Raw genomic sequence first — 112,694 nt, forward strand, 5'->3', positions numbered from 1 at the left:
CCTGACAGATCGCATCGACCGACCCCTCGGCCAGCGTGCCGGAGGCGAACCGGTCCCGCACGACGGGCAGCCGGGCCAGCTGGGTCGCCAGCCGGATCAGACGGGACGCGCCCCCGCCGCTCATCCCCGCCGAGGCGCGCAGCCAGGTCCCGGTCGAGGCATGCCCGCCACCCGCAGCACTCCTGGCCTCACCGGCCGCATGCACCCGCCCCACCCGCGCGGCAATCGCCGAGTCCAGCCGATCCCGCGTGAACAGCAACTCCTCCGTCTCACCCAGACACAACCCGGCACCCTCGGGCAGGTCGGACACCGCAAGCAGGGACGCGCGCTGCCTCAGCTCCGACACCAGCACCCCGGAACCCACCGGCTCACCACAGGCCTGCGGCCCCGAGCGGGCGCCGCCGGCAGAACGGGGGCCGTCGGTGGAGCGGCCGGTATCGGTGGAGCGAGGGCCGTTGGTGGAAGGGCCGGCGTCGGTGGAGCGGGCACCGTCGGTGGAAGGGCCATGAAGGAACTGCTGCCGTGCGTCCTGCTGCCGTGCGTCACCGTATGTGTCGCCGGAGGCGTCGGCGGCGGGACGCTGGGGCGGGACGTGGTCAGGGTCCAGCACCGTGTCCTTCAAGAACGCGGGCAACCCACGACCGCAGGCACCTCCCGCACGGGAGGAATCCCGCACCTCGAACGGAAACCCGAGCATGGAAAACTCCCCCCTTCCGCTTCGGCAGATCCCGAACAACCACCCCCACGCTATCTGGCACCTACGACGAAACCCGGCCTTGATCCGCGACAAGGCCGCAGGTCACGAGCCCCGTGAAAAGATCTACCTACCGCCCGCCCACCTGCCACGACCCGAAGAACCATCCGGCACGCGCGATCAGGGCAGCACACCAACCCGCGGACCCTCCACCGCGAAGAACAAGCCCTCAGCTCGGCCAAACACCACGACAAGATCATGAGACAGCGGACGCCAAGGCGGGGGTAGGCATCCAGCAGATAGGTTCGGGTCCTGCGATTAGAGGCGCCAGCGTGGCACCGACGAACTCAAGCGATACTTCTAGACCAGCCAGGTCAGCGAAGGCCGACGATCTCGGCGTATCTGGTCATGTCGCGTTCGTAGGCGTCGTCGGCTCTCGCCCCGTCCAGAGGGCGCGTGGCCCCGTTCACACCCAGTATGCGGACGAGGCGTACGGAACGTCTTCGATCTCACGCTCTATCCGCCGACCTCCCCATGATGATCAACAACGCGCTCGGCGAGCAATGGCGAGCCGCGCCCCGCCCTACGGCGCGGACATCCCGACATGCGGCGTCATCTAGCGCCGTTCCGTCGCCGGGGCATACCCGCCGTGGCCGCGTTTGATCGGCGAGCCGCCACGTACCTGGCGGGCTTAGATTGACCCGGAGCCCCGCGCGAGGAGGACGGCAATGACGAAGTCGCTGGAGATCACTCCGATCGGCGTCGTGGTGGGAGGACGCGTGTCGCCGACCGACGATCGCTGGACCGAGACATCGATCATCCGCCTCGACCCTGACTTCCCTTTGGACGTCGTAAGGGGATTGGAGGAGTTCAGCCACCTCATCGTCGTCTGGCACTTCCACCAAGCCTCCCCCGGCGACGTCGCACTGCACGCCCGGAGCCCTCGCAATGATCCCCGCTGGCCCGCCACCGGGACATTCGCGCACCGCAACCACCGCCGCCCCAACCAACTCGCGCAGTCCTTCCCCCGTCTGCTGAAGGTCGACGGACTGGATCTCCACGTGGCGGACCTCGACGCGATCGACGGCACCCCGGTCTACGACATCGGGCCCTACTTCCGGGAGATGGGTCCCCGCGGAGAGATCAGGGAGCCCGAGTGGCCCGGCCAGATGCTGTCCGACTACTGGGGAACATAGTCTCGGTGCCGGTCGGCCATCTGGAAGCGCGCGCCCGTCTTGCTGGACGGATCGCCATCCGGTCGGCGTGATCGTGTTGCTTCCCGCGCCCGCAGTGCCATTGGTGGCCTTGGAGGTCAGCCGGTCCTCGTGGTCGTACCCGTACATAGGCGGCGGCCAGGATCAGCAGCGCGATGCCGAGGCCGGCCACGACCGCGACGCGTGTTGCGGTCGGCCTCGGGCGCTGGTGAGTTCGCTCATGACGTCCTCCGCTCCGATTCGGGTGATGGCCGAGGGGTAAGGCGGGACGACTCGGGCAGTGCTCGTTCCATCATCAGCGCTGAGGCGCCGGCCCCCAGTGCCACGAGCGCAGCCGTCAGGAATGCCGCCGTCGGAGACGCGCTGAGCAGCTGAATGCCGAGTACGGGCGCGATCGTCAGGCCCAACCACCACGACAGGCCCATCGACGCCATATACCGCCCGCGCAGACCGGCTGGCGCGAGATCCGCGGTGAGCGGCATCAGTACGGCCGTGTGGAAGCATTCGCCGATCGCGACCGCGATCGCCGCCGCGAACAGTGCCGGGTACACCGCTCCGGGGCTGGCGCCCGCAGCGAGGACGAGCAGGTAGGCGCCGACGAACAGCCACGCTGCCAGCGCCATCATCACGACCCGCCGGCGACCCTCGGCGAGCCTGGCGATCGGCAGTTGGGCCACGGCAACGGTGGCGGCGTTGGCCAGAAGCAGCAAGCCGATCAGCTGCGCGCTGAGGCCCAGGTCGCCGCCGGCGAACGGAGGTACCAGCCAGGTGAAGACACCCCACCCGACCGCGATCATCGCCGTGTTCGTGACGGCGAGCTGGACAAAGGCCCGGTCCCGGACGACGAGCCGGTAACCGCCCGCGACCGGTTCCGGCCGCGTGTCGTCCCGTACGACGGCGACCAGGACACACACGTAGATGAGGTAGGTGAGGCCGTTGGCCAGGAACAGCAGCACGAACCCGGTCACGCCGTATGCCGCGACGAGACCGCCGACGCCACCGCCGATCCCGATGCCGACGTTGCCGGCGACCCGGGAAATCGCGGTGGCCCGATGGCGCAGGTGCGACGGTGCGAGCGTCGCGATGAGCGTCGACTGGCTGGGATTCAGTGCGCCGTTTCCGGCGCCGGCGATCGCGGCGGCCACGAACGCGTGCGCGGGAACGTACGCGAACGCCAGGCCGACATAACCGGCGGCCAGGGCAACGCCGGCGCCCACGCCGACCGTACGAGCCCCGAAGCGGTCGATGAGCGGGCCCGCGATTGGCACGGTCACAACCGCGACGCCGGTGATCAAGCCGACTACGAGTCCCGCCACGCCCAGGCTGAACCCGCGACCGTCGTGCAGGTAGATGATCTCAAACGGCAGGACGGCGCCGTAGCCGACGTAGTTCAGGAAGATCCCGAGCACGACGAACCACAGTTCGCGTGACAGGCCGAAGCGGGCCTGGGCATTGCTCGCGGTCTGGCTGTCCCGCCGCTGTTGGGCTCGGCGCAGCAGGTCGGCCTGGCGCTCACGGGCGAGCGCGCTGTTGATCTCGTCCACGCGCCAACCGTCAAGCCTCCCGTTACAGGACAGTCAAGCGCCGGGCCGTACGCGCTGGTCAGGATGCGGGCTTGGTCTGGAACACCGGCCAGCAGACCTCGGTCACGTGCCGGGACTCGTCAGTCGTGTCGAACGCCGAGATCAGGTATTGCTCGCGGATCGGCCCGGCGACGCCGATTTCCCGCTCCGCCACGTAGGTGCCCAGCGCGCCGTAGGTCCGGTCGAGGTCGGCATGGCTACCCGCATGCACCGCCACCGCCAGCTCGGCCGGGGGGATCTCCACCATCCTGGTCCGGCCGACCGCGTCCATCTCGCCCGTGATCGGGACATACGCGACGACCTCGCCCGCCTCGAGCTCGAAGTACTCGGCCGAGAACAGCGCGGTACGGGGGCCGGCCGCCGGGACGGTTGCCGCCGCCAGCGTCGCGTCCAGCGCGCGAAACGCCGCATTCCACCATTCATCCAGGTCCGACGCCGACACGTGCTCGGAGATCGCGAGAGCTCGGATCGGACCCACCGACCGGTGCTCGACCGCGGTAGATGCGAGCGGCCGCTCCAACAGCGCGCGCAACGAGGCGACCATGGTTTGCGTCTCGGCGAGCTGCGCTTCCATCCGCCGCATGTGCGCGACGATCAGCTTGTTGCGGGCGTCGACGTCGGGCGCCCCCAGCACTTCCCTGATCTCGTCGAGCGGCATGCCGAGGTCGCGAAACCTGCGTATCACCTGCGCGATCGGCACCTGATCCGGAACGTAGAAGCGGTAGCCGGACGCCGGGTCGATCTCGGCCGGCACCAACACCCCGACGGCGTGGTAGTGCCGTAGCGCCTTCACGCTCAGGTGAGTCATTCGCGAAAAGTCACCGATGGCCAGTCGAGCTCGCATGGCACGAATTCTCCACCCGACCCCGTGGTTTGTACGTGAGAGTTGACCGCACTTACTCGAATCTCGTGCCAGCGCTCGACCGAGGACAGCGCCCGGACCATCAGTTCAGGCAGCGAGGGGCCTTGAGGCGAGAACGCCGACAAAGGGTACTTCCCGGATGCCGGGCGGGCTGTCAGTCCAGGCAGAACTCGTTGCCCTCGGGGTCGGTCATCACGATGAAGCCGGCGCTCATCGGAGGATCGGGGTCGTAGCGGCGCACCCGCGTCGCTCCCAGGGCGACGAGCCGATCGCACTCGGCCTCCAGCGCCGCCATCCGCTCCTCCCCCTGCAGTCCGGGAGCGGCGCGGACGTCGAGGTGGACGCGGTTCTTGACGACCTTGTCCTCCGGAACCTGCTGGAAGAACACCCGTGGGCCGTGCCCGTCCGGGTCCTCGATGGCCGATCTCGTGTTGCGCTGCTCCTCCGGCACGCCGATCCGCGCGAGGAAGTCGTCCCATGCGGCCAGCGGGTCGGCGCCCTCGGGCAGGTCGACTCCGGGCGGGCCGGGGTGGACGTAGCCCAGGGCGTCGCGCCAGAAGGACGACAGCGCCCGCGGGTCGTGGGCGTCGAAGGTGACCTGGATGTGGCGGCTCATCGGGTTGTTCCGTTCGTGTGCAGGTAGAGGTCGCGCAGCAGGCAGACCTCGGACAGGTGGTGGATCAGCTCGCGGTGGATGTGCAGCACCAGGTCGGCCATGGGCGCATCGGGGTAGGGCTCCTTCGCGCCGACCGGGACCCGGAGCCCGGCCTCGCCGAGGCCGCGCACGCCGGCCAGCCAGAGGTCGAGCTGGGCCTCGAGCTGGTCGAGCGCGGTGGCCGCGCCGCCGGCGTACTCCCAGGTCTCCCATGATGCCGCCGGCGCGCCGAAGTGCGCCGCGTTGCGCATGGCGAGCACGCCGACGATGACGTGACCCAGTCGCCAGGCGATCGTGGTGAAGGGCGCGGGGACCGGCTCGGGGAAGGCGTAGTCGATCGTGAAGTCCCCGGCGCCGACCTGTACAGGCACCGTCGAGGTGCCGCGCGGCCGCACGCTCCAGGCGTCCGGCACCGGCGACCAGAAGTACTCCTCGTCGGTGAGGCCGTCGAGCCGGGCTCGGAGCTGATGGTTCCAGTGGAACTCCCACTGCTCGCGCAGCGTCCGGTTCCAGTCGAGTTCGTCTGCGTCCATGGAGCCACTCTGGCACCCCTGGCGGACAGAATCGGTCCGCTATCTCTGGCAGAGTGGGCGACATGGGCGCAGGCGAGCGGGGTACGACCGAGCGGGTGCTCACCCTGCTCGGGCTGCTGCAGCAGCGCCAGGTCTGGACCGGGCCCGAGCTCGCCGACCGGCTCGGGGTCACGCCGCGTACGGTGCGGCGTGATGTCGAGCGGCTGCGCACGCTCGGTTATCCGGTGCATGCCAGCCAGGGTGTCGGCGGCGGCTACCAGCTCGGCCCGGGGCAGGCCCTGCCGCCGCTGCTGCTCGACGACGAGGAGGCGATCGCCACCGCGGTCTCGCTGCTCGCCGGCGCGGGTGGCGCGGTCGCGAGCGCCGGCGACGCCGCGCTCCGGGCGCTGACCAAGCTCGACCGGGTGCTGCCCACCCGGCTGCGGCACGAGGTGCGCGCGCTGTCCGGCTCGGTGGAGTCCTTCGGCGGAGGCCGCACGCCGGTCGACCCCAAGGTGCTCATGACGCTGGCCAGAGCCTGCCGCGACGAGGTCGAGGCCGGTTTCGACTACCCGTCCGGGGGCGAGGTGCGCGGGCGGCGGGTCGAGCCCTACCGGCTGGTCGCCTCCGACCGGCGCTGGTACCTGCTCGCCTACGACCTCGACCGCGACGACTGGCGCAACTTCCGCGTCGACCGGATGACCGAGGTGTCCGCACGGACGAGGCGCTTCCGCCCGCGCGCGGCGCCGGACGCGGCGGCGTACGTGCAGGAGAGCGTGGCGAGCCGGGTCTACCCGCACCAGGCGCGCTTCCTCGTGCACGCCTCGGCCGATACGGTGCGCGCGCAGATTCCGGCGTCGGCGGCTGTCGTACGGCCGCGAGGGAGCGAGCGCTGCGAGGTGCTCAGTGGCGCGGGCAGCCTCGATTTCGTGCTCATGCACGTGCTCCTGCTGGGGCACGACTTCGAGGTGCTCGACCCTCCGGAGCTCGGGAGGCGCTGTCGCGTGCTGGCGGAGAGACTGCTGTCAGCCGCCGTACCGCTCACGGAGGCGACAGGAGAGACTGCACCGTCGCGATGACGACGCGGGCGAGATTCCTCGGGGTGGCCCAGCTGATGCTGATCCTCGACATCACCGTCGTGGCCATCGCGCTGCCGCACATCGAGCTCGACCTGGGCCTGAGCCGGCGGCGCCTTGATATACGCGATCACCCGGGCCGGGGACCACGGGTGGCTCACCGCCACGACCGGGTGGCTCGTGCTGGCGGCCGCGCTGGGCTATCTGGCGTTCGTGGCCAGGCAGAAGACCGCCAGGTCGCCCCTGATGGGCCTCGCCCTGCTGGTACGGCGCCCGGTGGCCACCGGCACGTTCCTCATCCTGATGGCGACGGCGCTGATGATCGCGGTGTTCTTCCTCGGCACCTTCTACTTCCAGCACGCGCGGGGAATCGGCGCCCTGCAGACCGGCCTGCTGTTCCTCCCGGTCGCGGTGGGGACGATGCTCGGGGCCAGCCTCACCGGGGCCACGCTCTCCGGGTTCACCAGCGGCTTCGTCCTCGCCACTGTCGCCGCGGGCGCCGGGGCCCTCGTGGCCGCCATCCTGACACCCGGATGAGGAGGAAACTGTCACCTATCCGAGCCCGATCCCAGGAACCTCACGCCCGAGATGATCGTTTGGCCCTCCGGCATGCCTCATCGTCCAACGTGACAGGAGAAGCAACGGTGGTCTTCAAACGGATGCTCGGAGCCTTCGGCGTCGGCGCACCCTCGGTGGACACGGTCCTGGCCGTGCCCCGGATCCAGCCCGGCGGAACGCTGACCGGGCAGGTGCGGCTCAAGGGCGGCGACTTCGACGCCGAGATCGAGCACATCATCCTGGGCCTGGTGGCGCGGGTGGAGATCGAGCACGGCGACGGCGAAGGCAGCGGTCTCGGGGAGTTCTTCCGCTTCCAGGCCTCCGGTCCCTTCATCCTGCGCAAGGGCGAGGAGCGGGCCATCGACTTCCAGACCCCGATCCCCTTCGAGACGCCGATCAGCGAGATCGGCGGCCAGCAGCTGCACGGCATGCAGCTCGGGGTGCGCACCGAGCTGGCCATCGCCAAGGCCGTCGACAAGGGCGACCTGGACAGCATCGCGGTCCAGCCGCTGCCCTCCCAGAACGCGGTCCTGCACGCCCTGATCCAGCTCGGCTGCCAGTTCAAGTCAGCCGACCTCGAAGCCGGCCAGGTGTACGGCACCCGCCAGGAACTCCCGTTCTACCAGGAGATCGAGTTCTACGCGCCTCCCCAGCACTCGGGCCACGTGAACGAGATCGAGCTGACGTTCGTGACCAGCGCGACCGGGCTGGAGGTCATCCTGGAGGCCGACACGCGCTCGGGTCACTCCGGCGACGCCGTCGGCCGCTTCCACCTCAGCCACGACGAAGCCCTGCGCACCGACTGGGCGAGCGAGATCGACCGCTGGCTGATCGGCCTCGCCCAGTACGGAGGCGGCGGCCACCACATGGGCGGCTACGGCGACCACCACGCTGAGCACCACCATGAGCACCGCAGCGGGCCAGGCTGGGGTGCGGTCGCGGCCGCCGGTGCCGCGGGCGTTGTCGGCGGCCTCGTGGCCGGCGAAATCATCGAAGAGATCTTCGAAGAGGAAGAGGAAGAAAGCGGAGAGGACTGGTAAACAGCGTCTGGGCCGCCCCTCCAACAGGGCGGCCCGTCAGCGCAGGACCACGGTCTTGTGGCCGTGGTCAGGTCGATCGGCAACGTATCTGGCCGGTCAGAGGCCGGTGGCCGCACGTCCGGGATCGGTCCCGAATCCCCGTAGCAGCGTGTCGACGATCAGGGTGGTCAGGGTGTCTATGTCCGCGTCGGCGGTTCCGCCCTGGGTCACCTCGTGGATTAGCGCGTAGTAGCAGCGCCGTGCCCACTCGATGTCGACGTCGGACCGTAGGAGCCCGGTGGCCTGCGCGCGGCGGAAGAGCCGATCGCACTCCTCCAGCACGTTCGCGTGCACACGGGAGATCTCCGGATCCGTGGAGCTTCCGGCCCGGTTCATGGCGAAGCCCCAGCCGATCTTGACGCGGAGCACGTCCGCGGTCACCCGGTAGAGGACGACCAGAGGTGGCGCGGCGTCGGTCACCGCGCCGTCGACGGCGGCGGCGAACTGCGCGGTCGCCCACCGGGTCAGGGCGTCGATGAGCGCCTCGCGCGTCGCGAAGCGCCGGTGAACCGTAGTGCGGGCGACGCCGGCGGCCTCGGCGATCTGCTCCATGGTGGCCGCAGGATCGACCAAGAGTACGCGTTCGGCGGCCTCCAGGATCGTGTGCACCGTCCGTTCCGCGTCGGCGCGGAGCGGCTTGCTGCCGATGCGGAGGAGCTCGTGCTGCAGTGTCACCAGGAAACACTACATCAAGGTAGCCGCATCCGAAGGACTTGCGACATTGATGTTGCGAGTTATAGCTTTGGCGCGTCGTAAACGATGCAATTAGGAGGCGTGGAATGGACCTGCAGCTGAGCGGTCGGACCGCCGTGGTCACCGGGGCCAGCAAGGGGATCGGGCTCGCCACCGTCGCGGCGCTGAGCGGCGAGGGTATGCGCGTGGTCGCGGCCGCGCGGACGGTGACGCCGGAGCTTAAGGACCTGGGGGCGATCGCGATCCCGGTGGACCTGGGGGCGGCCGGCGGGCCGGAGCGGCTGGTCGCGGCGGCACTGGCGGAGCTGGGTGAGCTGGACCTGCTCGTCAACAACGTGGGCGGGGGTGATGGCGACGCGGTGGGCGGGTTTCTGTCCTTCGACGACGGGCAATGGGCGGAGATCTACGGCCTGAACCTCTTCGCGGCGGTTCGCACGACCCGGGCCGCGTTGCCCAGTCTGCTGCGGCGTGGCGGAGTCGTCGTCAACGTCTCCTCGAACTCCGCGCGGATCCCGCACGCCGGCCCAGTTCCGTACACGACGGCGAAGGCGGCCCTGACGGCGTTCGGGAAGGCCCTCGCGGAGGAGTTCGGGCCTGCGGGCGTTCGCGTCAACACCGTGTCACCCGGGCCGGTGCGCACCGCCATGTGGGAGTCGCCCGACGGCTACGGCGCCCAGCTCGCCGCCTCACTCGGGCTGGCGCGGGAGCAGCTGGTGGCCGGGCTGCCCGCGACGATGGGCATGACCACGGGACGGCTCGTGGAACCCGCGGAGGTCGCCGCCCTGGTCGCCTACCTCGCTTCGCCGCTCGCGGCGAGCACCACCGGAGCCGACCACATCATCGACGGCGGAGCGATCAAGACGGCATGACGGGACGCGCGCGGGTTGCGTCTACGGTGTGCTCGTCAACCTACACCTGCTGGCCTATCGAGCCGCGCGCGAGCGACGGTTCCGCGAGCATCAGGCCTGGATGATCCGGAACTTCGCCCTGACCTACGCAGCTGTCACGCTGCGCGCGGCCCTGCCGGTGCTCATCCTCCTGCAGCTGCCGTTCAGCATCGTGGTCGCGGAGATCCTGATCTCTCGCCGGGGGCTTCCGGGAGTGCGCATGTCCACTCTTTAGGGCCCCCGCTAGCGGCAGGAGCCGCGTGCCCGCAGACGGCATCACAACGTCATGATCCACCGCAGCCGACTGCCGAACCTCCCCGAGTACGCGCTGGTCTTCCACGGGGAGGGGAATGCCGTACATCGCGGTGATGTACGGCATTCCGCTCGATGGTGGTTGATGGTTCCGACGGGCGTAGCCCTAGTGACCGTGCCCGTGGCCGTGACCGTGGCCGTGACCGTGCCCATGACCGTGCCCATGACCGTGGCCGTGCCCGTGACCATGGCCGTGCCCGTGACCGTGCCCGTGACCGTGCCCGTGACCGTGCCCGTGCCCGTGCCCGTGCCCGTGACCATGGCCGTGCCCGTGGCCGTGCCCATGGCCATGACCGTGACCGTGGCCGTCGTGGCCGTTATGAGGTGGTGGTTTCAGCAGGGATTCCGTGTTCAGGGCTGTGACCGTTGAGGCGCCGATGGATGTCGTGGTCGCTGGAATCTGGCTGGCTGACGCTTCAGATACCTGGCCCATCACCAGGGTCGCGGCACCGAAGAGTGTTGCGGCCAGCAGTGACAGTCGCTTCCGCTCCATGAGCGTCTCCTCCTGGATTCGCCTGACGATTGCGATACAGAACCAGTGTTCACATGGGCGTCGAATGGCGTCCAGACGAGCCGGGCGGATTTGGCGGCGAGGCGGCCCAAGCCATATTCGCTCGTATACGCGCGCTTGCGAAACGCTAATCCCGAATACCCTGCGTCTGCGATTTCATGAATCGCGAAGGGGAAAACGAGCGTGCGGCCCTCATGGTGGCGACCTGCGGATGCCCGGCCATCGGCTGGATTCCCGCGCCCCCAGCGGTTCGCACCAGGTATGCGCCGCCGCGTCAACAAACCCCACATATTGGTAAGGACGGATGCGGAGTCTCATTTTGACGCGGCGGAAGGCTGCTGCGTGCGAATCGCGGCTATAAGACCGGGGATGGCCGCTTCGATCTGCATGCGTACGCGTTCGAAATCGGCGCGGTCGCCGTAGTAGGGGTCCGGCACGTCCAGCGAGTCCGCGCTGGGGTCGAACTCGCGGAGGAGGCGTATCTTCTCGCGTTCCAGGTCTGTGCGGGCCATCGAGCGCAGGTCCCGGTGGTGTCCCCGGTCGAGGGCGATGATCAGGTCGTATCGGTTGAACCACACCGGGCGGAACTGCCGCGCCGCATGCGCCGAGGTGTATCCGGCCCGGCGAAGCGCCGCCACCGTGCGGCGGTCGGCCGGATTACCCGCATGCCACCCGTGCGTACCCGAACTGTCCACCTCCACGTCCAGGCCCTCGTCCGCGAGCCACCGCCGGACGATGTGCTCCGCCATGGGGGAACGGCAGATGTTGCCCGTACACACGAATGTCACGCGAAAGACCATGTGATCCAGTGTGGAGGTGTCAGAGCGGTGGCGCGAACGGGCGGCCGGTGGCGACGAGGGTGTCCACCGCCTGGACCGCGGCGGCCAGGCGCTCCTCGTGCGGGCCTCTGACAACGACATGCGGCAGTCCGCGATCGGCGAGTTCCGCGCGGAACCGCCGGTCCATGCCGTGGCGGATGTGCTCGCCGTCGCGCCAGCCGTCCTGCTCGAACGGCATGCCGTCCACGCTCGTATGGATCCACAGGTCGTGGCGGGCCCGCTCGTGGACACCCAGGACGTCCTGGCTGACCGTGCCGAGATAGCGTTCGTGCCACAGGGCGGTGCTGAGCGCGTCGGTGTCGCAGAACAGCAGCGGGGATCCCGCCCGCGCGGCCGCCTCCTCCCACGCGAGCTGCCTCTCCGCGATCAGGGTGAACTCCTCCGGCGCCCACCGCAGGTCGTCCAGCCACGGCTCGGGCTCCCCCGCCGCCTTGGCGGCCCGGCGGGCCAGGGCCAGCTTCTCCTCGCAGTACGTCCTGCCGTACTCGGGCACCCACCGGGTGGCGGCCCAGACGCCGCCGCGATCCGCGTAGTGGGCGGCCAGCGCGCGGGCGAGCGTGGTCGTGCCGGTCGACTCGGCGCCCACGACCACGACGCGCCAGGCGAGATGCGCCCGCACGGGCGGGGTCAGCCAGGGCCAGGCGGCCACGGGGTCCGCCCGCACCAGGGTCCCGCTCACCGGGTGGCGCTCCCGCCCGGGGTCGACCGCCACGTGCGTGGCCGCGAACCTGCGGGCCAGCTCGGGGCCGTACTCCTCGGACGAGAACACGGCGTCGACCTCGGGGCCGGCCGCGCCGTGGGACAGCGCCAGCGCGTGCCGGAACACCGCGACGTGCGCGGCCCAGATCTCCGGGTCGTCGTAGTCGACCTCGATGTCGTCGACCACCGGCGCGATCACCACGTGCGGCTGCGGATGCGCCTCCCGCAGCCATGCCGTACGGCAGGCCAGCGGGATGGTCTCCACACTCGACGCGGCCACGACCACGGTCACGAGCGCGCAGCGAGCCGCGGCGGTGTCGATGAGGTGGTGGTGACCGGCGTGCGGCGGATAGAACTTGCCGATGACGAGACCGTGCGCGAATCCGGTCATGCGGCGGGCACCGGGACCCGCCGGAAATCGCGCTGCCAGGCGAGCAGCCCGGCGACGCACAACGCCAGGAAGATCACGTAAAGGGCACTGGTGAGATACAGCTCCTTGTACGCATATAGCGGGATGTAGAGGAGATCGGCGGTGATCCACAGCCACCATGACTCCAGCAGCTTGCGGCACTGGCCGTACGTCGCCATCAGGGACAGCGCGGTCGTCAAGGCGTCCCACAACGGCACGACCGAGTCGGTCCACGCGGACAGCACGGCCGTGAGCAGCGCGGTGCCGGCGACGCCGGCGAGGATGAGCCAGGTCCACTCGGCGCGGCCGGTCCTGGACACGGTGAGCGAGGTCCGCCCGGCCCCGCCGTACAGCCACTGCCACCACCCGTAGAGGCCGAGGGCGACGTAGACGATCTGCAGCGCGGCGTCCGCGTACAGGCCGGAGGTCAGGAACACGAGCCCGAGCAGGACGACGTTGGCCACGCCGATCGGCCAGTTCCAGACGTGCTGGCGGACCACCAGCCAGACGGTGAGCACCCCCGTCGCGAACCCGAGCACCTCCGCCCAGCTCATCGGCACCCCACCGAGGGTGATCGCGGGCTCCAGCAGCGGCCCCAGCAGATCGGTCACCACGACCTCCATAATCGTCGGATTGACGATAACAGTCGCCGGCGATCAGTGGAATACTCACAGTCCGAGCACGCTGCGCCGCACCTCGGCGCTGTCGCGCAGCGCGTCCGCAGGACCGGAGAGCACCACCCGGCCCTCCCCCAGCAGGTACGCCCGGCTCGCGATGGCGAGGGCCCGCCGCACGTCCTGTTCCACCACGACGACGCTCACCCCGAGCCCGTTGATCCGCCCGATCGCGTCGTAGACCTCGTCCACCAGGACCGGCGCGAGCCCCAGCGACGGCTCGTCGAGCAGCAGCAGGCGCGGCTGGGCCATCAGGGCGCGGCCGATCGCGACCATCTGCTGCTCGCCGCCGCTGAGACTGCCCGCGAGCTGGCCGACGCGCTCGGCCAGCCGGGGAAAGATCTCGTAGACGCCGGCCAAACTCGCCCGATGCGCCCGCCTGGCGCCCTTGCGGTAAGCGCCGAGGACCAGGTTGTCCAGCACAGTCATCCGGGGGAAGATTCGCCGCCCCTCGGGCACGATCACCACGCCGTGCCCGCAGACCCGGTGACCGCGCAGCCGGGTGATGTCGACCCCGCGCACACTGATCCGGCCCCCATGCGCCGGATGGATCCCGGCGACGGTGTTGACCAGGGTGGACTTGCCGGCGCCGTTGGGGCCGACGACGCAGACCGTCTCGCCCTCGTGGACCTCGATCGCCACATCCCACAGCGCCTGGGCGTCGCCGTACCGCACGTCGAGATCGCGGACCCGCAGCAGCGGCTCAGACATGGGCCTGCCTCCCCAGGTAGGCGCGGATGACGGCGGGGTCGTTGAGCACGGCCTGCGGCGCCCCGTCGGCCAGGAGGGTGCCGCGGTCGAGCACGACGAGCCGGGTGGCCAGCTGGTTGAGCACCCGCAGCAGGTGCTCGACGATGACGATGGTGATGCCGCTCTCGTGGATCCGGCGCACCACCCGGACCGCGTTGTCGATCTCGGCCGGGTTGAGCCCGGCGAGCGCCTCGTCGAGCAGCAGCACCTTCGGGTTGGAGGCGACCGCGCGGGCCATCTCCAGCAGCTGCCGCTGGTGCAGGTTCAGGCCGGCGGGGTAGGCGTCGGCCAGGTGGTCCAGCGCGACCGTGGCGAGATGCCGCTCGGCGACGGGGCGGGCCCGGTTCAGTGACAGCGGCTCCCGGCCGAACATGATGGCCATGGCCACGTTGTCGCGGACCGTCATCGAGTCGTACGGCCGGGGGATCTGGTAGGTGCGGGCCATCCCGACGTGCGCGATCCGGTGCGGGGCCATCCGGGTGATGTCCCGCCCGTCGAGGCGGATCACGCCGCGGGTCGGCCGGGACGCGCCGGAGAGCAGGTTGACCAGCGTCGTCTTGCCCGACCCGTTCGGCCCGACCAGGCCAACCAGCTCGCCCGCCGGGATGTCCAGCGTGACGTCCTCCAGCGCGTGCACGCCGCCGAAGTAGCGAGCCACCTGGCGGCACTCGATGAGCATCGCGCCGGGCTGACGGGGTTCCATCTTGGGCTCGTCCTCGGCGGGGATGCTGCCCGTGGCGGCCTTGGATGAAGCGGGCCGCGAGCCCAGCACGATCGCCAGCACCCCGGCCACCAGCATCCCGGCGACCAGCCAGTCGAGAAGCTCTCCCCAGACGTTGAGCGCCGCCAGTCCCCCGCTGACCACGACCAGGGCGCCGAGCGCGACGTATGGGCGCGCCCTCAGCCGGGCGTACAGGCCGTCGGGGGCGAGCGCGACCAACAGCGCGAGGATCGCGCCCAAGATGATCGAGTTCCAGGCGTCCAGGCCGTAGGAGGAGAGCCGGTCCTGCAGGGTGACGATCAGCACCGCGCCGATCACCGGCCCGAGCCAGTGGGTGCGCCCGCCGAGCACTGCCATCACGATGACGAAGAGGGGAATGGTCAGATTGAAGACGCTCTCCACGGTGACGAAGCCGATCTGGATCGCGTACACGCTGCCCGCGACCCCGCCGAGCACGCCGCTGATCAGCATCGCCAGCATCTTGTAGCGGAAGGTGGCCACGCCCATCACCTCGGCGACATCCTCGGCGTCGCGGATCGCCGCGAGCGCCGAGCCGGTCCTGCTGTGCTGGATGGCGTACGCGGCCGCGACCGCGATGGCCGCGATCGACAGGGCGAGCAGGTACTGCGACTGCTGCGGCGAGCCGAACACGTCGGGCAGCTCGGGGATCGGGACGGTGTTGCCCTGCCCGCCGTCAATCGACCGGTTGATCCGGGCGAACGCGGCGAGGATGAACGGCACGGCCAGGGTCAGCAGGGCGAAGATCTCGCCGCGCAGCGAGCCGAGCCGGAACGCGACCGCGCCAACGCCGAGCGCCAGCAGCCCGCACAGCACGGCGGCGAGCGGGACGGTGAGGAAGAAGTCGACGCCGTGCCGCCCGCTCAGCACGGCCGTGGTGTACGCCCCGACCCCGACGTACGCGGCCTGCCCGAAGCTGAAGTAGCCGCTGTAGCCGGAGAGGATGTTCCAGCTGGTCGCCTGCGCGATCCAGAAGCAGATCGAGCCGAGCAGGATGAGATAGAACGACGGCAGCCCGAGCTGATCGCTGAGCACGCCGACGGCGGCCAGCAGCAGGAACGCCACCAGCAGCCCGGCGCCACCGCGGCGGATCATCGCGCACCTCCGAACAGGCCCTGCGGGCGCACCAGCAGGGCCAGGATGATCGCCGAGAAGAGCACGAACGGCGCGGTCGCCGGCGACCACACCGCGGAGACCACGCCGGACAGCACGCCGACCAGGATGCCGGCCGCGAACGTGCCCACCACCTCGCCGATCCCGCCGAGGATGACCACCGCGAACACGGTGCCGAACCACTCGTACGCAGTCTCCGGAGTCAGCGCGTTGGAGAGCGCGAAGACCATGCCCGCCAGGGCGGCGGTGGCCCCCACCACCCCGCCGAGCAGCACGCTGAGCCTGCGATGATCGACCCCGAACGCGCCGGCCACCGCCCGGTCCTGCGCGATCGCCCGCATCGCCCGCCCCACGAAGGTACGGCGCAGCACCAGGTGGGCGGCGAGCACCACCAGCGCGGCCAGCCCGAAGGCCACCAGCGTGGTGACCGGGAAGACCAGCCGGCCGATCGCCACCGACCCGGTGGCATACGGGTTGACGTCCGCGGACATCCGCTGGAAGTCAGCGCTCCAGATATTGCCGGTCAGCTGGATGGTGATGATCAGCAACCCGAAGCTGACCAGCAGCGAGTTGAACTCGGTCAGCCCCAGCCGGTCGAACAGCCACTGGATGGCGGCCCCGGCGAGGAACATGGCCGGCACGCTCACCACCAGCGTCAGCATCGGATCGATGCGCCAGGAGGTGGCCACCTCGAAGGTCAGGTACGCCCCGATCAAGATCAGCCCGAAATGGGCCAGATTGATGACGCGCAACACACCCCACGTCACCGAGAGACCGGCGGCCATCAGGGCATAAAGGCCACCGATCAGCGCTCCGGTGAGCATGGCCTGGACAACGTTCATCAGGAGCTGGGGCCCTGCAACTGCGCGGCGGCCCGGTCGGCCGGCCACACGGTGACCCACTCGCCGTTCTGGATCTGCTTGAGGCTCTGCGTGGTCGGCCAGAAGTTGTGCGCCTTCGGGTCGAAGGTCAGGTGCCCGCTGAACGTCGTGTCGGCGCCCGTCGCGTGCAGCGTGTCGCACATCTTCCGCTGGTCCAAGCCGCCGCTGCTCGTGACCGCGCCGGTGAGGATCTCCCACGCGTTCCAGGACGCCGCGGCCTGGGTCTCGAAGACCGTGTACGGCAACTTCGCCGCCGCCGCGCGCTTGCTGAACTCGGTGGTGATCTCGGTGGCCGCCGGGCCGAGCTTGTCCAGGGTCGCCTTGTTCGGCTCGAACATCGAGACCGACAACATCCCCTCGGCCCCGTCGCCGAGCGCCAGCAGCGGCCCGGGCGCCGGGAACAGCCCGAACATCTGCTTCGGCCGGTAGCCGAGCTGGGCCATCGCCTGCAGGATGTTCGCCGCGTCCACGCCGAGACCGTTGTTGACGACCAGGTCGGGGTCGGCGTCGCGGACCTGGGTGGCGATCGGCGCCCAGTCCGTGGTGGTCGGCGGGTAGTGGATGTCGGCCACCACGTCGAGGCCGCGCTCCCTGGCGATGCTCAGCACGCCGGACTTGTCGTCGCCGAAGCCGTCGGAGACGAAAGCGGCCGACCCGCTCTGGCTGGTCAGCACCGCGATCCGCTTCGGCGGGGCGGGCAGCGTGGCCACCGCGTCGAACAGCTGGTTGGGGATGAAGCTGTTCGGCGTGGGGGTGATCGACCAGGCCGGGAACTGGCACTCGTAGGTCAGCTGCGGGGCCAGCACGGCGGTGTGCTGGGGCATGACGTACCCGTGCCGCTGAGCTACCGCCATCGCCGACAGGATGTTCGGCGTCGCGTACGGCCCGATGATCAGGTCGACCTTGTCCTGGCTGATCAGCCGCTCGTACAGCTGGCTGACCTTGGCCTGGTCGGACTGGTCGTCCACGACCTTCCACTCGACCTTGCGGCCGAGCAGCCCGCCGGCGGCGTTGAGCCGGTCGACGAACGTCTCACCGGCGATCTTGTGGATCTGGCCGGTCGCGGCGAACGCGCCGGTCAGCGACAGGGTGGAGCCGACGACGATGGGCTCGTCGCCGCCCCCGCCGGAACCCGAGCCGTTGCCGCATCCCGCGGCCGCGACACCCAGCGCCAGCACGGCGCCGAGGACGGTGATGGAGCGCCTGCGCATCTCGATATGCCCTTTCGTGCAGAGTGCGGACCTCGGGACGGGTCAGTGCACGGCGCCGCCAGATGGGAAGCCTGAGCCGTCCACCTTCCCTTCGCGGACAATCGTCCGTCAGACGGACGTTACGCAGATCACAATCTGCGCTCACACCTGAACTATGTCAAGACTCAAGCCGGGAACAATTCGGACCGATGTCCGCCAGGCGGTCGAAGGGCATCCACCTGGCCCAGGACGGCGTCCGTGTAGGGCGGGGTTTCCGCAGGTCGGAACCAGGGTGGCGGCGTCGTGGATGGGACGATGGAGCGGTGCCCTTCCTTATCAAGCGGATCTACGACGAGGTGGATCCCCGTGACGGTTTCCGAGTCCTGGTCGACCGGCTGTGGCCACGGGGAGTGTCCAAGGAGCACGCCCATGTCGACCTGTGGCTGAAGGAGGTGGCGCCGAGCACGGAACTGCGAGCCTGGTTCGACCACCGAGCCGACCGTTTCGCCGAGTTCTCCACTCGCTACGCCGCCGAACTCGACAAGAACCCGGCAGTCGCCACGCTCCGCCGGCTCGCCCAAGCGCACCCGACGGTGACCCTGCTGTACGGCGCCAAGAACCCGCAGCTGAATCAGGCCGTCGTGCTGGCCGAATACCTGGCCGCGGACGGCCACCCTCGCGCGCGCTGAACAAATCGCGGTTTCCGGGACGTGGCGCGTGGCTCGCTCGATGTTCCCGCGCTGTTCGTCGCGGCGACGAACAGCGCGGCGATAGTGATCGGCATGCCCGCTCTTGAGCTCAGCCGCCGCCACCTGCTCGGCGGCGCGGCCGCCGTCGCCGGCGCGACCCTCCTGCCCTCCCTCAGCAGCAGTCCCGCCGCGGCCCAGGCCGGGCAGACGGCTGACCCCTTCCTGCTCGGCGTCGCCAGCGGTGATCCGCTGCCGAATCAGGTCGTGCTGTGGACGCGCCTGGTCCGCGACCTCTCCGGTGCCGCGTTCTCGTCACGACCGGTGCCCGTGAGCTGGCAGGTGGCCCGCGACGAGCGGTTCCGCCACCTGGTCCGCGCCGGCGTCGCCCTGGCCGGCCCCGAACTCGCCCATTCAGTGCATGTCGACGTGACAGGGCTGGAGCCGGGTCGCGAGTACTTCTACCGGTTCAAGGCCATGGGAGACATCAGCCCCGTCGGCCGTACCAAGACGGCGGCGGACCGGTGGACCGATCTGTCCCGGCTGCGCCTGGGCATCGTCAACTGCCAGGACTTCCAGAACGGGTACTGGCCCGCATACTGGGGCCTGGCCGAGGAGGACCTCGACGTGGTCTTCCACCTCGGCGACTACATCTACGAGTACGACCCGCGCAGCCGTTTCCCCGACCGGGCCCACACGACGCCGGAGACGCCGGGACTCGACCAGCTGACCACGCTCAACGACTACCGGCAGCGGCACGCGCAGTACAAGTCGGATCCGGCGTTGCGCGCCGCCCACGCGTCCTTCCCGTGGGTGGTCACCTGGGACGACCACGAGACCGAGAACAACTACGCGACCCTGACCGATGAGATCGACGACACCGGCCCTGCCAAGCAGACACCCGAGCAGTTCGCCGCGCAGCGGGCCAGCGCCTACCAGGCGTACTACGAGCACATGCCCATCCGGGCCGATTTACGCCCGGGCAGCGCCGACCTGCGTATCTTCCGGCGCTTCGACTTCGGCCGGCTGGTCCGCTTCAACGTGCTCGACACGCGGCAGTACCGCACAGACCAGCCAGGCGGCTTCCCCGCCGACTTCGGCCCGCCGACGGCCGGCACGGCGAACACCGCCGGCACGCTGACCGGCGAGGCGCAGGAACGCTGGCTCGCCGACGGGCTGCTCCGCTCGCACGCGCGGTGGAACGTGATCGCCCAGCAGGTCATGATGGCCCGCACGCTGTTCCCCAACCCCACCGGCCAGCAGCCGCCGGTGCTGGCGAACCTCGACCAGTGGGACGGCTACGCCCCCCAGCGCACCCGCCTGCTGCGGTTGCTGGCCGACGCCAGGGTCTCCAACCCGGTGGTCCTGGCCGGCGACATCCACTCGACCTGGCTGAGCGAGCTGAAGGTGGACTTCGACCGGCCTGAATCGCCCTCGGTGGCCGTGGAGCTGGTCGCCACATCGATCAGCTCGGACTTTCCGGCGGCCTTCGACGCCCCCATCAAGGCCGCCAATCCGGTCTTCAACCCGCATGTCCGGTATTTCGACGGGCTCAAGCGGGGCTATCTGCGGTGCGATGTGCGGCGCCACGCCTGGCGCACCGACGTCCGCGTCGTGGACACCATCGAGGTTCGCCAGGCGCCGGTCAGCACCAGCGTCTCGTACACGGTGGAGAACGGCAGGCCCACCCTGACGGCCGGCTGAAAATCATTCGCTCCATCCGTACGCCCTGAGGCACCATGGCCACGGTCGGTATTCAGGGGGGCGGATGGCTGTGGTCGGATCACTGAACTCCCCGGGAGACAAACCGTCGGCCCGGAAGTCGGCCGTCCTGCTGGCGCTGCGGTACTACAACCGGGAACTGCGCCGGCAGTGGCGGGTCTCGGTGCCCGCGCTGATCTTTCCGGCGCTGGGGAACATCTGCCTGTTCTACCTGGCGCCGCTGGCGGTGGGCGCGCTCGTGGGGCATCTGGCCGGTGGCGGGGACGGCACCGTCGGGGTGCTGATGCCGTACGTGCTGGTCTTCGGCGCGTTGCTGCTCGTCGGCGAGGCGCTGTGGCGGGTGGGTCTGCACTTCCTGAACCGCACCGACGCCCGGGGCATCGAGCGGCTCGGCGTGGTGGGCATGGACGAGCTGCTGGCCAAGGACGCCGCGTTCTTCCACGACAACTTCGCCGGTTCGCTGACCAAGCGGGTGCTGAGCTTCTCCAGCGGGTTCGAGGAGTTCGCCGACACGCTCACGTTCTCGATCATGGCCAAGGTGGTGCCGCTGGCGTTCGCCTCGGTGGTGCTCTGGCAGTACCACCCGCTGCTGGTCTTCGTGCTGGTGGGCCTCATCGTCGTCACCGGGTTACTCGTCTCCCCGCTCATCCGCCGCCGCCAGGCGCTGGTCGACCAGCGCGAGGCCGCCAAGGTACGCGTGTCCGGGCATGTCGCCGACGTGCTGGCCAATATGGAGACGGTCCGCGCGTTCGCCGCCGAGGACCGCGAGGCCGTGGAGCACCGGGCCCGGCTCGCCGAGCAGCGCAGGCTGTCGCTGCGCTCCTGGGACTACGGCAACCTCCGGGTGGACACCGTCGTCGCGCCGATGTCGATCCTCACCAGCACCATCGGCCTGCTGCTGGCCGTGGCCCTGCGGGGCGGCCTGGGCGTGGAGGCGATCGTGGTGACGTTCACCTACTACACGAACACGACCGGCTTCATGTTCGAGTTCAACCAGATCTACCGTCGCATGGAGAGCGTGCTGACCGAGGCCGCCCAGTTCACCGAGCTTCTCCTCACCCCGCCGGACGTGACCGACCCGGACAACCCGCAGCCGCTGCGCCCCGCCGACGCCGGCGTGCGCTTCGAGCGGGTGACGTTCGCGCACGCCGGCAACCCGCACCTGTTCGACCACCTGGACCTGGACATCCCCGCCGGCACCAAGATCGGCCTGGTCGGCCGGTCCGGCGGCGGCAAGACCACCCTGACCCGGCTGCTGCTCCGCCTCATGGACATCGACGGCGGCCGGATCCTGATCGGCGGCCAGGACATCGCCCGGCTCCGCCAGGCCGACCTGCGCAGCCTGATCGCCTACGTCCCCCAGGAACCCGCCATGTTCCACCGGTCGCTGCGCGACAACATCGCCTTCGCCCGGCCGGGCGCCTCCGACGCCGACATCCGCCAGGCCGCCCGCGCGGCCCACGTCACCGAGTTCGCCGAAGCCCTGCCCCTCGGCTTCGACACCCTGGTCGGCGAACGCGGCGTCAAACTCTCCGGCGGCCAGCGCCAGCGCGTCGCCCTCGCCCGCGCCATCCTCCGCGACGCCCCCATCCTGCTCCTGGACGAGGCCACCAGCGCCCTGGACTCCGAAAGCGAGATCCTCGTCCAGGAAGCCCTCTGGCACCTGATGCGCGACCGCACCGCCCTCGTGGTCGCCCACCGCCTGAGCACCGTCGTCCGCATGGACCGCCTGGTCGTCCTCGACCACGGCCACATCGTCGAACAGGGCACCCACAACGAACTCCTCCAGTCCCAGGGCCCGTACGCCCGCCTCTGGCACCACCAATCCGGCGGCTTCCTGATCGAAGAGGACACCCCAGACGCCGTCCACCGCTGACACACGCACCTCGCGGCCGACGGGGCAGACGACGAGAAGCCGCCTGCGGTCAGCCGCGTCTCATGATGACTGACATTCCGCGGGCACGGTGGTGAGTGCGATGTGGGACGGGGTTGAGGCGCCCACATGGACGGTGTTGTGGGCGAGCTCCCATCGGCCGTTGGACCAGAGTGGGTCGCCGGTGTTCGGGTTGACGTCGAAGCGGGGGAAGTTGGAGCTGGAGATGTCCAGGCGTAGGCGGTGATGGCGGGCGAAGAGGTTGGCCGTCGGATACAGGGTGATGGTGACGGGGATGACGATGCCTGGTTCGTAGCCGGCGGCTTCGGGGCCGTTGCGGTAGCGGAGCCGGGTGATGGAGTCGGTGAGGTTGAGCGCGTAGCCGTTCGGATAGTCCGAGGAGGGTGGGTAGACGTCGATGAGCTTGGCGGTGAAGTCGGTGTCCGGCGCGTCGGTGGACACCCAGATCGTGACGGTGATGTCCCCGATCACCTGGAGCGGCTCGCTGAGTGGAGGCGTCTGGAAGACGAGGACATCGGATCGGGCGGCGAGGGGGGCGTGCGGGCGGCAGGCGCCGAAGACGGTGTCGTCGGGGGTCTGGTCGAAGCCGCCGGGGTGGACGATGGGGGTTGTCCGGGAGGCGTCAGGGTTGTCGACCGCGGCGACGCGGTCCTGGTGGCTGAGGGGGATGAGGTCGTAGAGCGAGGAGACGTTCCCGCCGATGGTGGGGACGGGGTCGCGTGGATCGAAGGTGTAGCGATGCGCGGACTCCGTGGTGGGCGGCTCGCTGTCGAGGCGATTGTTCGCCGTCAGATAGAGCTGTGTGGTCGTCGCTTCAGGATGGGGCCACCGGTCGGTGGTGAGCCAGCGCCCACCGTGGTCCAGTCGCCCGCTCGGGAGCCGGTGTCCGGTGCCTCCGCCCATCACGAAGATCTTCACTCGGCGGCTGTCGCCCAGCCCGCGCTCGTGCCCGAAGAGATGCTGGTCGTACCAGTCGAGGTGAAGTCGCTGGAAGTCGGTGAGGGCCGCTTGGGGCCCGAGGTCGATGTCGCCGGCATGGCTGAGTGCGACCTTCTTCGTGCCGTGGACCCAGGGTCCGATCACGGCGTGCACGGCTGCCGACTTGGCCTCGGCGAGAGCGGTGAAGAGCTGGAGGGTCGCCCTGGTGTAGGAGTCGTACCAGCCGCCGACGAGCATTACCGGGACGTCCGGGAACTTGGCAATGTGGGCCAGCGGGTTCACGCTGGGGTGCGTCCACCGCTCATCGAGGTCGGCGCGCGTGGCGATGTCGAGCATCCATCGCTCGTACGGTTCGACGAGGGACAGCTGCGTGACGTCTCGCTTGAGCGGGAGATGGTGCAGCCATTCCGACATCAGCACCGGTGAGTCGTTGAGTGCCTCATCGGTGGATCGTGGGCGTGCCTGCGGCCGGTAGTTCTTGGCGGAGTGCCAGAACGCCCAGGCGATGAACCGGAGTTCGACCGCGCCGCCGTGCCGCACCGACGACTCGTGGGCGTTGGCGCCGCTCATCGTGGGGATCATCGCGGCGATGCCGTTCGCACCGGCCGCCGCGACGGCGGTCTGCGCCCAGCCGGACCACGATGTGCCGCGAAGCACGACGCGGCCATCGCAGAAGTCCTGCTCGACCAACCACTCGAGGGTGGCCCGGCCGTCGTCGGCTTCCGGCCACAGGAAGTCGACGTCGCCTTCTGAGCCGTAGCAGCCGCGGCAGTCCTGGACGGCGACGACGTAGCCGCGGGCGGCGAAGTAGGGCGCCCAGTCAGCTTCCTTGACGCGCTTGTTGTACGGGGTTCTGAACAGCACGACTGGACGGGGGCCAGTGAGCGCCGCCGGCCGGTACAGGTCCGTGGCGAGGCGGATTCCGTCCGGCATGGAGAGCATGACGTCGCGTTGAACGACGACGTCGTAGGCGGCCTCGGTCATCGGTGTGCCTTTCCGGGAATCGCGTCGAGAAGCTCGCGGGTGTACGTGCTCGCGGGATTGTCGAAGACCGTGTCCGTCGCTCCTTGGTCGACGATCCGGCCGTTGTGCATGACCGCGACACGATCGGCGACCTGGCGTACGACCGCGAGGTCGTGGGAGATGAACAGGTACGCCGTGCCGAGGTCGCGCTGGAGATCGAGGAGGAGCTCGAGGATCTGTGCCTGCACCGTCACGTCCAGGGCACTGGTGGGCTCGTCGCAGACCACGATGGTGGGATCGAGGGCTAGCGCCCGGGCTATGGCGACACGTTGCCGCTGCCCGCCCGAGAGCTGGTCGGGCCGGCGGTCGAGGACGTGTGCGGGCAGCGCGACGCGTTCCACCAGCTCGGCGACCCGCCGGCGGCGCTGGGTCCGGTCGCCGATGCCGAACGCCCGCAGCGGCTCCTGGATGATGTCGCTCACCGTGAAGCGGGGATCGAGCGACGCGTACGGGTTCTGGTAGATCATCTGGATACCGCGTCGAGCGGCCCGTGCTTGCTTCGGTGGAAGCGTGCCGATCTCCACACCGTTGACGGTCACGGTGCCTCCGGTCGGACGGGTCAAACCCATGACCATGCGGGCCGTGGTCGTCTTGCCCGAGCCCGACTCACCGACGATCGCGAAGGTCTCCCCCGGCGAGATGTCGAAAGTCACATCCGCCACGACCGGTGTCATCCGGCGGCGGCCGTCCTCGATGGAGGGGTACGCCTTGACCAGCTGGGACGCGGCGACGACCGGAGTCCGCGGCGCAGGCGAATCGTCGGTCCGCCGTCTCGGCTGAACCATGGTCAGGCTGGGAGCCGAGCTGATCAATCGCCTCGTGTACGGATGCTGAGGAGCCCGCAGAACCTGATCGGTCGATCCGGTCTCGACGATACGGCCCTGCGACATCACGACGAGCCGTGCCGCACGATCGGCGGCGACGGCGAGATCATGCGTGATGAGCAGGACGGCGGTGCCGAACTCGCGGGTCAGGTCGCCCAGGTGGTCCAGGACGCGCCGTTGTACGGTGACGTCGAGGGCGCTGGTGGGCTCGTCGGCGATCAGCAGTCGCGGCCGGGCTGCGAGGGCGATGGCGATGAGGACACGCTGGCACATTCCGCCGGAGAGCTCGTGCGGGAACTGCCGGGCTCGTGCGGCCGGCATGCTGAGCCCGGCCTCGGCGAGCAGCTCGACGGCTCGACGTCTGGCTGCCCTGCCACTGGCGAGGCCATGGATCTGAAGGACTTCGGCGACCTGCGATCCGACTCGCTCGACCGGGTTGAGCGAGACGCCGGGGTCCTGCGGGACGACCCCGAGCACGCGGCCGCGGATGGACCTCCATTGACGCTCGGACGCCGCGACGAGGTCGTGGCCGTCGAGAGTGATCCGCCCGGACGTGATGGCGCCGGCCGCGGGCAGGAGCCCGGCGACCGCGTTCGCCAGCGTGGTCTTGCCCGAACCGGACTCCCCCACGATCGCCACGACCTCGCCCGGCTGAACCTCGATGCCGGCGTCGACGACCACCGGGTGACGGCCGTACCCGACGTGAAGTCCCTCGATCCGCAACATCGGCGGTGTCATTGTTCACCGCCCCGGGGATCGGCGACGAGCGCGCGGGCGAGGCGGTTCGCGGCGACGACGGTGGCGACGACGGCCAGTCCGGGGAAGGTCGCCAGCCACCACGACGTCGCGAGAGCGTTTCGACCCTCCGCTACGAGCGATCCCCATTCCGGTGTCGGCGGGACCGCGCCGAACCCGAGGAAGCTCAGCGAGGACACCGCGAGGCAGGCCGTGCCGAACTCGAGCGTGGCGAGGGCGAGCGCCGGGCCCACGACGTTCGGCGCCACATGGCGCAGCAGCACGGTACGGCGCGTGCAACCGCTCGCGTAGGCCGCTTCGACGTATGTCGCGCTGCGGATCCGCAGGACCTCCGAGCGGATGACCCGGGCGAAGGAGGCAACGCTTCCGACCCCTACCGCGATGGCGACATTGGTGGTGCCGAACCCGATCGCGGTGACGACGGCGAGGGAGAGCAGCAGTCCCGGAATGGCGAGGAGCACGTCCACGAACCGCATCGCGATGTCGTCGACCCAGCGGCCGATGAACCCGGCGAGCAACCCGATGGACGACCCGGCCACCAGGCCGACGAGCACGGCGAGCGCCGCGCTCCGCAGGGACAGCGAGGTGCCGTGGACGACTCGCGCGAAGAGGTCCCGTCCGAGCCGGTCGGTGCCGAACAGGTGGTCCCAGCTCGGGGCCTGGTTCGCCTGCGAAGCCAGGCCACGCAACGGGTCGTGGCTGGTGAACAGCGACGGCAGCAGCACCCAGCCGAGGAGCACGACGACGAACGCGACGGCCGCCAGCAGGCCAGGATTGCGCAGCAGCCGACGCGACCGCGTGCGCTCTCGCTTCGCCGGTCCGGGCGCGGGGGGCGTGCCAGCATGTTGGGTTTCGTCGGGGGGTGTGGCGATGTGAGCGGTCATGCGGAACTCCGCACTGTCGACGCGCCGGCCGAAAGGTCGACACGCGGATCAAGCTTGGGGTAGAGGACGTCGACGGCCAGGTTGGCGGCGACGTACACCAGGGCGCCGAGGATCACGAGGGCCTGCACGACCGGCAGGTCGTGTGCCTCGACCGACTGGATGGTCAGCCTGCCGACGCCGGGGCGGGAGAACACCGTCTCGACCACGACGGATCCCGACAGCAGCTGACCGACCAGCATCCCGAGGACGGTGACGGCGGGCAGGGACGCGTTGCGGAAGGCGTGCCGCAGGTGGATCCGGGCTCGGGACGCTCCTTTGGAGCGGGCGGTCGTGACGAATGGTTCGTTGAGGGTGTCGGCCATCCGCTGGCTGATCAGCTGCGCCAGCGTCGCGGCCGTGGGGATGGCCAGCGTGACCGCGGGCATGAGGAGGCCGGACGCGCCGTCGGCGCCGATCGCCGGCAGCAGCTTCCACCGGAACGAGACGATCTGGATCAGCATGAGCCCGGACCAGAACGTCGGCACCGACACGCCGATCGCCGGGATCGACTGCAGGATCGACCGCAGCGCCCTGCTCTTGACGTACGTCGAGAGCAGCCCGATGGACACGCCCGCGATCACGGCCAGCACCAGCGCGCAGGCGGTCAGCTGGAATGTCGGCCCCAGCGAGCGGGCGACGGCGCCGAGCACGCTCTCGCCGGTCCGGTACAAGGTCCCGAGGTCCCCGCGCACTGCGTCCCAGACCATGTCCAGATACTGCACGTAGAGGGGCCGGTCGAGTCCCAGCCGGGCCCGAAGCTCGTCGGCCTGGGCCGCCGTGGCCACCGACGGCCCGTCGCCGCTGGACAGCATCGCCTGGACGGGATCGCCCGGCAGCAGGTACAGCACGGCGAACGCCAAGGTGTACGCGGCCCACAGGACGACCAGGGCGTGGAGGACGCGGCGGCGCAGGTATCGCGTCATGACCGCTGCCGGCCCCGGGGCGAGTGCGTCGTGCTCACGCTGCCTTCCACACGTCGTAGACGACGAAGCGTGACGTGGCGTCGAACGCGAGCCCGCGCACGTCCGGCGCCGCGGCGTTGGTCTGGCTCAGCTCGATGACGGGGAACGCGTACCCGTGCTCGAGGATGTACGTCTGGAGTTCCTTCGCCGCCGTCGCCCGGCGCTCCGGATCGCTGGTCGACGCGACCTTGTCGAGCAGGGCGTCGAGCTCCGCATCCTTGACGTTGGTGGTGTTGGCGTTGGCGGAACCGAAGAAGGTGCGCAGCGCGTCAGGGTCGGCCCGGGTGAAGTTGAACCAGCGCAGCTGGTACTGCTTCGTGTCGCGTGCCGCGTCGTAGGCCTCGGCGGTCATCGGGGAGAGCCGGAGGTCGACTCCGATGTCGAGCAGTTGCTGCTGGGCCAGTTCGAGCGCCGGAGTGCTGGTGCTGACCTTGTCCTCGTACTGAACCGTCACGGTGAGACGGTTGCCGTCCTTCGCGCGGATTCCGCCCTCGCCGACCTTCCAGCCGGCGTCGTCGAGGAGCTTCGCGGCCTCGTCGGGGCGATAGGCGAGCGTGGTGGTCATGTCGGCGAACATCGGTGTGGTGGCCGACAGGACGCTGCGCGCGCCCTCGACGTCGGGGCCCTGCACCGTGTGGGCGATCTGGCTGCGGTTGATGCCCATCTGGATGGCTTGCCGGACGGCCAGGTCGCTCAGGATCGGATCGGCGGCGTTCGGGTGCATGTGGAAGGGGATGCCGGGGCTCGGGCGGCTGTAGATGGTGAGGCCGTCGGCGTCGAGCCGCTGGATGTCCTGCGGTTCGACGCTCAGCATGGCGTCCACTTCACCGGAGATGAGAGCGCCGGCGCGGACCCCGGATTCCGGCACGATCTGGAAGTTGATGGCGTCGAGGTAGGCGTCACCGCTGTGTTCCGCCGCCGCCGAGCTCCAGCCGTAGCCCTCCCGCCGCTTCACCATCACGTTCTGATCTGGGGTGTAGCTCTCGAACACGAACGGTCCCGTGCCGACGACGGCGCCCTGGCAGCGGCGCTCCGGAGTGGCGGACAGCGTGCCGAGGGACAGGATGCTCAAGGAGGTGGTCGTCGTCGCTTGCAGGAACTGGGCGTTCGGGGTGCTGAACTTCACGGTGAACTCGGTGGGCGAGGCCACGGTGGTTCCTTCGTAGCCGGCGAGGTAGCTGGAGCCCGTCTGGTTGACGGCGCCGAGCTCGACGATCTTGTCGAAGTTGGCTTTGACCACGTCCGCGTTGAGCGGGCTGCCGTCGCTGAAGGTGACGCCCTCGCGGAGATCGAAGGTGAAGCTCGTGGAGTCGTCGTTCGCTTTCCAGGATTCGGCCAGCCAGGGAACGATCTTGCCCGTGGCGGGATCCTGGTCGGTGAGGGAGTCGGCGAGGCTCCGGGTCATCGTGATGAACGCAGTCGCGGTGACCTGGTGAGGGTCGACGCAGCCAGCGTCGGAATGGACCGCGAGCCTGAGCGTGCCTCCGGCGGTGGGGGTGCCACTGCCGGCTGCCGATCGCTCGTTGGAGGGTGAGCTGCCGCAAGCGGCAAGGACCATCAGTCCGGCGAGCGAGATCAGCGCTCGGCTGGTATGTGGACGGCGCATGGTGCGTTCCTCTTCGTGGTTATGTGATCGGGACGGCGCCGAGCAGGTACGTGCTGTCGCCGACGTGGGCGACGCCCATGTCGGTGTGCGCGACGGTGTCGGCGGTGACGGTCGGAGCAGGGGGATCGGCGCGGCCGGGTGCCGGCCGGAGGGTCTCGTGGAGGACGCGCCCGTCCCAGTGCGGCGCGGTCTCTGCGGTGACGAGGTAGGCCATCGTCGCCGCGACGTCCACGAGTCCGGCCGGAATCTCGCTGCGTGTCGCGGACCTGAAGGATGGGCCGTGGAGGATGAGGGGGATCTCGAGATCGTCGCGATGGGAGGTGCCGTGCGTGGCCTTCAGCGCGTACGTGGTGGGATCCTGCTCCGCTGACACCGTCGCGGTGTTCCAGGTGGCGGGCCCGTGGTCGGTTGCGATGGATCCCATGGTCACGAGCAGGTCAGGTGACCGGGAGGGGTGCTTGCAGCCGGCCGTGGCGAGGGGGATCACGGGTGAGGTTCGATCGACGTCGGCGTACACCGTGCCCGCCCACGCCTGGTCGAGCGCCCAGCGCGCCAGATCGTCGACAGGAACCTGATCGGCGGTGCGATACACCAGCAACGCTCCGTCGTTCGGGACGAACGCCAGGCTGGCGGCCGCCGGGCCCAGATCCCGGTACGCGTCGAGATCAGGGCGGGCTGTCGCGCCGGTCGTGCGGACCCCGTGATCCGACGTCACGATCACGTCGATCGGCCGGCCATGCCGCGACGCGGCGTCGAGCAGTCGCTGGAGCGCCTGGTCAGCCGCTCGGATCGCCTGCCGGGTGTGGGGCTGGTCGATGCCGTGGTGGTGTTGCGCCGTGTCGGGCTCACCGCTCCAGAAGACGAGCAGATCGGTCGCCGGGTCAGGCACCAGCAAGGTCGCGGCGACGTCGCTCGCCCAGGTGAGGAGGTCGAACGATGCCGTTGCCGCGGGGCGCGGTCCGATCGCGTCGACGATTCGCGCCTGGAGTGCCGGGGGCGTCGTGAGGGGTTCGTCGGCGGCGGCCGACGCGCGCACGACCGTACCGCCCGAGGTCGACGCGTCGGGGTAGAGCAGATGGGTGCAGCCCGCCGAGCCCGTGCCGATGACGGCCATACGATGACCGCGTTCCGCGAGGAACGCGCCAATGGTGGGCACGTCGACGACGGCGCCGTAGATCGTGGCGAGCACGTTCAGGTCGGTGACCGAGCCGGTGGAGGCGACACCGTGGCCGGGAACGTAGACATGGTTGCCGATGATGCCGGTGGCACCTGGCAGGCAGGCGGTGGCGAGAGCGGCGGCGGCCGGGCGGGTGAGGGCCGGCACCACCGTCACCGCGGTCGTGCACTCGGTGCCCGCGGTCCGCAGCCGGTGCAGGCACGGTGTGTCGGTGGAGTTGATCGACCGCTTGTGGAGCCCGTCGACGACGAAGATGAGGCGCACCGGTTTCATGCTGTTCGTCCGAGATGGTCGGCGATGAAAGCGACGCCCTGGTCGAGCAGGGCGTCGTCGATCGCGTAGCTGATCCGGAGGTAGCCGGGCTGGCCGAAGGATCGACCGGGGACGGTCACGACGCCACCCAGGTCGAGCAGCTCGGAGGCGATCGTGACGTCGTCGCGTCCGTCATGGAGCTGGATGTACAGGTAGAAGGCGCCGGTAGCGGTGGGAGGCGCGGCGAGGGCACCGGAGAGTGCGGCGATGGCCCGATCCCGGCGCAGCTCGAGGCGTTGCCGGAAGCGCTCGGTGACATCCGGCCCGGTGATTGCCGCCAGCGCCGCGTGCTGCGCGATCTGGTTGACGTTGGAGGTGGTGTGCGACTGGATGGCGACGGCGCGGTCGACGATCGGCTGGGGTCCGACCAGCCAGCCCACTCTCCAGCCGGTCATCGCGTATGCCTTGCTCACACTTCCGACCGAGATCAGCCGGTCGACGATGGGCGGGTACGCGATCGCGGGTGAGATGGCGTCGACGCCGTAGGTGAGTCGCGCGTACGTCTCATCCATGATCAGCCAGATGTTCCGGCGTGCCGCCCATCGCGCGATCTCCTCGATATCGGACCGCTCGTAGACGTGGCCGGTCGGATTGTGGGGCGACACCAGGATCAGGGCGACGGTGGCATCGGATGCCGCGTGTTCGAGATCGTCGGCGGTCACCCGCAGATCGGCCGTGCTCGGCGGGACCATGCGCGGGGCCCCGCCCGCGAGCGTGACCATCGACGGAAAGCTCACCCAGTACGGCTTCGGGATCAGAACCTCGCCACCGGACCGGTCGAGCACCGCGAGCAACGCGTTGAACAGTGCCTGCTTGGCGCCGTTGGTGATCGCCACCTGGGCGGGCCCGATGGGCGTGCCGAGCCGATCGGTGGCCTGGGCGGCGATCGCCTCACGGAGTCGCGGAAGGCCTGAGGCCAGGCCGTACCGGTGGTTGTCCGGATCGGCCGCGGCTTTCACGGCGGCAGCGACGACGTGGTCGGGGGTCGGGAAATCGAGCTCGCCGGCGGACAGGTCGATCACGGGGCGGCCTGCGGAACGGAGCTCGTTCGCCTTCTCCCGCAGCGCCGCTGTGGGCGACAGCGCGATAGGCGCGGAAATTGTCACGCTTTGGACGCTATGAGCCAAATGTATAGCCAAGTCGACCACCTCGTTACAGCCGGATGAATCCTCCTCGTATTTGATAGCAGCAAGGAGGATTCCTTGCTAGACCCCCATTGAAGGATCTATGCTCCTCAGCGTGAAACCACGTCCCAGCAAGGTCCAGAACGGGCCCACCCCGCTTCGAGGGGGTGAGGTGTCGGCGCGGATCCAGGCCGCTCGATCGACACTGGTGCCCAGCGAACTCAAGGTGATAGACCTGATCGTCGCCGACCCCCAGCGAGTGCTCACGTCCTCGGCGGCGGAGGTGGCCGTCGCCGCCGGAACGGCCGAGTCCACCGTCATCCGCGCGTGCCAACGGATCGGATTCAAGGGCTTCCACGACGTCAAGCTGGCCCTCGCCCGCGATACCGCGGTGCAGACACGGGCGGACGACGAGCTCGAGCGCTCGCGCGACCTGGGTCCCGGCACTCCGCGCACCGACATTCCGGCCCTCGTGCTCCGAGAGAGCGCGAACGCCATCAGCGACGCGCTGCAGACGCTGGACGTCAACGCCTTCGCTGAGGCGGTCGGTTCGGTCGCTGACGCGAAGCGGATCCTTGTCATCGGCAACGGCACGTCCGCCGCCCCCGCGCACGACGTCACCTACCGGCTGGCCACGCTCGGCCTCGTGAGCAGCAACCCCGCCGATGCCTTCGGGCAGCACCTCGCGGCCCACGGTCTCGACGAACGTGACGTGCTCATCGCCATCAGCCACACCGGCGCGACCCGCGAAACCCTGACCCCCGCCGAGACCGCGCGGCAGAACGGCGCCCGCGTCGTCGCGGTGACCAGTTACGCCCGGTCGGCGCTCACCGCCCTCGCGGATCACGTGCTCGTCGCCGGCGGGCCCGAACTCGGATTCCGTCAGGAAGCGATGACGAGCCGGCTCGCGCATCTGGCCGTGCTCGACGCGCTGTTCGTGGGTGTCGCGCTCACCCGGCCGAAACGATCGCGCGAGTTTCTCGACGTCATGGCGCGAGTCACCGCAGAACACAGCCTCTGAATCTTGATACGCAAAGGACTCGGTATGGCTTCCCCCAGAGACCTCTTCAGCCTCGCGGCGCTCGACATGAACGGCACGACCGTCGAAGACAGCGGTATTTTTGAGTCGTCGCTGCGCCACGGGCTCGCCGAAGTGGGCCTTCCCTACCCCGAACCCGACGTGCTGGCACCGCTGCGCGGCATGGCGAAGACCGAGATGTTCCGGCGGCTCGTCCCCGACCCGGCACTATCCGATCTGGCCTACAACGCGTTCACCGCCGCATTCCACACCTCGATCCGCGACGGAGCGGTCAAGCCGGTCGCCGGCGCGAGCGAGGTCTTCAGCGAGCTTCACCGGCTCGGGCTGCGCGTTTGCCTGATCACCGGATTCCCGACCGCCCTGCAGAACGCGATCATTCACGCCCTGGACTGGGACGAGCTGATCGACCTGTCGGTCAGCTCCGACGAAGTCCCCCAGGGCCGACCGCACCCCGACGTCATCCTCCACGCCGCCGAACGTCTCGGCATCACCGATCACCGGCGCGTCGTCGTCGCCGGTGACACTGTCAACGACCTGATGGCCGGCGAACGAGCGGGAGCGGGCCTGCTGGCCGGCGTGCTCACAGGTTCACACGACGAGGCCAAGCTGCGCACCGTACCAGGCGCCCATGTGATCGACAGCATCGCGCAACTGCCGGAACTCCTGACCACCGTCGCCGCGCCTGCGCGTGAGCACCTCTGATGTCGTTCAGGCCGTCAGCGGGACTTCACGAGTTCGACCAGTTGGTCCAGTGCCATGCCCCAGCCTTCGGCGAATCCCATGTCCTCGTGTGTCTTTCTTGTTGAGGAGTCGGCGTGCATCGCTATGGCGGTGTATTTCGTGCCGTTGCCGTCGGGCTTGATGCTGATCACCGCGGTGAACGGGAAGCCGGCCTCACCCTCGGCGGTCTGCGGGCGGAAGCCGGGGCCCAGGCCTGAGGTGAAGATCAGCGTGGAGCCCTCCTCGACCAGGAGGATGCAGCCGCTGTTCGGGTATTCCTCGCCTTCGGGCGAACGCATGGTGGTGTTGAACCTGCCGCCGGGCTGCAGGTCGATCTCGCAGAAGGGGGTCGACCAGGGCCTCGGGGCGAACCATCGCATGAGCAGTTCGGGAGTGGTCCAGGCCTTCCAGACCAGCTCCGGCGCGACGTCGACGGTGCGCTCCAGAACGAGATCGAGTTCCGGGTTCAGCGTATAGATGGTCATGTCTGCTGCTCCTTCAGGTCGTAGAGAAGCGCGTCGAGTTGATCGAGGCGCCGGGTCCACAGCGCGCGCCGCGCGGCGAGCCAGGTGTCGACCGCCTCCAACGGCTGGGGCGCGAGCCGGTAGGTCCGCACCCGCCCCTTCTTCTGGGACGTCACCAGACCGGAGCGCTCGAGAACGCCCAGGTGCTGAGTGAACGACGGCAATGCCATGTCGAACGGACGAGCCAGGTCGCTGGTCGTCGCAGGCCCCTGACTGAGGCGCTCGACGACCCGGCGACGGGTGGGGTCCGACAACGCATGGAACACACCGTCCAGATCCGCGTCGATCACGCCGTCCCCACCCCTCTCACTTAGGCACTCACCTAAGTATGCGCACGAGTGATACTTAGGTCAATCCCTAAGTATTGGCAGGTGCCCCGGTCGACGTGGGCGTGACATCCGGTGGTGGGCAACTACGCTCGGCTCATGCGATGGCGTCAGGCCCTCTCCCGCGTTGGCGCGGTTGACTACCTCATCGCGGGGGCCGTCGGGCTGTTCGCGGTGACCGAGGAGCTCATCGGAGGGACCGATCTGCCCGAGCGGCCCAGTCTCGCGTTGTGGGTGGCCGCCGGGATCGTGACGGCGCTGCTGGTGCTGGTCCGGCGGCTGGCTCCGTTCGGGGTGATGGCGGTCTACACCGGCATGTCCCTCGCGGTCTTCCTGCTCGCGGGGCAGGAAGCGGGCGCATGGCAGTGGTACACCCAGCTGTTCCTGCTGTTCACCCTGCTCAGCGAGGTGCCGCTGGCCAGCCCGAAGGGGCTGTTCGGACCGGTGGCCACGGCCCTATTCCTGGCGGGCATGGCGATCTCGTACCACAACGAGTTCGCAGAGTACGCGATCGCGGTCTCGATGGTCGCCATCGCCGGAGGCGCCGGATTCGGCGTACGGCGGCACCGGATGCGGGCCCTGTCGGCGGACAGGCGCAGCGAGACGCTGGCCGCGCAGAGCGAGTTGCTGGTCAAGGAGGCCGTCGCGGAGGAGCAGGCCCGGCTCGCCCGGGAGTTACACGACATCGTCGCCCACAGCGTGAGCCTGATGGTCATGCAGGCGGGCGGGGTACGGCGGATGCTCCGCGACGACCAGACCAGGGAGCGTGCGGGTCTGGCCCTGATCGAGGAGACCGGGCGCGGCGCGGTGGAGGAACTACGCCGCATGCTCCACCTGCTGCGCGGTCCCGGCACCGACGGGCTGACGCCGCTGCCGGGACTGGCCCGGCTGGAAGATCTGGTGGAGCAGGCGCGCTCGGCGGGTCTGGACGTCGAGGTCGACGTGGCGGGCGAGCCGGTGCCGCTCCCGGCCGGGCTGGACCTGTCGGCGTACCGCATCGTGCAGGAGTCGCTGACCAACGCCCTGAAGCACGCCGGGCCTACAGCGGTCACCGTCACCATCGGCTACCGGCCGAACGAGCTGTCCCTGGACATCACCGACGCCGGTCCCCGCGACGGGGCACGCGGCGCGCCCGCCGCGACGGGCGGCCACGGGCTGATCGGCATGCGTGAGCGGGCGGCCCTGTTCAGGGGCGATCTGACCGCCGGCCCACATGGCAGCGGCTTCGCGGTGCGGGCCGCGCTCCCGCTCAGCGCCCGCTGACCAAGGGGCGACCTTGCTCACATGATCAATGACCAACCGATTGACTACGACGCGAGAGTGGCCAATCCGGTTGACGGGCGAGAATGGATGGCGTGTACTGGACGTGGTCGGTGACAAGAGGTCCAGGGGACTTCTTCCCGGGAGACTGGGATAGCCGGCCTCAATTATGCGGTCCCCCATGGGGTCAGCAGCGAGGCCAGGTTCGGCTGAATATGAGTTTCGAACCATTTGCACTGGCGGCCTTCGAGAATCCGCTGCACTCCCCACAAGCCGTAGTCCGCCACCTGGATTCCCCACGCGCTCTGCGCGTCCCAGATACAAAGTACGACATCTCGATCCGCTGCCAGTTCGCGGCATACGTCCGCCAATGCTTCGCGCGCGTCCATCAGCCTGCGATTGGTTGTCAAGGTAGCGATCAGATCGAAGACCTCTTCTCTGGTCGCATGCGAGTCGTCCTTCGCGTGGAGGCCACGTGGAAGATTCACACCGCGCCGCTCCAGATCACAGCGGAGCCGCAAACCCTCCCATATCTCTTTTCCGTGCTCTCCAACAAAGACGGCGGTGCCAAATCCGAAATAGAGGCTCGCGCCCGGCGTCCTGGTTAGATCCATATTTCCGGTTTCGTCGGCATACATGTAGATTTCTGCCACGGAAAATCCCGCCCATCGTTTAGCGATCGACGGAGATCTTTACTACCACATGACACATACCAAAACTGGGATATGGCATGGCGGGTGAAGATGCGGTGGGGGCTCATCAGAAGAGAGTTCATTTCGTCGGCGGGCTTCGCCTTCTTCGGCTGGGCCGGATGGAGCCCCAGCAGCGCGGACAGTTGCTGGGGCTGGCGTGGTCACGGAGTGAGTTTGGCGGGCGCATTCCAGCTCAGGGTGCGAGTATGCCGGGAAGCTGGGTCCGGTCCTCTATGTTCAGCTTGCGGTAGACCCGGTGTAGGTGGCTGTGGACGGTTCGTACGGAAAGGTGCAGGCGTTCGGCGATCTCGCGGTCGGAGAGTCCGCGAGAGGCGAATCCGGCTACCTCGTGTTCCCTGCGGGTGAGGATCGCGGGGGGCGAGGTGAGGCCTGGGGTGCGGGCGCCCTCACATGCTGGGGACAGGTCTTCGAGCCGGGCCGATGACGCCAGTGCCGATCCGAGGCGGCCTTCGGTGCGATGGATCTGGCTCGCGGTGGCCGCCGCCTCGGCGGCCCACAGCACGCAGCCGGTCGCGGCGGCCTCGCGGGATATCTCGTCGAGAGCGGCCGCGTCGCGGCGGGACAGGGCGGCGGCGTTTCTGGCCATGAGCGCCTGGAGAGCGCTCTGGCCGGATGCGGCGAGGCGCCGCAGGTCGTCGGCGACCGTCGCGGCGGCGCCCAGTCGCGCGGCGTCGTGCAGCACCCAGGAGGCCATCAGCAGTGACCCGGCCTGTTCCAGCTCCGCGCCCTGTTTGAGGGCGAGGTTCACGGCGGCCGTGAGATCTCCCTCGGCGTACCGGGTCCAGACCGAGCCGCTCCGGCGCGGGGCCGCGAACCCGCCGGGAAGGCCCGCCCGCAGCCGCTCCATGGCCTGGACTGCCCGGTACGCGTCGCCGAGCAGGGACTCCGCCTCGCTCAGCGCGTCCAGACCCCACATCTGCGGGCTCGCCGCGATGCCCTGGATCGGCATCACGGCCAGGGCCTCCCGCAGCCAGCGCCGGGCGGTGGCCGGTCGGCCGGAGAGCAGGAATACCTGGCCGAGATCGTGCGCCCAGTAGGCGCGCCAGGTCGCGGCGGTTCCCGTCGCCTCCGCTGCCAGGGCGGACTGACCGAGTTCGATCGCCTTCGCGATCTGGCCGTCGAGAGCCAGCGCTTGGAGTAGAGCCATGCGGATGAGCTCGGCACGCGGCCCGTCGATGCCGTCCAGCGCGATATGGGCGAGTTCGATGGCATCCTGGGTCCGGCCGGCGCACGCGAGCGCGCGTACCTGCGTGACCGCGAGCGCGGCGAGCACCTCACGATCCGCCGGGTGCCGCTGGAGGATACGATCCGCGAGCTCCACCGACTCCTCGATGTACCCGACCGCGAACGCCAGGGAAGCCCGGCTGATCTCCAGCCGGAGCCTGACCTGTGGATCGGCCGTGGTCTCCGCGGCGAACGCCAGTGTGTTCCGCGCCTCGGTGATCTCGCCGCGGATCAGGTGGACGCGCGCCAGCGCCGAGAGCGCCTGGGCCCGCGACGCGTCGTCCTGCGCATCCGCCTCGAGTGTCCGGGCCAGTTCGAGGGCGCGCGTGGCCTCTCCGAGGTAGGGCAGTTCGGCGACGAGGGCCAGCCGCGACTCGAATGATCCGTCGGCGTCGACCGCGGCCTGGAGCAGGCGTCCGGCAAGCTGGTGGTCCAGTGCCTCGGACGCCTCCCTGGCCGCTTCGCGAAGCAGCGCGGGGTCGGCGGCCACGCCCGCCTCGACTCGCCACACCGCGATCCTGACCCTGTCCCGCCGTCGGCGCGCTCCCGCGGCCTCCACCGCGTCGGCGAGCCTTCTGCGGTGGTCGCGGGCCCGCAGCGGAGGAAGGGTCGCGCGCAACGCCTCGCCGTACAGGGGATGGATGAGCGCGACGAGGTGTCGCCGCCGGTCGGGAGGGGCGGTCAGCAGCCGCTCCGACTCGAGTTCGGCGATCACCTCGGGGGCGATGAGGCGTTCCAGGATGGCCGCGCCGACCGGTTCGGCAAGCGCCACGAGCTCCGCCGCGGCCCGTACGGCGGGAGCGAGCCGGTCAAGCCGGGCGGCGATGGTCGCGGGCAGGTTCGTGTCCTCGAAGATCGGCTGGAGCAGCCGCCAGACGCCGTTCATCTCGGTGAAGGTCGCGGCGTCCACGAGCTCGCGAAGCAGAAGCGGATTTCCCCCGCTCAGCCGCAGCAGATGGGCGGGCAGCGTCGACTCCACCTGACCGCCGAGCGCGGTCGAGAGCAACTGGGCCGTATCGCTCTCGGTCAGCCCTTCCAGGGCTATCCGCTCAAGGTCCCGCCACCACCCCGCGGTCCCTTCCCCTCGTACGGCCAGCACGACGGGAACCGCGGCGCCTTCGACCAGGTGCCGCGCCAGGGCGGCCGACGCCGGATCGAGCAGGTGCGCGTCGTCGATCACCAGCGCGCCCGACCCGGCGATGTGGGCGGCCGCCGCCGTCAGCGTGCGCGTGAGTTCGCCATCGGCGACCCGCGCGGGCAGCAGGTGCGCGAAAGGCAGCAGCGGGATCCCGCCCGGCGTGGCGAAAACCCAGTTCACCCCCGCTCCCCCGGCTTCGGCTCTGGACCGTGCTTCGGAGAGCAGCCGGCTCTTGCCGATCCCGGCCGGGCCGCTGACCACGACGTTTCCGGCGTGTCCGGTCATCGCGGCCACGATGCGATCGAGTTCGCCCGCGCGCCCCACCAGTGGCCAGGAGCTCATGGCCGCAGGGTACTGCGCATGCCGTACGCCGAGAATGCAGTAATCCACTACCGATGTGATGGATTCCGCTGTGCCGCACGGTGGTCCCATGACATACGACGTGGTAATCGTGGGCGCGGGTGTGGCGGGGTGCACCGCCGCGATCCTGTACGGCAGAGCCGGCCTGCGCGTCGCGATCATCGAGAAGCACCACAACATCTCCACGCACAAGGCGCTGTGCGGGCACTTCGTGCTCGGCGGGACGCAGCCGATGTTGCGGCGTACCGGCCTCTGGGAGGCGATGGTCGACGAGGGCGCGGCCGTGGGCGACGTCGCGCGCTGGACCCCGGCCGGGTGGGCCGTGCCGGAACCCGGTCTGCCCGAGTGCATCAGCCTGCGAAGGGAGAAACTGGACCCCCTCCTGCGGACGCTCGCGGCCGGCACACCCGGTGTCGATCTTTTGCTGGGGCGTACGGTGACCGGGCTGCTGGAATCCGGCGGGCACGTCACCGGTGTGCGCGTGGGTGACGAGGAGATCCCGGCGCGGCTCGTCGTCGGCGCGGACGGGCACAGGTCGCCGGTGGCACAGGTCGCGGGAGTCGCCGAGGACGTGGCGCCCAACGAGCGTTTCGGCCTGTGGGCATACTATCGCGGGGTTGTCCCGCGTGGCCCGGCTGCAAGCCAGATCTGGTCGCTGGACCCGGACGTCGGCATCCTCGTCCGGACCGACGATGACCTTCACATGCTGGTGGCGTTCCCGGCCAAGGCCAGGCTCGCCGACTTCCAGTCCGACCGGGCCGGCGCGCTGGAGCGATTCATGGCGTCCCTTCCAGACGGGCCGGACCTGTCCTCGGCGGAGCGGGTCTCCAAGGTGATCGGTACGAACGACTACCCGTGCGTGAAACGCGATCCGGCCCCGAAGCCCGGGCTCGTGCTGGTGGGGGACGCGGCCATCACCGGCGATCCCACCCCGGCCGTCGGCTGCGGCTGGGCGTTCCGCGCCGCCGAGTGGCTGGTGGAGTCGACGGCTCCGGCTCTGCTCGACGGCAGGGACCTCAATGAAGGCATCACCGCCTATCGCAAGATGCTCGGCTTCATCGTGGAACATGACCGGTTCAGCCGGCAGGACGCCCTGGCCCGGCCCACGAACCCGGTGCAGAAACTGATCAACAAGGCGGCTCATCGCGATCCCAAGCTCGCCCGCCGCGTCTACCTGTTCGCGATGCGCGCCATTCCCGCGTCCGATCTGATCAACCTTCGGACGCTCCTGCGCGCCGCCTGGGCCGCGACCCGTCCGTGAACCCCTCGGGGCCGGCGCGCGTCAACAGGGCATGGCTCGACGGCGCGGGGTGCTCTGGATCGCGGTGGTGGCCATGCTCGGCGGCTGCGGCACGGCTGGGAGCGGCACGAGCAGGGACGATCTGGACCAGCTGCGCCAACTGGCACGCGACGCCCTGGCCCGGTATGACAAGGCGGTCCTCGACGCCGGGCAGAAGGACTTCGTCCCGGTCGGGGACCTGACCGGCCAGCTCGGCAACTGGGAGTCCACGAATGAGAACGGCAAGCTGGCGTTGCTGTACGGCCGTGTCCTCGCCGCCGCGGCGCTGCCCACCGCACCGCGGTCAACGGGAGAGGTGGTCTGGGAGAACGGGGCGTCCCAGGCGATCCCCTTACTCTCCGCCGGAGAAACGCTCAAGCAGCTGACGGCGGGCGGCAGGGACTGCCCCGAGTGCGTGCCGCTTGAGGTCACCGGCGCGCGCCTGACCACCACGCGGATCCAGACCACTCGCGGCCCGGCAACCGCGCCCGCCTGGGAGTACACCCTGAAGGGAACGGCGGTACGCCTGACCCGCGTGCCGGTCCCCCCTTCGTCCGCCGTCAAGGTCACGCCCCTTTCCTGGGATCTCGGCAACGAGCCCGGCGGCGTGTCAATCGAGTCGGCGACCATGCACGGCGGGCAGCTGACCGCCAACTTCGTCGGCTCCCCGCACCCGGGAAGCCAGCCGTGCGGCGCCGACTACAGCGCCGAGGCCGTCGAGTCGGCCAACGCGGTCGCCGTCATCGTCATCGCACACCCGCACGCGGGCGACGAAATATGCACGGCCGTCGGCGCACTGCGCACCGCCACCGTCGACCTGGCCCAACCGCTGGGCACACGCGCGGTCCTGGAGGCGCGGCAGGGCCTGCCGGTCCCGTTGAAGACCACCGGGTAGCCGCACGGTGTTCGCCGTGTCGTCACCAGTCCCGGGTGCCGATCAGCTCTTCGGCGTCCGCGTCCGCGAACCCGTAGGCGTCGGCCACGAACCAGAACTCCTCGGCGATCAACTCCCGCGCGACGGTCTCGATCTCGCTGCCGGCTTCCCAGAAGTCGTCCTGAAGGTCGTTGAACTCGCAGGTCGCCGCGTGGGTGAGGACGTAGAGAGCGGTCAGATCGGCGGGGCGCTGGGCCTCGATGCGCTCACATAACCTCAGCAGGATCTCCCTGGCCTTGTCGACGACCTCGTCGGGATAGTAGCCATCGGCATACATCCCCTTGAGGAAGGCACGATCCGCGACCTGCTGGTTGGTGAGCGGCACCACGGGCTCCCGTCATGACGGCGATCAGACGGTCACCCATCCTGCCTCACGGCACCGACATTCCCGGGGCAGGATCTTCCTCGGGGATGATGATTATCGTGCCGTCGTCCTTGTAGTTCATCATGAATTTCAGGCCGCGGGAGCGCAGGTCGCGCATCAGGGCCTCGGCTTCCGGCTTGGGGAGACGGATGGGGGGATCCAGGGAGTATCTGGGTCTTGTGCCGCATACGGCCGCGGCCTCGCCGAGTTCTTCGGACAGGCTGCGACACAGGGCGTCCAAGTCCACGCCCCGGCGACGCAGCCACCTGTCGAAGGAGCCGGTTCCGGCGAGACCGCCCACGAGGAAGCACAGGCTCCAGTCCGCGTCGCCCCCGAGGCCGGCTCGCATGCCTCGCGCCCAGCCGATGGCGTGGTTGAGGTCCGGGTCGAGCCGGAAGCCGCCGTCACCGAGCGGTTCCGGCCTGGGGCGTTCGGGGATCGTGAATCCGGTCTCCGTCAGCATCCTCCGGGCGCGGGTGTCTTCGACCATGCAGGCCTCGAGGTAATGGTGAAGCCGGATCGTTGTCGTCGCCTCAGCGTCCTCCTTGTCGGCTTCCGCGTATGACCTCGCGATGTCGATGAGTTGCATCTCTGCTCCACGAGAATGCCGGACACGCCGCCATATCGAGGCTAACCCGCGAGCCGCGCGGACGCGCGTCAGAAGTAGCTGTTGAGGTAGGTCCACGAGTCGGTGATGTCCTGCGTGGCCTGGTGGGGCCCGCGGAGTTCGCGCGCGTAGATGGCGATGTCGGCCAGCCGCCAGCGGAGGCGGTAGTAGGACAGTCCCGCCGGGTCGGCGGCATGGCCGGTGATTCGCGTGTACGCGTCGAGGGTGCCGGAGTCCACGAGCATCCACAGGTCGCGTTCGGGCGGGGCGAGGCGCGCGGTCTCCCAGTCGATGAGTTTCAGGCCGGTACGGGTGCGGATGAAGTTGCCCGGGTGGGGTTCGCCGTGGGTGATGACCTGGGAGCGGTGCCGTACCTCAGCGGCCAGCTGGTCGAACTCGTTGAGTTGACGTTCGATGAGGGACGCGTGGGTGGTCAGCAGCCGGCGCGCCGGTTCGGAGTAGGGGCCGCCTGTCCAGGCGTGGCCGAGGTTGTTCAACGCGTCATGGAGGTGGTCCCTGCCTGGCAGGGCGAGGTCGGCGTGCGGGGCGGTCGCCGCGACGACCGGAGTGGCCTGGTGGAGTGCGGCGAGCAGCGCCATCACCTCGGGGTGGTCTTGCGGGGGGTGGGCCCCGAAGTCGCCGGATTCGCCGTCGATGGTGGGAAACACCGAGACGGCGTACCGGGGGTTGAGCCGCCAGAGGGGCGTGCCGATTCGGGTGGGGATGGGGGCGACGACGAAGTCGAGGTCCCGCCCGAGGGTTCGCGCGGTGGCGAGAGCCTGTTCGAGCTCGCCGAAGGCGATCTCCCGGGACGGGTCATCGCCGAGGTCGTCAACGGTGACGAAGCGGGTTCGGCCGGAGGTTTCGATGGCGGACCAGTGATGGCTTCCGGCCCCGAGCGGGAGATGTCTCAGGCCGCGGATGTCGAACCCCCAGACGTCGGCCAGCACGGCGGCCAGGTGAGTTTCGTCTACGCCTTCCGGTTTGTCCTTCACGGGTGGCGAGTATGGCAGAGCTCGCCCGGCGCATCGTCGGGATGATAATTTATCCGCATTGAGCGTATGATACGCATGAATAAGGAGGGCTCGATCCATGACGGTTCACAAGGCGGAGCTCGGGCGGTTCTTCGAGGACTTCGTTGCCGGTGATGTCTTCCAGCATCCGTTCGGGCGCACGATCAGTGAAGCCGACTGCGCGTGGTTCACGCTGCTCACGTGCAACACCAACCAGTACCACTTCAACGCGGACCTCGCGCGGCAGAACCCCGTGTCCGGCGGGCGCATCCTGGTCAATTCGGGATTCACCATCGCCCTCGTGCTCGGCCTGTCGGTCATCGACATGAGCCAGAACGCCGTCGCCAACCTCGGGATGACCGACCTGAGGCTCAAACACCCGGTCTATGTGGGCGACACCCTGTACGCGGAGAGCATCTGCACCGGCACCCGCGCCAGCGCGTCCCGCCCCGGCTTCGGCATCGTCTCCATGAGCACACGCGGCCTGAACCAGGACGGGGACGAGGTGCTGTCCTGGGACAGGTCGGTCATGCTGCCCAGCCGGGAGAGCGGCTACGGCCAGGATTATTTCCCCACGGCCAAGACAGGGGCGATGACCCTTCCAGCCTGAAAAGGCAAGGGGTCAGCCGTGCGGCTGACCCCGAAAGGGATCAACCCCAGGAGATCCGCAACGCCGTGAAGGCCGGATTGGTGTCCTTCAGCCGGCCCAAGTAGAAGGCCATGTGCTCGCGCATCAGCCGTTCCGCCTCGTCGGCCTCGCCGTCGAGGATGGCCTTGCCGATCTCCCGGTGCTCCGCGCAGATGGTCTTCTGAACCGTCGTGGCCGTGATCCCGGCCTCCACGACCTTCGTCGTGTACAGCTCCTTCAGCGCGGTCGCCACCAGGTCGAACACGCTGTTGCCCGTCATGCTGGCCACCACGTAGTGGAAGTCGTTGGCCGCCTGGACGTACCGGTTGTCCCCTTCCGAGACGGCCGCCTCCACCTCGAGGGCCTTCTCCAGCCGTTTGAGCGCCCGCGGGTCGCGATTCTGGGCTCCCAGGCGTGCCACCATCGGCTCGATGAACATGCGCGTCTCGATGAGCTCGGTGATGGTGGCGCCGCGGAGGCTCAGGTAGAGCGAGAAGGTCCGCCCGACCTCGCGCGGATCCACGGCCTGCACGATGGGCCCACCACCGGGCCCCGACTTCAGGCTGATGAGGCCGTAGACCTCCAGGATTCGCAGGGCTTCGCGGAGCGAGCCCTTGCCGACCCGGAAGCGCTCGACCATCGCCGCTTCGTTCGGGAGGCGGTCACCCGGCTGGAGACCCTCGCGGATCACGTCTTCCACGAGCGCGGCGGCGATGCGCTCGGACGTTTTCACGGGACGGGACAGCTGGCCCTGCGTCGTGGTCAGGAACCCCATAGGCATGACTCGTGAGACTGCGGCCTCATCGGCACTCATGGGTACGTCCCGGCTTTCGACTTCGTGATCCATGCGTCACACCTTGTGCTGTTCGATGAGGCGGCGCGCGATAAGCAACTGCTGTATCTCGTTCGTCCCCTCGCCAAGGATAAGGAGCGGCGAGTCGCGGTAAAGGCGTTCGACCACGAACTCCTTCGAGTAGCCGTACCCGCCGTGGATACGCATCGCCTCCAGGGTCGCCTCCTGGGCGACCTCGGTGGCGAACAACTTCGCCATGCCGGCCTCAAGATCCGCGCGGACTCCGCTCGCCTTCAGCCGGGCGGCGTCCACCACCATCAGCTCCGCGGCCCGGATCTTTGTGCCCATCTGGGCAAGCTTAATCTGGATGGCCTGGTGGTCGCTGATCGGCTGTCCGAAGGTCTCCCGCTGCTGCGCGTACCTGATCGCGGCCTCGAACGCCGCGGTCGCGAGTCCCAGTGCCCGGGCGGCCACATTGACCCGCCCCAGCTCTACTGCCGACATGAAGTACTTGAAGCCGCGTCCGACTCCGTCCGCGCCACCGAGAACCGACGTCGCCGGGGTCCGGAAGTCCTGGAAGACGAGCTCGGTCGACTCGACGCCCTTGTAGCCGAGCTTCTGGAGCTGGGGCGGGACCGTGAGACCGGGCTGCTCGTGCGCCCCCGGCTCTTTCTCGATGATGAACGCGGTCATCCCGCGGTGGCGCGGTTCCGCCGCCGGGTTCGTGACGGCCAGCAGCATGACCATGCCCGCGCGCAGGCCGTTGGTGACCCACATCTTCTGCCCGTTGACGACGTAGGAGTCGCCGTCGAGCACCGCCTGGGTGCGGATCGCCTGCACGTCGGACCCCGCGTGCGGCTCGGTCATGGAGTACGCCGACCGGAGCTCGCCCGTGGCCATCCTCGGCAGGTATGTGCCGCGCTGCTCCTCGGTGCCGAAATGCTCGATCATCCAAGCCGCCATGAAGTGGGTGTTCACCACGCCGGAGAGGCTGATCCAGCCGCGCGACAGCTCCTTCACGACCAGGGCGTACGTCAGCAGATCCTGCCCAAGCCCGCCGTACTCCTCAGGGATCGTGATGCCGAACAGGCCCATCTCCTTGAGCTTTTCCACCATCTCCTCAGGGAACTCGTCCCGGTGGTCGAACTCCGACGCGTACGGGGCGACCTCGGCGTCCACGAAGTCACGAACCAGAGCGAGGATGTCCCGTTGCTCGACTGTCAGTTGCATTGCGCCTCTTTCGATGTTGTCACGGAGCTGGCCGAATGCGCCTCGGCGGCCCGGAGCGTGGCGCGAGCCCGGCGCGCGACGGGCGCGTCGACGAGTTTGCCGTCGACCACGGCGACCGCCGATCCGAGTTCCAGGGCCTCATCGAGGGCGCGAACCACCCGAGCCGCCCACTCCCGCTCCCGCTGGGACGGCGCGAAAACGGTGTTGACCACCGGGACCTGGCGCGGGTGAACGCAGAGCTTTCCCCCCAGGCCGAGCCGCCGGGCCCGCTCCGCCTCGACGCGGGCGCCCTCCGGGTCGCCGACCGCGAGATGCACGACGTCGAACGGCGCGCGTATCCCGGCTGCCGCCGAGTCCACCACCAGCACCGATCTAGCGTGCAGGAGCTCCTCCGCCGCCGCGTCCTCGGCCCAGCTCAGTTCGGCGCCCAGATCGGCGCCACCCAGAGCCAGCGCGACGACCCGAGCGTGGGAGGCGATCTCGTACGCCCGGCGCAGCCCGGCCGCGGTCTCGACCAGCGCGATGACGGGAGGACCTTCGTCCCCCACAGCGGACAACGACTCCGGTGACGCCTTTGGCAGCATGACCGCGTCCACGGACATGCCGTCCAGCATGCGCAGATCTTCGGCGGCCCATGGCGTGTCCGTACCGTTGACCCGGACGATCCGGAGCGGGCCGGTGGCCGGGAGAACCTCGCTCACCAGCTGCCGGCCCGCCTGCTTGCGGGCCGGCGCGACCGCGTCTTCAAGGTCCAGCACGACCGCGTCGGCGCCGCTCGTCCAGGCCCGCGCCACCTTACGCCGATCATCCGCGGGCACGAACAGGAGAGATCGCGCTGCCCGCAGGCGCTCGGTGACGTCCACCGCCCCTTCCCTTGCCCCGAAATTCATACTTATGATTCTGTTCATAAGTTAAGATTTTCGCAACCCCTGAGGCACAACGATGACAATGACGATCTCCCCCGGCGACGCGGCCCGGGAGCTCATGTCCGGGCTCGCCGAGCCCGTGGTGCTGGCGGCCATGTCGCCCCAGCTGCCGGAGAGCCTGGTCACCGCGCTCATCCGGGAGGCCCGGACGTCGCGGCGGCGGCTCACTCTGCTGATCGCCGACCTCTCCGGAGCGTGGGCCTTCATCGACGATGACGCGATGCCCGACGTCACCGCCGGAACGCTGCGGCTGGTCACCGTCGGCGGCGGAGTCCCCCGCCGGCTTGCCCGGCATGCCGACTTCATCCCCAATTCCCTCTGGGACTTCGACCGGCTGATTCGCAGCGGTGACCTCGGTTTCGACATCTTCGTCGAGCGGGTGGGACTCACCACGGATCCGGATCACGTCACGCACGGCGACATGATCGGTTTCAGCGACGCCGCCCTCGCCACGCGAGCACGGGTCGGCTTCGAAGTGGCACGGCATGCCTTCCCGTATCCAGGAGCCGGGGGCGTACCCCTCCGGAGAGCCGCTCAGGTGATCGCGGCGGCTCCGCTCGTCGCCCCCCGGCCGAGCGCCCAACCCGACGCCGTGCAGCGACTGATCGCCGATCATGTCGCGGCGCTGGTCCCCGATGGGGCGACGCTGCAGCTCGGGCTGGGCATGATCCCCAACGCCGTCATCCACGCGCTGTCGGGCAAATCCCACCTCGGCATTCACTCGGGGATCCTGCCCGGTGAGCTGCAGGCGCTTCTCGCCAGCGGAGCCGTCACCGGCAGCCGCAAGGGGCGCGACCGAGGCAGGCATGTGGCGACGGGCATCCTCGGCGGCGATCCCCGGGGATGGGGTGCGGACGTGCTGCTGAGACCGGTGACCGAGACGCACGATCCGCTGCGCCTGCGCGAGCTGGACTCCCTCTGGGCGATCAACTCCGCCTTCGAGATCGACCTGGCCGGGCAGGTCAACGCCGAGCACGTGAACGGCAGCCGGGTGGCGAACGGCGGCGGGCAGACGGACTTCATGCGGGCCGCGCACGCGAACTCCGGCGGCGCGGCCGTGCTGGCGCTCCCCGCCCGCTCGCGGTCTGGAGTATCACGGATCGTCGGGTACCTTCCCGCCGGACACACGGTCACGACCTCGGGGAGCGATGTGGACTTCGTGGTGACCGAACACGGGACGGCCGACTTCCGGGGACGCAGCGCCGACGAACGAGCCCGCGCTCTCATCGGCATCGCCCACCCGGACGACCGGCCCGGCCTACGCGCCCAGTGGCGCTGACCCATTCTCAGATGGTTCCGGACGAGCGCAGCTCCTCGATGCGATCGCTGCTCATCCCGAGATACTCCCGGTAGACGTGGTCATTGTCCGCCCCCAGAGCGGGAGCCGTGTGCCGCACGCTGCCCGGATGATTGGTGAGCCGCGGGACAACCCCCTGCATCCGCACCCGCCCCAGATCCGGATCATCCAATGTCACGACATTTCCGTTCTCGGCGTACGTCTCGTCGGCAAGGATGTCCTCCACGGTGTAGATCGGGGAGGCCACCACCTCACACTCCCGCATCGCCTGCATGCACGCCTCAAGCGGCCGTTCGGCGATCCACGCCCGCACCAGGGAGTCAAGCCGCGCGTTGCGCTTGAGCTGATCGGCCCGGGTCAGATAGTCCTCAGCCGGTTCGCCGACCAACGCCGCGACATTACTGACCGACCGGGGCGTCCCAGACGTCACGGTGATCCAGCGATCATCGCTGGTCCGGAACGTGTTGATCACCGCCGCCGGAGCGGCCGCCAACCGGTTCCCCGCCCGGCTCGGCACCTCACCAAGCTGATCGTAGAAGACGATCTGCCACTCGATCAGGCGGAACAGGCTCTCGTACAACGCCAGGTCAATCCATTCACCCGCGAAATCAGGATCGGTGGCCTTCCGGTACAGGGCCGCCTGGATCGCGAACGCGCCCATCAGCCCGGTCACGGAGTCACCATGCGAGAACCCGGTATGCACGGGAGCGTTGTCCGGAAATCCGGTGATATTGACGACGCCGCTCATCGCCTCCCCGACCTTGCCGAACCCCGGCTGGTTACGCTTGCCCGACGTGGCCCCGTATCCGGTCACCTGGAGCAGAACGACCTTGGGGTTCACCTCCCGCAGAGCCTCGTAGTCGAGCCCCCACTTCTCGAGCGTGGAAACCCGGAAGTTCGTGATCACGACATCGGCCCAGGCAGCCAGCTCGCGGGCGACCTCACGACCCTCGCCGGTTCTCAGATCAAGAGTGACGGACCGCTTGTTCCGCCCCGCCACCTTCCACCACAGATGCGTACCGTCCTTGGCGGGACCGGCACTACGCTGCGGGTCGCCGACGCCCGGATCCTCCACATGCACCACCTCGGCGCCGAGATCGGCCAGCAACGCGCCGGCCAGCGGGCCCGCGATCACGTGCGCGAACTCGACGACCTTCAGCCCGGACAGGGCTCCCCGCGTGCTCTCCATGGCACCCCTTCTCATCACGATCAACCGGCTGTCTGGTGAAGCACGATGGCCACGGCAGGGCAGATCTCGGCGGCGCGCTCCGCCTGTTCCTCGTCGCCGGCCTCCACCTCGTCGCGCCGGGCGACCACAAGGCCGTCCTCGTCGAGGTCGAAGTACTTCGCGGCCACCTCGACGCAGTTACCCGCGCCGATACAGCGCTCCTGGAAGATTTCGATCGTGGTCATGAGTCTCTCTCCAAGGACCAGGCGACCGGGAGGGCGCTCACCCCGTAGATCATCGAGTTACGGAAGTCCAGCTCGTTCTCGGGCACGGCGAGCCGCAGCGTGGGGAAACGGGACAGCAGCTTGGTGAAGACGACCTGAAGCTCCAGCCGAGCCAGGTTCTGCCCGAGACACTGATGAATCCCGAACCCGAACGCGACGTGACTGCGAGCATCACGGCGGATGTCGAACCGACTGGGCTCCGCGAAGACGCCAGGATCGTGATTGGCCGCGGGAATCGGCGCCATCACGCCCTCACCGGCATGGATGCAGACGCCGCGGATCTCGACGTCCTCCTTGGGCACGCGCGAAGCCACATGGTGCGCCACGCTCAGATAGCGCAGCATCTCCTCGATCGCGCCCGGCATCAGCTCCGGGTTCTCCCGCAGGTCCGCCATCTGGTCCGGGTGCCGCAGCAGCAGCACGGTGCCCAGACCGATCATGTTGGCGGTGGTGTCGAACCCGCCCACGATGAGCAGGTTCAGCATGCCCACCAGGTCGAGCCGGGAGATGTGCCCAGGCTCGAACTGCTCGGTGAGAAGCTGGCTCACCAGATCCTCGCCCCGGTACTCGAGGCGCTCGGTGATCAGGTCGTCGAGATAGCGGGACAGCTCCGCCGCGGCGGCGGCCGACCGCTCGGGATCGCTGTTCAGATCCATCCACTGGTTGACCCGCCCCAGCAGGAACGGCGCGTCCTGCGGGGGAAGGCCCATGATCTCGCAGATGGCCATCGACGGCAGCGGCGCCGCCAGCGCCTCGAGCAGGTCGACCGGTCCCCCACGCGCCTCCATCCGGTCGAGCAGCTCGTCGACCAGCCGCTCGACGAACTCCCGCAGCTTCGCCACCTTGGGGATGGAGAACTTCGTGGTGAGCATCCGGCGCTGCACGTCGTGCTCGGGCGCGTCCATCCGGATGAAGCCCTTCTGCCCGCCACGGGAGGCCGCGTGGTTCGCGCTGGAGTTGGGATAGCCCGCCAGGCTCGAATCCGCTGACATCACCGGGTTGCGCAGGATGGCGCGCATATCGTCGGCACGGGTCGCGAGCCAGGAGCGCGAGCCATCCCACATCTCGACCTGGGTGATCGGGCACCTCGCCCGCAGTTCGTCGAACTCCGGCGGCGGCAGGAGCGCATCTTCGCGGGTGAAGGGCCACGTGGGCACGGGGTTGTCGGGTGTCACGCCTGCTCCAATCGCTCGATCTCGAAGTCGGCGCCCATCGCCGTTTCCTTGATCTCCGCCACGTAGGCGGACACCGCCAGGTGGCGTGGATGCGTCAGGTAGGTGTTCAGGTCGGCCAGGTTCGCGAAATCCGCGGCCAGGGCCACCGCGCCGGTGGGCGAACCGTCGAGGCCGATGCTCCGTCCGACGCTCATCGACACGATCTCGTCCACGTGGTGGACCAGGTCCTCGACCATGTCGATGAAGGTCTGCTCCTGCTCCGGGGTACATCCGGGCTTGAGCTTGATCACCGCGATGTGGCGGATCACAGTTCCACCTCCGCTCCGATACCCGCCCGCTGCATGAGCGTGTACTCGAAGGCGTTGTCCACGGCCTCGTAGAAGTTCAGCAGACGGTGCTCCTCATCCGACTCGCCCATGACCTGGTCCCAGTTCTCCAGCACGCTTTCCGGTGTCAGGTCCGGGTTCGCGTAGCCCAGCGGGGACGCGTAGACGAGTAGCGCCACGCGGCCCCCGCTGAGGCTGAATGCCTGTCCGGACACGGGGCACAGCTCGGAGGCGAGAACGGCCGCCGCGAGCGCGACATGCGCTGGACCGGTGTGGCGCTCCATGTAGTCGAGCACGGTCGTCCCGGGGATCGACGGAGCCACCATGCGGCTGATGGCCAGCGGCAGGATGGCGTTGGCCTTGATGTTGTGACCCGCGCCCGCCCCGGCTTGCTGCCTGGTCGCCGCGAGGACGCCGCCCTTGGCAATGGCGTACGACCCGAACCAGGTGCCGTTCGGCTGAACGAACCCGAGAGCCGCGGCGGAACTCGTGTTCACGATCCGGCCGTACCGCTGACGCTCCATGTGCGGCCAGGCGGCTCGGACCGTGAGCAGCTGGCCTTCGAGGTGCACCGCCATGTGCCGCTCGTAGGCCGGGCCGGGCTCGTCCTGAATGGCGTCCGAGGCGTTGATCCCGGCGTTGTTGACGATGATGTCGATCCGCCCGAACGTGTCGAGTGCCTGCGTCACCATCGCGGCCGCGCCCTCGGGGTCGGCCACGCTGTCGCGGTTGGCCACGGCTTCGCCGCCGAGCGCCTTGATCTCGTTGACGACCGACTGGGCACGGTCGTCCTGCTCCTGGTCGCCCTTGAGGGAGACCCCGTAATCGTTGACCACCACCCTCGCTCCCCGTTCGGCCAGAGCGAGGGCGTGCGCCCGGCCGATCCCGCCGCCCGCACCGGTGACCAGTGCCACCCGGTTGTCGAAACGTACGCTTGTCATGGCTTCCTCTCCTTCATACGAGTTCATATGAGGGCTACTTGACCACTCCGGTCTCGGCCCGGCGGACGGTGACGATCACGGCCAGCAGCACGATGACCCCGAAGATCACCGTCTGGTAGTTCGGATCCACCTGGGTGAGGGTCATGCCGTTGGTCACGATGCCCAGCGTCAGAACGCCGACGATGGTGCGCAGCGGCCCGCCGCTGCCGCCGTTGAGCGCGGTGCCGCCCATGACGACCGCGGCGATCGCGTTCAGCAGGAACGAGTCCCCCATGCCCGGGGAGGAGCCGCTGCCTTGGCCGATGAGCATCAGGCCGCCGACCCCGGACAGCAACCAGGAGAGCCCGAACAGCAGCAGCTTGGTGCGTTCGACCTTCAGGCCCGACAGGCGCGCGACCCGCTCGTTGCCCCCGATCGCGTAGACGTACCGGCCGAAAGGCGTACGGTACGCCAGGACGGACACCAGCACGCCCACCAGCACGGCCCACCAGATGATGTTGGGGATGTTCAGCAAGGTCGCCCCGTTGACCAGCTCGTCGAGCGGCTCGTTGTCCATCAGCTGCGAGGCGCCGCCGGTGACCCGCAAGGCGATCCCGTTCAGGATGAACAGCACGCCCAGCGTCGTCAGGAAGGACGGGAGCTTCGCGTAGGCGACGAGCGCCCCGTTGAGGAGGCCGCAGACCAGCCCGATGGGAAGCGCCACCCAGATCGCACCAGGATGTCCTTCCACGGTGAGATACGCGGCGATCGTCCCGGTGAGCGCGGCGATACCGCCCACGGACAGGTCGATGCTGCCGGCGATGATCACCAAGGTGGCGGCGAAGGCGATCACGGCCAGCACCGACGACGACCTCAGGATGATCAGGACGTTGTCCGGGGTGAGGAACAGGGCGCTGCGCGCGGTGAAGTACACCACCAGACCCACGAGCAGCGCGTACGGCAGCAGCCGCGGCACCCAGACGCCGAACCCGCTCTTCCCCGGCCTGCTCCCGGACCGCCTCGCGACCGGGGCGGCCGGCTTCTCCATCACTTGCTCCGGCATCGCTAGACCATCCCCACAATGATTTGTTCTTCGGTGAGCCCCGTGGATTCCGCCCATTCGCGGACGACCCGGCCGTCCCGCATCACCGCCACCCGGTCGCCCATGCCGATCAGCTCGCGCAGATCGTCGCTGACCAGCAGGATCGAGAACCCGGCGTCCGCCAGGTCGCGCAGATGGCCGTAGATCTCCTGGCGGGCGCCGACGTCGACCCCCCTGGTGGGGTTGTCGAGAACCAGCACCCGGGCGCCGGAACCGGCGAGCCTGGCCAACATGACCTTCTGCTGGTTGCCGCCGCTCAGCGCGCCGACCCGGGTGTCCATCGACGGCGCCGCGACCCGATATCTGGCCATTCCCGCCGCGACCGCCCGTTTCTCCCGGCGCGGGCTCAGGAAGGGGCCGCGGCTGTGGTCCCGCAGGCTCGACCACGTCATGTTCCACCGGATGCTCTGGAGCAGGCTCACTCCCTCGGCATGCCGGTCGAGCGGCCCGAAGGCGAGCCGTCCCCGGCGCGCGGCCGGCCGATGGTTCGGCAGCCGCTGCCCGTCGACCTCGACGATCCCCGACGCGCGCACGTCACCGGCGATCGCCCGCGCGAGATGCGACTTCCCGCAGCCGGTGATGCCGCCCACGGCCAGAATCTCTCCCTCGCGTACCTCGAGGGAGACGTCGTGGAACTCGGCACCGGAGCTGAGGTTCCCGACCTTGAGCCGGACCGGGCCGAACTCCGTGCGCCTGCGGTCCTCCAGGTAGTGGTTCTCCTCACGTTCCCGCCCCACCATGAGCCGGTGCAGCTCCGCCTCGCTGGTCTGGCTGACCTCGCGCTCGGCGACGACGACGCCGTCCTTGAGCACGTAGACGCGGTCGCAGAGATCCAGGATCTCGTCGAGCCGGTGGCTGACGAAGACGAAGGAGGCGCGGTCGCGGCGGGCGCGAACGTGCGCGAAGAGCTCGGTCACCTCGTCCTGGTTGAGCGAGGCGGTGGTCTCGTCGAGCAGGACGACGGGCCGGCTCACCTCGAGGAGCTCGGCGACGGCGAACGCCCGGGCGATCTCCACCAGCTGCCGGACGTCGAGCGGCAGCTCGCCGACCTGGTCGGTCTCGCTGACCCGGCCGGCCAGCATCGTGTCGGCCCGGATCTGCCGGCGCGCGGCGGCGAGCAACTTCCGGTGCTGGAGCAGCCCGCCGCGGGAGAAGCGGCGTTCGTGCCCCAGGTAGAGGTTCGCCGCGACCGTCAGGTTGTCGATGAGGCCCTGGTCCTGATGCGCCCGGAAGATGCCCGCCTCGTTGGCCTGCGCGTAATCGTGCAGGTGGAGGGTATGGCCGCGGGCCACGATCTCCCCCGCATCGGGCCGCAACGACCCGGAGAGGATGCTGAGGAGGGTCGACTTCCCGGCGCCGTTCTCGCCGACCAGCCCGATCACGTCACCCGCGCCGACCGTCAGTGACACCTCGGTGAGTGCCTTGACCCCGGGGAAGGCCATCGTCACGCCGCGAGCCTCAAGGACGGGCGGGGGCAGTGCGTCCGCTGTCATGACCGGTCACATGTCCAGCGCGGCCAGGGCCTCGTGGGCCAGGCCGTAACCGATCTGGTCGTGCATCAGGCCTTTCAGCTCCCGCGTCAGCACCTCGCGCGTGTAGCGGAGGGTGAGGGTGTGCTTCTGGGCCATCCCGTGCGCGAGTTCCAGGGCGCGGGGCAGCACCTGATCGGGAGCGAGCACTTCGTCGACCGCGCCGGCGTCCTTGGCCTCACGGGCCGTGAGCTTCTGCCCGGTGAGCAGGAAGTACTTCCCCCGCTTCGGTCCCAGCGCGTACAGCCAGGCGGTGTGGATCCCGTCGCCGGGCACGATCCCGCCGGGAAAGTGCGGGGCGTCCTGGAAGTACGTCGTGTCCGAGGCCAGGACGATGTCGGAGAGGATCGGGATCTCCGAATGCACGGACGCGGGACCGTTGACGGCGGCGATCACCGGGACCCGGATGCCGAGCAGGTTGTTGAGGAGGCGCTGGCCCTCGAACACGGAGTTGTCCCAGTCTCCGGGGGTGTTGAGGGTGAAGCTGGTGAAGTCGATGGCGTCGCAGAACGCCTCGCCCGCGCCGGTCAGCACGACGACGCGGTTCTCCGGGTCACACGCGATGTCGGCGAAGCAGTACGCCAGCTCGTCGTGGGCGGTGGTGTCCCAGATCAGGGAGTCGCCGTCGGTGTGCAGGGTGACCAGCAGGACACCCGCGTCGTCGCGTTCGAGCCTGATGCGCTGATATTTGCCGGCGTACGCCGCCAGCCTTGGAGCGATCTTCGACATTGGAGCACTTCCATTCGGTTCTGTACGGTCAACGGGCCATGACGCCCGCGTCGACCGGCACGGCGAGACCGGTGACGTACCTGGAGTCATCGGAGGCCAGCCAGGCCACGGTGGCGCTGATCTCCTCGGCCGCCAGGAAACCGCCCGGCAGCGGGAGCAGCGGCGAGAAGGAACCCTTGAACAGCAGGGTGTCCGGATGATCTCCGGCGAGCAGCGCCGGACCGGTCTCGTCGCTGGTGAGCGGGGTGGCCACCGGTCCCGGGTTGACCGTGTTCACCCGGATGCCGTGCTCGGCCAGTTCCTGCGCGAGCACGGCCGCCAGTCCTTGCAGTCCGTGCTTGGACGCGGCGTAGGCGCCGGTGAACGGAAGCCCCTTGATGCCCGACACCGAGCTGATGATGATGATGGAGCCGCCGTTGCCGCCTTCGAGAATACGTGGGGTGAACGCCTGGATTGTGTGGAAGGTGCCGGTCATGTTCACGGCCACGACCTGCTCCCACACCTCGGCGGGCGTCTCGAGCACCCGCCCGTAGGACCCCATGCCCGCGTTCGCGACCAGGATGTCCAGGCGCGGGAACTCGGCCGCGGTGTCGGAGACGACCTGGTCGAGCGCTGCCCGGTCGCGGATGTCCGCCTTGGCGATGAAGCAGCGCCGCCCCAGCTCCTCGACCTGTCGCGCCGTCTCCTGGAGCGCTTCCCACGACCCCAGCGGGTAGGCGACGTTGAGCGCCTGCGCGCACAGGTCGATCGCGATAATGTCCGCGCCCTCCGAGGCCAGGCGCACGCAGTGTGCCCGGCCCTGGCCGTGGGCGGCGCCCGTCACCAGGGCGGTCTTCCCAGCAAGTCGTCGCATGACGCTCCTTGTCAGATGAGGCCGATGCGCTTGAACGTGCCGAGCGCACCGTCTTTGGTCGTGGCCTTGGCCCGCACCGCCAGGTACGGATCCACGAACCGCTTCTCCCAGTCCGTGTTCACCACGTCGATCTCGCCGTTCGCGAGCGCCGTCTGGTAGGCGGCCGGCCATTCGAAACCGGCGGGACGGGGCGTCGGGTTGGTGCCGGGCTTGTCGCCCCAGGCGAAATCCGTCGGGTCCGAGACGAGGCAGCGGTGCGGCAGGATCCACTTGTCGCCCTGCAGGTGCCGCGACATCTTGGTCGCGTCCCACAGCAGCGGAGCGTCGGGGCCGGTGATGTTGAGCAGCTCGGCGGCCGCCTCCGGCGTGTCCACGATGATGGAATCGGTGTCGATGAACACCTCGAGCGGGTGGAATTTGACGCCGTTCAGGAAGTCGTACAGCCGGACCGCGGCCAGAACGCCGGAGAAGGCGATGAGCCCGGCCGAGGTCGCCACGATCCGCTCCTCCTTCTGCATGCGCTCGAGGAAGGCCGGGTCGCCGTCCATGCCGATGACCAGCGCCGTGGTGTTCCTGGCGGCGTTCAGGGCCGCGAGCGCGCCCAGCGCGACGCCGTCGTTGAACGCGATCACGTACTTCACCTTCGGGTGCGCCGGAAGCAGCGCCGCCAGCTCCGACTCGGCCTTCTTCGGGTCCCAGTCCGTGTACGCGTTGGCGACCACCTTGACCTCGGGGAACTCGGCCAGGGCACGGTTCACGCCGAACCGGCGCGCCGTCTCCGACAGGCCGCCCTTGGGACCGCCCAGCAGGATCGCCTCGCCCTTGCCGCCACCCCGCTCGAGCAGCACCTTCGTGACCAGGTACGCCTCCTCGGCGAAGGGGCCGCCGACGTTGCCGATGAAGTAGCCGTTGAACTTCGGGTCGCTGGGCGCGAACCAGGGCAGCCGGTTCGACAGGTTGCTGTGCGCGATCTTCGCGTCGGCGAGGACCTTGGTGTAGCGGTCCAGGGCGGCGTCGGCGACCAGGTACGAGTGCACCCCCTTGACCCCCAGGGAGGGGAACTGGAGCTCCTGCGCGAACGCCTTCTGCATGTCCCCGTCGTGCGAGGTGAACGAGGCGGAGTCCTGGAGGGCCTGGACCGCCAGCTTGAAGGCGCGGTCGGTGGATTCGAATGCCTCCACGTTCGCGATGAGGTGGTTCATCAGCAGGTCGGCGCCGGCGGCCGTCTCGCTCTCCGCGCCGCACGCGGCCAGCGCGGGCAGGCCGGCGAGGGCCAGCCCGCCGATTCCGGCGAACTTGAGGAGATTCCGGCGAGATATGTCTGCGGATGATACGGATGAATTAAGTGCCATGGTGCTCGTGCCTTCTGACTTTGCGGGTTGAACTGCGAGATTTCGAACAGGCCCCCGCCCAGTCCGAGAGGGATGTGGTCCAGAGCTCAGCGAGCCGTGAAACCCCCGTCGACCGGCAGCGCGACGCCGGTGATGAAACTGGCCCGGTCGCCGGCCAGGAAGAGCGCCGCCTCGGCGATCTCCTCGGGCCGGCCGCGGCGCTTGAGCGGAATGTCGTTGGCGACCCAGGAGTCGAGCCGCTCCTCGACCCCCTCCTGCTTCTCCCGTGACCAGAAGCGCGGGAGCATCGGCGTGTCGATCGGCCCCGGGCAGATCACATTCACCCTGATCTTGGGCGCGAGCGAGAGCGCCAGCGCCTTGGCGAGCATCACGACACCGCCCTTGGACATCGAGTAGAGCGGTGAGAGGAAGGAGCCGACCAAGCCCGCCGTGGAGGCCGTGAAGAGGATCGACGCGGTGTGCGGCGACTTGTTGAGCAGCGGGATGGCCTGCTGGGCGGCGAAGTAGGCCCCGGTCAGGTTCACGCCCACCGAGAAGTCGTACTCGGCCTGGCTGACGTTGTGGCCCGTCGCGCCGGGGGTCCCGGCGTTCGCGTACAGCACGTCGAGGTGGCCGAACTGGGCTCCGACGGAGTCCATGCACGCCGTGATCTGTTCCGGACTGGTGACGTCGAGCGCTTTGGCCACGCCGGAGCCACCGGCCTGGGTGATCTCGTCCACCACGGCCTTCGCGCCCGCCTCGTCGAGGTCGGAGACGATGACGGTGGCGCCGTGCGACGCCATGAGCAGGGCGGTCGCGCGGCCCATGCCGGACGCGGCGCCCGTGATGAAGGCGATCCTGCCGTCGAGTTCTTTCATTTCACTGTTCCATTCACGTTGACGGCGTCGCTACTCGTGGACCTCGAAGGCCCTGAGCTCGACATACTCATCGAGGCTGTACTTGCCCCACTCGCGGCCGATGCCGGTCTGCTTGAAGCCGCCGTGCGGTCCTGCGGTCACGTTCGCCAGGCAGTTGACGCCGACGCTGCCGGTGCGGATGCTCGCGGCGATGCGCCATGCCTTCTCGGTGTCCCGGCTCCACACGGACGCGTTGATTCCGTAGATGGAGTCGTCGGCGATCCTGATCGCCTCCTCGGCTCCGGAGAACGGGATCGCCACGAGCACGGGTCCGAAGATCTCCTCCTGGGCGATCCGCATGTCGTTGCGTACGTCGGTGAAGAGGGTCGGCTGGACGCGGAAGCCCGGGGCCCGCTCGGCGACGGGCTCGCCGCCGCACATCAGGGTGGCTCCTTCCTTCCGCCCGATCTCGATGTACTGGAGTACGCGCTCGAACTGGGCCCGGTTGGCGAGCGGGCCCAGGCCGGTCGACGGATCCTCGGCCTCCCCCAGCGGGATCCGCCGCATCTGCTCGGCGATGCGCGCGGTGACCTCGGCGTAGATCTCCTCCTCGATCAGCACCCGGGTGAGCTGGCCGCAGCCCTGGCCCGCGTGCTTCAGGTTGCCCGGCTCGGTGGCGAAGAATTTCTCCAGGTCGGCGTCGGCGCAGACGATGTTCGCCGACTTGCCGCCCAGTTCCAGGATCACGTTCTTCACCGTCGCGGACGCGAGTTCCATGATCCGGCGGCCGGTGGCCGTGCTGCCGGTGAAGCTCACCTTGTCCACGCGCGGGTCCGCGACGAGGAGTTCGCCCACCTCCGGTCCCGCGCCCAGCAGGATGTTGAGCACCCCGGCCGGCACCCCGGCCTCCTGGGCCGCCTGCGCCATCAGCGCGGAGTCCCAGGCGGTGGTCGGGTGCGGCTTGAGAATGACGGTGCAGCCCACGGCCAGCGCGGGGAAGACCTTCTGGACGCTGACCCGGAACGGGTAGTTGAACGGCGTGATGGCGGTGATCACACCGGCCGGCACCCGCTGGACGAGCCGCGACCTGCGCCGCCCGGACGCGCCGGGGAGCGGGGTTCCCTCGAGGGTCTGGGATTCGATCGTCTCGAACGTTCCGGCGGTGTCGGCGTAGCCGAAGGCGGCCGCCAGGGGCGCGTCCGTCTGGAGCCCTTCCGCGAGCGAGCGCACCGCGCCGGCCTGGTGGATCGCGATGTGCACGAGCTCGTCCCGCCGGGCCTGGAGCCGCTCGGCGAACCGGCGGAGGACGGCCGCGCGCGCCGCGGGCGCCATGCGCGGCCAGGGGCCTTCGTCGAAGGCGCGGCGGGCGGCGGCGATGGCGCGGTCGGCCTCCTCGGGCGTCGCGCGCGGGGTCTCGGCTATCGCGAGCTCGGTCCAGGGGGACACGATCGCGAAACGTCCGCCGCCTGCGACGAGTTCTCCATCGATCAGGTGCGACAGGCCGGTGACGGCGGCCCGCTGCTGAGCTGATGACATCTCTGCTACCCGTTCTCGTGATCGTGGTTCATCCGGATGACGCCGGTCCCGAACGTGACAGATACCGCTTCTTCCTGACACACGGGACGTTACACGGCCATATCAACCAGGGCAATGGTCCGTTTCATACATATGAATCGACGTTATACGGCCGAGACCGCGGACACCTCGGCGAGCGGGACGGCGCGGAGCACCATCGCCCGATGCTTCATCACGGCCGCGCCCGCGTTCATGCCCGCGACGCACACGAGCCGGCCCGCGCGTCCGTAGGCGACCAGGAACCTGCCGTCGCTGTGGTCGAGTACGGCGTACTGGTCGTGACCGAGGGTCGAGCCGACGCACTGCAGCTTCACGCCGTACTGGTCGGACCAGAAGTAGGGCACGCTGGCGAACCCGGTGGGGTCGTGGGTGCCCAGCAGCCGCCGGGCGGCGTAGGCGCCCTGCTCGACGGCGTTGGTCCAGTGTTCGACGCGCATACGCCGCTGGTAGAGGGGGTTGATCCAGCTCGCGACGTCCCCGGCCGCGACCACTCCGTCGGCCACCGCGCAGGTCTCGTCGCAGACGACCCCCATGGACAGGTCGAGGCCCGAGTCGCGCAGCCAGCCGGTCGCCGGTTCTGAGCCGATCGCCACCAGCACCACGTCCGCCGCGATGGTCTCGCCGGAGGTCAGTTCGACGGACGAGACCCGCCCGGACGCTCCCGCGACCAAGCCGGCGACCGTGACTCCGGTCCGCAGGTCGACGCCGTGTGCCCGGTGTATTCCGGCGAGGTGTTCGCCGAAGTCATCCCCCAGGACGCGCGCCAGCGGGATCTCCGCGGCTTCGAGCAGGGTCACGGACTTGCCGAGTTTCCACGCCACGGACGCGACCTCGAGACCGATGAATCCCGCTCCGACTATGACGATCTTCGTGGCCGCGGCCAGTTCGGGCCGCAAGCGTTCCGCGTCCTCGGCCGAGCGCAGGGTGTGCACGCCGGCCATCGCCTCGTACGGGGAGCGGCGAGCGGCGCACCCGGTCGCGATGACCAGCCCGTCGAACGGCACCTCGCGGCCCTCCACCTGAACGGTCCTGGCCGCCAGGTCCAGGCCCGTCAGCCGGACCCCGAGCATCCGATCGACGTTCAGGTCCGCCGGCCAGGGCGTAGTCACGGAATCCACGCCGAGCCGTCCCTCCAGCAGACCCTTGGAAACTTCAGGGCGCCGGTACGGCCCACGCCGGTCCTGATCGACCACCTGGATCCGGCCCTGAAAGCCGGCCCTGCGCAGTTCCCGCGCGGCGCTCAGCCCCGCGATCGCGCCGCCGGCGATCACCACGCTCCGCATCTACGCGCCCTTCGCGTCGACCGGCAGGGCGCGCGCGACGAGCCTGCTCGCCACGCGGTAGTCGGGCAGCGTGATGGCACGCCCGTTGAGGACGGCCGCCGGCTCGCCGCGTTCCACCGCCTGCTGGTAGGCGTCGCAGACCTCACGCGCGGCCCGCACGTCCTCGGGCGCAGGCGCCATCCGGGCGTTGATGATCTGCAGGTGCGCCGGCGACACCGCGATGCATCCGGTGTAGCCGACATCCGCCCAGGTCCGTACGAAACGCTCGACCTTGGCCAGGTCCCGGTAGTCCGGGATGAGGGACCCGCCGGTGGCGAACAATCCGTGCGCGGCGGCCGCCACGGCGATGGCCGAACGGGCGTAGTGGTTCGCCGGGCCGTACAGATCCGCGCCGTCATCGTCGAAGACCTTCGAGCCGACGTCGGCGGCGTAGTCGACATATCCGAAATGCAGGCCCTGCACGCCGTCGGCGCCGGCGATCTGGTCGAGCGACCGCACGGCGCGCGCGGTTTCGATCATCACGTGCAGACCGCGGGCCGCGGTGCCTCTGTTCAGGATCGACATGGCCTCGGCTATCTCCGCCGCGCTCTGCGCCTTCGGGTAGCAGACCAGGAAATCGCCCGGAGATCCGGCCAGCTCGGCCAGGTCGTCCCGGCCCCATGGGGTGTCCAGGTTGTTGACACGGACGATGACGTGGCGGCCACCGAAGTGCGCCGGCGCCTCCAGCGCGGCCAGGACGCGCTCCCGCGCCCGTTCCTTGTCGGCGGGAGTCGCCGAATCCTCGAGGTCCACCATGATGGCGTCGGCCGCCACCGCGGGCACCTTCGACCAGAACTTCTCGTTCAGGATCGGCACCTCGAGGACGCTGCGCATTCGCTCGAAGCGCTCCCGCCCCGACACGGCGCTCACGCTTTTGCCAGGAAGTCGCGCAGCACCCCGGTGAACTCCTCCGGAGCCTCCCGCGGGACGTAGTGGCCGGTGTCGAACCAGCGAGCTTCCGCGTTCGGCATGACCGAGAGCATCCTGTCCACGACCGCCTCGTCGATGACGTTGCTCCTGCGCCCGACCATCAGCAGGGTCGGCATGGTCAGCAGTTCCGACATCCGCCACAGGTACTCGACGTCGGGCAGGCTCACGGAGCCGGTGATCCACTGCACGTCGGGGTCGGCCTTCGGCACCAGCTTCCCGGCCCAGTTGCGGCGCAGCTGGTATCTCACGTGCAGATCGATGAAGTCCTCGCGCCACTCCGGGTGGTAGCCCTTGTAGAACTTCCACGCCTCCGCCTCGTCGCGGAAGCCCTTCAGGTTCGTCGTGGCCTGGATGAAGTCGCGCATGGCCACCGCTCCCGACGGCGAGTTGGCCGGCCCGGCGTCCGAGAGCACGAGGCGCCGGATCGTCTCGGGACGCTCGCCCGCGACCGCGATGGCCACCCGGACCCCGGCGGAATGCCCGACGAGGTGGACCGGGCCGATCCCGAGCGAGTCGATGAGCCCGTGCACATCGCGCGCCATGGAACGCACGCGATAACCGGACGCGGCCCAGCCACTGTCGCCATGACCGCGCAGGTCCATCGCGATGACGTGGTAGTCGCCGGCCAGGCTCCGGATGATCGGATCCCAGGTATGGCACTGCACATTGAGGCCATGCAGCATCACGACGGGCTCAGCGGACGGCGCACCCCACTCGGTGTAGTGGATCTTAAGACCGTCCAGCTCCAGCCATCCGTCCTCGAATTCCTTGAGCACCACAGGCCACCTCGCCTCACATTTACCACCCTTGTCCGGTTAATCCTTATCATACGTATAAATTATCCGGCAAGGGTCGGCCCTCGACCCGGCACGCACACAGGTATTTCTCCCGTGCACGGGGCGGGCCGGAATGTGAACCTTCTCCCAGCTATCCGGGCCTACAGCAGGCAGACGCCCGGAGAACGCTCCAGGTGGCGGCCTGGTGGATCTCACACTCGGGCGGATCGGCCGCCGCGGGCCAGGTTGACCGAGTTCATGGCCGCGCCTTGGTCGATGGGCGCCGGATCACGGCAGGCGTAGCGCTCGCAGGACGGCGTCGTGGGTGTGATGTGTGCCGGCGGGGGGCGGGGCGGCGCGGGGGCGGGTCTCGTTTATCAGGATGTTCCAGGCGGGGCCGAGGAGTTGGGCGATGTCGTCGGGCTGGTAGTAGTCGGCGGGGTCGAAGCCCTCCTCAGGACGTGGGGCCAGGTCCGCGAGAGCGTGGGTGGCGAAGAGCAGCGTGCCGCCGGGGGCGACAGCATCGAGCAGGCCGCGCAGTGTGGCGTGGCCTGGTCCGCGCAGGAGCGGGAAGTACTGGATGGACACCAGGTCGAAGGCGCCCGCCGGGGGCGGCGTGGTGGTGAGGTCGGCCCGCGCCCACGCCACGCGCCCCTTGACGTCGATGGCGGCAGCGGAGGCACGTCGCAGAGCGACCTCGGAGATGTCGACCGCGGTGACCTGCCAGCCACGCCGGGCCAGCCAGAGCGTGTCGGCGCCTTCACCACAGCCGACGTCGAGCGCTTGGCCCGGTGGCAGGTCGTCGGTCTCGGTGACGAGTACGTCGTTGGGGTTGCCGCTGAATATCTGGTCGCGGCTGCGATACATCTCGTCCCAATGCCGGGCGTCCATGACACTCGGTCCTCTCGTTGGTTTCTTGGCGGCGGAGCGCCCTGCTAACGCCAAGGTCCCCCCGATTGCGGCATTTCGACAAAGTTCTTTGCTGAAAACGCAAAACGCGGGCAGGGTGAAGGGATGAACGACGAAGCCGTGCTGGCCGCGGTCGGACCCCGACTCCGCGAGCTGCGCCGTCGCCGGGGCGTCACCCTGACCGCCCTGTCCGAGACCACCGGCATCCCGATCAGCACCCTGTCGCGGCTGGAGTCCGGCCGGCGCAGGCCGGGCCTCGAACTCCTGCTGCCCCTGGCCAGGGCCTACCAGGTGCCGATCGACGAGCTGATCGGCGCTCCGGCTGAGCTCGACCCCCGGGTGTATCCACAGCCCTTCACCCGCAACGGCATGACCGTCGTCCCACTGACCCGCAAACCCGGCGGGCTGCAGGCGTTTAAGCACATCCTGCCCGCCGGCCTGACCGACGGCCGCGAACCCGACCCCCGCTCACACGAGGGCTACCACTGGCTGTACGTCCTGCGCGGACGCCTCCGCGTCGTCCTCGGCGACAAGGACTTCATCCTCACCGAGGGCGAAGTCGCCGAATTCGACACCCACCTCCCGCACTGGTTCGGCAACGCCGACGAACACCCCGTGGAATTCCTCAGCATCCTCGGCCCTCAGGGCGAACGTGTCCACATCAAAGCCCGCTACCGCCCCGGCAACCCCCGTCCTCTCTGAGCAACCCACGCCGAGTTCGAAATCCCCGAGCAGTTCCCGCCGCTTGGCCAGCTGGTCGCGGATCCGGGTGTCCATGCCCGGCTACGAGAAGGCTGGCAGCGGCACCCCAGGTCAAGTAACGGGAGGAATCCCCGATGGGTACCTGATTGGCCGTCAGGTCAATAGCAGGGTGAGCGTCTCAGCCACGCAGGCCGGCTTCGCCGCGCCCTCGATTTCCAGGACGCAGCTGAGGCCGAGCCGGAGGCCGCCGCTGATCTCGGCGACCGATCGCAGCGTCACGACGGCGCGGACCCTCGAGCCGACGACCACCGGCTGCGGGAAGCGCACCTTGTCGAGGCCGTAGTTGAGCCGCCGGGAGGCGCCTTCGAGGGTGCATGCCTGCCGTACCAGCATGGGCAGCAGGGAGAGGGTGAGATAGCCGTGCGCGATGGTGGCCCCGTAGGGTCCGCTAGCCGCTCGGACGGGGTCGACGTGGATCCACTGGAGATCACCGGTTACCTCGGCGAACCGGTCGATGCGATCCTGGTCCACCAGGGTCCACTCGCTCGTCCCCAGCTCGGCCCCGACCAAGCCGGCCAGCTCGTCGATGGCGTATGTCGTCACGATAAATCCTCTCGGGCTCAGCGGCCGGTGAACACCGCGGTCCGCTTCTCGGCGAAGGCGGCGATGCCCTCGGCGTGGTCCTGGGTGGCCCGGGTGACCGCCTGCGAGTACGCCTCGATCTCGATCACGTCCTCGAAGCCGAGATGCGTCGACTGGTCGAGCATGCGCTTGGTGAGGGCGAGGGCGACGGTGGCTCCCCGGGCGAGCTCTCGCGCGCGGGCCCTGGCCCGCTCGATCACCTCGCCGTCCGGCACCGCTTCGGCGATGAGGCCCATCGCCAGCGCCTCGGCGCCGGTGAACCGCCTGCCGCTGAAGAGGAGCTCCTTCGCGCGCGCCATGCCGACGAGCCGCGGCAGGACGTAGGTGATGCCGCAGTCCGGGGTCAGGCCCCGGTGCACGTAGCCGAACGACATCGGCGCGGACTCCCCGGCGACGACGACGTCGCAGGCGAGCGCCAGGCTCAGCCCCGCCCCGTGCGCGTGCCCGTGCACTGCCGCCACCACCGGCTTGGCGAGGCGGGCCAGCGGGAGGAAGACCGCGTTGAGGAGCTTGTGCTGCCGGGCCCGCGCCTCCTCAGGGGAACGCTTCGGGTCCATCTCCGCGAGGTCCCCGCCCGCGCAGAAGGCCCGGCCCTCCCCCATGACCAGCACAGCGCGCACCTTCTCGTCGTACGCGACCTGCCCGAGCACCTCCCCCAGCCGCTCCTTCAGCTCCAGGTTGAGCGAGTTGAGCGCCTGGGGCCGCGCCAGAGTCAGCTCGAGCAGGCCGTCCTGCAGGGACACGGTCAGGACACCGCTCACGACGGCTCTCCCGGGATGAGCTCGAAGTAATCGATGTCCGCGAGGCTGCCGGTCCGCCGGTCGCTCCAGACCGCGCGCACCCGGCTGCCGGGCGCGACGGCCGTCCTCGCCTCGGCGGGATCGACCCCGCCGACCATGTGGATCAGGCGGGTCGACGTGCCGTCGAGAACCAGCTCGGCGTACACGTACGGCGGCTTCAGCCGCTGGCCGATGAACTCGATGTGCACCACGGAGCAGGCCTGCACGACGCCGACCGCCTCGACGTCCACCCACTCCGCGGTGGGGACGAAGCAGACGTCGCAGATGGCCCGGGGCGGAAGCAGCGTCCGGCGGCACCGCGAGCACTTCACCCCCCGGAGCCTGCGGTCGGTCCGCACGGCGTCGAAGAGCGTGCCGTAGTAGTGGCCGTAGGAGTGCTGGTAGTCGAGGGTCATGGTGTACTCGACCTGCTCGAACGGCTGGGCGAGCCCCTCGGGCGCGGAGCGGGGCGGCACGCCTGGCCCGTCACCCCCCGGCCCGAAACCAGCCAAGTCGAGAACCCCGCCGACGGGCGCGTCCGCCCAGACCGCGGCCACCCTCGCGCCGATCGCGAGATCGGCCTCCTCGAAACCGACGATGCGGTGCAGGAAGGGCACATCCGCGCCGTCCACCAGCACCAGGCCCAGCACCCCCCGCTCCGTGACGGTGAAGGCCTCCAGCCGCCCCACCGGGGCGAGCTCGACGAAGCCGCCGGCCGGCTCGCCGGTCGAGCCGTCGAAGTCCTGCGCCGGCACCAGGATCCGGTCCCCGTGGCGCGACCCGATGAGACGCCGCCTCCCGAGCTCGGCCAGGAAGATGCCGGTCGCCTCCCCCGGAGTCAGCGTGTAGGGCATCCGGATCTGGGCGGCCATCGAGGTCATGGTTTCGGTCATCATCGGCACCTCATCGTTTCTCGGAGCTCACCACGGCGACGCCGCGGAGATTGGCCCACCCGCCGCCCGCCTGCACGAGCGCGAGCGAGGCCCCGGGCACCTGGTGCATGCCGGCCTTGCCCGTCACCTGCATCGCCGCCTCGGCCAGCCGGATCAGCGCGGTGGCGCCGATCGGGTTGGCGCCCATGCAGCCGCCCGAGGGGTTGACCGGAAGCGAGCCGCCCATCGCGGTCTCCCCGGAGGCCACCAGATCGGCGGCCCCTCCTTCCGGGCACAGCCCCAGACCCTCGTAGTAGCTGAGCTCGAAGCAGGTGTACGGCTCCTGCAACTCGGCCACGTCGAACTGCCGGAACGGGTTGGTGATGCCCGCGTCCCGGTACACCCGGGCGGCCGCGATCTGCAGCGGCTCCGACTGGAGCATCGAGCGATCCGCGCCGTTGTCAGCCTCGCTGTAGTACGCCATGCCGTTGATCCACGCCGGGGCGTCCGTGATCGCGAGGGCGTCGTCGTCCGCGGCGAGGATGACCGCGCAAGCCCCGTCCGAGATCGGCGGAACGTCGAGCACCTTGATCGGCCAGCACAGCGGCCGGGAGGCCAGCACCTCCTCGACCGTGACCTCCTTCCTGACGTGCGCCTTGGGGTTGGCCAGCGCGTGGCGGCGGTTCTTCACCGCGACCATCGCCGCCGCCTCCTGGGTGTGGCCGAGCCTGTCCATCCGGGCCCGCCAGTACGCCGCGGAGAAGCCCATGATCCCGACGGCGAACTCCCGCCCCCAGAACGGGTCGTAGAGGGTCGAGATCGAGGCCTGCAGCGCCCCTTCCGAGAGCTTGTCGTAGGCCACGACGAGGACCCGGCGGGCGGCGCCGCCCTTGATCTGGTTCACGGCGGCCAGCGCGCCGGCCAGGCCGGTGCCCCCGCCGCTGGTCACCCGGACGACCGGCTTGAACCGGGCGCCCAGCGCGTCGACCAGCCACTTCTCTGGCTGGTTGACCGCGCCGAACATGGCGGGCCCGCTCGCGACGACGACGCTGTCGATGTCGTCCATGGTCAGTTCCGCGTCCTGGAGCGCCTCGACGACGGCCTCCCTGGCGAGCCCGGCCTGGCTGACGTCGGTCCGGCGGCGCGCGTGGGCGGTCTGGCCGGTTCCGACAATCGCGATGCTCATGAAGCCACCTCCATCGTGACCACGCAGTGGTTCTGCATGGCGAATCCGCCGGTGCCGTGGACGAGCGCGGTCCTGGCCTCGCCTGCCGCGAACCCGTTCCTGCCGACCAGCCGGGAGGCCGCCTCGTGGAGCCGGGCGAGGCCGGTGGCCATGATCGGGTCGGCGGGCAGCGCGCCTCCCGACGGGTTCACGGAGGTGGTGCCCCCGCTTTCGTACAGGTGGAGCGCCTTGTGCCGGGGGGCGAGGCCGAGGGCCTCCAGCACCATGAGTTCGCCCACCGTGGAGGTGGCCGAGACCTCGGCGATGTCGAAGTCGGTCGCCCTCGCCTTTCCGAGCGCCATCCGCGCGGCGGCGGCGCACGCGGGGAGCGCGTCGGCTTCCCGGGCGGCGAGGAAGTGCTGGTCGATCGCCGAGCCGCTGCCGGTCAGCCGTACCGGCCGGGTGGTGATCTGGTCGGCGACGTCGGCGGCGGCCAGCAGCACGGCCACGGCGCCGTCGACCGGGCGGGCGAAGTCCGAGCCGTGGAGCGGGCTGGCCACCCGCTCGTGCCAGAAGGCGTCGGCCGAGGGCACCTCGTCGAGGTCGACGTTCGGGTTCCGCACGGCCACCTCCCACGCGTGCCGCGCCACCACGTCGAGGTCCTTCGGGATCAGACCGGCGGCGGTGAGGTAGCGCTGGGCGTACAGGCCCGCCGCGGCGAGGTGGTCGAGTCCCACCGGCCGCTGGGTGAAGGGCTCGAGCAGCGTGCACCAGAACGAGCGCGCGTCGAGCTCGGACGGCTTGGCGTACGCCACGACCAGCCCGACCGAGGCCGTGCCGGAAGCGATCTTGTTCATCGCGTAGGAGAGCGCCCAGAGGCCGTCCTCCTCGACCCGGGACTCCTCCTTGTGGTGCGCGCCCATGGCGCCGAGAAAGCCGCAGTTGGAGATGCTGCGACCATCGAGGAAGTCGCTGCCCGAGTCGATCACGAAGTCGACGTCGTCGATCCGGAGACCGGTCCCTTTCAGGACACCGGTGACGGCTTCGGAGATCAGGTCGACATGCTGGCGGTCCGCCCACGACGGCTTGAACAGGGTCTGCGCGCTGTTCACCACCGCGACGGGCCGGGGTGAGTAACTCATACGGGGGTTCGACCTTCCGTTTGGTGAAATTTCACGGTGCGATGCTGCGCCCTCCGCACACCGTCAGGACCTGGCCCGTGATGTAGGACGCGTCGTCGGACGCCAGGAAGGCGACCGCCTTCGCCACGTCCTCGGGCTCGCCGATCCGCCCGGCGGGGATCCTGGCCACGAGGCCGTCCAGCACCTGGGGCGGCATCGCCCTGCTCATCGGGGAGTCGATGAGACCGGGCGCCACGGCGTTGACGCGGATCCGGGGGGACCAGCGCAGCGCCAGACCCCGGGTGAAGCCGATCAGCCCCGACTTCGACGCGACGTAGTTCGTCTGGCCGAAGTTGCCGAGCGCCGCCCTGGAGCTCATGTTGACGACCGAGCCTCCGTCCCGGAGCTCTGTCTCGAGCGCGAAGGTCAGCCTCATCGCGGCGAGCAGGTTCACCTCGACCACGGCGGCGAAGTCCGCCTCCGCCATCGTGGCCAGCCGGGCGTCCCTCGTGATCCCGGCGTTGTTGACCAGGACGTCCACCGGCCCGTGGGTCTCGCGGACGAAGTCACGGACGCGGCGCACGTCCTCGTCACCGGTCAGGTCCGCGACGACCGCGCTCGCCGCGCACCCCGCGGTGCGCAACTCCTCGACCGTGTCCCACACCGCGTCGTCCCGGTCCACGAGCACGAGGGCGTGGCCACGGGCCGCCAGAAGTCGCGCGATGGCGAGTCCCAGCCCGCGCGCGCCTCCGGTGACGACCGCGATCCGGGTCATGGGATCACCTTCCCGGCGAGTCCGGCGCCGAGCGTCAGCACCTGGCCGGTCAGGCCGAGGTCGCGGACCGCCGTGATGATCGCCTCTTCGTTCCCGGCGTCCCCGTCGGGGAGGGCCACGACGTTGACCTTCCAGCCGGCGCGGGCGCCCTCGAACCCGGCCGCGCGCGCGATGCCCGCCAGGCCGTTCGCGTAGGCGGCGCCGTACACCGAGTGATGTCCGAGCAGGTCGCCCGCGCGGACGAGGATCACCACCGGGCTGCCCACGGCCACGGCATCCCGCACCGTGACGAACGCGGCCCGCAGCCCCTCGCCGACCTCGTCGAGACTGCGCGGATCAGCGGGCCTGATCAGCACGGGTCTCATGCCGGCCCCCTGCGGACCGCGTCCATGCGCGCGTACGCGGTGACCGGGCCCGACAGGATCTCCAGGTCGGCCAGGGCCCGCTTGTAGTACCGGCCGATGTCGAACTCGTCGGTGAACCCGACGCCGCCGTGGAGCTGGATGCCCTCCTCGGAGGTGCGCTTCAGCGCCTCCCCCGCCCGGGCCAGGGCCAGCGGGGCGAACAGGGCCAGGGCCGCGGCGTCGCCCGTGTCGGCGGTCTCGGCGGCGGCGAACACGAGTTCCTGGGCCGTGGTGAGGCCGACCGCGAGGTCCGCGCAGCGGTGCTTGAGGGCCTGGAAGGAGCCGATGGGCCGGCCGAACTGCCGGCGGGTGCGCAGGTAGTCCAGTGTCTGGTTCAGGCAGGCGATCGCGGCGCCCACCATCTCGGCCGCCAGGAAGACCGCCAGGCGGTCCACGAGAGCGTCGATCCTCGCCCGGCCGAAGGGGTCCCGGTGCAGGGCCACGGCCGGCGTCTCCCGCAGCAGCAGGTCACCGAAGGCGCGGGTGCTGTCGACCGTCGCGACCGGGCGGCTGACGCCGGCCCCTTCCACGCCGAACAGCCCCCAGTTCCGCCCGTCGATCGCCGCGACGACGATCAGCCGCCGCGCTCGGGTCGCGTCGAGGACCAGGGGGACGGCACCGTCGAGGACCCAGCCCGCGCCGGAGCGGGTGGCGGTGACCAGCGGCGACGGCGCGGACGACCAGCCGCGGCCGTGCCCGAGCACCAGCGCGAGCAGGGTCGCCTCGCCCGCGATCGCCGCCAGCAGGCCGCCGGCGAGCTCCGGATCCGCGAGCTCGTCCAGGGCCGTGGCCGCGAAGGCGGCGGTCGCCAGGTACGGCGAGGGCGCCAGCCGCGCGCCGAGCTCACGGTGCACGATGCACTGGACGAACACGCCCAGTTCCCCGCCGCCCGCCGCGGCGGGCACCCCGAGGCCCGACCAGCCGAGCTCGACCATCTGCTTCCAGGCCGGCTCGTCGAACCCGGGCGCGCCGGCGGCGGCCGCGCGAACGCGGTCCGAGCTGAAGACGCGCTGGGTGAAGTCGCCGACCATCGCGCTGATCTCGAGGTGGTCGCTTGAGGTGAGGGGGTCGGTGATCACCGGCTGCATCCTTCCCTGGCCTGCCCGGGGCTCATCGCGGTAGTCCGAGGAGACGCTCGGAGATGATGTTGCGCTGGATCTCGCTGGTGCCGGAGTAGATGGACGCGGCCCGGCTGGCCAGCCGGTGGTGGGTGTCGTGCCTGCCGAGCACCAGGCCGCGCGCGCCGGCCACCTCCGCCTGCAGACTGCCGAGATCCTTCTCCAGCTCGCCCCACACCAGGTTGGTCATCGACCCGACGGCGCCCAGGCTCTGGCCCGCGGCGGCCAGCAGCGTCCCCCGGTAGTTGAGGAGGCGGAGCTCCTGGCAGCGCACCCAGAGCCGGCGCAGCTCCTCGCGCGCGGCGAGGGCCCGCTCCGGTGGGAGGTCGGCCGCCCCCAGGACGCGTTCGCAGTCGAGCAGGCGGACCAGCAGCCGGGCATGGTCGGTGTAGCCCTGGTCGCCCCGCTCGAACTGGAAGAGGGTCATCGCCACCTGCCAGCCCTGGCCGGCCTCGCCCACGACCCAGTCGCGCGGGACCCGGGCGCCCTCGAAGAAGATCTCGCAGAACTCGGCGTCGCCGCTGATCTGCCGGATCGGGTGGACGGTCACGTTCGGCTGGTCCAGCGGGCAGATGAGCATGCTGAGGCCGTGATGGCGGGCCGAGCCTGGCTCGGTGCGGGCCAGCACGAAGCAGAAGTCGGCGTACTGGCCGAAGGTGGTCCAGGTCTTCTGGCCGGTCACCACCCAGTCGTCCCCGTCCAGCTCGGCCCGCGTCCGCAGCGAGGCGAGGTCGGAGCCGGAGTCGGGCTCGGAGAAGCCCTGGCACCACATCTGGCCGCCCGACAGGATCCCCGGGAGGAAGGCGCGCTTGAGCAGGTCGGAGCCGTGCGCCATCAGGGTGGGGCCGAGCAGGATCAGACCCGGCGTGTTGACCGGTTCCGGCGCCCGCGCCAGGGCCAGCTCCTCGTAGTACATGAACTGCAGCTCCGGGTCCGCGCCGCGGCCGCCGTACTCGACGGGCCAGTGCAGTCCTGTCCAGCCGCCCGCGGCCATGGTGTGGTGCCAGCGCCTGCGGAACTCGAAGCGCGCGTCCTGGTCCAGCGGTTCGGGTTCGCCGGTGGCGTGCTCCCGCAGCCAGGCGCGGAACTCGGCGCGGAAGGGATGGCCGTACGGGGTTCGCGCGAGCTCGGGACCCAGGACGTGATGGTCGAGAAGCGTGGTGTTCACAGCACCGCCAGGGCGTTGGCGGGCGAGCTGACCCCGCCCGCGAGCGGAAGGGGCACGGCGACGAAGAGGAACTCCCACCGGGCGAGCTCCGCGCACCTGGCGGCCAGGGCGTCGAGGTCGAGCAACTCGGCCACGGCCATCCCCAGCAGGGGGATCAGGCGGCGGTGGAGGGACCCCACGGCCTGGTCACCCGGGGTCGATTCCAGCGCGGGGTTGTCCGCCGCGACCGCGGCCACCTGGCCGTCCCAGAGGAACCGCGCCATGGCGGCGTCGGCGCGGAGCCCGGTGAAGCGGGAGGCGAGGGACGCGCGGGACCCGGCGTCCAGGCTCCGGTAGGCCGAGACCCAGCCGGTGCGCACGCAGAGGATGTCCCCGGTCCTGAGTTCGACGCCCTGCTGGTCCGCGCACGTGCGGAGGTCCTCGTCGCCGATCACGTGCCCGGAGAACGGGTCGATGGGCGATCCCTGCGCCTCGGCCCAGCGGGCGACGTCCAGCAGCACGCCCCGACCCACGATGCCCGCGCGCGCCCACCGCGATATCCCCGGACCTCGGGACGCCTTCTCGAACGAGGTCTCCCCGCCGAAGAAGCCGAACTCCCGGGCCCGGACGTGCAGGAGCCCGTCCCACTGGGAACCCGACTGCGGGTTGAAGTCGTCGATCACGTCCTCGTAGGTGTTCCGGCCGACCTGGACGTGGCGATGCCGGTGCGCCGCCCGGCCGTACAGCGGCGGGTCGACCAAGCCGAGAGGAAGGTCGAGCGAGATGGACTCACCGGTGCTCACCAGGGCGGCGGCCTCCCGCCTGAGCTCTGGTGTCAGCAGCGAGAGGCTCCCCAGCTCATGATCGAGCACATCCCACGCGTGCGGGAGCCCCAGCCCCTCGAGCACCGGGAGCAGGTCGTACGCCGGTCTCATCCCCACCTCCGAATTCTACCGAATGTTTGGTAGATTAGATGCCTCTGACCAGCACTGTCAATCGCCAGAAGCCAGCCGCGGCAGCACCTTCGCGGCGAGGTACTCCAGCCGGGCGGTGGCCGCCGCCACGTCCTCGCCGGGCAGCATGCCGAAGAAGTGCACCTCGTCGACGCCGGCCGCACCGGCCTCGGCCAGCGCGTCCAGCGCGCCCGCGGCGTCCACGAAGGTGTAGAACCCGTCCTGGATCAGCCGGTGCGGGTCGGTGTACGGCGGGACCTTCAGGAACCCGTAGTCGATGTACTGGTTCACCTGGTAGAGCATGTGCTCGCCGAGCGCCGCGAGGGCCCGCTCGGGATCCTCGTCCACCACCATCCACGCGGTCCTGGAGGCGGGCTTGCGGCCGACGCCCAGGCGCTCGCAGGCCCCGTGGAACGCGACGACCTCCGCGTTGACCGACGCCATGAAGCCGTCGGCGGTCCGCGCGGCGCGGTCGAGGGCGGCGGGAGCCGTACCGCCCAGCCAGATCGGCGGCCCGCCCGGGCGGACCGGGCCCGGCCGGACGCCGAGCGCCGGGATCGACCAGTGCCTGCCCTCGAACCGGAAGGGCTCCCCGGCGAACGCCAGCCGGAGGATCTGGAGGGCCTCCTCCATGCGGGAGGCCCGGTCCCGCGTCGACGTGCCCAGTGCCTGGAACTCCAGTTCGCGGTAGCCGACGGCGACGCCGAGCCGGAACCGCCCCGACGACAGCGCGTCCACGGTGAGGGCGTCCTCGGCCACCCGGAGCGGATGGTGCAGCGGCAGCTGCAGGATGTTGGTGGAGACGCCGACCCGGGTCGTCCGGGCGGCGATCGCGGCCGCCAGCGCGAGCACCGACGGCGTGTAGCCGTCGTCGACGAAGTGGTGCTCGGAGACCGACACCTCACCGAAGGCCGGAGTGGACTCCACCCAGTCGATCTGCTCGAGGATCTTGCGGTAGCGCACATCCCACGGCTCGCGCCAGGGAGCCGGGTTGCGGAAGTCGTAGAAGACGCCGAATCTGCTGGGAGCCATCTGGGTCAGCCCTCTCTCACCGGATACCCGCGCCACTCTGGCCGGGGGGCCCGCGGGCGAAGGGCGACCGTTCCAGATTGGGACAGTCAAGCCCGTGAGTCAGGGCCCCTCGCCGAGCCGATGGCGTCGCGGGTCTGGTGCCGCGCTGGTCAGAGGGGTAGGGTGACGCCATCCTACCGTTTGGTTGAATGGAGGCGACCATGACTCCCTCACCTGCGGGACAGCCGCTGATCCTTCGTTCCTGGGAGCGTTCCCGCATGTGCGGCCTGGACCGGGGGGACAGCCTGACGCTCCCCTACCAGGCGGATTTCGAATCGAGTGGCAGGTTCCTGCGCGCCGCGGAGCCGGTCATGGACCAGCTCGCCGCGTGGCTGCCCGGGTGCGGCACCTCGGCCGTGCTCACCGACGCCGCCGGCCAGCTGCTGCTGATCCGGTGCGACGACGACGAGCTGTCGCGGCGGATGGAAGCCGGCCAGAGCGCGCCCGGGTTCGTCTGGAGCGAGGAGTTCTCCGGCACGAACGCGGTGGGGATCGCCCTCGAGGAGCGCATCGCGACCTGGACCACGGGCAACGACCACTATCTCGAGGTGCTGCGGGACCTCGCCTGCGCGGCCGTGCCCATCGTCAACCCGCTCACCCAGCGGCTGGAGGGCGCCGTCGACCTCACCACCTTGCTGCACCGGGCGAGCCCCCTGATGATGCCGATGGCGATGCAGGCGGCCAAGGCGATCGAGGACCGCCTCGTCGAACTCGGCTCGGCCGCCGAGCGCTGCCTCCTGGCGGCGTTCATGTCGGCGACCAAGCGCCCGGGCCGTTCGGTCGTCGTCCTGAGCGACCGCGCGGAGTTCAGCTCCGCGGCGGCGTCGAAGCTGCTCGGCGCGGACGACAGGGCGCTGCTGGGACAGCGGGCCGAGGACCTCGGCGAGGGTGCGGAGCGGCGGCCGGAGGAGGTGCCGCTGAGCAACGGCGAGGTGGCCGTGGCGAGGTTCGAGCAGATCAGGCTGGGCGGCCGCCGCATCGGGACGCTCGTGCAGCTGACCATTCCGTCTTCGTCCCGCCGTTCTTCGGGCACGGTCGTCGCCGGGCGGTTCAGCGGCCCGAAGGAGTACGGCTTCCTGGGCCGCAGTCCCGCGGCCAGGCACGTCAACCAGCGGATCCAGGAGGTCGGTTCCTCGACCTTCCCGCTCGTGATCGACGGCGAGGCCGGCGCGGGGAAGTTCACGGTCGCCAAGCTCATCGCGCTGCGCACCGGCAAGCCGGTGGTGTTCGACGTGAGCAACACCCCCAACGTCAACGAGGCGAACCTGCTCCGCGAGCTAGGCGATGTGCTCAGCGTCGGTTCGCGCTGCGTCATCGTGAAGGGGATAGGAGACCGGTCGGAGGAGTTCAACAGCCATCTCGCGACGCTCGCGGAGACCGCCGAGAACAACGCCAGCCGGGTCATCGCCACGCTCACCTCCGGGACGGCCGCGCGCGTCGCGAAGGCGGCGGGTTTCGGCGTCCGGCTGACCGTTCCCTCGCTGCGGGAACGGCCCGAGGACATCCTGGACCTGGCTCCGGTCCTCATCAGCCGCCGCGGGGCCCGGGTCAGGATCGCCCCGCCGGTGCTGCACGCCCTGATGCGGTACGAGTGGCCGGGCAACGTCCGCGAGCTGGACAGCGTGCTCTCCGCGATGCTCAACCGCAGCCGCGGCTCCGAGATCACCCTGTCCGACCTCCCCGCGCACTACCAGCGTGGCAGCCGGCGGCTGCGCCGCATCGAGCACATCGAACGCTCCGCCATCATCCAGGCGATCACGGAGGCGGGGGGCAACAAGACCCAGGCCGCGGAGCTCCTGGAGATCGGACGGGCGACGCTCTACCGCAAGATGAAGGCCTACAAGCTGGATCCCGACCTGCTCGGGGGCTGACCGTTTCACATTGGGACGGCCCGGGCGGCGGGGATCCCGCCAGGATTCACTGGTGTGAAGACCTATCCGGAGTCAGTCGGGGACATCGTGGCGATCGGCGCGCGTCGCGCGCCGGCGCGGGTGGCGATCAGGGACCGGGCCGGCGACGAGCGCACCTACGCCGACTTGCACGAACGCAGCACCCGGCTGGCCAACGGGCTGGCGGGTCTCGGCCTGAAGCCGGGGGATCGGGTCGCGGCCTGGATGGAGGACTGCGCCGAGCTCGTCGAGGTGTACTTCGCCTGTGCCAAGGCCGGGCTGGTGGTCTGCCCGGTGAACGCGCGCTTCACCGCCTCCGAGGCGGCGTACATCCTCGCGGACAGCCAGGCCCGCGCGCTCCTCTGGACTCCCGGTCTGGAGGAACGCGTCGCCTCGCTGCCGGATCTGTCCGAGTTGCTCCTCGTCTCGCCGCCCGGGAGCGGCCTCGGGCATGAGTACGAGGCGCTCGTCGCGGGTGGCGCCGCACTGGAGCCCCCGCCGCCGGCTCCGGACAGCCTCTTCATCCTCGGATTCACCAGCGGCACCACCGGGCAGCCCAAAGGGGCGATGCTGACCCATCGCGGCGTGCTGGCCATCGCCCGCATGAACGCGCGGTCGTTCCGGCTGACCGGGTGGCCGGTGGTCGCGCTGACCGGATCGATGTCGTTCGTGGCCGTCGTGCCCGCCCACGTGCTGTGCGCGCTGAGCCTCGGCGGGACGATCACGATCATGGGCAAGTGGGACCCGGACTCGCTGCTCCACGTCATCGAACGCGACCGCGCGACGTTCACCTACGTGCCGTCGCCGCTCCTGCCCGAGGTGACCGAGGCGCTCGCTCGCCGCCGGGCCGCGTGGCAGTCCCTGGACTCGGTGCTGCACTCCGCCAGCCGCGCCAGCGCAGAACATCTCGGCGCGCTCTATGACGTCGTGGGGAGCCGTCTGATCGAAGGCTGGGGGATGACCGAGCTCTCGGGCGGGCTGGCCACCGCGACCGTTCCCAGCGACTACCTGGGTGCCACCCGCCAGTCGGAGATCTTCGCCGGCGTGGGGCGGGCGGCGGTCGACGTCGACATCAAAGTGGTGGACGGCCAGGGCGAGAAGCTGCCCCACGACGGTGTCTCGGTCGGCGAGCTCTGCGTCGCCTCCCCGGCGCTGATGACGGGCTACTGGCGCCGCCCGGACGCCACCGCGGCGGCGCTCGCCGGCGGCTGGTACCGCACGGGTGACGCGGGAACCATCGACCCGGACGGGTACGTCACGGTCTCGGACCGGCGGACCGACCTGATCGTGAGCGGCGGAGCGAACGTCTACCCGAGCGAAGTCGAGATCTGCATCGCCGCCATGCCCGAGGTCAGCGAGGTGGCGGTCGTCGGCGTGCCGCACGCCCGCTGGGGGCAGGCGGTCGTGGCCGTCGTGGTGAAGCGGCCGGACGGATCACACCTGACCGAGGACGCGGTCATCCAGCACTGCCGGCGGGAGCTCGCGGGCTACAAGAAGCCCACCCAGGTGATCTTCATGGCCGAGCTGCCCCGCACCACCAGCCTCAAGGTCTCCCGCGTCCGGCTGCGTGAGCAGCTGACCGGCTGACCTGTCTCAGTGCGAGACGATCCGGCCACCCCGGGCCCGCCCGCTCCTAGCCTGACATGCGACTGAGCCGAGGAGGACGCGAGATGACCGAACAGAAGATCGGCAACTGGGGCCGTTGGGGGGCGGACGACGAGCGCGGCGCGCTGAACCTGCTGGACCCCGGCACCACGCTGGCGGCGACCAGGGTCTCCCGCACCGGGAAGGTCTACTCACTGGGCCTGCCGATTCAGCGCGCGGGCATCCCCCTGGTCGACTACCGGGGGACGCCGCAGCGGCTGACCCTGCTGAACCATCTCGACGAGCACATGTACGAGCCGTACGGCGGAAAGCCCGGCGTGGGGTGCCACGAGGACGTGCTGACACTCGCGTCGCACACCTCGACCCACATGGACGCGCTCTGCCACGTCTACTCCGACGGCAAGACGTACAACGGTTTCGGCAACGACGCCATGGAGACGTACGGCGGCGCGGCCCGCTGCGGCATCGAGAAGGCCGGCCCCGTCGTCACCCGGGGGGTCCTCATCGACGTCGCGCGGTACAAGCAGGTCGACTGGCTCGAGGCCGGCTACGTCATCACCCAGGAGGACCTCGAGGACACCCTCAAGTCCCAGGGCGTCCAGCTGCAGCCGGGCGACGCGGCGCTGATCCGGACCGGCTGGGTGGACTGGTTCTTCGCCAACGGCCAGGAGATGTCGCTGGTGCAGCCGGGGATCGGGCTGGCGGCGGCCGCCTTCCTCGCCTCGCGGGACGTCGTGGCGGTGTGCTCGGACAACACCGCCGTCGAGGCGCAGCCCTTCGACCGCGACGAGTTCCTCGGCGGCCATGTGGAGCTGCTCGTCCGCCACGGCATCTACCTCATCGAGCATCTCAACCTGTCGGAGCTCGCCGCCGACGGGTGCCACGAGTTCCTCTTCATGGTGAGCCCGCTGCGGATCACCGGAGCCACCGCCAGCCCGGTGAACCCCGTCGCCGTGGGCTGAAACGACAACGACCTCCCTCTCCAAGAGAGAGGGAGGTCGTTGTCATTGTCAGCTCAGCTTCAGCCCCGCGAAGTCCCCGGAGTCTCGCCAGTCCGCGAGCATGGCGAAGAACTCGGTGGACGGGAAGTACATCCCGGAACCGATGGCGCTCCGCATGTCCTCTGGCCTGCCCTCGGCGTTGAAGTAGCCAGGGGTGCACGCCTCCTGGAACGGCCGCCGCAGCGCGGTCTTCGCCGCGATGACCTCCTGCCATTCCCGCTCGGCTTCGACCGTGGCCTCAACGCGGGTGACCCCCTGATCGAGGCAGTGCCTGACGATGTGGGTGATGTGGTTCACCTGCTCCTGCAACATGTGCGGGACGCTGATCGTCGTGCCCGTCTGGGTGAGCCCCATGAAGAAGCTGTTCGGGAAGCCGTGGCTGAACAGACCGTGGAAGGTCCTGATGCCGTCGGCCCACTTCTCCGACAGCCGCGCGCCGCCACGGGAGACGACGTCGTAGCCGGCCTGGTGGCACCACGTCGTGCCCAGCTCGAACCCGGTCGCGAAGATCACGCAGTCGAGTTCGTGCTCGACGCCGTCCACCACGATGCCGCGCTCGGTGATCCGCTCGATGCCCCCGCTGGCGTCGACCAGGCTCACGTTGGCCTGGTCGAAGGCGGGCAGGTAGTCGTCGCTGAAGCCGGGCCGCTTGCAGAGCGTCCGGTAGTAGGCCTTCAGCAGCTCGGCCTTCCCCGGGTCGTGGACGATGGTGTCGACCCGGGCGCGCAGCATCTCGCCCCACGCGTAGTCGGCCGCCTCGGTCGCCGACCCGATGGCCTCGGGGGTCCGCTCCGCCTCGGGCAGGCGTTCGATGGCTTCCACCTGGTCGCGGAAGAAGCGGGCCCACCCGTCGTCGACGGGACAGTCGACGTTCTCCATGTTCGCGAGGCGGTTGAAGCTGTCCTCGCGCGCCTTCTGCCAGCCCGCCGGCAGGGACTTGAACCACTCCAGGTCGGTGGGGCCGTTGTCGCGGACCCCCACGCCGGTCGGAGTGCGCTGGAAGACCGTCAGGTGCTGAGCGCCCTCGGCCAGTTTCGGCACCATCTGCAGCCCGGTGGCCCCGGTCCCGATCACCCCGACGCGCTTGTCGTGAAGCCGGTCCAGGCCGCCCGTGGAGTCGCCGCCCGTGTACGCGAAGTCCCAGCGGGCGCTGTGGAACATGTGGCCCTGGAAGGTCTCGATGCCGGGAATGCCGGGCAGCTGGGGCCGGTTGAAGATCCCGCTCTGCGTGACGACGAATCGCGGCCTCAGCCGGTCGCCGCGCGAGGTGCTGACGGTCCAGCGCGCCGCGTCCTCGTCCCACTCCAGGCCCGTGACCTTGGTCTGGAAGAGCGCCCGCTCGTACAGCCCGAAGTGGTGACCGAGCTTCTGGCAGTACCGGAAGATCTCGGCCCCGGTCACGTAGCGCTCGCTCGGGATGAACCCGGTCTCCTCCAGGTACGGCAGGTAGATGTACGACTCGACGTCACAGCGGATGCCCGGGTAGCGGTTCCAGTACCAGGTGCCGCCGAAGTCGGCCGCGACGTCGAGGATCCGGACGTCGTGGACACCGGCAGAACGCATGGTCGCGGCGGCCTGCAGGCCGCCGAAACCGCCGCCGATGACGAGCACGTCCAGTTCCTCGTGGAGGGGCTCCCGGAACGCCGGCGGGGCGGCGTGCGGGTCGTCGTCGAAGTGGGCGTACCGGCCCTCGGCGAAGTTGTACTGGTCCGTTCCGGCCGTCCGGAGCCGCTTGTCGCGTTCCTCGCGGTACTTCTCGCGCAGCGCCTCCACATCTACGTCGATGTCTGCCACGTGTTCCTCCTAGCCACGTCGTTCACTGTGGCGAGTGTGGCCGCCGGTCCGGCGGGCGGACTGTCTCACTTCAATACGCCCGGCCGTGTGAGCACGCCACTGTCTCGACTTGAGACGTTGTCCGCCCGGCGTCGCCCACGCTGGCACCATCTGGGCAATCCACCGGGTGCCCGCCCTGAGCGCATGAAGCCCGGCCGTACAGAGCAAGGAAACCGAATCATGCACCGACGTAAGACAATGCTCCTGGTGAGCGTGGTCGGCCTCGCGCTGGCGGCCGCGTGCTCGACCCAGAACACGACCACGGCGGAGGGTCCCCGCAAGGCCGAGGAAGGATTCCAGCAGTCCGGGTCGGGCGGCGACATCACGAAGTTCTGCGGGACCAAGCCCATGAAGGTGGGCTTCCTCAAGAGCGCGGGCGGCAACACCTGGGTCCTGCAGGCCGCCGCCGAGTTCAAGGACGAGGCGAGCAAGTGCGGCAACGTGACGGAGGCCCTGTTCGCCCAGGCGATCAACGACCAGCAGAAGGCGATCGCCGACATCACCAGCTATGTCGCGCAGGGGGTCAACGTCCTGGTCATCTCCGCCGACTACGGCGTCGCGGAACTCCCCGCGATCAGGAAGGCCACCCAGGCGGGGGTCAAGGTGGTCACCATCCTCGGCGACGCCGGCGGGAAGCCCGGAACCGATTTCGTGGACGCGGTCACCTTCGACACCGACTTCATCGGCAAGACGTGGGCGGACTTCCTGCACGAGCAGGTGGGCAAGGGCACGGTCGCGTTCCTGGGCGGCACGCCGGGCAACGAGACGAGCACCCAGTTCTTCGCCTCCTTCCAGCAGGCCATGAAGGCGTACCCGGAGATCGAGATCGTCGACGACCGGGTCCAGGACACCAACTGGGACCCGGCCCTGCGCCGGAAGGTGATGACCGGCCTGCTGTCCAAGCACGGCCGCATCGACGCGATCGTCAGCGACTTCAACGGGCCCGACACCGGCGCCATCCAGGCCTACGACAGCGCGAACATGAAACGGCCGGTCGTCGCCTCGATCACGAGCAACAACGAGATCGGCTGTGACTGGGCGAAGAAGCCGTACCCGTTCCTCGTCATGGGCCAGACCTCCAGCCTGCCCAGGCTCGCGCTCCGCATCGGGGTCGCGGCGTTCCAGGGAACCGCCAACACCGAGTCGGCGAAGCTGCACCCGGAGCCGTTCACCTACCTCCCCGACGGCACGGCGCCGGACTGCAAGCCGGCCCTGCCGCCGGACGCCGACCTGACCGCGGACCTCACCGAGCCGCAGCTCAACGAGCTGTTCAAGAGCTGATGACAGCCCTTCGCGTCAGTGCGGTCACCAAGACGTTTCCCGGCGTCACGGCGCTTGACGAGGTCGCGCTCGAGGTCGGGGCCGGCGAGGTGCACGGGGTCGTCGGCGAGAACGGCGCGGGCAAGTCGACGCTGATGGCGGTGATCTCCGGAGCGCTGGTTCCCGACCGCGGCACGGTCGAGGTCGGCGGCCGGGCGATGGACGGCGGGCCGAACCTGGCCCGCGAGCTCGGCGTGGCCATCGTGCGGCAGGAACCCGCGCTGCTCCCCGACCTGACCGTCGCCGAGAACCTGTACCTCAAGGTCCCGCCCGCGCATCGCCCCCAGCCGGGGGCGATGTCGCGGTGGGCCGAGGGGTGCCTGCGGGAGTGGGACCAGGAGACCCGGATCCGTCCGGACGCCCGGGTGTCCCAGCTCGTGGCCGAGGAGCGGTTCATCGTCGAGATCTCGGCCGCGCTGTCCTCGCGTCCGAAGGTGCTCATCCTGGACGAGCCGACCGAGCACCTCGGTGAACGGGACGTGGAGCGCCTCTTCGACAAGGTCCGGGCGCTCGCGCGGCAGGGCTGCGCGGTGATCTACATCAGCCACCGGATCCGCGAGGTGCGAGCGGTGGCCGGCGTCATCACCGTGCTCCGGGACGGACGGGTCCGCGGGACGTATCCCGTGGACGCGCTGTCCGAGTCCGACATCGTCGCCCTGATCATCGGCAGGACGCTGGACGCGACCTTCCCCGCCAAGCCCGCCCTGGCTCCCCATGCGTCCCCGCGCCTCGAACTGGTCGACTTCCGGGGGGTCGACCTCCGGGTCGGCCCTGGCGAGGTGGTCGGGCTGGCCGGGATCGAGGGGAACGGCCAGCGGGAGACGCTGCGCGCGCTCGCCGGGCTCGGCGGCGCCCGGGGCGAGGTCCGCGTCGACGGGACCGCCGTCCGGGTGCACCGTCCCCGGTCGGCCAGGAGGCACGGGTTCGCGTTCCTGCCCGGCGACCGCCATCGGGAAGGCGTGCTCGGCGAGCTCAGCGTCGCCGAGAACATCGTCTTCCGGAACCTCGGCTCTGCCTCCCGGTGGGGCGTGGTCAGCGCCCGGCGGAGCCGCGAGCTGGTCGCCGCGACCCTGGACGGGCTCGCGGTCAAGGCGGCGAGCGAGTCGGCGCCGATCGCGAGCCTGTCCGGCGGCAACCAGCAGAAGGCCGTGCTGGGAAGCATCCTGGCCACCGATCCCCGCGTCCTGCTCATCGACGAGCCCACTCAGGGGGTGGATGTCGGGTCCAAGGTCGAGATCTACTCCTACCTCAGGAGACTCGCGGCGGACACCGGCACGGCGATCCTCGTGGTCTCCTCCGACGCGCTCGAGCTCGCCGGGCTCTGCGACCGGGTCCTGGTGTTCTCCAGGGGAGCCGTCGTGGCGGAGCTGTCGGGCGCGGAGCTGACCGAAGAGAGGATCACATCCGCGGCTCTGACGGCCTCGACCGGCCGCCGGCAGGCCGCGAAAGGCGGCGCCGGGCGGCTGCTGTCCTGGCTGGCGGGCGACTCCGCGCCGGCGATCCTCATCGCCGCCACCATGGTCGCCCTCGGTGTGTACGTGGCGACCAGGAACCCGATGTACTTCTCGGCTTTCAACATCTCGTCCCTGCTCGCCCTCGTGGTACCGCTGATGTTCGTGGCGATGGCGCAGACGACGGTCATGATGGTCGGCGCGATCGACCTGTCGGTAGGACCCCTCATGGGGTTCCTCGTGGTCGTCGGCTCCTTCTTTCTCACCGCTGAGGACGCCCTGGGCCGCCAGGCGCTCGGCTGGATCCTGATCGTCGTGGTGGCGATCGCCGTCAGCGCGCTCAACTGGGCGCTGGTGGACGCGCTCAAGCTCCCGCCGCTCGTCGCCACCCTCGCGACCTTCTTCGCGCTGCAGTCCGGATCGCTGCTCCTGCGGCCCCAGCCAGGTGGTGTCATCGGCACTCGGATCGTCACCGGCCTCGGAGCCCAGATCGGGGTCGTCCCCGTGGTCTTCCTGGTCGCCGTGGCCGGGGCGATCGTGCTCCAGTTCGCGCTGCGCAGATCATGGGCGGGCCTCGCCCTGCGCGCGGTGGGGTCCGACGAGAGGCGCGCGGGCATGGCGGGCGCTCGCGCGGCGACAATCCGGCTGGCCGCGTTCGTCGGCTGCGGGCTGCTGACCGCGGCCGCCGCCGTGTGCCTGATCGCCCAGGTCGGCTCCGGGGATCCCGCGGCGGGGACGACGTACACGCTGACCAGCATCAGCGCGGCGGCGATCGGGGGCGCCAGCATCTTCGGCGGGCGCGGCTCGTTCCTCGGGGCCGTCCTGGGCGCGCTCCTGGTCCAGCAGATCCTCGGCGCGATCCCCTTCCTGTCCCTCAGTACGGCCTGGGAGTCCTACCTCGTCGGTGCGCTGACGCTGGTCGCGGTGGCCACGTTCTCGAAGTCACGCCAGCTGAGTGAGGTTGCCTAGCAATGGACCAGACCACCCTCGAACGAGGGGTCGCCACGCCCCGCGCGGTAGGCGGGAACGCGCTGCTGTCCGGCTGGGAGTACCGCAGTATCTGGGCCGCGACGGCGGGTGTCTTCGCGCTCAGCGCGCTGGTCGCGCCGCGGTCGCTCGCCGGGTCCTCGGTGCTCTCGCTGCTGAGCTTCTCGGCCGTCCTCATCGTCGTCTCCGTCGGGCAGACGCTGGTCGTCCAGCAGCGCGGCATCGACCTGTCCGTCCCAGGCGCCGTGACGCTGTGCGCGATGGTTCCGCCGCTGCTGATCTCGAAAACCGGTGTTGCCCTCGCGGTGGCGCTGGTGGCCACGCTGCTGATCGGCGCCTGCGTCGGTCTGCTCAACGGCCTGCTGGTGACCAAGGCCGGGATCACGCCGCTGATCACGACGCTGGCCGTGAACTCGCTCCTGCTCGGCGCCCTGCTGACCTACAGCGGCGGCCTCCCTTCGGTGGCCGCGCCGCCCGGACTCGTCGCCTTCGCGACGCACCAGGTCGTCGGCGTGCCGCTGGTGTTCTGGGTCGCCGTGTGCTTCGTCGTCGTGGTGGCCTTCGGCGCCGGCCGTACAGTGCTCGGCCGGCGATTCGTGGCGGCGGGGGTGAACCCGGCCGCGGCGAGGTCGGCGGGCGTGCCGGTGGACCGGTATGTCATCGGCGCGTACGTGTTCGGTTCGATGAGCGTCGCGCTCGCCGCGATCCTGCTGCTCGGGTACCTGGAGTCCGCCTCGGTGCGGATCGGCAACGACTACCTTTTCGCCTCGATCTCCGCCGTGGTGCTGGGGGGCACGTCGCTGGCGGGCGGCAAGGGGAGCGTTGTGGCCAGTGGCGTCGCGGCCGTGTTTCTCACCCAGCTGACGCAGTTGCTGCTGACGGCGGGCGCGCCGACGTCCATCCAGCTGCTCGCTCAGGCCGTGGCGATCGGGCTGGCCGTGTGCCTGCGCACTCTCGCGGGGGCGGGCGCGCGGCGTGCAGGATAGAATCCAAACTACCGTTTGGGAGGGTGGAGGAGATTCGGGTGCGACCGGCAGGTAAGGCGAGCACCGCCAAGAAGTCGTTGGACGGAGGTCGGGCGCGTGACCGGGAGGTCATCGAGGCCGCCGTCAACCTGTTCTGGGAGAAGGGCTACTCGGCCACCTCCGTGCAGGATGTGGCCGACGCCCTGGGCATGCTCAAGGGGAGCCTCTACTACTACATCGACTCGAAGGGCGACCTGCTCAAGAAGATCTTCGAGGACTCGCACGCCGAGGTCCGCGCGATCGCCGAGGCGGCCGTCGCCCTCGAGCTGCCGTCCATCGAACGCCTGCAGATCTTCATCGAGCGGTATGCCGACTGGTCCCTGCTCCACCTGCGCAGAGCCAGCCTGTACGCCCGGGAGTGGCGCCACGCCGACCCCGAGCTGCGGAAGGTCATGCTCGCCCAGCGCCAGTACTACGACCAGGTCGTCATGACCCTGATCGACGGGGCGAAGACCGAGGGCGCCGCGGACCAGGGGCTGGACACGAAGCTCGCCACGTTCTTCATCATGTCGGCCGTCGCCGCGGTGCCGGACTGGTACCGTCCCTCGACCGCCAAGAACGCGCAGTCGGTCGCGCGGGGCTACGCGGAGCTGGCGCTGCGCGTCGTCACCGCCTGACGCGCCGCCGCTCGTCGATCCGGAAGTGGAACTCGATCTGGTTCAGGTGGTCCACCTGGATCGTCTTCTCGGCGAACCGCCACTGCCCGGCCTGCCGGATGAACCTGTCGAAGTACTGACCGCCTACGACGATCCGGTACGGCAGCCCCGGCGGGCGCTGGAGCACCGTGAAGTAGCACCGGGACGTGGCCTCGTCGCCGGTCAGGGTGATCACCTGGTTGGTGAGGAGATGCCGGGTCATCGGGCTGCCCTTCTTGTAGGTGATGACCTGGTCGGCGTAGAACGCCTCGATCTGCGCCCGGCCGCGGAGCTCGTCGCCGCGTACGCCCGCCATCACCGGGCGGAGCACGGCATCGGACAGCAGCTCGCCGACGCCGGCGAAGTCGCCGTCGTCCAGCCGGAACGTGTACTCCGCCGTCAGGTGGCGGATCGCCTCGTAGTCAGACATCGGGTACTCCTGGTGCGAGGCTGTGGATGATCTGTTCGCAGCTCGCCGCGAACGCGGAACCGCCCAGCTCCGCGCCCACGGTCTGGAACGCGATCTCGGTGACACCCAGGTCACCCAGTTCGCGCTCGAGCCGCCGGACGCGGCGGGCGGCGGTCGCCGGCGTGCCGGAGACGGTGAGCTCGTCCACGACGCTGTCGGGGATCAGCTCTCCCAGCCGGGCCCACGAGGGGCCGATCGCCTTGAAGCCGTCCTGCACCTGCGCCGGGATGTGCTCCCAGCCTGTCCCCGCCGCCACGGTCCGGTAGCTCGGCGTGGAGAAGTAGAAGGCCAGCTGGGCGCGGGCGCGGGCCCGCGCGACCTCCTCGTCGGGGCCGATCGACGTGACGCACCAGGCGATCACGCTGGGCGGGCGCCGGGCGTTCGATCCCTTCGCCACCGCGGGCAGCAGCCGCTCGACCAGGTGCCGTCTGGCGATGGCCAGCGGGTGCAGGAGGACGCCGTCGAGGTTGGCCGCCACGTGCCGGCCCATGATCGGGTTGAGCGCCGCGCCGAGGATGGGCGGTGGCCGGTCCGCCAGGTCCTCGTTCTGGCTCCACGCCGCACGAAGCGCCGCGGCGTACGCCACCAGCGCGGGCGCGGGCGGTTCGAAGTCCGCGCCGAACCAGCGCCGTACGCCTCGCGTCCCGGGGCTCAGACCGAGCGAGAACCGGCCGCCGGAGAGGCGCTGCACGTCCGCGGCCATCGCCGCCATCGCCAGGGGGAGGCGCGCGAAGGCGTAGGCGATGCCGGTGCCGATCTCGATCGACTCGGTGCGCTGCGCCACCGCCAGGGCGCGCACCACCGCGTCGCGATGGGGATACTCGGTCGTCCAGACCCGGTGGAAGCCCGCCGCCTCGGCCTGCCTGGCCAGGTCGCCCAGGGGATCGAGCTCGGCGGTCGCGAACACCAAGCCCCGCCTGAGCGGGCTCATCGCCGTCATTACCGCTCCATCGTGATGGCGAGCCCCTGACCCACCCTGCGGCTACTGGGCAACGTAGCCACCGTCCACGGGGAAGGGCACGCCCGTGATGTAGCTCGCGGCGTCGCTCGCCAGGAAGATGACCGCTTGGGCGATCTCGTGCGCCTCCGCGACCCTGCCCAGGGGGACCCGCGACGCGTACAGGTCCGCGACCTCGTCGGTGAACTGGGCGTCCTTCTGCATGAACCCGGCCAGCATGGGCGTACGCACGGGACCGGGGCAGACCGCGTTGACCCGGATGCCTTCGGGGGCGAGGTGAACCGCGAGCGCCTTGGCGAGACCGATGACCCCCGCCTTGGTGAGCGTGTAGAGCGGGGTCGTGTACGACGCCACCAGGCCCGCCGCCGAGGAGGTGAAGACGATGGAGCCGCCGCGGCCGGACTTGCGGATCAGGGGCAGCAGCAGCTGGGTGAGGAAGAAACCGCTCTTCAGGTTGACGTCCACGGAGCGCTGCCACTGCTCCTCGGTGATGTCCATGATCCCGTGCGGGTTCGGCATGCCGACGTTGTTGAACAGGATGTCGACGTGGTCGACGAGCGAGGAGATCTCCGCCACGACCCGCTTGAGATCGCGCACCACTCCGCAGTCGGCCACATGAGCGCTCGCCTGGCCCCCATCGGCCCGGATCTGTGCCGCCACGGCCTCCGCCGCGTCCTTGTCCAGGTCGATGACCGCGACCCGGGCGCCCCGCTCGGCCAGTCCGAGCGCGGTCATCCGGCCGATGCCGGAGCCACCCGCCGCGACGACGGCGACCTTGCCCTGCATGCTCATCATCTCTCCCAGCGTTCGGGGCGGTCGATCGCGACCACCCGCTCCTTCAGGAGCCATTCGGCGCGGACCCGCTCGAACCTGTCCCGGTAGACCGCCGTGTAGCTCATCGAGACGCCCTCGGCCGTGGTCACCAGCAGTCCCGCCGAGCAGCGGCCCGCGAGTTCCGCCTCCAGGACCAGGTGGTGCCACGTGATGTGGCGGGACGGCCCGGGCCGGGACGCGATCCAGGACTCGGCGAACGCACGCAGGGCCAGCCGCCCGGTCACCTCAAGCGGACGATTCGTTCGCAACACCCCGTCCGGGGTGAAACAGCGGGCCCACGCCTCCGCGTCCCCGTCGTCGATGGCATTGGCATACCGCGCATGGAGGTCCATCACCTCGTCGCGAAGCCGCCGGTTAGATTCCACGTTCCGACCATGGCCGAGGTGACGTGACGTGTAACGTCCCACTTTGAAACGACTCGGAGCACCCCGGCGTGCGTACGCTCCGATTCATGGAACACGATCTGTCCGGGACCGTCGCGGTCGTCACCGGAGCCGGCGGAGGCATCGGGCGGGCGATCGCGCTCCGGCTCGCCGCGGACGGCGCGCTCGTCATCGCCGCCGACCGGCGCGCGGAAGCGGCCGAACAGACCTGCGCGGCCGTCGTCGCCATGGGGGGAGCGGCCGAGTTCCAGGCGGTGGACGTCACGCGATCGGCCGCGATGGAGGACCTGCTCAGGACGACCGCGGAGCGCCATGGCTCGCTGGACATCCTGGTCAACAACGCCGGCATCGCCGGCGCCCCGACGCCGATCGCCCAGTTCGACGAGACGTTCTTCGACCGGCTCGTGGCGGTCAACCTCAAGGGGGTCTTCCTCGGGCTCCGGCACGGCCTCCCGATCATGATCAGCCAGGGCCGGGGCCGCGTCCTCAACATCGCCTCGGTGAGCGCGGTGCGCAATGTGCCGGGAATGGGGCCCTATGCCGCGACGAAGGCCGGGGTCGTCGCCCTGACCAGGGCCGCCGCCACCGAGGCGGGCCCGCACGGGGTCAGGGTGAACGCCCTGCTCCCCGGTGCCACGGACACCCCGATGGTGAACCCACCGGGCCGGGAGAGCAACGGCGAGGAGACCTTCGTCAGCGGGATCCCCCTCGGCCGCCTCGCCACCGCCGCCGAACAGGCCGAGGTCGCCGGATTCCTGGTGTCCCCGCGGTGTACCTACATGAACGGCGCCTCCGTGCTCGTGGACGGCGGGATGGCATTCGCCTGAGCATCTATCCGCTTCCCTGCTATTGTTCGATGACAATCTATTATCGATAATAGGAGTGGATAGTGACGGATCGTAAGGTGGCGATCGTTACGGCGGCGAGTGCCGGGATTGGGAAGGCCATCGCGCAAGAGCTGGCCGCCGATCACGAGCTGGTGGTCATGTCCCGGTCGGAGGCGATCTCGGACGTGGCACGCGAGCTTGGCGCCTGTGCCGTGCGCGGCGACGTCCGCTCGAAGGACGACCTTGAACGGCTCGTGACGACGGCGCTCGACCGCTACGGGCGGATCGATGCCGTGGCCATCAACACGGGACACCCGCCCAAGGGCAAGTTGCTCGATCTCACGGACGACGATTGGCGCACCGGCTACGACCTGGTGCTGAGCTCGGTGATGTCGCTGGTGAAGCTCGTCACTCCGGTCTTCGTCCGCCAGGGAGCGGGGAGCGTGGTCGCGGTGGCCTCGTACGCGGCGCGAACCCCGGAGCCGACGATGCCGGTCTCATCCGTCTTCCGGTCGGCGCTGCAAGCGTGGATCAAGCTTTACGCGACCGAGTACGGGCCTTCGGGCGTGCGCGCCAACACCATTCTCCCGGGGTACATCGCCACCCATCCGCAGGACCCGGCTCGCGTGGCCACGATTCCGGCCCGGCGCTATGGGCATCCGGCGGAGATCGGGAGGCTGGCGGCCTTCCTGCTGTCGGACGGCGCCGGATTCGTGTCCGGGCAGGCGATCCTCGCCGACGGCGGGATGGTCACCGCCATCTGAACGCCGGCGCCCGGCCCTCGAGCCGGGCACCGGCGTCCTCACGCCCAGGCGGTCCGCGCGCTGACGGTGCCGATCACCACGGCGGCCAGGCAGAAGATGACGATGAGCCCGGTCTCGGCGGCGAGCACACCGGCGTGGTCGGCGGCGAGACCGAACAGCAACGGCCCGCACGCGGCTCCGACTCCCCCGGCGACCGTCAGCACCAGGCCGGTGCTCGCGGCAGGAGTGCCGGAGTAGAGGTGGACGATCGCGTAGCCGAGCAGTCCCGACCAGCCCCAGCCGAGCCCGAACCCCAGCAGAGTCGCCAGCAGCAGGAGGGGCAGGCGGTCGCTGAACAGCATGGCCACGCCACCGGCCCCGCCGATCAGCAGCCCCGACATGAGGCGCAGCGGATCGGCGGCCCCGGCGTCCACCAGCGACCCGAACAGCACGCGGGCGGCCACCGTGACGATGCCGCCGACGGCGAACAGCCCACCGGCCTGCAGATCGGACACGCCCTGGTCCACGACCACCAGCACGAAGTAGGAGCTGAGCGCGCTGGTCGCCGCGTTGGCGAAGACCGAACCCACCAGCAGGATCACCGTCGTGGACGTACGCGGGTGGTTCGTCCGGGAGGCGACGGGTTCGCCGCTGGCAGGAGTATCGGGCGTGCCTCGCCGGGTCGCGCTGACGAGCAGGCAGACGACGACCACGAACACCGAGGCGAGAACGAAGACCAGCCGCCAGTTGCCCGATCTCGCGATCACCGGCGCCACGACGCCCGTGATGACGGTCGCCACGGGGAACCCGGATTGCACGACGCCGAAGGCGAGCCCTTTGCGCCGCTGGGGCACTCTGTCCCAGATGACCCGGTAGCCCGCCTGGGGAATGACACCACTGGCGAGGCCGCAGACGGCGATCGCCAGCAGGAGTTCGGGCCAGGAACGGGCGGCGGAGACACCGAGGAGAGCGCCGGCCAGGACCAGCGCCGCCATCGCCAGAATGACTTCGCCACCGGTCCGATCGACGTGGTGCCCGAGAAACAACGCGGAGATCGACCAGCAGGCGAACGAGACCATGTTGAGGACGCCGAACTCCGTGGCCCCGATGTCGAAATAACGCTGAAGCTGCGGGGCCAGGGACGCCAGCAGGAACACCGGCATGATCGAAGCGGTCAGCGACAGGGACAGCCCGGCGATCCTGCTCTTCACCTCGGCCGCCGTCCGTCCCCGCTCACGGCTCGAGGCTGAGGCTGTGCGAGGTCAGCAGGCTGGCCCCGCCCTCCTCGATCAGCATCAGGTGCTCGACCCGGACCCCGTAGCCGTCGAGGTACGCGCCAGGCTCCAGGGCGAGGACCGCGCCCGCTTGAAGCACGACCTTCGACGCCGGGTCGAACAGGGGAAAGTCCTGCTGCTTGTAGCCGATGCCGTGGCCGGTCATATGGGGATATTCGTATCCTCCCTCGGCCATCACACCCCGTACGGCGCGGTCGACGTCACCCACGACGGCTCCCGGCCGCAGCATCGAGATGCCGAGATCCAGGGCACGCATCGCATGGTCGTGCAGGCGCCGCACCTCGCGGGGCACGGGTCCGAGGACGGTCGTCGAGCACGAGTCGCCCCAGATCCCGTCCAGCAGCGGCGCGAAGTCGAAGATGACCGTCTCGCCGGGGCGCACGCGGCGTCCGGTGGGGGGAAGGCCGACCTGCTCGCAACGGTCACCGAACATCAGGTCGACGATCGCGGCCGCGGGGGCCGTATGGGCGGTCAACTCGGCGTTGACGGCGTCGAACAGTTCCAGCTCGGAGATCCCGGACCGGATGTGGCGGCGGAGCGCGTCCTGCCCCTGGCTCGCGTACCGGGCGGCGGCGCGGATCCGCTCCAGGTCGGCCGGCCCATGGGTGAGCCGGCGCCCCGCCAGAAAGGCGGCGACATCGACGAGGGGATGTCCGCGCAGCACGGGTTCCAGGGACGCGGGCAGCGCCGCGGTCTCGACCGCGATCACGTGGCCGGCCTGCTGAGCGACGGTACGGACACCCGGATGGACCAGTCGCAGGGTCTCGTCGTCGACGAGGGCGACCGTGCCGATCTCCACGTCCTGACCGCCGAGCCAGCGCACGCTGGCGTGATCGGTGGCGATGAGGACCTGCGCCCCCACCTCACGCAGATGTTCGCGCACGTCGTCATGTCGCCCGGCGAGCACGTGCTCCCATTCGTCCCGCGAGTCGGAGATCATGCGGTCAGGACCCCCGCGGCCAGGACGCCGCCGTCGCAGGTCAGATTGGCGCCGGTGATGTAGCCGGCCTCGGGTCCGAGCAGCCACAGCGCGGCGCGCGCGGGCTCCTCGGGGTCGGCCAGGCGGCCGAAGGGCACCTCCTCGTTGATCTTCACCCGGGTGCTCGCCAGGTCCTCCGGCGCGACGTTGGCCCACATCAGCTCGGTCTCGGTCGCGCCCGGCGTCACCGCGTTGACGCGGATGCCCGCGCCCGCGTACTCGACGGCGAGCGCCCGGACGAGCGAGCTGACGCCACCTTTGGAGGCCGCGTACGCCGCAGCGCCACCCACGCGCGGGGCGACGAAGCTCCACGGCGACGAGACGCAGACGATCGCGCCGGGGTGGCCGGACTCGCGGAAGGAGCGGATGGCCGCGCGGCAGGTCAGGAACGTGCCGGTGAGGTTGGTCTCGAGCACCTTCTGCCAGGTCTCCATCGACAGCTCGTGGCTGGGGGCCCCGGTGTCGATGCCGGCACTGCAGATCGCACCGGTGACCGGGCCGAGCGCGGCCGAAGCGCGGGCGAAGGCCGCCTCGACGTCGCCTTCGACGCGCACATCGCACTCGGCGAAGAGCAGGTCGCCCGCCTTCTCGGCGGCCGACCACTCGCCGGTCGGCGCGCTCGGCGGGGCGAGCCCGAGTGCCGCCACTCGCGCGCCGCGGCGCAGCGCGAGAGTGGCGGCGGCGTGACCGATTCCGCTGCTGGCACCGGTGATGACGACGACGCTGCGCCGGTTGGAATCGGCTGGCATGCTCGGCCCTTTCACAGATCGTCGACGCTCTTGCAGTCGTATTCGGCCAGGGTGGCCCGCTTCATGGCGTCCCAGTCGATCTCCAGGCCGATGCCGTGGCCGTCGGGGGCGCGGACCTCGCCGTTCTCGTCGCAGCGGATCGGGTTCACGATCCCGTACTCGTAGGCGTCGTACGGGATGGGAAGCTCGAAGTAGCTGCTGACGGGCGACGCCAGGCCCACGTGGATGGCGGCCCCCTGGATCAGGGAGTAGCCCCAGCTCTGCTGCTCGGCGGGCAGGCCGAGCGCCTCGGCGATGGCCACCATCTTGCGGGCCTGGGTGATGCCCCCGCTCATCGAGGCGTCGAAGCGCACCGCGTCCCAGGGGAAGCGCGAGACGTGGTGGTAGATCTCCTGCAGGTCCATCAGCCACAGGCCGTGCGGGACGATCGGGATCTTGATGCGCTCGCGCAGCCGGAAGTAGCTGGCCAGGTCGTAGTCGCGGAAGGGCGCCTCGAACCACCGGAAGCCCATCTCCTCCAGGGCCCGCCCGACCTTGACCGCGCCGTTGAAGTCGTAGCGGTTCTCCGCGTCGTGCATGAAGGTGACGGTGTCGCCGAACTTCTTGTGCACCGTCGTGAGCATCTCAAGATCTTTTTCGGGAACGTTCCAGGCGTGGAACTTGATCGCCGTGAAGCCGTCGGCGATCATCTCCTCGACGTGGTCGAGGTAGTCGGCCGTGGTCTCCAGCTCCGCGGTCGAGGCGTACGCGGGGATCGAGTCCCGCGAGCCGCCGAGCATCTTGTACAGCGGGAGGCGGGCCTTCTTGGCGGCCAGGTCCCACAGGGCGATGTCGACGGCCGCGATGGCGCCGGGCGCCGTGGGCGTGATGTACGTGTGCAGGTCGCGCCAGCGCGCCTCGATGTTGGACGGGTCCTTGCCGATGATGTACTGGCCGAGCGTGCGGATCGACTCGAAGGTCGCGAAGTCGTACTCCCCCGAGCCGTAGCTCTGCGTGCACCCGACGCCGACGCCGCCGTCGGAGTCGAAGACCTGCACGATCGTCATCAGCATGAACTGCGGGGGCATGCTCGCCCATGTCGTACGCGGGATGTCGGGGCCGACCCCGATCACGTGGACCCGCTCGATGGTCGCCATGTCAGCCCTTGACCGCTACGCCGGAGGCCCGCAGCACGTCGGCGAGCCGCGCCTTGAAGTCCGCGGGGGCGGGCAGCAGCGGGAGCCGGGGGTTGCCGACCGGCAGGCCCACGACCTCGCAGCCGGCCTTGACCGCGCTCTGGTAGCCCAGTTCCCCCACGGTCGTCATGATCGGCCAGATCCGCTTCCACACCTCCTGGGCCGCCGGGAGGTCCTGCTTCTTGATGATCGCGTCGTACAGCTCGACCGCGAGGCCGGGGAAGAAGTTGGCGGCGCCCCAGACCGAGGCCCGCGCGCCCGAGGTCAGCCCGAAGAAGGTCAGCTTGTCCTCGCCGTTGAACACCTTGAGCTTGTCGGGCATCTCCTGGAACAGCTCGCCCAGCTGCACGGCGTTGGCGCTGCTGTCCTTGGTGAACTTGATGTTCTCAATGGCGGCGAGCTCTTCGAACTGCTCGCGGGTCAGCGGAAGACCGGTGGCCGCGGGCATGTGGTAGTACATGATCGGAATGTTGATGGCGTCGGAGAGGGCCCGGAAGTGCGCCAGCACCTCCGGCCAGGTCACCGGCTCGTAGTACGGCGGGATGACCATCACCGCGGCGGCGCCGTTCCGCTCGGCGTGCCGGCTCAGGTCGATCGTCTCCTTGGTGGTCAGGGCACCGGTGTGCGGAACGACCGGCACCCTGCCGTCGACGACCGAGGAGACGACTTCGGTCACGTCCTTGCGCTCGTCGGTGGTCATGTTCATGAACTCACCGGTGCTGCCGCAGGGGATCACGCCGCCGACGCCGGCGTCGAGCTGGAACTCGACAACCTGCGTGAGCACGGCATCGTCGACGGACTCTCCATCGGCGGTGAAGGGGGTCACGAGCGCGGGGAAGATGCCTTCGAAGATCGGATCGCTGGACACGAGGGCTCCAGGGGTGAGAAGGGCACGTAGTCGATGATAGGATTATAGACAATCGATGATTAGTCAACCCTAGGCGTGGCCGCGATGTTCAGCCACCATTGGACGAAGAATCGGAAACGGAAGGTTTAAATGGCGACCGAGATCAGTCGGCCAGCGGGCGAGGCGTCGCGCCCGACGCGTAGAGCGCACATCCCGGTCCCCTCGCGGCCGCAGCAGATCGCCGACCTGCTGCGTGAAGAGATCGTTTCCGGGACGCTGAAAGCGGGTCAGCAGCTCAAGCAGGACGAGCTTCGCGAAGACTTCGGCGTCAGTCCCGGACCGGTCAGGGAAGCGCTGCGGGTCCTGGAGAACGAGGGCCTGGTGGAGCACTTCCCGAACAGGGGCGTGTTCGTCGCCGACATCTCCGCGACCGACCTGATCGGGGTGCTGATCCCGGTTCGCCTGGCGATCGAGATGTTCGCGGTGACCGCCGCCGCGCCGGCGCTGCGCGCCGGTGGCATCGCCGACCTGGAGAGCCTGATCGAGCAGATGCGCGTCGCCGCGGAGCGCAACGACCGCTTGACCATCAACGAGCTGGACGTGCGCTTTCACGAGACCATCGTCCGCGCGTCCGCTTCGAGCCACGCGTTGCAGCTGTGGCGTAGCGTCCAGCCGCGCATAAGGGCACAGATCTACGCCCTCGCGCCGCGACACCACGCGGCCGATGACATCGTCGACGAACATCAGCAGATCATCGACGCCATTCGCGATGGCGACGACGAGAAGCTGAAGGCCGTCATCACCGAGCACGTCCAGATCACTCCCCTGCGCCTGCTCGGGACGGCGGACCTCGGCGCCGACTGAATCCCGCGCGACCGCCCGGCCCACGGCAGGCCGCGGGCCGGGCGATTCCAGGGTTGCGCGTGCGTCATTGCGATGCTTCGCATCGCGGTTCGGGCGCTCAACCCCGGTGTCTTCCCTCGTCGCTTCGCTCCTCAGTCCAGACACCGGCGCACCCTCACGAACGGCGCGGTTTCATGCCGGGACAGGCACGCCGTCCCGCTTGCCGTCGACCGGTGAGGGCACCGCGCCGGGCCTGCCTCGCCACAGGTGTTCGAGCCCGGCCCGAGCCCGGGTGACCCGCGCTTTCGCCGAGGACGCCACCACGGCGGCCAGGTGGTCACCGGCCGGGTAGAACACCGGGGCGTTACGCAGGCCGAACTTCAAGTGCACGGGAGCGCCGATCCGGACGATCTCGGGGAGATCGTGGTAGCGCATGAAACCGCCGAGGCCGTCCTGACCCTCGATGTACATGTCGAGCGCACCCCGCGTGAGCTGCCGGTACGCGGCAAGATCGCCGAGGGTGGTGTCGCTGGCGATGTTCAGCGAATGCGCCCCCGCCTGCTCCAGCGCGCGGGCGCCGAGCGGGTTGGCGATGCCCATCAGCGCCGACGCCTTGACGATCAGGTCGCCCGGGAGGTCGCCGGCGGCTTGCGCCTGACCGATGAGGGCGATGAGTCCCTCGTCGGCGACGAGGAGGCTGCGCAGCCCGGAATCGACGGCGCGCTCGACGTCTTCCCAGGCGGCGCGCAGTGCGGCGACACCGATATGGCGGGCGCCGAAAATGCCTCCGTCCGCGGTCAGCGCCGACGCGGCGTTGCCGTCCCACGCGGCGCGCGGGCCGATGAACAGGCAGACCTCGACGTTGTGGTCGGCGCCGATGGCCACATACTCGCGCAGTGTGTCGTCGGTGAGAACGGTGATGCCGCTTCCTTGCGAGATTCGGTGCAGCGGCACGCCCTGGCGCTCGCACTCCTGGACGACGACGCGGAACGCCTCGGTGCTTTCCACGCTCGGGATCTCGATTCGGTACTCGCCGCCGTCGCCGAAACGAATCGGGGAGTCGGGCAGACGCTTGCTCGCGAGAGCGAGCTCGTCGAGCACGGCTGGATAGGAGAACATCAGAATCTCTTTCAGTGCGGAGAGCTAGAGGACCTTGCCGAGGAAGTCGCGGACGCGCGCGTTCGTGGCGCCTCTGAAGACGTCCTCGACCGTGCCGTCCTCGACGATCCGGCCGGCGTCCATGAAGACGGCGCGGGCGGCGACCTCGCGGGCGAATCCGATCTCGTGCGTGACGACGATCATCGTCATGCCCAGGTCGCTGAGCCTGCGCATCGTCTCCAGGACCTCGCTGACGAGTTCGGGATCGAGCGCGGAGGTCGGCTCGTCGAACAGCATCACCTTGGGCCGCATCGCCAGGGCGCGGGCGATCGCGACCCGCTGCTGCTGGCCGCCCGACAGCTGCTCGGGCATCGCGTGCGCCTTGTGCGCCATGCCCACGGTCTCCAGCAGCTCCTCGGCGCGGGACCTGGCCTGCTTGCGGTCCAGGCCGAGCACGCCGACCGGCGCCTCCATGACGTTCTGCAGCACGCTCATGTGGGTGAACAGATTGAAGGACTGGAACACCATGCCCACCTCGCGTCGCTGCCGGGCGATCTCACGCTTGGGCAGTTCGACCAGGTGATCACCGCGATGCTCGTATCCCAGCAGTTCGCCGTCGATGAAGACCGCGCCGGACGTCGGCTTCTCCAGATGGTTCAGGCAGCGCAGAAAGCTGGTCTTGCCCGCGCCGGACGGGCCCATGATGCAGACGGTCTGACCACGCTCCACCTGGAGGGTGACGCCGTCGAGGACCAGGTCGTCTCCGTATCTCTTGCTGAGATTGACGGCTTCGAGTACGACGTCGTTCATGCCGGCTTCCCTCCCGCGACGACGCGCGCGGCGTTGCCGAGCTTGCGCGACCGGCGGCGCAGGCGGCGCTCCAGCAAGGACTGCACCGCCGACAGGACGGTGACCAGCACGATGTACCACAAGGTCACGACCACCAGGAGGGGGACGACCTCGTAGGTCAGCTGGTAGATGGACTGCGCGGTGTACATCAGGTCGAACACCGCGATGAACGCGACAAGCGAGGTTCCCTTCAGCATGTTGATCGTGTCGTTGCCCAGCGGCGGGATCGCGATCCTGAGCGCCTGCGGCAGCACCACCCGCCGGTAGATCCTGGCCCTGGTCATCCCCAGCGCGGTGCCGGCCTCCCATTGCCCCGTGGACACCGCGGTGATCGACGAGCGCAGGATCTCGGCCGAGTACGCCGCCTCATTGAGCGCGAAGGCGAGGACCGCCGCCCAGAAGGGCGAGATCAGCGCGTGGGTCTCGCCGGAGATGAGGGTGGGGCCGCCCGGGATGCCGATGGTCAGGGTGGGATAGAACAGCGACAAGTTGAAGGTGATGATGAGCAGCACCAGGACGGGTGTCGATCGGAAGAACCAGACGAACAGCAGCGCCGCCTGACGCAGGGCCCAGTTGCCCGACAATCGCATCAGCGCGATGATGACCGCCAGCACGAGGCCCACGGCCATCGAGACCGCCGTCAAGCCGATCGTCACCCAGACGCCGTTGAGGATCCGGATGTCGAGCATGTAGCGGCCGACGATGTCCCACTGCAACGCCTCGTTGGTGACCACGCTCCACACGGCCAGGGCGAGAACCGCGAGCACCGCGACGGCGATGATCTCGCGCCGGTGGCCGCCCCGTTGCCTGATCGGCAGCCCGGCGAGTTCAACCATGCGCCCGTGTTCGCTAGTCGTACTATGCACCGGGTCTTCCTCGGCCAAGGCGCTGACGGATTCACCGTGCCTGGGATCACTCGGGCGCATGGTTGAACCTTCCTTGTGCATGATCGATTGCAGCGTCAGCGGATCGGGGTCAGTCGGCCGACGGAGGGGTGGGGTTGACCTGCGCGGAGTCCGCAATATTCTCACTTAGGCCATGTTTGGTGAGAATAGCCTCATATGTCCGGTCTTTCATCAGTGCGTCGATCCCCTGCTGGACCACGGTGATGAGCTTGGAGCCCTTGGGGAAGGAGTAACCGGCGTACACCGACAGGATGGACGGGCCGGTCAGTTTCCACTCCTTGCCAAGCTGCTGCTTCTGCTGGCTCAGGAAGTAGCTCAACGTGGAGGTGGGGGCGACCGCGGCCTCCGCCCGCCCGCTGGCCACCGTCAGGTATCCCTCCGGCAGGGAGGGGAGCTGGACCAGTTTGATCGCCTGCTTGCCAGCGGACGTACAGGCATCGGACTTGCGCTGCAGATACTCGGTCGCCTGATCGCCGGTCTGGGACGCGATCGTCTTGCCGCACAGGTCGTCGATCGTGGCTCCGAAGTCCGCCGTGGACTTCAAGGTGATGAAGTTGTACCCGTCGTTGAACTGCGACAGCTGGTCGTAGATCTTCATCCGCTCGGTGGTGATGTTGGTCTGCGTGATGAAGTCGTACTTCTTCTGGTTGAGCCCGAGCAGCATGTTCTCGAAGGACACCTGCTCGATCTTGATGGGGATGCCCAACTGCTTGGACAGCGCCGCGAGAAGTTCGGGGTCCTCACCCTGCGCGGTGCCGTCGACGCCCTTGAAGGACAGGGGCGGCGCGTTGACCTGCACGGCGACCGTGATGCCGTCCCGGAACTCCGCAGGCACGCTCTGGTAGAGAGGAGCGGCGGTGTCTCCTCCGGAGGCGGCGGAGGTTTCGGAGGCGGTGCCGGATGCCGCGCACCCGGTGACGGCCAAGGCCAGCAGCGAGACCGCTGCGAGGGAGAAGTAGGGCTTTTGGTTCATGTGCTCTCCATATGAGGGGTGGCCCCCGAATGTGGTTGGTCGCGCGACGCGGAGGTCACGCAGCCGGCCTAAGGCCAGCTCGTCTACTGGCCTCCTCTCCCGCTGGCGACCTCGGCGGATCGCAGACTCTCCGAGACCCGCAGGACCGCGCGGAGGGAGGATCGCGCGGCCTGCTCCATTCCGCTGAGCGGGTCGAAATAGTCGCCCGCGAGCGCGATGCGGCCATGGTCGAAGCCACGCTCGAGGGCCGGCTGGAACGCGGCGCGGCCAGGCGCGGCGTAGATCGTCCCCAGGGGCCAGCGCTGCACCACCGTCTCGGTGATCTTGCCGCGCAGCTGCGGCACCAGTTCGAGCACCGAGCGCAGGAAGGTGCGCTCGATCACCTCGTCGCTCTCGGCCATCAGCGCGGCGGCGCGCGGGCCGCCGCGGTAGCACATCAGGCTGCCGCCGCTCTTGCGCTCCCCTTCACGGGTCACCTGGGCGTGGTTGAACAGGAAGTCGATCTCATGGCCGGGCGTCGTCACCGCGTAGACGTCGTCGATCGGCAGCGGCCCGGACTCGGAGGTGAAGATCGCCATGCTGAGGAACGCTCCATGGGTGACGTGGCGCAGCGCCTCGTCCAGTGGCGGCGGCACGTCGTCGATGATGTCCCGCGCGATGTGGGCGGGCGTCGCGACGATGACCGACTGGGCGGTGACGGTCCGCCGCCGGCCGTCGTCGAGGAACCGCACCGTGACGTGATCGCCCTGGTCCGTGACCCGCTCGACGGGGGCGCCGACCCGGATGTGGTCGCCGAGTCGGGCGTGCAGCGCGTGGACGACCTCCTCCGTCCCGCCGATCACGACGCGCGCGGTGGCGCCTGGGGCGTCCTTGGGGCCCATCACGTGCGCGCAGCACAGCAGCGCGGTGCCGCTGGAGACCTCGTAGGAGTCGGCGGCGGCGCGGCGGGCGATGCAGTCGAAGATCGACTCGACCCGGCCGTGAAGGGGGCCGAGGTATTCCTCGAACGTCTGGTCGTTGCGGAACTCGACGAGCCTGCGGCGCTGCTTCACCTCATCCGCGGGGGTCTGTGGCTGATGATCCTCGATCCGGTTGACCTGCCTGACGCCGAGCGCGAGTTTGAGGCCCGCCTTGATCATGGAGGCGCGCTCGCGCAGGGTGAGCGGGAGGACGAAGGGCAGCATTTCCACCCGAGCCGGATCGACGATCCTGGCGCCCAATCCCATGCCCGTGACCGATCCCTTGACCTGGCGGACCTCGAGGCCGAGCTCGGTCGCCAGCTGGCCCATGTGGGTGTCGGGGTGCGGGAACACATGAGCTCCGACATTGACCCAGTAGTCGCCGCGGCGCACGGACTTGATGCGCCCGCCGACTCGCTCGTCCGCCTCGAGGATCAAGATCTTGCGATCACGCAGCCGCCAGGCCGCCAGGAGGCCGGCGATACCGCCGCCCACGATGACCACGTCGTAGTCGGTCACAGAGGAGTTGCCCATGGTTCAGCGCCCGCTTTCAGATGGTGACGAGGTACTTCTCGATCGTGGCGTCATCCAGCTCCACACCGAGTCCCGGCTCGGTCGGCACGTAGGCCGTGCCGCCCTCGATGCGTGGGGGGTTGCGCACGAGAGACTTGCTCAGGTCGGTTTCCTCGACGCAGTACTCGAGCATGAGCGCGTTGGGGATCGACGCCAGCAGGTGCAGCGACGCGGCGGTGTTGATGTCGGTGGTGAAGTTGTGGTTGCACACCGGTAGCCCGCGGTCGGCGGCGAGCCGGGCGATCCGCACCGCTTCGGTCAGCCCCACCCGGGTGACGTCGATCTGGACGACGTCCACCCGGCCCTGGTCCATCAGGCGCAGGTAACCCTCGGCGGTGCACTCCTGCTCCCCCGCCGCGATCCGCAGGTCCGTCGCGTCGCTCAGCAGCGCGTAGCCGCGCAGATCTCCTGGCATCAGCGGCTCCTCAAGCCAGAACGGCTGGTACTGCTCGAAGCGGCGGGCCCGGCTCAGCGCGGTCTTGGCGTCCCAGGCCAGGCCGGCGTCGACCATGATGTCGGCCGTCCCGGCGCCCTTCCTGATCGCCGCGACCAGCGCCTCGTCCAGGTCCGGGTCGGGGCCCATGGGTTCCCAGCCGAACTTCATCGCGGTGTATCCGGCATCGGCGGCGGCCGCCGCCCGTTCCGCGTTCTCCTTCGGCGTGAAGGAGAACATGTGGCTGGCGTAGACCCGGTGCTCGGTGGAATAGCCGCCGCCGAGCAGTTCGTAGACCGGCCGCTGAAGGATCTTGCCCTTCAGGTCCCACAGCGCGAGATCCACTCCGGCCATGGCGTGGATGACCGCTCCGCCCCGGCCATAGTAAATGGTGCCGCGGAGCATCTTGTCCCACAGCCTGCTGATCTCCAGCGGGTTCTCCCCCACCAGCAGGTGCCGCAAGCCGCTCACCATCTCATGGGAGTACGGCGCCTCGATGATCGACTTGACCACCAGCGGGCTCGAATCGACCTCGCCGATCCCGGTGATACCCGCGTTTGTGGAAATGCGGACAAGAAGGGTGTCCTGCGAGCTGTCGGTCCGCTCCCGGATCGACGGCATCTTCAGGTAATGAGCCTCGACATCGATGATCTCAAAATCTGACATGGATAGTAGTCTGTAGATAATCGATAGATGGTGTCAAGAGATGCGATCGAAGGGCTACACAGATGAAACATTGCGGCCGAACAGCCCTCGTCACCGGCGCAAACGGCGGAGTCGGCGGCGCGTCAGGGCATGAGGCAGCCGCGCACTACGGGTATTCGGAGCGGGCCGGGTCAGGTGCCTGGCAGGCCGGCGTTGATTCGTTGCACGCAGGCGCGGATGGCGGCCAGCAGGGAGAGGCGGTCCGCCTGGGGGACGCCCTCCAGCATGCGGTTCTCGATCTCGTCGGCGATGAGGTCGCAGCTGGCCGTGACCTCAAGTCCTTTGGGGGTGAGCCGGGTCTCGAGCACGCGCTGATTGTCGTTGGACGGGCTCCGGGAGATCAGGCCGGCCGTGATGAGCGAGGTGAGAACCTGGCTCATCGCCTGGGGTGTCACGTACGCGCGCCGGGCGAGCTGGGCGTTGCTGAGGCCGCTGCGCGCGCGGAGCACGGTCAGGGTCGCGTACTGGTGCGGTGAGAGACCGAGCGGCCTGAGGCCCTGCTCGAGTTCCCGCTGGATGCCGCGATCGAGGCGGCCTATCGCGTACAGCAACCGCAGTTGCTGAGGGGAGACGACATCCTCTGGCTCCCCCGCAGCAGACATCGACACCATCGAAGGGTATAACGGCGGGACGCGACGTCGTCCACGTCCCGCCGCCGTCTCATCGCGCCGCCGCCTCCACGGTGATCGCCTTGGGGATGACGCCGAACCGGTGGAACAGGTCGGCCGCGAACTGCTGCTCGGCCAGGAATCGCCCGTCGACGGCGTGCACGCCCCAGTGCCGCGTGGCCAGCGCGGTGCGCCACGTTTCCGGCGTGCCGCCGCGGCTGCTGCGGGAGAGCAGGGCGGCGACCTCGTCCAGGTGCGCCGCGGCCCACTCCTCGGTGGCGGCGACGGCCGCCACGAACGCGCGGGCCTCGGCGGGGTGCTCGCGCACCCAGCTCCCCCGGCCGAAGAACACCGACCGGTTCTGGACGAGGTCCTGCGTCGGCGCGACGACGCGCACCTCGGCGAGCCGGCGCAGCCCGCTGTAGGCCGGGTCGACCACGAGCCAGCTGTCGGTGCCGGCGGCGAGGAAGTCCTCCCCCTGGGCGGTCGCCGCGATGTCCACGATCGTCACGTCATCCCAGGCCAGACCGGCCCGGTCGACCGCGACGGCGAGGGCGTGCGTCTGCCAGGACCCGACCGTGAAGGCGATGCTGCGGCCGCGCAGGTCGGCCAGGGTGCGGATCGGCGAGTCCGCCGGCACGACGATGCCGCCGGGGTCCGGGTGCGGCTCGGACGCGGCGAGGTAGACGACGTCCAGTTCCCGCGATTGGGCCACGATCGGTGGCGTGGACCCCGTCGCGCCCACGTCGATCACCCCGTCGACGAGCAGTCCGGTGGTGCGTCGCCCGTCGTCGTAGCGGACGAACTGGACGTCTCGGGCGGTCCGCCGCAGCGGCTCCTGCAGGGCGTCGACGTGGCTCAGGATCCAGGTCGCCAGGTTGTTGGGGTGGGTGCCGATGATGATGCTCACGAGATGACCTCCGTCGTCATGTCCTGCGTCGTCGAGTCCTGGGTGAGGTAGGCGTGCGATGCGGCGAGCGGCCCAGGGTCGATCCACTCGTCGATCGAAAAATCGCGGGGAAGCACACCGTGGCGGAGCAGGAACTGTTTCTGGTCCTCGAGATGGCCGATCCACTCCGGCCTGAGCTCGGGTTCCAGGTGGTGGTGCAGCGTGTCGCCGTACGCGCGGGCCACCCCGGCGCGGGTCGAGCCGGTCTCGGCCGCGACAATCCGCGCGGTGTCCTCCGGATGTGCGGCGGCCCACCGCGCCGCCCCGCGCAGCGCCGCGATGTACCGGGCGACGCTGTCGGGCCGCCGGGTCGCGAGGTCCTCGCTGACCGTCAGCGTCCGGGGCGTGCCGTTGTTGACCTGGAGCCGCGGGTCCGCCGTGCGGGTGAGGTCGTGGACGCACAGCAGGTCGTCGCGGGCCATCACGTCGGCTCCGGGTGCGCCCTTGACGTAGGCGGCGTCGCCGAGGCCCGCGCGCAGCGCCGCCACGGTGGCGCTGTAGAAGCCGTCGGCGCCGGTGTCCTCCGTCTTCGGCAGCGGGGCGGGGGCGTCGACGAGCTCCACGTCCGCCAAGGAGAGGCCGGCGTCTCGCAGGGCGGCGTCGAACCCGCGCAGGGCCATGGCCCGGAAGAAGTCCACGCGGTCGCCGCCGTGGGTGGGCAGGATGAGCCGCCGGCCCGCCAGGTCCCTCGGGCCGGTGATCCCGCTGCCCCGGCGGGTGACGATCGCCTGTAGCTCGGGAACCCAGGTCAGGCCGACCAGGCGGGTGCGCTCGCCGCGGGACCGCGCCCACAGCGCCGGCACGTTGCCGCCCTCGCGGAACAGAGCCGGCAGGCGGTGGTCGAAATGCGCCTCCGCGGCACCGGCCAGGCGCAGCGGGGCCACGGCCAGACCGGCGGCGGCGAGCGACGCCGCCAGCCGCCCGGTGTCGAGCGCGATCCCGGACGCCGTCGGCACGGGGCACCGCGTGTACCAGATGGTGCTCATATCGACTCCTTCGTCATGAGCTCGGGGCGGGCCAGGCGGCCCAGGAAGGCGCGGGTACGCGCGTGGCGGGGCGCGGTCAGGACGGGCTCCGGCGGGCCGAGTTCGAGGATGCGGCCCTCGTCGACGAAGGCGACCCGGTCGGCGATGTCCCGGGCGAAGGCCAGCTCGTGGGTCACGACGAGCATCGTCATGCCACGGCCCGCGAGGGTCTGGATGGTCTGCAGAACCTCGGCGACGAGTTCGGGATCCAGCGCGCTGGTCGGCTCGTCGAACAGCATGACCTTCGGCCGCATCGCCAGCGCCCGGGCGATCGCGACCCGTTGCTGCTGGCCGCCGGAGAGCTGGCGCGGATAGCTGTGCTCCCGGCCCGCGAGGCCGACCTGGGCCAGCAGCTCCCCCGCCCGCTCCGCCGCTTCGGCCCGGGACAGGCCGCGGACCGAGATCGGCGCTTCGACGATGTTCTCCAGAGCCGTGAGGTTCGGGAACAGGTTGAAGCTCTGGAACACCATGCCGACGTCGGCCCGCTGGCGGCGGATCCTGCGCTCGGGGAGGGCCCGCAGCCGGCGGCCGTCCGGGCGGTAGCCGATCAGCTCGCCGTCGATCTCGACGAATCCGGCGTCGGGCGCTTCGAGGTGGTTGACGCAGCGCAGCAGCGTGCTCTTACCCGACCCCGAGGCTCCGATGAGGCAGACCACCTCGCCGCGCGCGACCTCCAGGTCGACTCCGCGCAGCACGGGCGTACCGGCATAGCTTTTGTGCAGGTCGACCAGGCGGATCATGGGTCGCTCGCTCATCGGCTCCTCCAGGCCGCCCGTACCCGATGCCACGGAGACGGCGGCGGGCGCCGCGCTCCCCGGGCGAAATGGCGCTCGACGTAGTACTGCGCGACCGAGAGCAGCGAGGTGACGATGAGGTACCACGCCGTGGCCACGGTCAGCAGCGGCACGATCGCGTACGTGCGGTTGTAGATGAACTGCACGGAGTAGAGGAGGTCGTTCACGGCGATCACGCTCACCATCGAGGTGCCTTTGAGCGTGCCGATGAGCAGGTTGCCGGTCGCGGGCACGATGCTGCGCATGGCCTGGGGCAGCACGACCCGGCGGAAGATCCTCGACCGGCGCAGTCCGAGCGCGTTGCCGGCCTCGACCTGGCCTGGATCCACCGCGAGGATGCCGCCGCGGATGATCTCACCGGCGTGCGCCGCCTCGTGCAGCGTCAGCCCGAGCAGGGCCGCGGTCGTGGCGCTGATCAGGTCGTTGGCGCTGCCCGAGAGGAGCGTCGGCCCGCCGGGGATCCCCAGCGAGAGGGTGGGATAGAGGTAGCCGATGTTGAACCAGAACAGCAGCTGCACCAGGACGGGCACCGACCGGAAGAACCAGACGTACGCCCAGCTGATCGCCCGCAGGACGGGATTGGCGGACAGGCGCATGGCGGCCACGGCGATGCCGGCGACGAATCCGGTCGTGGTGACGGCCACGGTGAGCCACACGGTCAGCCAGAGTCCTTCCAGCACCGGCGTGGCCAGGAAGTACTCCGCGACGACGTCCCACTCCATGGCGGGGTTGCGGGCCAGGGACCAGGCGCCCGCCGCCACGATCGCCAGGGCGACGGAGCCGGCCACCCACCGCCCCGGGTGCCGGCGGCCGGCCAGCGCCGGCGTATCCGGCCGGGGCGGTCCGGGCTCGGAGCCGATCTCCGCCGGATGAGCGGCGTGCTCGACGTTCGGGGCGCTCATCGCGGTGTCTCGGGGACGATGAGGCAGGTCACCCGGGCGGTGCACACCTGCTCGCCGGCGTCGTCGGTGATGACGACGTGGTAGCTCGCCACCCGCCGTCCCAGGCGGATGGCGGTGGCCACCGCCGTGACGCTCCCGTCGCGTACCGAACGGTGGTGGGTGGCGTTGAGCTCAAGACCGACGGCGGTCGCGCCGAGTTCGGCGGCGTGCAGGGTGGCGGCGAGGGAGGCGATGCTCTCGGCCAGCATGCACGAGGCCCCGCCGGCGAGCAGTCCCCTGGGCTGCCGGTTGCCGGACACGGGCATCCGGGCGGTGACGCGCGACGGAGCCGCGGACAGCACCTCGATGCCGAGGCGGTCGCGCAGCAGTGGTTCGTCGAGCATGCTCATCGGGTGGTCACCGCCTTGTCCAGGGTCAGCCTCTCGACGGCCTCGACCGCGAAAGCGAGCTCGCTTCCGGTGGTGAACGGACCGCAGGACAGGCGTACGGCGTCGATCTCGGCGATGCCCCGGGTGGCGATCCGCCGGCCGCCCAGCGCCGTGGCGACGGCGAGCGGGTCGGCGCCGGGGAGCCGGAACGCGACGAGACCGGCGTGCGGCGCCGGCGTGAGCACCTGGATGCCCGGGATGCCGGCGAGCCGACTGCGGGCGAGCGCCGCGCCCAGCCGCACCGCGTCGAGAAGACGTTCGTGGCCATGCTCCTCGCGCCACCGCACGGCGGCGCGCAGGCCCGCCCAGAGCATCGCCGACTTCGTGCCGGATTCGAAGGCGGACGCGGGCCGGTGGTGCGCGCCGCGGGTGACCACCAGGGCGCCGGTGCCCTCGGGGCCCAGCAGCCATTTCTGCCCGGGGAAGGCGTAGAAGTCGGCGCCCAGCGCGTGGACGTCGACGTCGAGCGCGCCGACTGCCTGGGCGCCGTCGACGAGCACCCGCGCACCCCGCGCCCCTGCGGCGATCCGCTCGATCGGGAGTACGGCTCCCGCGCCATAGGTGACGTGGGAGACGACGATCAACCGGACCCCTTCGGCCGCGGCGATCACGCTCGATCCGATCTCCTCGGGCGCCTGGCCGCTCGTACCGGCCAGGACGAGGCGCAGGTCGTGCCGGCGCGCGGTGGCGCGCACCGCGGCCAGGACGTCCGGGTGTTCGAGGGAGGTCGTCAGGACACGGTCGCCGGGAGACCACGGGATCGACGCCAGGACCTGCTCGATGCCGTCGGTCGTGCCACTGGTCAGGGCGATCTCTCCGGCGTCGGCGCGGACGAGGCCGGCCAGCAGGGCGCGGGCCTGCTCGAATCCTTCGGCGATCCGGGCGAATCGCCGGCCGGAGGCGCGTCCTCTCGCCAGGTCGGTGTCGAGCACGGCGACCATCGCGTCGCGTACCTGGCGGGGCAGCGGGCCGACGGTCCCGGTGTTCAGGTAGACCAGCCCGTCCAGCGCGGGAATGTCGGCCCGGACCGCGGCCACGTCTAGCCCGGTGCGCTCATCCATCGGAGCCGTCCGGGTGGTTCGCCGCGTGCAGGGCCTCGTCGGCGGCCTCGACCGCGTCCGCGAAGGTCACCGGGGCCGTGCGCAGCCTGCGCAGCCACGCGTGCGTGGCGGCGAGGGCGGCGGGCTCGAGCGAGGCGATCCCCCGGGCGATGGCGACGGCGGTCGCGCGCTCCTCGCCGGCGGGGACCAGGCGGGCGGCCAGACCGGCCGCGACCGCCTCGTCGGCCGACAACCAGCGCGAGGTGAGCAGCAGGTCGGCGGCGAGTTGCGGCCCGACCCGCGAGTGCACCAGCCAGGCGCCCAGGATGCCGGGCAGCCCCGCGCTGAGCTCGGGCAGGCCCAGGCGTGCCCCAGGTCCGACGACCAGGAGGTCGCAGTGCAGCGCGAGCTGCAGCGACGCTCCCGCGGCGATGCCGTGGACGGCGGCGATCGTCGGCAGCGCGTAGTCGCTCAACGCCCGCTGCAGCCCGATCATGAGTTCCTGCTGCTCGTCACGTTCCGCTGGGGTCTGCTCGGCCAGTTCGCGCACGTCGATGCCGGCGCCGAAGGCCCGCTCGCCCGCGCCGGTGAGGACCACCGCGCGGGTCGTGGCGTCCCCGGCGAGCAGGACCAGGGCATCGGTGAGATCGCGGGCGAGCCTGCGTGAGATGGCGTTGAGCCGTTCGGGTCGCGCCATCTCCAGGACGACCACGCCGCCCTCCAGGGCTTCCGATCGCAGGACAGCACTCATGCGGGCTCCCCTGCGGGTTCGAGGATCACGGTCGTGTGCTCGCCGGTTCGCGGCACTCGGCGGCCGAGTGCCGTGTCGTCCCAGTCCGAGAACCGCAACGGCGACCGGACCACGCGGATCGCACTGCCGTCGACGTCCTCGGCGTCCAGGATGGACTCCCGCTCCCCGTCCCCGACGACCTCGGCGTACGTCCGGATGCGGCCGGCGGTGAGTCCCGCCGAGGCGAACAGCCGCAGCCAGTGGTCGACCGGATGTTCCCGCAGGACCTCTTCGATCGCCGCGGTCAGCGCCTCCCGATGCGTGACGCGGGCGTCCGCGGTGCCGAACCGCGGATCGTCCCGCCAGTGCGGGCGTCCCACCAGCTCGCACAGCCGCGCCCAGTGCCGGGGCAGGTGGGCGGAGATGACGAGCGGGCCGTCCGCGGCCCGGAACACGTCGGCGGGCGCGGCGTACGGCGCGCGGTTGCCGGCCCGTTCCGGCTCCTCGCCGGACGCCAGGTACTCGGCCAGCGGCTGGGCCTGCAGGTGCAGCCCGACGTCGAGCATCGACACGGTCACCTCCTCGGGCGCACTGCCGCGTTCGCGGCCGAGGAGGGCGCTGACGACGCCGAGCGCCAGCACGTACGCCGAGGCCGCGTCGATGATGGGCACGCCGACCTTCGTCGGGGACCCATCGGGCTCGCCGGTGACCGACATGAGGCCGGACTCGGCCTGCAGCACGATGTCGACCCCGCCGCGGTCGCGGTCGGGCCCGGACTCGCCGAAAGCCGACAGCCGCGCCACCACCAGCCGGGGGTTGCGGGCGCGCAGCTCCCGCGCGCCCAGCCCGAGCCGTTCCATCGTCCCGGGGCGGAACGAGGAGATCACCGCGTCCGCGCCCGCGCACAGGCGCAGCGCGTCCGAGCGGCCTCCGGGATCTTTCAGGTCCAGCGCGACCGAGCGTTTGTGCACGTTGTACGCGGCGAAGGACGGTGCGGTCTGGCCGTGCTCGACCCGGCGCGAGCGCGCGCCGCGCATCGGATCGCCGGTGACGTCCTCCACCTTGATCACGTCCGCGCCCAGCGCGGCGAGCAGATCGCCGGCGCACGGGCCGGCGATCAACCGGCTGAAGTCGACGATCACGCAGCCGGACAGCGGCCCCGCGGCGGTGCTCAACCCGCGAACCCCGTTCCCTGGTCTCCGATGTTCACCTCGGGGCCGAGCTTGTTGCCGGCGACGCCCCAGCGCTCGAACGCCTTGTCGTAGTAGCCGTCCGCGCGCAGCTTCTGGAGCGCGCCGAGGACCGCGTCGCGCAGGCCGTCCTGCCCCTTGGGAAGGGTCCAGCCGAGGACGAGCGTGCCGGCCTCGGGCAGCTGGACGGCGTCGACGGGCTTGCCCTGGGACTGGTCCCACACCACGTTGAAGTCGCTGCCGACGTAGCTGTCGATCCGGCCCGAGATCAGCGCGAGCTGCATGGACGGGATGTCCTCGAAGCTCGACAGGACGGGGTTCTCCGTACCCGCTTTCCGGCATACGTCCTGCAGGATCGACAGCACCGAGAACGAGCCCTTGACCTCGCCGAACTTCTTGCCGCAGACGTCGGCGGCCGACTTGATGGCGGCCGGGTTGCCCTTCTTGACCATGAGGACGTTGCGGGACAGCAGCGTGTCGATGAAGTCGTACTTCGCCTCCCGCTCCTTGGTGTCGCCGTTGGTCGAGGTGGTCAGGTCGATCCGCTTGGAGTCGAGGGCGAGCAGCTGGGCCGCTGTGCTCGGGTAGTTCTCCGACTCGAATTTCACGCCGAGGAGCTGCTCGACCGCGAGGATGAGGTCGGCGTTGAGCCCTTTCACCTCGTCGGAGTTCTCGCCGGGGAAGTTGATCGGCGGAAGGCCGACACTCGTGGCGGTCCGCACCAGACCGGAGTCGAGAACGCTTGTGGGGAGCTTGGCGCGCAGGTCGGGATCGGCCTTGTAGTCGGGGGCGAGCTGCGCCTGACCGGACAGGCTCGCCGGCTGGCTCGCCGGGGCTGCCTCGCCGGCGTTCGTCGAGGTCTCGGCCGACCCGCAAGCGGTCAGGCCGGCGAGTGTGAACGACACGAGCCCGATGGTCAGACGGCGGCGCACGCGCGGCGTCAAGGAGGAGTGCATGGCGATCTACTTCCAGTAAAACCAGTCGGCAATGTAGGGAATTAGATCAATATAAAGGGCCTTGATATCTGCGGCAAAGCCGTCTCAGCATGCGGACTAGCTGGGCGATTACTCGGCTTCGGCGGCGGCGAGGTATCCGGCCAGCATGGCCAGCGCCACGTCGGTCACGGCCTCGTCCGGGGGCAGGAAGTCGGCCCCGTGCAGGCGGACCCGCTCGCCGGTGCCCACCCCGACGAACATCATCAGGCCGGGCAGCGCCGTCGACAAGTAGGAGAAGTCGTCGGCGCCGAAGGAGAGCATCGGCCGGGACGGGGTTAATCCCAGCCCGGCCAGTTCGGCGCCCGCCCGCGCGGCCAGCCGGGAGTCGTTGTGCAGCACGGGCTCGCCCCGGGTGATGGTCACCTCGGCGGTGCAGCCGTGCGCGCGGGCGAGCAGGTCGGCGACCTCGCCCAGCTGGGTGTGCACCTGCTCGCGGGTGGCCTCGTTCATCGCCCGTACGGTCCCGGCCGCCACCGCCTGGTCGGGCACCACGTTGGCCGCGCTGCCCGCGCGCAGCGTGGAGACGCCCAGCACGGCCGAGCTGATCGGGTCCACGTTCCGGCTGACGATGTGCTGGAGCCCGATGATGACGTGCGCGAGCGCGAGCACGGGATCGCTGGTCAGATGCGGGTAGGCGGCGTGGCCGCCGTGCCCGCGCACGGTGAGGATGAACTCGTCGGCGGCGGCGTTCACGGTGCCGGGGGTGGCGGCCACCTCGCCCCTCGGGAGGGTGGGCTGGACGTGCGCGCCGATGATCGAGGTCAGCTGGTGCTCGCGCAGCAGCGCCGACCCGGCGATGTCGCGGGCGCCGGACGGGTAGGTCTCCTCGCGCGGCTGGAGCACCGCCACCAGCGGCTGCGCGCCCGGAGTGGCGGCGACGGCCCGGCACAGGGCGACCAGCG

Annotated in this window: 112 protein-coding genes (1 of these 112 running past the window's edge); 28 read left to right on the forward strand and 84 right to left on the reverse strand. The window is 69.8% G+C overall.

The features are described from left to right. On the reverse strand, positions 1-697 hold a 697-nt coding region (locus Aple_RS14020; protein WP_155345012.1), incomplete at its 3' end, for a DUF222 domain-containing protein. A 725-nt stretch (positions 698-1,422) separates the two neighbouring features. Between Aple_RS14020 and Aple_RS14025 the strand changes: the two genes are divergently transcribed. Then, on the forward strand, positions 1,423-1,890 hold the full coding sequence (locus Aple_RS14025; RefSeq protein ID WP_155345013.1) for an SAM-dependent methyltransferase: 468 nt from the start codon (positions 1,423-1,425) through the stop codon (positions 1,888-1,890). A 236-nt stretch (positions 1,891-2,126) separates the two neighbouring features. On the opposite strand, the gene Aple_RS14030 is transcribed toward Aple_RS14025, so the two are convergent. From Aple_RS14030 to Aple_RS14045, 4 genes are all read right to left on the reverse strand, one after another. After that, positions 2,127-3,452: an MFS transporter gene (locus tag Aple_RS14030; protein WP_155345014.1), complete on the reverse strand. Its 1,326-nt coding sequence runs from the start codon at positions 3,450-3,452 to the stop codon at positions 2,127-2,129. Positions 3,453-3,510: 58 nt separating this feature from the next. Continuing rightward, positions 3,511-4,335: a MerR family transcriptional regulator gene (locus Aple_RS14035; protein WP_155345015.1), complete on the reverse strand. Its 825-nt coding sequence runs from the start codon at positions 4,333-4,335 to the stop codon at positions 3,511-3,513. A 172-nt stretch (positions 4,336-4,507) separates the two neighbouring features. After that, positions 4,508-4,969 (reverse strand): VOC family protein, encoded by a 462-nt coding sequence (locus Aple_RS14040; RefSeq protein WP_155345016.1) that lies wholly within the window; start codon positions 4,967-4,969, stop codon positions 4,508-4,510. Then, the gene (locus Aple_RS14045) at positions 4,966-5,541 is read right to left on the reverse strand and encodes a DinB family protein (protein WP_155345017.1); all 576 of its coding nucleotides are present in this window, start codon (positions 5,539-5,541) and stop codon (positions 4,966-4,968) included. The genes Aple_RS14040 and Aple_RS14045 overlap by 4 nt, the downstream gene beginning before the upstream one ends. 62 nt (positions 5,542-5,603) lie before the next feature. On the opposite strand from Aple_RS14045, the gene Aple_RS14050 reads away from it, so the two are divergent. From Aple_RS14050 to Aple_RS14060, 3 genes are all read left to right on the forward strand, one after another. Beyond that, the gene (locus Aple_RS14050; RefSeq protein WP_174889822.1) at positions 5,604-6,599 is read left to right on the forward strand and encodes a helix-turn-helix transcriptional regulator; all 996 of its coding nucleotides are present in this window, start codon (positions 5,604-5,606) and stop codon (positions 6,597-6,599) included. A 114-nt stretch (positions 6,600-6,713) separates the two neighbouring features. Next, positions 6,714-7,133, forward strand: a complete 420-nt coding sequence (locus Aple_RS14055) for an MFS transporter (protein ID WP_218038322.1) — start codon at positions 6,714-6,716, stop codon at positions 7,131-7,133. Between the two features lie 107 nt (positions 7,134-7,240). After that, positions 7,241-8,194, forward strand: coding sequence for a sporulation protein (locus Aple_RS14060; RefSeq protein WP_155345019.1), 954 nt, complete (start codon positions 7,241-7,243; stop codon positions 8,192-8,194). A 96-nt stretch (positions 8,195-8,290) separates the two neighbouring features. Here the strand turns inward: Aple_RS14060 and Aple_RS14065 are convergent, their stop codons facing one another. Beyond that, on the reverse strand, positions 8,291-8,908 hold the full coding sequence (locus Aple_RS14065) for a TetR/AcrR family transcriptional regulator (RefSeq protein WP_246264450.1): 618 nt from the start codon (positions 8,906-8,908) through the stop codon (positions 8,291-8,293). Between the two features lie 104 nt (positions 8,909-9,012). On the opposite strand from Aple_RS14065, the gene Aple_RS14070 reads away from it, so the two are divergent. From Aple_RS14070 to Aple_RS52990, 3 genes are read left to right on the forward strand one after another with little or no spacing between them, the layout of a single operon-like run. After that, complete coding sequence (locus Aple_RS14070) at positions 9,013-9,795, forward strand: SDR family NAD(P)-dependent oxidoreductase (protein WP_155345020.1); 783 nt, start codon at positions 9,013-9,015, stop codon at positions 9,793-9,795. A gap of 28 nt (positions 9,796-9,823) precedes the next feature. Continuing rightward, positions 9,824-10,048 carry a DUF2306 domain-containing protein gene (locus Aple_RS14075; protein WP_155345021.1) on the forward strand — a complete coding sequence of 75 codons (225 nt, stop codon included), beginning with the start codon at positions 9,824-9,826 and terminating at the stop codon, positions 10,046-10,048. A gap of 51 nt (positions 10,049-10,099) precedes the next feature. Next, on the forward strand, positions 10,100-10,495 hold the full coding sequence (locus Aple_RS52990; protein ID WP_176644300.1) for a hypothetical protein: 396 nt from the start codon (positions 10,100-10,102) through the stop codon (positions 10,493-10,495). A 455-nt stretch (positions 10,496-10,950) separates the two neighbouring features. Here the strand turns inward: Aple_RS52990 and Aple_RS14085 are convergent, their stop codons facing one another. The 7 genes from Aple_RS14085 to Aple_RS14115 are packed head-to-tail and all read right to left on the reverse strand — an operon-like array spanning position 10,951 to position 17,951. Further along, positions 10,951-11,436: a low molecular weight protein-tyrosine-phosphatase gene (locus Aple_RS14085; protein ID WP_155345022.1), complete on the reverse strand. Its 486-nt coding sequence runs from the start codon at positions 11,434-11,436 to the stop codon at positions 10,951-10,953. 19 nt (positions 11,437-11,455) lie between these two features. Further along, complete coding sequence (locus Aple_RS14090) at positions 11,456-12,565, reverse strand: AAA family ATPase (protein ID WP_155345023.1); 1,110 nt, start codon at positions 12,563-12,565, stop codon at positions 11,456-11,458. Beyond that, positions 12,562-13,194, reverse strand: a complete 633-nt coding sequence (gene pnuC, locus Aple_RS14095) for a nicotinamide riboside transporter PnuC (RefSeq protein ID WP_246264455.1) — start codon at positions 13,192-13,194, stop codon at positions 12,562-12,564. The genes Aple_RS14090 and pnuC overlap by 4 nt, the downstream gene beginning before the upstream one ends. A 57-nt stretch (positions 13,195-13,251) precedes the next feature. Continuing rightward, positions 13,252-13,968, reverse strand: coding sequence for an ABC transporter ATP-binding protein (locus Aple_RS14100; RefSeq protein WP_155345025.1), 717 nt, complete (start codon positions 13,966-13,968; stop codon positions 13,252-13,254). Continuing rightward, positions 13,961-15,841 carry a branched-chain amino acid ABC transporter ATP-binding protein/permease gene (locus tag Aple_RS14105; protein ID WP_155345026.1) on the reverse strand — a complete coding sequence of 627 codons (1,881 nt, stop codon included), beginning with the start codon at positions 15,839-15,841 and terminating at the stop codon, positions 13,961-13,963. The genes Aple_RS14100 and Aple_RS14105 overlap by 8 nt, the downstream gene beginning before the upstream one ends. Continuing rightward, entirely contained in the window at positions 15,838-16,701 is an 864-nt protein-coding gene (locus tag Aple_RS14110; protein WP_155345027.1) for a branched-chain amino acid ABC transporter permease, read from the reverse strand. The genes Aple_RS14105 and Aple_RS14110 overlap by 4 nt, the downstream gene beginning before the upstream one ends. Beyond that, the gene (locus Aple_RS14115) at positions 16,701-17,951 is read right to left on the reverse strand and encodes an amino acid ABC transporter substrate-binding protein (protein WP_155345028.1); all 1,251 of its coding nucleotides are present in this window, start codon (positions 17,949-17,951) and stop codon (positions 16,701-16,703) included. Before Aple_RS14115 ends, Aple_RS14110 begins: the two co-directional genes overlap by 1 nt. A 302-nt stretch (positions 17,952-18,253) precedes the next feature. Here Aple_RS14115 and Aple_RS14120 point away from each other — a divergent pair, with 302 nt between their 5' ends. From Aple_RS14120 to Aple_RS14130, 3 genes are all read left to right on the forward strand, one after another. Continuing rightward, positions 18,254-18,619, forward strand: a complete 366-nt coding sequence (locus Aple_RS14120) for a DUF488 domain-containing protein (protein WP_246264457.1) — start codon at positions 18,254-18,256, stop codon at positions 18,617-18,619. Between the two features lie 21 nt (positions 18,620-18,640). Then, complete coding sequence (locus tag Aple_RS14125) at positions 18,641-20,320, forward strand: alkaline phosphatase D family protein (RefSeq protein ID WP_218038323.1); 1,680 nt, start codon at positions 18,641-18,643, stop codon at positions 20,318-20,320. 64 nt (positions 20,321-20,384) lie between these two features. Continuing rightward, positions 20,385-22,214 carry an ABC transporter ATP-binding protein gene (locus Aple_RS14130; protein WP_155345030.1) on the forward strand — a complete coding sequence of 610 codons (1,830 nt, stop codon included), beginning with the start codon at positions 20,385-20,387 and terminating at the stop codon, positions 22,212-22,214. 60 nt (positions 22,215-22,274) lie between these two features. On the opposite strand, the gene Aple_RS14135 is transcribed toward Aple_RS14130, so the two are convergent. The 7 genes from Aple_RS14135 to Aple_RS14165 are packed head-to-tail and all read right to left on the reverse strand — an operon-like array spanning position 22,275 to position 31,860. Next, positions 22,275-24,155 carry a CocE/NonD family hydrolase gene (locus tag Aple_RS14135; protein WP_155345031.1) on the reverse strand — a complete coding sequence of 627 codons (1,881 nt, stop codon included), beginning with the start codon at positions 24,153-24,155 and terminating at the stop codon, positions 22,275-22,277. After that, positions 24,152-25,744: a dipeptide ABC transporter ATP-binding protein gene (locus Aple_RS14140; protein WP_246264458.1), complete on the reverse strand. Its 1,593-nt coding sequence runs from the start codon at positions 25,742-25,744 to the stop codon at positions 24,152-24,154. The genes Aple_RS14135 and Aple_RS14140 overlap by 4 nt, the downstream gene beginning before the upstream one ends. A gap of 8 nt (positions 25,745-25,752) precedes the next feature. Further along, positions 25,753-26,658, reverse strand: a complete 906-nt coding sequence (locus Aple_RS14145) for an ABC transporter permease (protein ID WP_155345033.1) — start codon at positions 26,656-26,658, stop codon at positions 25,753-25,755. Beyond that, positions 26,655-27,620 carry an ABC transporter permease gene (locus tag Aple_RS14150; protein WP_155345034.1) on the reverse strand — a complete coding sequence of 322 codons (966 nt, stop codon included), beginning with the start codon at positions 27,618-27,620 and terminating at the stop codon, positions 26,655-26,657. The genes Aple_RS14145 and Aple_RS14150 overlap by 4 nt, the downstream gene beginning before the upstream one ends. A 34-nt stretch (positions 27,621-27,654) precedes the next feature. Beyond that, positions 27,655-29,265 carry an ABC transporter substrate-binding protein gene (locus tag Aple_RS14155; protein WP_155345035.1) on the reverse strand — a complete coding sequence of 537 codons (1,611 nt, stop codon included), beginning with the start codon at positions 29,263-29,265 and terminating at the stop codon, positions 27,655-27,657. Between the two features lie 19 nt (positions 29,266-29,284). Next, positions 29,285-30,715 carry an alkaline phosphatase family protein gene (locus Aple_RS14160; RefSeq protein WP_155345036.1) on the reverse strand — a complete coding sequence of 477 codons (1,431 nt, stop codon included), beginning with the start codon at positions 30,713-30,715 and terminating at the stop codon, positions 29,285-29,287. Further along, positions 30,712-31,860 (reverse strand): aminotransferase class I/II-fold pyridoxal phosphate-dependent enzyme, encoded by a 1,149-nt coding sequence (locus tag Aple_RS14165; protein ID WP_170321457.1) that lies wholly within the window; start codon positions 31,858-31,860, stop codon positions 30,712-30,714. Before Aple_RS14165 ends, Aple_RS14160 begins: the two co-directional genes overlap by 4 nt. A gap of 133 nt (positions 31,861-31,993) precedes the next feature. Here Aple_RS14165 and Aple_RS14170 point away from each other — a divergent pair, with 133 nt between their 5' ends. After that, entirely contained in the window at positions 31,994-32,899 is a 906-nt protein-coding gene (locus tag Aple_RS14170) for a MurR/RpiR family transcriptional regulator (protein WP_170321458.1), read from the forward strand. 24 nt (positions 32,900-32,923) lie between these two features. Then, positions 32,924-33,619 carry an HAD-IA family hydrolase gene (locus tag Aple_RS14175; RefSeq protein WP_155345039.1) on the forward strand — a complete coding sequence of 232 codons (696 nt, stop codon included), beginning with the start codon at positions 32,924-32,926 and terminating at the stop codon, positions 33,617-33,619. A 14-nt stretch (positions 33,620-33,633) separates the two neighbouring features. Here Aple_RS14175 and Aple_RS14180 read toward each other — a convergent pair whose 3' ends face one another. Then, a complete protein-coding gene (locus Aple_RS14180) occupies positions 33,634-34,122 on the reverse strand; it encodes an SRPBCC family protein (protein WP_155345040.1) in 489 nt (162 codons plus the stop codon). Next, the gene (locus tag Aple_RS14185) at positions 34,119-34,451 is read right to left on the reverse strand and encodes an ArsR/SmtB family transcription factor (protein WP_246264460.1); all 333 of its coding nucleotides are present in this window, start codon (positions 34,449-34,451) and stop codon (positions 34,119-34,121) included. The genes Aple_RS14180 and Aple_RS14185 overlap by 4 nt, the downstream gene beginning before the upstream one ends. Before the next feature lie 135 nt (positions 34,452-34,586). On the opposite strand from Aple_RS14185, the gene Aple_RS55530 reads away from it, so the two are divergent. Continuing rightward, complete coding sequence (locus tag Aple_RS55530) at positions 34,587-35,750, forward strand: sensor histidine kinase (protein ID WP_155345041.1); 1,164 nt, start codon at positions 34,587-34,589, stop codon at positions 35,748-35,750. Between the two features lie 164 nt (positions 35,751-35,914). Here the strand turns inward: Aple_RS55530 and Aple_RS14195 are convergent, their stop codons facing one another. Continuing rightward, positions 35,915-36,400, reverse strand: a complete 486-nt coding sequence (locus Aple_RS14195) for a DUF3800 domain-containing protein (RefSeq protein WP_218038324.1) — start codon at positions 36,398-36,400, stop codon at positions 35,915-35,917. Between the two features lie 232 nt (positions 36,401-36,632). Next, on the reverse strand, positions 36,633-39,164 hold the full coding sequence (locus Aple_RS14200; protein ID WP_155345042.1) for a helix-turn-helix transcriptional regulator: 2,532 nt from the start codon (positions 39,162-39,164) through the stop codon (positions 36,633-36,635). 88 nt (positions 39,165-39,252) lie between these two features. On the opposite strand from Aple_RS14200, the gene Aple_RS14205 reads away from it, so the two are divergent. Beyond that, a complete protein-coding gene (locus Aple_RS14205) occupies positions 39,253-40,443 on the forward strand; it encodes an NAD(P)/FAD-dependent oxidoreductase (protein ID WP_170321459.1) in 1,191 nt (396 codons plus the stop codon). 31 nt (positions 40,444-40,474) lie between these two features. Next, positions 40,475-41,356, forward strand: coding sequence for a hypothetical protein (locus tag Aple_RS14210; protein ID WP_155345044.1), 882 nt, complete (start codon positions 40,475-40,477; stop codon positions 41,354-41,356). Between the two features lie 22 nt (positions 41,357-41,378). Here Aple_RS14210 and Aple_RS14215 read toward each other — a convergent pair whose 3' ends face one another. The 3 genes from Aple_RS14215 to Aple_RS14225 form a co-directional block, all read right to left on the reverse strand. Beyond that, positions 41,379-41,720, reverse strand: a complete 342-nt coding sequence (locus tag Aple_RS14215; RefSeq protein ID WP_155345045.1) for a DUF5713 family protein — start codon at positions 41,718-41,720, stop codon at positions 41,379-41,381. Positions 41,721-41,766: 46 nt separating this feature from the next. Further along, positions 41,767-42,348, reverse strand: a complete 582-nt coding sequence (locus tag Aple_RS14220) for a hypothetical protein (RefSeq protein WP_155345046.1) — start codon at positions 42,346-42,348, stop codon at positions 41,767-41,769. 68 nt (positions 42,349-42,416) lie between these two features. Continuing rightward, entirely contained in the window at positions 42,417-43,361 is a 945-nt protein-coding gene (locus Aple_RS14225) for a phosphotransferase (RefSeq protein ID WP_246264462.1), read from the reverse strand. Between the two features lie 97 nt (positions 43,362-43,458). Between Aple_RS14225 and Aple_RS14230 the strand changes: the two genes are divergently transcribed. Then, a complete protein-coding gene (locus tag Aple_RS14230; RefSeq protein WP_155345048.1) occupies positions 43,459-43,989 on the forward strand; it encodes a MaoC family dehydratase in 531 nt (176 codons plus the stop codon). A gap of 40 nt (positions 43,990-44,029) precedes the next feature. Here Aple_RS14230 and Aple_RS14235 read toward each other — a convergent pair whose 3' ends face one another. The 3 genes from Aple_RS14235 to Aple_RS14245 form a co-directional block, all read right to left on the reverse strand. Then, the gene (locus tag Aple_RS14235) at positions 44,030-44,788 is read right to left on the reverse strand and encodes a FadR/GntR family transcriptional regulator (protein WP_218038325.1); all 759 of its coding nucleotides are present in this window, start codon (positions 44,786-44,788) and stop codon (positions 44,030-44,032) included. Positions 44,789-44,857: 69 nt separating this feature from the next. Next, positions 44,858-46,030, reverse strand: coding sequence for an acyl-CoA dehydrogenase family protein (locus tag Aple_RS14240; protein WP_155345050.1), 1,173 nt, complete (start codon positions 46,028-46,030; stop codon positions 44,858-44,860). After that, positions 46,021-46,920, reverse strand: coding sequence for an HpcH/HpaI aldolase/citrate lyase family protein (locus Aple_RS14245; protein WP_170321461.1), 900 nt, complete (start codon positions 46,918-46,920; stop codon positions 46,021-46,023). The genes Aple_RS14240 and Aple_RS14245 overlap by 10 nt, the downstream gene beginning before the upstream one ends. 52 nt (positions 46,921-46,972) lie before the next feature. Between Aple_RS14245 and Aple_RS14250 the strand changes: the two genes are divergently transcribed. Then, positions 46,973-48,235 carry an acetyl-CoA hydrolase/transferase C-terminal domain-containing protein gene (locus tag Aple_RS14250; protein WP_155345052.1) on the forward strand — a complete coding sequence of 421 codons (1,263 nt, stop codon included), beginning with the start codon at positions 46,973-46,975 and terminating at the stop codon, positions 48,233-48,235. Between the two features lie 7 nt (positions 48,236-48,242). Here Aple_RS14250 and Aple_RS14255 read toward each other — a convergent pair whose 3' ends face one another. The 16 genes from Aple_RS14255 to Aple_RS14330 form a co-directional block, all read right to left on the reverse strand. Next, on the reverse strand, positions 48,243-49,442 hold the full coding sequence (locus Aple_RS14255) for a CaiB/BaiF CoA transferase family protein (RefSeq protein WP_155345053.1): 1,200 nt from the start codon (positions 49,440-49,442) through the stop codon (positions 48,243-48,245). 20 nt (positions 49,443-49,462) lie between these two features. Further along, on the reverse strand, positions 49,463-49,666 hold the full coding sequence (locus Aple_RS14260) for a ferredoxin (protein WP_155345054.1): 204 nt from the start codon (positions 49,664-49,666) through the stop codon (positions 49,463-49,465). Further along, entirely contained in the window at positions 49,663-50,880 is a 1,218-nt protein-coding gene (locus Aple_RS14265; RefSeq protein WP_155345055.1) for a cytochrome P450, read from the reverse strand. The genes Aple_RS14260 and Aple_RS14265 overlap by 4 nt, the downstream gene beginning before the upstream one ends. Next, positions 50,877-51,188 (reverse strand): Dabb family protein, encoded by a 312-nt coding sequence (locus Aple_RS14270; RefSeq protein ID WP_155345056.1) that lies wholly within the window; start codon positions 51,186-51,188, stop codon positions 50,877-50,879. Before Aple_RS14270 ends, Aple_RS14265 begins: the two co-directional genes overlap by 4 nt. Next, positions 51,185-52,147, reverse strand: a complete 963-nt coding sequence (locus tag Aple_RS14275) for an SDR family NAD(P)-dependent oxidoreductase (protein ID WP_170321462.1) — start codon at positions 52,145-52,147, stop codon at positions 51,185-51,187. Before Aple_RS14275 ends, Aple_RS14270 begins: the two co-directional genes overlap by 4 nt. A gap of 34 nt (positions 52,148-52,181) precedes the next feature. Then, a complete protein-coding gene (locus Aple_RS14280) occupies positions 52,182-53,189 on the reverse strand; it encodes an ABC transporter permease (RefSeq protein WP_170321463.1) in 1,008 nt (335 codons plus the stop codon). Between the two features lie 2 nt (positions 53,190-53,191). Next, complete coding sequence (locus Aple_RS14285; RefSeq protein WP_155345059.1) at positions 53,192-54,721, reverse strand: sugar ABC transporter ATP-binding protein; 1,530 nt, start codon at positions 54,719-54,721, stop codon at positions 53,192-53,194. 6 nt (positions 54,722-54,727) lie between these two features. After that, entirely contained in the window at positions 54,728-55,486 is a 759-nt protein-coding gene (locus Aple_RS14290) for an enoyl-CoA hydratase/isomerase family protein (RefSeq protein ID WP_155345060.1), read from the reverse strand. 28 nt (positions 55,487-55,514) lie between these two features. Next, positions 55,515-56,339: a mycofactocin-coupled SDR family oxidoreductase gene (locus Aple_RS14295; RefSeq protein WP_155345061.1), complete on the reverse strand. Its 825-nt coding sequence runs from the start codon at positions 56,337-56,339 to the stop codon at positions 55,515-55,517. Positions 56,340-56,350: 11 nt separating this feature from the next. Further along, complete coding sequence (locus Aple_RS14300) at positions 56,351-57,691, reverse strand: sugar ABC transporter substrate-binding protein (protein WP_155345062.1); 1,341 nt, start codon at positions 57,689-57,691, stop codon at positions 56,351-56,353. An 86-nt stretch (positions 57,692-57,777) separates the two neighbouring features. Beyond that, entirely contained in the window at positions 57,778-58,548 is a 771-nt protein-coding gene (locus Aple_RS14305; protein WP_155345063.1) for an SDR family NAD(P)-dependent oxidoreductase, read from the reverse strand. A gap of 30 nt (positions 58,549-58,578) precedes the next feature. Continuing rightward, the gene (locus Aple_RS14310; RefSeq protein ID WP_155345064.1) at positions 58,579-60,063 is read right to left on the reverse strand and encodes an aldehyde dehydrogenase family protein; all 1,485 of its coding nucleotides are present in this window, start codon (positions 60,061-60,063) and stop codon (positions 58,579-58,581) included. A gap of 143 nt (positions 60,064-60,206) precedes the next feature. Beyond that, positions 60,207-61,385 (reverse strand): NAD(P)/FAD-dependent oxidoreductase, encoded by a 1,179-nt coding sequence (locus Aple_RS14315; protein ID WP_155345065.1) that lies wholly within the window; start codon positions 61,383-61,385, stop codon positions 60,207-60,209. Beyond that, complete coding sequence (locus Aple_RS14320) at positions 61,386-62,294, reverse strand: HpcH/HpaI aldolase/citrate lyase family protein (protein WP_155345066.1); 909 nt, start codon at positions 62,292-62,294, stop codon at positions 61,386-61,388. Further along, complete coding sequence (locus Aple_RS14325) at positions 62,291-63,130, reverse strand: alpha/beta fold hydrolase (RefSeq protein ID WP_155345067.1); 840 nt, start codon at positions 63,128-63,130, stop codon at positions 62,291-62,293. The genes Aple_RS14320 and Aple_RS14325 overlap by 4 nt, the downstream gene beginning before the upstream one ends. Positions 63,131-63,418: 288 nt before the next feature. Continuing rightward, positions 63,419-64,021, reverse strand: a complete 603-nt coding sequence (locus tag Aple_RS14330) for a class I SAM-dependent methyltransferase (RefSeq protein ID WP_155345068.1) — start codon at positions 64,019-64,021, stop codon at positions 63,419-63,421. A gap of 123 nt (positions 64,022-64,144) precedes the next feature. On the opposite strand from Aple_RS14330, the gene Aple_RS14335 reads away from it, so the two are divergent. After that, a complete protein-coding gene (locus Aple_RS14335) occupies positions 64,145-64,741 on the forward strand; it encodes a helix-turn-helix domain-containing protein (RefSeq protein WP_155345069.1) in 597 nt (198 codons plus the stop codon). A gap of 153 nt (positions 64,742-64,894) precedes the next feature. Here Aple_RS14335 and Aple_RS14340 read toward each other — a convergent pair whose 3' ends face one another. Genes Aple_RS14340 through Aple_RS14390 form a run of 11 tightly spaced genes read right to left on the reverse strand, consistent with a single transcriptional unit; the run spans position 64,895 to position 74,749 of the window. Continuing rightward, positions 64,895-65,344 carry a MaoC family dehydratase gene (locus tag Aple_RS14340; protein ID WP_281361558.1) on the reverse strand — a complete coding sequence of 150 codons (450 nt, stop codon included), beginning with the start codon at positions 65,342-65,344 and terminating at the stop codon, positions 64,895-64,897. Positions 65,345-65,361: 17 nt separating this feature from the next. Next, positions 65,362-66,144, reverse strand: coding sequence for an enoyl-CoA hydratase/isomerase family protein (locus Aple_RS14345; protein ID WP_170321464.1), 783 nt, complete (start codon positions 66,142-66,144; stop codon positions 65,362-65,364). Continuing rightward, positions 66,141-67,058 carry a Zn-ribbon domain-containing OB-fold protein gene (locus Aple_RS14350; protein WP_155345072.1) on the reverse strand — a complete coding sequence of 306 codons (918 nt, stop codon included), beginning with the start codon at positions 67,056-67,058 and terminating at the stop codon, positions 66,141-66,143. Before Aple_RS14350 ends, Aple_RS14345 begins: the two co-directional genes overlap by 4 nt. Before the next feature lie 7 nt (positions 67,059-67,065). Then, positions 67,066-68,220: a thiolase C-terminal domain-containing protein gene (locus tag Aple_RS14355; RefSeq protein WP_155345073.1), complete on the reverse strand. Its 1,155-nt coding sequence runs from the start codon at positions 68,218-68,220 to the stop codon at positions 67,066-67,068. Further along, entirely contained in the window at positions 68,217-69,341 is a 1,125-nt protein-coding gene (locus Aple_RS14360) for a thiolase C-terminal domain-containing protein (protein ID WP_155345074.1), read from the reverse strand. The genes Aple_RS14355 and Aple_RS14360 overlap by 4 nt, the downstream gene beginning before the upstream one ends. A 31-nt stretch (positions 69,342-69,372) precedes the next feature. Continuing rightward, a complete protein-coding gene (locus Aple_RS14365) occupies positions 69,373-70,095 on the reverse strand; it encodes an SDR family oxidoreductase (RefSeq protein WP_155345075.1) in 723 nt (240 codons plus the stop codon). Next, entirely contained in the window at positions 70,092-70,460 is a 369-nt protein-coding gene (locus tag Aple_RS14370) for a hypothetical protein (RefSeq protein ID WP_155345076.1), read from the reverse strand. The genes Aple_RS14365 and Aple_RS14370 overlap by 4 nt, the downstream gene beginning before the upstream one ends. Then, positions 70,457-71,578 carry an acyl-CoA dehydrogenase family protein gene (locus Aple_RS14375; protein ID WP_170321465.1) on the reverse strand — a complete coding sequence of 374 codons (1,122 nt, stop codon included), beginning with the start codon at positions 71,576-71,578 and terminating at the stop codon, positions 70,457-70,459. Before Aple_RS14375 ends, Aple_RS14370 begins: the two co-directional genes overlap by 4 nt. A 31-nt stretch (positions 71,579-71,609) precedes the next feature. Further along, positions 71,610-72,785, reverse strand: a complete 1,176-nt coding sequence (locus Aple_RS14380) for an acyl-CoA dehydrogenase family protein (protein ID WP_170321466.1) — start codon at positions 72,783-72,785, stop codon at positions 71,610-71,612. Then, positions 72,782-73,699: a cyclase family protein gene (locus Aple_RS14385; protein WP_155345168.1), complete on the reverse strand. Its 918-nt coding sequence runs from the start codon at positions 73,697-73,699 to the stop codon at positions 72,782-72,784. The genes Aple_RS14380 and Aple_RS14385 overlap by 4 nt, the downstream gene beginning before the upstream one ends. A gap of 57 nt (positions 73,700-73,756) precedes the next feature. After that, a complete protein-coding gene (locus tag Aple_RS14390; RefSeq protein WP_155345079.1) occupies positions 73,757-74,749 on the reverse strand; it encodes an LLM class flavin-dependent oxidoreductase in 993 nt (330 codons plus the stop codon). Between the two features lie 200 nt (positions 74,750-74,949). Here Aple_RS14390 and Aple_RS14395 point away from each other — a divergent pair, with 200 nt between their 5' ends. The 3 genes from Aple_RS14395 (at position 74,950) to Aple_RS14405 (ending at position 79,244) form a co-directional block, all read left to right on the forward strand. Further along, positions 74,950-76,659 (forward strand): sigma-54-dependent Fis family transcriptional regulator, encoded by a 1,710-nt coding sequence (locus Aple_RS14395; RefSeq protein ID WP_155345080.1) that lies wholly within the window; start codon positions 74,950-74,952, stop codon positions 76,657-76,659. A 54-nt stretch (positions 76,660-76,713) separates the two neighbouring features. Further along, the gene (locus Aple_RS14400; protein ID WP_155345081.1) at positions 76,714-78,264 is read left to right on the forward strand and encodes a class I adenylate-forming enzyme family protein; all 1,551 of its coding nucleotides are present in this window, start codon (positions 76,714-76,716) and stop codon (positions 78,262-78,264) included. Between the two features lie 83 nt (positions 78,265-78,347). Further along, positions 78,348-79,244 (forward strand): cyclase family protein, encoded by an 897-nt coding sequence (locus Aple_RS14405; RefSeq protein WP_155345082.1) that lies wholly within the window; start codon positions 78,348-78,350, stop codon positions 79,242-79,244. Between the two features lie 48 nt (positions 79,245-79,292). Here Aple_RS14405 and Aple_RS14410 read toward each other — a convergent pair whose 3' ends face one another. After that, positions 79,293-81,077 carry a flavin-containing monooxygenase gene (locus Aple_RS14410; protein ID WP_155345083.1) on the reverse strand — a complete coding sequence of 595 codons (1,785 nt, stop codon included), beginning with the start codon at positions 81,075-81,077 and terminating at the stop codon, positions 79,293-79,295. Positions 81,078-81,296: 219 nt separating this feature from the next. Between Aple_RS14410 and Aple_RS14415 the strand changes: the two genes are divergently transcribed. The 4 genes from Aple_RS14415 to Aple_RS14430 are packed head-to-tail and all read left to right on the forward strand — an operon-like array spanning position 81,297 to position 86,516. Further along, complete coding sequence (locus Aple_RS14415) at positions 81,297-82,397, forward strand: substrate-binding domain-containing protein (protein WP_170321467.1); 1,101 nt, start codon at positions 81,297-81,299, stop codon at positions 82,395-82,397. After that, positions 82,397-84,856, forward strand: coding sequence for an ATP-binding cassette domain-containing protein (locus Aple_RS14420; protein ID WP_155345085.1), 2,460 nt, complete (start codon positions 82,397-82,399; stop codon positions 84,854-84,856). Before Aple_RS14415 ends, Aple_RS14420 begins: the two co-directional genes overlap by 1 nt. 2 nt (positions 84,857-84,858) lie before the next feature. Then, positions 84,859-85,860 (forward strand): ABC transporter permease, encoded by a 1,002-nt coding sequence (locus Aple_RS14425; RefSeq protein WP_155345086.1) that lies wholly within the window; start codon positions 84,859-84,861, stop codon positions 85,858-85,860. A 38-nt stretch (positions 85,861-85,898) separates the two neighbouring features. Beyond that, complete coding sequence (locus tag Aple_RS14430) at positions 85,899-86,516, forward strand: TetR/AcrR family transcriptional regulator (protein ID WP_170321468.1); 618 nt, start codon at positions 85,899-85,901, stop codon at positions 86,514-86,516. Here Aple_RS14430 and Aple_RS14435 read toward each other — a convergent pair. Genes Aple_RS14435 through Aple_RS14450 form a run of 4 tightly spaced genes read right to left on the reverse strand, consistent with a single transcriptional unit; the run spans position 86,506 to position 89,160 of the window. Further along, a complete protein-coding gene (locus Aple_RS14435) occupies positions 86,506-86,964 on the reverse strand; it encodes a nuclear transport factor 2 family protein (RefSeq protein ID WP_155345088.1) in 459 nt (152 codons plus the stop codon). The two genes, Aple_RS14430 and Aple_RS14435, sit on opposite strands and share 11 nt — an antisense overlap. Then, positions 86,957-87,943 (reverse strand): LLM class flavin-dependent oxidoreductase, encoded by a 987-nt coding sequence (locus Aple_RS14440; RefSeq protein ID WP_155345089.1) that lies wholly within the window; start codon positions 87,941-87,943, stop codon positions 86,957-86,959. The genes Aple_RS14435 and Aple_RS14440 overlap by 8 nt, the downstream gene beginning before the upstream one ends. 42 nt (positions 87,944-87,985) lie before the next feature. Further along, the gene (locus Aple_RS14445) at positions 87,986-88,756 is read right to left on the reverse strand and encodes an SDR family NAD(P)-dependent oxidoreductase (protein ID WP_170321469.1); all 771 of its coding nucleotides are present in this window, start codon (positions 88,754-88,756) and stop codon (positions 87,986-87,988) included. Further along, entirely contained in the window at positions 88,753-89,160 is a 408-nt protein-coding gene (locus tag Aple_RS14450) for a nuclear transport factor 2 family protein (protein WP_155345091.1), read from the reverse strand. Before Aple_RS14450 ends, Aple_RS14445 begins: the two co-directional genes overlap by 4 nt. An 86-nt stretch (positions 89,161-89,246) precedes the next feature. Between Aple_RS14450 and Aple_RS14455 the strand changes: the two genes are divergently transcribed. Both Aple_RS14455 and Aple_RS14460 read left to right on the forward strand, forming a co-directional pair. After that, the gene (locus tag Aple_RS14455; protein ID WP_155345092.1) at positions 89,247-90,005 is read left to right on the forward strand and encodes an SDR family NAD(P)-dependent oxidoreductase; all 759 of its coding nucleotides are present in this window, start codon (positions 89,247-89,249) and stop codon (positions 90,003-90,005) included. 62 nt (positions 90,006-90,067) lie between these two features. Next, complete coding sequence (locus Aple_RS14460) at positions 90,068-90,769, forward strand: SDR family oxidoreductase (protein WP_155345093.1); 702 nt, start codon at positions 90,068-90,070, stop codon at positions 90,767-90,769. Positions 90,770-90,807: 38 nt separating this feature from the next. Here Aple_RS14460 and Aple_RS14465 read toward each other — a convergent pair whose 3' ends face one another. Genes Aple_RS14465 through Aple_RS14485 form a run of 5 tightly spaced genes read right to left on the reverse strand, consistent with a single transcriptional unit; the run spans position 90,808 to position 95,814 of the window. Further along, on the reverse strand, positions 90,808-91,959 hold the full coding sequence (locus Aple_RS14465) for an MFS transporter (RefSeq protein ID WP_155345094.1): 1,152 nt from the start codon (positions 91,957-91,959) through the stop codon (positions 90,808-90,810). Between the two features lie 22 nt (positions 91,960-91,981). Next, entirely contained in the window at positions 91,982-92,983 is a 1,002-nt protein-coding gene (locus Aple_RS14470; RefSeq protein ID WP_155345095.1) for a M24 family metallopeptidase, read from the reverse strand. Next, positions 92,980-93,771 (reverse strand): SDR family NAD(P)-dependent oxidoreductase, encoded by a 792-nt coding sequence (locus Aple_RS14475; protein WP_155345096.1) that lies wholly within the window; start codon positions 93,769-93,771, stop codon positions 92,980-92,982. Before Aple_RS14475 ends, Aple_RS14470 begins: the two co-directional genes overlap by 4 nt. Positions 93,772-93,782: 11 nt before the next feature. Next, entirely contained in the window at positions 93,783-94,907 is a 1,125-nt protein-coding gene (locus Aple_RS14480) for a mandelate racemase/muconate lactonizing enzyme family protein (protein WP_155345097.1), read from the reverse strand. Between the two features lies 1 nt (position 94,908). Beyond that, the gene (locus Aple_RS14485; RefSeq protein WP_155345098.1) at positions 94,909-95,814 is read right to left on the reverse strand and encodes a dihydrodipicolinate synthase family protein; all 906 of its coding nucleotides are present in this window, start codon (positions 95,812-95,814) and stop codon (positions 94,909-94,911) included. 129 nt (positions 95,815-95,943) lie between these two features. On the opposite strand from Aple_RS14485, the gene Aple_RS14490 reads away from it, so the two are divergent. Continuing rightward, the gene (locus tag Aple_RS14490; protein WP_155345099.1) at positions 95,944-96,657 is read left to right on the forward strand and encodes a GntR family transcriptional regulator; all 714 of its coding nucleotides are present in this window, start codon (positions 95,944-95,946) and stop codon (positions 96,655-96,657) included. Between the two features lie 171 nt (positions 96,658-96,828). Here Aple_RS14490 and Aple_RS14495 read toward each other — a convergent pair whose 3' ends face one another. The 17 genes from Aple_RS14495 to Aple_RS14575 all read right to left on the reverse strand — a co-directional run. Further along, positions 96,829-97,755 (reverse strand): hypothetical protein, encoded by a 927-nt coding sequence (locus tag Aple_RS14495; RefSeq protein WP_155345100.1) that lies wholly within the window; start codon positions 97,753-97,755, stop codon positions 96,829-96,831. A 24-nt stretch (positions 97,756-97,779) separates the two neighbouring features. Then, positions 97,780-98,544, reverse strand: a complete 765-nt coding sequence (locus Aple_RS14500; RefSeq protein WP_155345101.1) for an amino acid ABC transporter ATP-binding protein — start codon at positions 98,542-98,544, stop codon at positions 97,780-97,782. After that, positions 98,541-99,449, reverse strand: a complete 909-nt coding sequence (locus Aple_RS14505) for an amino acid ABC transporter permease (protein ID WP_170321470.1) — start codon at positions 99,447-99,449, stop codon at positions 98,541-98,543. The genes Aple_RS14500 and Aple_RS14505 overlap by 4 nt, the downstream gene beginning before the upstream one ends. Before the next feature lie 109 nt (positions 99,450-99,558). Then, positions 99,559-100,461 (reverse strand): transporter substrate-binding domain-containing protein, encoded by a 903-nt coding sequence (locus Aple_RS14510; protein ID WP_155345103.1) that lies wholly within the window; start codon positions 100,459-100,461, stop codon positions 99,559-99,561. Positions 100,462-100,544: 83 nt separating this feature from the next. Next, the gene (locus Aple_RS14515; protein ID WP_155345104.1) at positions 100,545-101,954 is read right to left on the reverse strand and encodes a flavin monoamine oxidase family protein; all 1,410 of its coding nucleotides are present in this window, start codon (positions 101,952-101,954) and stop codon (positions 100,545-100,547) included. Positions 101,955-101,970: 16 nt separating this feature from the next. Further along, positions 101,971-103,092: a mandelate racemase/muconate lactonizing enzyme family protein gene (locus Aple_RS14520; RefSeq protein ID WP_155345105.1), complete on the reverse strand. Its 1,122-nt coding sequence runs from the start codon at positions 103,090-103,092 to the stop codon at positions 101,971-101,973. Positions 103,093-103,262: 170 nt separating this feature from the next. After that, positions 103,263-103,733 carry a MarR family winged helix-turn-helix transcriptional regulator gene (locus Aple_RS14525; protein ID WP_170321471.1) on the reverse strand — a complete coding sequence of 157 codons (471 nt, stop codon included), beginning with the start codon at positions 103,731-103,733 and terminating at the stop codon, positions 103,263-103,265. Positions 103,734-103,791: 58 nt separating this feature from the next. Then, positions 103,792-104,649, reverse strand: a complete 858-nt coding sequence (locus tag Aple_RS14530) for an ABC transporter substrate-binding protein (protein WP_170321472.1) — start codon at positions 104,647-104,649, stop codon at positions 103,792-103,794. Further along, the gene (locus tag Aple_RS14535) at positions 104,646-105,674 is read right to left on the reverse strand and encodes an ABC transporter substrate-binding protein (protein WP_155345108.1); all 1,029 of its coding nucleotides are present in this window, start codon (positions 105,672-105,674) and stop codon (positions 104,646-104,648) included. The genes Aple_RS14530 and Aple_RS14535 overlap by 4 nt, the downstream gene beginning before the upstream one ends. Continuing rightward, positions 105,671-106,468: an amino acid ABC transporter ATP-binding protein gene (locus tag Aple_RS14540; protein ID WP_281361559.1), complete on the reverse strand. Its 798-nt coding sequence runs from the start codon at positions 106,466-106,468 to the stop codon at positions 105,671-105,673. The genes Aple_RS14535 and Aple_RS14540 overlap by 4 nt, the downstream gene beginning before the upstream one ends. Beyond that, entirely contained in the window at positions 106,465-107,409 is a 945-nt protein-coding gene (locus Aple_RS14545; RefSeq protein ID WP_155345109.1) for an amino acid ABC transporter permease, read from the reverse strand. The genes Aple_RS14540 and Aple_RS14545 overlap by 4 nt, the downstream gene beginning before the upstream one ends. Beyond that, on the reverse strand, positions 107,406-107,798 hold the full coding sequence (locus tag Aple_RS14550) for a PaaI family thioesterase (protein WP_155345110.1): 393 nt from the start codon (positions 107,796-107,798) through the stop codon (positions 107,406-107,408). The genes Aple_RS14545 and Aple_RS14550 overlap by 4 nt, the downstream gene beginning before the upstream one ends. Then, positions 107,795-108,898, reverse strand: coding sequence for an aminotransferase class V-fold PLP-dependent enzyme (locus Aple_RS14555; RefSeq protein WP_155345111.1), 1,104 nt, complete (start codon positions 108,896-108,898; stop codon positions 107,795-107,797). Before Aple_RS14555 ends, Aple_RS14550 begins: the two co-directional genes overlap by 4 nt. Beyond that, entirely contained in the window at positions 108,891-109,628 is a 738-nt protein-coding gene (locus tag Aple_RS14560) for an enoyl-CoA hydratase/isomerase family protein (RefSeq protein ID WP_155345112.1), read from the reverse strand. Before Aple_RS14560 ends, Aple_RS14555 begins: the two co-directional genes overlap by 8 nt. Beyond that, positions 109,625-110,782, reverse strand: coding sequence for a CaiB/BaiF CoA transferase family protein (locus Aple_RS14565; protein WP_170321473.1), 1,158 nt, complete (start codon positions 110,780-110,782; stop codon positions 109,625-109,627). Before Aple_RS14565 ends, Aple_RS14560 begins: the two co-directional genes overlap by 4 nt. Beyond that, positions 110,779-111,753 carry a transporter substrate-binding domain-containing protein gene (locus Aple_RS14570; RefSeq protein ID WP_155345114.1) on the reverse strand — a complete coding sequence of 325 codons (975 nt, stop codon included), beginning with the start codon at positions 111,751-111,753 and terminating at the stop codon, positions 110,779-110,781. The genes Aple_RS14565 and Aple_RS14570 overlap by 4 nt, the downstream gene beginning before the upstream one ends. Before the next feature lie 108 nt (positions 111,754-111,861). Further along, on the reverse strand, positions 111,862-112,694 hold the 3' portion of the coding sequence (locus tag Aple_RS14575; RefSeq protein ID WP_246264464.1) for a M20 metallopeptidase family protein. The gene runs 349 nt beyond the window's last position; only the last 833 of its 1,182 coding nucleotides appear in the window; its start codon lies beyond the right edge, outside the window — the gene reads right to left on this strand; the stop codon is at positions 111,862-111,864.

It is taken from the genome of Acrocarpospora pleiomorpha, assembly GCF_009687885.1.
In the GTDB taxonomy this organism is placed as follows: domain Bacteria; phylum Actinomycetota; class Actinomycetes; order Streptosporangiales; family Streptosporangiaceae; genus Acrocarpospora; species Acrocarpospora pleiomorpha.

Excerpts from the sequence above, each read along its gene's own strand:
- Aple_RS14025 (WP_155345013.1), top strand. The coding sequence starts at position 1,423 with ATGACGAAGTCGCTGGAGATCACTCCGATCGGCGTCGTGGTGGGAGGA.
- Aple_RS14035 (WP_155345015.1), bottom strand. The coding sequence starts at position 4,335 with ATGCGAGCTCGACTGGCCATCGGTGACTTTTCGCGAATGACTCACCTG.
- Aple_RS14040 (WP_155345016.1), bottom strand. The coding sequence starts at position 4,969 with ATGAGCCGCCACATCCAGGTCACCTTCGACGCCCACGACCCGCGGGCG.
- Aple_RS14045 (WP_155345017.1), bottom strand. The coding sequence starts at position 5,541 with ATGGACGCAGACGAACTCGACTGGAACCGGACGCTGCGCGAGCAGTGG.
- Aple_RS14050 (WP_174889822.1), top strand. The coding sequence starts at position 5,604 with ATGGGCGCAGGCGAGCGGGGTACGACCGAGCGGGTGCTCACCCTGCTC.
- Aple_RS14070 (WP_155345020.1), top strand. The coding sequence starts at position 9,013 with ATGGACCTGCAGCTGAGCGGTCGGACCGCCGTGGTCACCGGGGCCAGC.
- Aple_RS52990 (WP_176644300.1), top strand. The coding sequence starts at position 10,100 with ATGATCCACCGCAGCCGACTGCCGAACCTCCCCGAGTACGCGCTGGTC.
- Aple_RS14085 (WP_155345022.1), bottom strand. The coding sequence starts at position 11,436 with ATGGTCTTTCGCGTGACATTCGTGTGTACGGGCAACATCTGCCGTTCC.
- Aple_RS14090 (WP_155345023.1), bottom strand. The coding sequence starts at position 12,565 with ATGACCGGATTCGCGCACGGTCTCGTCATCGGCAAGTTCTATCCGCCG.
- Aple_RS14100 (WP_155345025.1), bottom strand. The coding sequence starts at position 13,968 with ATGTCTGAGCCGCTGCTGCGGGTCCGCGATCTCGACGTGCGGTACGGC.
- Aple_RS14105 (WP_155345026.1), bottom strand. The coding sequence starts at position 15,841 with ATGATCCGCCGCGGTGGCGCCGGGCTGCTGGTGGCGTTCCTGCTGCTG.
- Aple_RS14110 (WP_155345027.1), bottom strand. The coding sequence starts at position 16,701 with ATGAACGTTGTCCAGGCCATGCTCACCGGAGCGCTGATCGGTGGCCTT.
- Aple_RS14115 (WP_155345028.1), bottom strand. The coding sequence starts at position 17,951 with ATGCGCAGGCGCTCCATCACCGTCCTCGGCGCCGTGCTGGCGCTGGGT.
- Aple_RS14130 (WP_155345030.1), top strand. The coding sequence starts at position 20,385 with ATGGCTGTGGTCGGATCACTGAACTCCCCGGGAGACAAACCGTCGGCC.
- Aple_RS14135 (WP_155345031.1), bottom strand. The coding sequence starts at position 24,155 with ATGACCGAGGCCGCCTACGACGTCGTCGTTCAACGCGACGTCATGCTC.
- Aple_RS14140 (WP_246264458.1), bottom strand. The coding sequence starts at position 25,744 with ATGTTGCGGATCGAGGGACTTCACGTCGGGTACGGCCGTCACCCGGTG.
- Aple_RS14145 (WP_155345033.1), bottom strand. The coding sequence starts at position 26,658 with ATGACCGCTCACATCGCCACACCCCCCGACGAAACCCAACATGCTGGC.
- Aple_RS14150 (WP_155345034.1), bottom strand. The coding sequence starts at position 27,620 with ATGACGCGATACCTGCGCCGCCGCGTCCTCCACGCCCTGGTCGTCCTG.
- Aple_RS14155 (WP_155345035.1), bottom strand. The coding sequence starts at position 29,265 with ATGCGCCGTCCACATACCAGCCGAGCGCTGATCTCGCTCGCCGGACTG.
- Aple_RS14160 (WP_155345036.1), bottom strand. The coding sequence starts at position 30,715 with ATGAAACCGGTGCGCCTCATCTTCGTCGTCGACGGGCTCCACAAGCGG.
- Aple_RS14175 (WP_155345039.1), top strand. The coding sequence starts at position 32,924 with ATGGCTTCCCCCAGAGACCTCTTCAGCCTCGCGGCGCTCGACATGAAC.
- Aple_RS14180 (WP_155345040.1), bottom strand. The coding sequence starts at position 34,122 with ATGACCATCTATACGCTGAACCCGGAACTCGATCTCGTTCTGGAGCGC.
- Aple_RS55530 (WP_155345041.1), top strand. The coding sequence starts at position 34,587 with ATGCGATGGCGTCAGGCCCTCTCCCGCGTTGGCGCGGTTGACTACCTC.
- Aple_RS14200 (WP_155345042.1), bottom strand. The coding sequence starts at position 39,164 with ATGAGCTCCTGGCCACTGGTGGGGCGCGCGGGCGAACTCGATCGCATC.
- Aple_RS14205 (WP_170321459.1), top strand. The coding sequence starts at position 39,253 with ATGACATACGACGTGGTAATCGTGGGCGCGGGTGTGGCGGGGTGCACC.
- Aple_RS14210 (WP_155345044.1), top strand. The coding sequence starts at position 40,475 with ATGGCTCGACGGCGCGGGGTGCTCTGGATCGCGGTGGTGGCCATGCTC.
- Aple_RS14220 (WP_155345046.1), bottom strand. The coding sequence starts at position 42,348 with ATGCAACTCATCGACATCGCGAGGTCATACGCGGAAGCCGACAAGGAG.
- Aple_RS14230 (WP_155345048.1), top strand. The coding sequence starts at position 43,459 with ATGACGGTTCACAAGGCGGAGCTCGGGCGGTTCTTCGAGGACTTCGTT.
- Aple_RS14235 (WP_218038325.1), bottom strand. The coding sequence starts at position 44,788 with ATGCCTATGGGGTTCCTGACCACGACGCAGGGCCAGCTGTCCCGTCCC.
- Aple_RS14240 (WP_155345050.1), bottom strand. The coding sequence starts at position 46,030 with ATGCAACTGACAGTCGAGCAACGGGACATCCTCGCTCTGGTTCGTGAC.
- Aple_RS14245 (WP_170321461.1), bottom strand. The coding sequence starts at position 46,920 with ATGAATTTCGGGGCAAGGGAAGGGGCGGTGGACGTCACCGAGCGCCTG.
- Aple_RS14250 (WP_155345052.1), top strand. The coding sequence starts at position 46,973 with ATGACAATGACGATCTCCCCCGGCGACGCGGCCCGGGAGCTCATGTCC.
- Aple_RS14255 (WP_155345053.1), bottom strand. The coding sequence starts at position 49,442 with ATGGAGAGCACGCGGGGAGCCCTGTCCGGGCTGAAGGTCGTCGAGTTC.
- Aple_RS14260 (WP_155345054.1), bottom strand. The coding sequence starts at position 49,666 with ATGACCACGATCGAAATCTTCCAGGAGCGCTGTATCGGCGCGGGTAAC.
- Aple_RS14275 (WP_170321462.1), bottom strand. The coding sequence starts at position 52,147 with ATGACAAGCGTACGTTTCGACAACCGGGTGGCACTGGTCACCGGTGCG.
- Aple_RS14280 (WP_170321463.1), bottom strand. The coding sequence starts at position 53,189 with ATGCCGGAGCAAGTGATGGAGAAGCCGGCCGCCCCGGTCGCGAGGCGG.
- Aple_RS14285 (WP_155345059.1), bottom strand. The coding sequence starts at position 54,721 with ATGACAGCGGACGCACTGCCCCCGCCCGTCCTTGAGGCTCGCGGCGTG.
- Aple_RS14290 (WP_155345060.1), bottom strand. The coding sequence starts at position 55,486 with ATGTCGAAGATCGCTCCAAGGCTGGCGGCGTACGCCGGCAAATATCAG.
- Aple_RS14295 (WP_155345061.1), bottom strand. The coding sequence starts at position 56,339 with ATGCGACGACTTGCTGGGAAGACCGCCCTGGTGACGGGCGCCGCCCAC.
- Aple_RS14300 (WP_155345062.1), bottom strand. The coding sequence starts at position 57,691 with ATGGCACTTAATTCATCCGTATCATCCGCAGACATATCTCGCCGGAAT.
- Aple_RS14305 (WP_155345063.1), bottom strand. The coding sequence starts at position 58,548 with ATGAAAGAACTCGACGGCAGGATCGCCTTCATCACGGGCGCCGCGTCC.
- Aple_RS14310 (WP_155345064.1), bottom strand. The coding sequence starts at position 60,063 with ATGTCATCAGCTCAGCAGCGGGCCGCCGTCACCGGCCTGTCGCACCTG.
- Aple_RS14315 (WP_155345065.1), bottom strand. The coding sequence starts at position 61,385 with ATGCGGAGCGTGGTGATCGCCGGCGGCGCGATCGCGGGGCTGAGCGCC.
- Aple_RS14330 (WP_155345068.1), bottom strand. The coding sequence starts at position 64,021 with ATGGACGCCCGGCATTGGGACGAGATGTATCGCAGCCGCGACCAGATA.
- Aple_RS14335 (WP_155345069.1), top strand. The coding sequence starts at position 64,145 with ATGAACGACGAAGCCGTGCTGGCCGCGGTCGGACCCCGACTCCGCGAG.
- Aple_RS14350 (WP_155345072.1), bottom strand. The coding sequence starts at position 67,058 with ATGATGACCGAAACCATGACCTCGATGGCCGCCCAGATCCGGATGCCC.
- Aple_RS14355 (WP_155345073.1), bottom strand. The coding sequence starts at position 68,220 with ATGAGCATCGCGATTGTCGGAACCGGCCAGACCGCCCACGCGCGCCGC.
- Aple_RS14360 (WP_155345074.1), bottom strand. The coding sequence starts at position 69,341 with ATGAGTTACTCACCCCGGCCCGTCGCGGTGGTGAACAGCGCGCAGACC.
- Aple_RS14365 (WP_155345075.1), bottom strand. The coding sequence starts at position 70,095 with ATGACCCGGATCGCGGTCGTCACCGGAGGCGCGCGCGGGCTGGGACTC.
- Aple_RS14370 (WP_155345076.1), bottom strand. The coding sequence starts at position 70,460 with ATGAGACCCGTGCTGATCAGGCCCGCTGATCCGCGCAGTCTCGACGAG.
- Aple_RS14385 (WP_155345168.1), bottom strand. The coding sequence starts at position 73,699 with ATGAGACCGGCGTACGACCTGCTCCCGGTGCTCGAGGGGCTGGGGCTC.
- Aple_RS14390 (WP_155345079.1), bottom strand. The coding sequence starts at position 74,749 with ATGGCTCCCAGCAGATTCGGCGTCTTCTACGACTTCCGCAACCCGGCT.
- Aple_RS14395 (WP_155345080.1), top strand. The coding sequence starts at position 74,950 with ATGACTCCCTCACCTGCGGGACAGCCGCTGATCCTTCGTTCCTGGGAG.
- Aple_RS14405 (WP_155345082.1), top strand. The coding sequence starts at position 78,348 with ATGACCGAACAGAAGATCGGCAACTGGGGCCGTTGGGGGGCGGACGAC.
- Aple_RS14415 (WP_170321467.1), top strand. The coding sequence starts at position 81,297 with ATGCACCGACGTAAGACAATGCTCCTGGTGAGCGTGGTCGGCCTCGCG.
- Aple_RS14420 (WP_155345085.1), top strand. The coding sequence starts at position 82,397 with ATGACAGCCCTTCGCGTCAGTGCGGTCACCAAGACGTTTCCCGGCGTC.
- Aple_RS14425 (WP_155345086.1), top strand. The coding sequence starts at position 84,859 with ATGGACCAGACCACCCTCGAACGAGGGGTCGCCACGCCCCGCGCGGTA.
- Aple_RS14435 (WP_155345088.1), bottom strand. The coding sequence starts at position 86,964 with ATGTCTGACTACGAGGCGATCCGCCACCTGACGGCGGAGTACACGTTC.
- Aple_RS14440 (WP_155345089.1), bottom strand. The coding sequence starts at position 87,943 with ATGACGGCGATGAGCCCGCTCAGGCGGGGCTTGGTGTTCGCGACCGCC.
- Aple_RS14445 (WP_170321469.1), bottom strand. The coding sequence starts at position 88,756 with ATGATGAGCATGCAGGGCAAGGTCGCCGTCGTCGCGGCGGGTGGCTCC.
- Aple_RS14455 (WP_155345092.1), top strand. The coding sequence starts at position 89,247 with ATGGAACACGATCTGTCCGGGACCGTCGCGGTCGTCACCGGAGCCGGC.
- Aple_RS14470 (WP_155345095.1), bottom strand. The coding sequence starts at position 92,983 with ATGATCTCCGACTCGCGGGACGAATGGGAGCACGTGCTCGCCGGGCGA.
- Aple_RS14475 (WP_155345096.1), bottom strand. The coding sequence starts at position 93,771 with ATGCCAGCCGATTCCAACCGGCGCAGCGTCGTCGTCATCACCGGTGCC.
- Aple_RS14480 (WP_155345097.1), bottom strand. The coding sequence starts at position 94,907 with ATGGCGACCATCGAGCGGGTCCACGTGATCGGGGTCGGCCCCGACATC.
- Aple_RS14490 (WP_155345099.1), top strand. The coding sequence starts at position 95,944 with ATGGCGACCGAGATCAGTCGGCCAGCGGGCGAGGCGTCGCGCCCGACG.
- Aple_RS14495 (WP_155345100.1), bottom strand. The coding sequence starts at position 97,755 with ATGTTCTCCTATCCAGCCGTGCTCGACGAGCTCGCTCTCGCGAGCAAG.
- Aple_RS14500 (WP_155345101.1), bottom strand. The coding sequence starts at position 98,544 with ATGAACGACGTCGTACTCGAAGCCGTCAATCTCAGCAAGAGATACGGA.
- Aple_RS14510 (WP_155345103.1), bottom strand. The coding sequence starts at position 100,461 with ATGAACCAAAAGCCCTACTTCTCCCTCGCAGCGGTCTCGCTGCTGGCC.
- Aple_RS14515 (WP_155345104.1), bottom strand. The coding sequence starts at position 101,954 with ATGGGCAACTCCTCTGTGACCGACTACGACGTGGTCATCGTGGGCGGC.
- Aple_RS14520 (WP_155345105.1), bottom strand. The coding sequence starts at position 103,092 with ATGTCAGATTTTGAGATCATCGATGTCGAGGCTCATTACCTGAAGATG.
- Aple_RS14525 (WP_170321471.1), bottom strand. The coding sequence starts at position 103,733 with ATGTCTGCTGCGGGGGAGCCAGAGGATGTCGTCTCCCCTCAGCAACTG.
- Aple_RS14535 (WP_155345108.1), bottom strand. The coding sequence starts at position 105,674 with ATGAGCACCATCTGGTACACGCGGTGCCCCGTGCCGACGGCGTCCGGG.
- Aple_RS14540 (WP_281361559.1), bottom strand. The coding sequence starts at position 106,468 with ATGAGCGAGCGACCCATGATCCGCCTGGTCGACCTGCACAAAAGCTAT.
- Aple_RS14545 (WP_155345109.1), bottom strand. The coding sequence starts at position 107,409 with ATGAGCGCCCCGAACGTCGAGCACGCCGCTCATCCGGCGGAGATCGGC.
- Aple_RS14550 (WP_155345110.1), bottom strand. The coding sequence starts at position 107,798 with ATGAGCATGCTCGACGAACCACTGCTGCGCGACCGCCTCGGCATCGAG.
- Aple_RS14555 (WP_155345111.1), bottom strand. The coding sequence starts at position 108,898 with ATGGATGAGCGCACCGGGCTAGACGTGGCCGCGGTCCGGGCCGACATT.
- Aple_RS14560 (WP_155345112.1), bottom strand. The coding sequence starts at position 109,628 with ATGAGTGCTGTCCTGCGATCGGAAGCCCTGGAGGGCGGCGTGGTCGTC.
- Aple_RS14570 (WP_155345114.1), bottom strand. The coding sequence starts at position 111,753 with ATGCACTCCTCCTTGACGCCGCGCGTGCGCCGCCGTCTGACCATCGGG.